Annotated in this window: 99 protein-coding genes, 1 CRISPR repeat array and 1 riboswitch (1 of these 101 running past the window's edge); of the genes, 67 read left to right on the forward strand and 32 right to left on the reverse strand. The window is 42.8% G+C overall.

The window, feature by feature from the left end; all coding sequences use genetic code 11:
* Window positions 1-841 precede the first annotated feature (841 nt).
* The 8 genes from TY87_RS15920 to pseG all read left to right on the forward strand — a co-directional run bounded on the left by TY87_RS15920 (window position 842) and on the right by pseG (window position 8798).
* Window positions 842-1726 carry a flagellin N-terminal helical domain-containing protein gene (locus TY87_RS15920; protein ID WP_100187824.1) on the forward strand — a complete coding sequence of 295 codons (885 nt, stop codon included), beginning with the start codon at window positions 842-844 and terminating at the stop codon, window positions 1724-1726.
* A gap of 64 nt (window positions 1727-1790) precedes the next feature.
* Window positions 1791-2213, forward strand: coding sequence for a flagellar protein FlaG (locus TY87_RS15925; protein ID WP_100187825.1), 423 nt, complete (start codon window positions 1791-1793; stop codon window positions 2211-2213).
* Window positions 2214-2246: 33 nt separating this feature from the next.
* Window positions 2247-3887: a flagellar filament capping protein FliD gene (fliD, locus tag TY87_RS15930; protein ID WP_100187826.1), complete on the forward strand. Its 1641-nt coding sequence runs from the start codon at window positions 2247-2249 to the stop codon at window positions 3885-3887.
* Window positions 3888-3928: 41 nt separating this feature from the next.
* Window positions 3929-4363 carry a flagellar export chaperone FliS gene (gene fliS / locus TY87_RS15935; RefSeq protein ID WP_072841134.1) on the forward strand — a complete coding sequence of 145 codons (435 nt, stop codon included), beginning with the start codon at window positions 3929-3931 and terminating at the stop codon, window positions 4361-4363.
* On the forward strand, window positions 4363-4656 hold the full coding sequence (locus tag TY87_RS15940) for a hypothetical protein (RefSeq protein WP_072841133.1): 294 nt from the start codon (window positions 4363-4365) through the stop codon (window positions 4654-4656). Before fliS ends, TY87_RS15940 begins: the two co-directional genes overlap by 1 nt.
* Entirely contained in the window at window positions 4646-6754 is a 2109-nt protein-coding gene (locus TY87_RS15945) for a motility associated factor glycosyltransferase family protein (protein ID WP_100187827.1), read from the forward strand. Before TY87_RS15940 ends, TY87_RS15945 begins: the two co-directional genes overlap by 11 nt.
* Window positions 6755-6756: 2 nt before the next feature.
* Window positions 6757-7788 (forward strand): pseudaminic acid synthase, encoded by a 1032-nt coding sequence (gene pseI, locus TY87_RS15950; protein WP_100187828.1) that lies wholly within the window; start codon window positions 6757-6759, stop codon window positions 7786-7788.
* Window positions 7785-8798 carry a UDP-2,4-diacetamido-2,4,6-trideoxy-beta-L-altropyranose hydrolase gene (pseG, locus tag TY87_RS15955; protein WP_100187829.1) on the forward strand — a complete coding sequence of 338 codons (1014 nt, stop codon included), beginning with the start codon at window positions 7785-7787 and terminating at the stop codon, window positions 8796-8798. The genes pseI and pseG overlap by 4 nt, the downstream gene beginning before the upstream one ends.
* Here pseG and pseF read toward each other — a convergent pair.
* The 4 genes from pseF to TY87_RS15975 all read right to left on the reverse strand — a co-directional run bounded on the left by pseF (window position 8773) and on the right by TY87_RS15975 (window position 12384).
* Complete coding sequence (pseF, locus tag TY87_RS15960; RefSeq protein WP_072841129.1) at window positions 8773-9504, reverse strand: pseudaminic acid cytidylyltransferase; 732 nt, start codon at window positions 9502-9504, stop codon at window positions 8773-8775. The two genes, pseG and pseF, sit on opposite strands and share 26 nt — an antisense overlap.
* A gap of 3 nt (window positions 9505-9507) precedes the next feature.
* Window positions 9508-10695 carry a UDP-4-amino-4,6-dideoxy-N-acetyl-beta-L-altrosamine transaminase gene (gene pseC / locus TY87_RS15965; protein WP_100187830.1) on the reverse strand — a complete coding sequence of 396 codons (1188 nt, stop codon included), beginning with the start codon at window positions 10693-10695 and terminating at the stop codon, window positions 9508-9510.
* Complete coding sequence (gene pseB / locus TY87_RS15970; RefSeq protein WP_072841148.1) at window positions 10682-11677, reverse strand: UDP-N-acetylglucosamine 4,6-dehydratase (inverting); 996 nt, start codon at window positions 11675-11677, stop codon at window positions 10682-10684. The genes pseC and pseB overlap by 14 nt, the downstream gene beginning before the upstream one ends.
* A 143-nt stretch (window positions 11678-11820) precedes the next feature.
* Entirely contained in the window at window positions 11821-12384 is a 564-nt protein-coding gene (locus tag TY87_RS15975; protein ID WP_100187831.1) for a DNA-3-methyladenine glycosylase I, read from the reverse strand.
* A 126-nt stretch (window positions 12385-12510) separates the two neighbouring features.
* Between TY87_RS15975 and TY87_RS15980 the strand changes: the two genes are divergently transcribed.
* The 6 genes from TY87_RS15980 (at window position 12511) to TY87_RS16005 (ending at window position 17946) form a co-directional block, all read left to right on the forward strand.
* On the forward strand, window positions 12511-13131 hold the full coding sequence (locus TY87_RS15980) for an NUDIX domain-containing protein (RefSeq protein ID WP_100187832.1): 621 nt from the start codon (window positions 12511-12513) through the stop codon (window positions 13129-13131).
* A gap of 4 nt (window positions 13132-13135) precedes the next feature.
* A complete protein-coding gene (locus TY87_RS15985) occupies window positions 13136-14116 on the forward strand; it encodes an acetyltransferase (RefSeq protein ID WP_100187833.1) in 981 nt (326 codons plus the stop codon).
* A gap of 8 nt (window positions 14117-14124) precedes the next feature.
* Entirely contained in the window at window positions 14125-14595 is a 471-nt protein-coding gene (locus TY87_RS15990) for a DUF1249 domain-containing protein (protein ID WP_232617158.1), read from the forward strand.
* Between the two features lie 50 nt (window positions 14596-14645).
* Entirely contained in the window at window positions 14646-15227 is a 582-nt protein-coding gene (locus tag TY87_RS15995) for a YqiA/YcfP family alpha/beta fold hydrolase (protein ID WP_100187834.1), read from the forward strand.
* Window positions 15228-15359: 132 nt separating this feature from the next.
* The gene (parE, locus tag TY87_RS16000) at window positions 15360-17258 is read left to right on the forward strand and encodes a DNA topoisomerase IV subunit B (RefSeq protein WP_072841122.1); all 1899 of its coding nucleotides are present in this window, start codon (window positions 15360-15362) and stop codon (window positions 17256-17258) included.
* Between the two features lie 73 nt (window positions 17259-17331).
* Window positions 17332-17946, forward strand: a complete 615-nt coding sequence (locus tag TY87_RS16005) for a UPF0149 family protein (protein WP_072841121.1) — start codon at window positions 17332-17334, stop codon at window positions 17944-17946.
* A gap of 147 nt (window positions 17947-18093) precedes the next feature.
* Here TY87_RS16005 and TY87_RS16010 read toward each other — a convergent pair whose 3' ends face one another.
* Window positions 18094-19290: an amino acid aminotransferase gene (locus TY87_RS16010; protein WP_100187835.1), complete on the reverse strand. Its 1197-nt coding sequence runs from the start codon at window positions 19288-19290 to the stop codon at window positions 18094-18096.
* Window positions 19291-19469: 179 nt separating this feature from the next.
* Here TY87_RS16010 and TY87_RS16015 point away from each other — a divergent pair, with 179 nt between their 5' ends.
* The 11 genes from TY87_RS16015 (at window position 19470) to TY87_RS16065 (ending at window position 37680) form a co-directional block, all read left to right on the forward strand.
* Window positions 19470-20657, forward strand: coding sequence for a methyltransferase (locus TY87_RS16015; RefSeq protein WP_232617159.1), 1188 nt, complete (start codon window positions 19470-19472; stop codon window positions 20655-20657).
* A 167-nt stretch (window positions 20658-20824) separates the two neighbouring features.
* Complete coding sequence (locus TY87_RS16020; RefSeq protein WP_100187837.1) at window positions 20825-21859, forward strand: virulence RhuM family protein; 1035 nt, start codon at window positions 20825-20827, stop codon at window positions 21857-21859.
* 140 nt (window positions 21860-21999) lie between these two features.
* Window positions 22000-22827: a BrxR family helix-turn-helix transcriptional regulator gene (locus tag TY87_RS16025; RefSeq protein WP_100187838.1), complete on the forward strand. Its 828-nt coding sequence runs from the start codon at window positions 22000-22002 to the stop codon at window positions 22825-22827.
* A 137-nt stretch (window positions 22828-22964) separates the two neighbouring features.
* Window positions 22965-23807 (forward strand): BRO-N domain-containing protein, encoded by an 843-nt coding sequence (locus TY87_RS16030; RefSeq protein ID WP_198432116.1) that lies wholly within the window; start codon window positions 22965-22967, stop codon window positions 23805-23807.
* 220 nt (window positions 23808-24027) lie between these two features.
* A complete protein-coding gene (gene cas1f / locus TY87_RS16035; protein ID WP_100187840.1) occupies window positions 24028-25002 on the forward strand; it encodes a type I-F CRISPR-associated endonuclease Cas1f in 975 nt (324 codons plus the stop codon).
* Entirely contained in the window at window positions 24999-28340 is a 3342-nt protein-coding gene (gene cas3f / locus TY87_RS16040) for a type I-F CRISPR-associated helicase Cas3f (protein ID WP_100187841.1), read from the forward strand. The genes cas1f and cas3f overlap by 4 nt, the downstream gene beginning before the upstream one ends.
* A gap of 15 nt (window positions 28341-28355) precedes the next feature.
* Window positions 28356-29693, forward strand: a complete 1338-nt coding sequence (gene csy1 / locus TY87_RS16045; RefSeq protein ID WP_100187842.1) for a type I-F CRISPR-associated protein Csy1 — start codon at window positions 28356-28358, stop codon at window positions 29691-29693.
* Entirely contained in the window at window positions 29693-30646 is a 954-nt protein-coding gene (csy2, locus tag TY87_RS16050; RefSeq protein ID WP_100187843.1) for a type I-F CRISPR-associated protein Csy2, read from the forward strand. Before csy1 ends, csy2 begins: the two co-directional genes overlap by 1 nt.
* Window position 30647: 1 nt before the next feature.
* On the forward strand, window positions 30648-31652 hold the full coding sequence (gene csy3, locus TY87_RS16055) for a type I-F CRISPR-associated protein Csy3 (RefSeq protein WP_100187844.1): 1005 nt from the start codon (window positions 30648-30650) through the stop codon (window positions 31650-31652).
* Between the two features lie 12 nt (window positions 31653-31664).
* Complete coding sequence (gene cas6f, locus TY87_RS16060) at window positions 31665-32225, forward strand: type I-F CRISPR-associated endoribonuclease Cas6/Csy4 (RefSeq protein ID WP_100187845.1); 561 nt, start codon at window positions 31665-31667, stop codon at window positions 32223-32225.
* A gap of 130 nt (window positions 32226-32355) precedes the next feature.
* Window positions 32356-36526: direct repeats of the CRISPR family, unit length 28 nt; unit sequence CTTCACCGCCGAATAGGCGGCTTAGAAA.
* A 347-nt stretch (window positions 36527-36873) separates the two neighbouring features.
* On the forward strand, window positions 36874-37680 hold the full coding sequence (locus tag TY87_RS16065) for a siderophore-interacting protein (RefSeq protein ID WP_100187846.1): 807 nt from the start codon (window positions 36874-36876) through the stop codon (window positions 37678-37680).
* Window positions 37681-37800: 120 nt separating this feature from the next.
* Here the strand turns inward: TY87_RS16065 and TY87_RS16070 are convergent, their stop codons facing one another.
* Entirely contained in the window at window positions 37801-38499 is a 699-nt protein-coding gene (locus tag TY87_RS16070) for a pirin family protein (RefSeq protein ID WP_100187847.1), read from the reverse strand.
* 133 nt (window positions 38500-38632) lie between these two features.
* On the opposite strand from TY87_RS16070, the gene TY87_RS16075 reads away from it, so the two are divergent.
* The 6 genes from TY87_RS16075 (at window position 38633) to yjfF (ending at window position 45599) form a co-directional block, all read left to right on the forward strand.
* Window positions 38633-39553: a LysR family transcriptional regulator gene (locus TY87_RS16075; protein WP_100187848.1), complete on the forward strand. Its 921-nt coding sequence runs from the start codon at window positions 38633-38635 to the stop codon at window positions 39551-39553.
* A 153-nt stretch (window positions 39554-39706) separates the two neighbouring features.
* Entirely contained in the window at window positions 39707-40654 is a 948-nt protein-coding gene (locus TY87_RS16080) for an AEC family transporter (RefSeq protein WP_100187849.1), read from the forward strand.
* Between the two features lie 215 nt (window positions 40655-40869).
* Entirely contained in the window at window positions 40870-41856 is a 987-nt protein-coding gene (locus TY87_RS16085; protein ID WP_100187850.1) for an ABC transporter substrate-binding protein, read from the forward strand.
* An 84-nt stretch (window positions 41857-41940) separates the two neighbouring features.
* Complete coding sequence (locus tag TY87_RS16090) at window positions 41941-43512, forward strand: sugar ABC transporter ATP-binding protein (RefSeq protein WP_232617160.1); 1572 nt, start codon at window positions 41941-41943, stop codon at window positions 43510-43512.
* 63 nt (window positions 43513-43575) lie between these two features.
* Entirely contained in the window at window positions 43576-44634 is a 1059-nt protein-coding gene (locus tag TY87_RS16095) for an ABC transporter permease (RefSeq protein WP_100187851.1), read from the forward strand.
* On the forward strand, window positions 44631-45599 hold the full coding sequence (yjfF, locus tag TY87_RS16100; protein ID WP_100187852.1) for a galactofuranose ABC transporter, permease protein YjfF: 969 nt from the start codon (window positions 44631-44633) through the stop codon (window positions 45597-45599). The genes TY87_RS16095 and yjfF overlap by 4 nt, the downstream gene beginning before the upstream one ends.
* A gap of 122 nt (window positions 45600-45721) precedes the next feature.
* On the opposite strand, the gene galU is transcribed toward yjfF, so the two are convergent.
* Complete coding sequence (gene galU / locus TY87_RS16105; protein WP_072841113.1) at window positions 45722-46558, reverse strand: UTP--glucose-1-phosphate uridylyltransferase GalU; 837 nt, start codon at window positions 46556-46558, stop codon at window positions 45722-45724.
* Between the two features lie 86 nt (window positions 46559-46644).
* Window positions 46645-47523 (reverse strand): ArgP/LysG family DNA-binding transcriptional regulator, encoded by an 879-nt coding sequence (locus tag TY87_RS16110; RefSeq protein ID WP_100187853.1) that lies wholly within the window; start codon window positions 47521-47523, stop codon window positions 46645-46647.
* Window positions 47524-47666: 143 nt separating this feature from the next.
* Here TY87_RS16110 and TY87_RS16115 point away from each other — a divergent pair, with 143 nt between their 5' ends.
* On the forward strand, window positions 47667-48275 hold the full coding sequence (locus TY87_RS16115) for a LysE/ArgO family amino acid transporter (RefSeq protein ID WP_100187854.1): 609 nt from the start codon (window positions 47667-47669) through the stop codon (window positions 48273-48275).
* A gap of 73 nt (window positions 48276-48348) precedes the next feature.
* Here the strand turns inward: TY87_RS16115 and TY87_RS16120 are convergent, their stop codons facing one another.
* On the reverse strand, window positions 48349-49635 hold the full coding sequence (locus tag TY87_RS16120; protein ID WP_072841111.1) for an MFS transporter: 1287 nt from the start codon (window positions 49633-49635) through the stop codon (window positions 48349-48351).
* A 282-nt stretch (window positions 49636-49917) separates the two neighbouring features.
* On the opposite strand from TY87_RS16120, the gene TY87_RS16125 reads away from it, so the two are divergent.
* Entirely contained in the window at window positions 49918-51405 is a 1488-nt protein-coding gene (locus tag TY87_RS16125) for an aldehyde dehydrogenase (protein WP_100187899.1), read from the forward strand.
* A gap of 45 nt (window positions 51406-51450) precedes the next feature.
* Window positions 51451-52734 carry an NAD(P)/FAD-dependent oxidoreductase gene (locus TY87_RS16130; RefSeq protein ID WP_100187855.1) on the forward strand — a complete coding sequence of 428 codons (1284 nt, stop codon included), beginning with the start codon at window positions 51451-51453 and terminating at the stop codon, window positions 52732-52734.
* Between the two features lie 30 nt (window positions 52735-52764).
* Here the strand turns inward: TY87_RS16130 and TY87_RS16135 are convergent, their stop codons facing one another.
* On the reverse strand, window positions 52765-53589 hold the full coding sequence (locus TY87_RS16135; RefSeq protein WP_100187856.1) for a response regulator transcription factor: 825 nt from the start codon (window positions 53587-53589) through the stop codon (window positions 52765-52767).
* Window positions 53590-53949: 360 nt separating this feature from the next.
* Between TY87_RS16135 and TY87_RS16140 the strand changes: the two genes are divergently transcribed.
* The 6 genes from TY87_RS16140 (at window position 53950) to TY87_RS16165 (ending at window position 60107) form a co-directional block, all read left to right on the forward strand.
* Window positions 53950-55284: a glutamine synthetase family protein gene (locus TY87_RS16140; protein WP_072841108.1), complete on the forward strand. Its 1335-nt coding sequence runs from the start codon at window positions 53950-53952 to the stop codon at window positions 55282-55284.
* Between the two features lie 66 nt (window positions 55285-55350).
* Window positions 55351-56436, forward strand: a complete 1086-nt coding sequence (locus tag TY87_RS16145; RefSeq protein WP_072841107.1) for a polyamine ABC transporter substrate-binding protein — start codon at window positions 55351-55353, stop codon at window positions 56434-56436.
* A 68-nt stretch (window positions 56437-56504) separates the two neighbouring features.
* Window positions 56505-57659 (forward strand): ABC transporter ATP-binding protein, encoded by a 1155-nt coding sequence (locus TY87_RS16150; protein ID WP_072841106.1) that lies wholly within the window; start codon window positions 56505-56507, stop codon window positions 57657-57659.
* Window positions 57656-58546, forward strand: coding sequence for an ABC transporter permease subunit (locus TY87_RS16155; protein WP_012071189.1), 891 nt, complete (start codon window positions 57656-57658; stop codon window positions 58544-58546). The genes TY87_RS16150 and TY87_RS16155 overlap by 4 nt, the downstream gene beginning before the upstream one ends.
* Window positions 58543-59361 (forward strand): ABC transporter permease subunit, encoded by an 819-nt coding sequence (locus tag TY87_RS16160; protein ID WP_100187857.1) that lies wholly within the window; start codon window positions 58543-58545, stop codon window positions 59359-59361. The genes TY87_RS16155 and TY87_RS16160 overlap by 4 nt, the downstream gene beginning before the upstream one ends.
* Window positions 59362-59396: 35 nt before the next feature.
* Complete coding sequence (locus TY87_RS16165; RefSeq protein WP_100187858.1) at window positions 59397-60107, forward strand: glutamine amidotransferase-related protein; 711 nt, start codon at window positions 59397-59399, stop codon at window positions 60105-60107.
* A 38-nt stretch (window positions 60108-60145) separates the two neighbouring features.
* Here TY87_RS16165 and TY87_RS16170 read toward each other — a convergent pair whose 3' ends face one another.
* On the reverse strand, window positions 60146-61423 hold the full coding sequence (locus TY87_RS16170) for an NAD(P)/FAD-dependent oxidoreductase (RefSeq protein ID WP_100187859.1): 1278 nt from the start codon (window positions 61421-61423) through the stop codon (window positions 60146-60148).
* A gap of 229 nt (window positions 61424-61652) precedes the next feature.
* Here TY87_RS16170 and TY87_RS16175 point away from each other — a divergent pair, with 229 nt between their 5' ends.
* The gene (locus tag TY87_RS16175) at window positions 61653-62990 is read left to right on the forward strand and encodes a glutamine synthetase family protein (RefSeq protein WP_072841102.1); all 1338 of its coding nucleotides are present in this window, start codon (window positions 61653-61655) and stop codon (window positions 62988-62990) included.
* Between the two features lie 121 nt (window positions 62991-63111).
* Here TY87_RS16175 and choV read toward each other — a convergent pair whose 3' ends face one another.
* The 4 genes from choV to betI all read right to left on the reverse strand — a co-directional run bounded on the left by choV (window position 63112) and on the right by betI (window position 66904).
* The gene (gene choV / locus TY87_RS16180) at window positions 63112-64302 is read right to left on the reverse strand and encodes a choline ABC transporter ATP-binding protein (RefSeq protein ID WP_100187860.1); all 1191 of its coding nucleotides are present in this window, start codon (window positions 64300-64302) and stop codon (window positions 63112-63114) included.
* A 3-nt stretch (window positions 64303-64305) separates the two neighbouring features.
* Window positions 64306-65151, reverse strand: coding sequence for a choline ABC transporter permease subunit (gene choW, locus TY87_RS16185; RefSeq protein WP_072841099.1), 846 nt, complete (start codon window positions 65149-65151; stop codon window positions 64306-64308).
* Between the two features lie 78 nt (window positions 65152-65229).
* Window positions 65230-66165 (reverse strand): choline ABC transporter substrate-binding protein, encoded by a 936-nt coding sequence (locus TY87_RS16190; RefSeq protein ID WP_100187861.1) that lies wholly within the window; start codon window positions 66163-66165, stop codon window positions 65230-65232.
* A 151-nt stretch (window positions 66166-66316) separates the two neighbouring features.
* Window positions 66317-66904: a transcriptional regulator BetI gene (gene betI, locus TY87_RS16195; RefSeq protein ID WP_072841097.1), complete on the reverse strand. Its 588-nt coding sequence runs from the start codon at window positions 66902-66904 to the stop codon at window positions 66317-66319.
* A gap of 337 nt (window positions 66905-67241) precedes the next feature.
* Here betI and TY87_RS16200 point away from each other — a divergent pair, with 337 nt between their 5' ends.
* The 5 genes from TY87_RS16200 (at window position 67242) to TY87_RS16220 (ending at window position 71709) form a co-directional block, all read left to right on the forward strand.
* On the forward strand, window positions 67242-68396 hold the full coding sequence (locus TY87_RS16200; protein ID WP_100187862.1) for a MalY/PatB family protein: 1155 nt from the start codon (window positions 67242-67244) through the stop codon (window positions 68394-68396).
* Window positions 68397-68468: 72 nt separating this feature from the next.
* The gene (locus tag TY87_RS16205) at window positions 68469-68861 is read left to right on the forward strand and encodes a DUF1801 domain-containing protein (protein WP_100187863.1); all 393 of its coding nucleotides are present in this window, start codon (window positions 68469-68471) and stop codon (window positions 68859-68861) included.
* Window positions 68862-68919: 58 nt separating this feature from the next.
* On the forward strand, window positions 68920-69708 hold the full coding sequence (locus TY87_RS16210) for a sterol desaturase family protein (protein WP_072841094.1): 789 nt from the start codon (window positions 68920-68922) through the stop codon (window positions 69706-69708).
* A gap of 31 nt (window positions 69709-69739) precedes the next feature.
* A complete protein-coding gene (locus TY87_RS16215; protein WP_100187864.1) occupies window positions 69740-70396 on the forward strand; it encodes a YceH family protein in 657 nt (218 codons plus the stop codon).
* Window positions 70397-70644: 248 nt separating this feature from the next.
* Window positions 70645-71709 carry a Gfo/Idh/MocA family protein gene (locus TY87_RS16220; protein WP_100187865.1) on the forward strand — a complete coding sequence of 355 codons (1065 nt, stop codon included), beginning with the start codon at window positions 70645-70647 and terminating at the stop codon, window positions 71707-71709.
* Between the two features lie 90 nt (window positions 71710-71799).
* On the opposite strand, the gene TY87_RS16225 is transcribed toward TY87_RS16220, so the two are convergent.
* A complete protein-coding gene (locus TY87_RS16225; protein ID WP_100187866.1) occupies window positions 71800-72588 on the reverse strand; it encodes an inositol monophosphatase family protein in 789 nt (262 codons plus the stop codon).
* Between the two features lie 301 nt (window positions 72589-72889).
* Between TY87_RS16225 and TY87_RS16230 the strand changes: the two genes are divergently transcribed.
* Window positions 72890-73609, forward strand: coding sequence for an RNA methyltransferase (locus TY87_RS16230; protein ID WP_100187867.1), 720 nt, complete (start codon window positions 72890-72892; stop codon window positions 73607-73609).
* A gap of 125 nt (window positions 73610-73734) precedes the next feature.
* Here the strand turns inward: TY87_RS16230 and gndA are convergent, their stop codons facing one another.
* Window positions 73735-75258, reverse strand: a complete 1524-nt coding sequence (gene gndA / locus TY87_RS16235) for an NADP-dependent phosphogluconate dehydrogenase (protein WP_100187868.1) — start codon at window positions 75256-75258, stop codon at window positions 73735-73737.
* A 506-nt stretch (window positions 75259-75764) separates the two neighbouring features.
* Here gndA and TY87_RS16240 point away from each other — a divergent pair.
* From TY87_RS16240 to TY87_RS16255, 4 genes are all read left to right on the forward strand, one after another.
* Window positions 75765-77321, forward strand: a complete 1557-nt coding sequence (locus TY87_RS16240) for a phosphoenolpyruvate carboxykinase (protein WP_100187869.1) — start codon at window positions 75765-75767, stop codon at window positions 77319-77321.
* A gap of 107 nt (window positions 77322-77428) precedes the next feature.
* Complete coding sequence (locus tag TY87_RS16245) at window positions 77429-78208, forward strand: TatD family hydrolase (protein ID WP_100187870.1); 780 nt, start codon at window positions 77429-77431, stop codon at window positions 78206-78208.
* Entirely contained in the window at window positions 78205-79083 is an 879-nt protein-coding gene (locus TY87_RS16250) for an SDR family oxidoreductase (protein WP_100187871.1), read from the forward strand. Before TY87_RS16245 ends, TY87_RS16250 begins: the two co-directional genes overlap by 4 nt.
* A 45-nt stretch (window positions 79084-79128) precedes the next feature.
* The gene (locus TY87_RS16255; protein ID WP_100187872.1) at window positions 79129-79545 is read left to right on the forward strand and encodes a hypothetical protein; all 417 of its coding nucleotides are present in this window, start codon (window positions 79129-79131) and stop codon (window positions 79543-79545) included.
* Window positions 79546-79554: 9 nt separating this feature from the next.
* On the opposite strand, the gene TY87_RS16260 is transcribed toward TY87_RS16255, so the two are convergent.
* Window positions 79555-80433, reverse strand: a complete 879-nt coding sequence (locus tag TY87_RS16260) for a hypothetical protein (RefSeq protein ID WP_100187873.1) — start codon at window positions 80431-80433, stop codon at window positions 79555-79557.
* A 32-nt stretch (window positions 80434-80465) separates the two neighbouring features.
* The gene (locus TY87_RS16265) at window positions 80466-81005 is read right to left on the reverse strand and encodes a YceI family protein (RefSeq protein ID WP_100187874.1); all 540 of its coding nucleotides are present in this window, start codon (window positions 81003-81005) and stop codon (window positions 80466-80468) included.
* A 138-nt stretch (window positions 81006-81143) separates the two neighbouring features.
* Here TY87_RS16265 and TY87_RS16270 point away from each other — a divergent pair, with 138 nt between their 5' ends.
* A complete protein-coding gene (locus TY87_RS16270; RefSeq protein WP_100187875.1) occupies window positions 81144-82040 on the forward strand; it encodes a LysR family transcriptional regulator in 897 nt (298 codons plus the stop codon).
* A 37-nt stretch (window positions 82041-82077) separates the two neighbouring features.
* Here the strand turns inward: TY87_RS16270 and TY87_RS16275 are convergent, their stop codons facing one another.
* The 3 genes from TY87_RS16275 to TY87_RS16285 all read right to left on the reverse strand — a co-directional run bounded on the left by TY87_RS16275 (window position 82078) and on the right by TY87_RS16285 (window position 86165).
* Entirely contained in the window at window positions 82078-83994 is a 1917-nt protein-coding gene (locus TY87_RS16275; RefSeq protein ID WP_100187876.1) for a beta-ketoacyl synthase, read from the reverse strand.
* 151 nt (window positions 83995-84145) lie between these two features.
* Window positions 84146-85012: a glucosaminidase domain-containing protein gene (locus TY87_RS16280; protein WP_072841080.1), complete on the reverse strand. Its 867-nt coding sequence runs from the start codon at window positions 85010-85012 to the stop codon at window positions 84146-84148.
* Between the two features lie 181 nt (window positions 85013-85193).
* A complete protein-coding gene (locus TY87_RS16285; RefSeq protein WP_100187877.1) occupies window positions 85194-86165 on the reverse strand; it encodes a glutathione S-transferase family protein in 972 nt (323 codons plus the stop codon).
* Window positions 86166-86276: 111 nt separating this feature from the next.
* On the opposite strand from TY87_RS16285, the gene TY87_RS16290 reads away from it, so the two are divergent.
* The 3 genes from TY87_RS16290 (at window position 86277) to TY87_RS16300 (ending at window position 89213) form a co-directional block, all read left to right on the forward strand.
* Window positions 86277-87431 carry a GGDEF domain-containing protein gene (locus TY87_RS16290; protein WP_100187878.1) on the forward strand — a complete coding sequence of 385 codons (1155 nt, stop codon included), beginning with the start codon at window positions 86277-86279 and terminating at the stop codon, window positions 87429-87431.
* Between the two features lie 492 nt (window positions 87432-87923).
* The gene (locus tag TY87_RS16295) at window positions 87924-88568 is read left to right on the forward strand and encodes a TetR/AcrR family transcriptional regulator (RefSeq protein ID WP_232617161.1); all 645 of its coding nucleotides are present in this window, start codon (window positions 87924-87926) and stop codon (window positions 88566-88568) included.
* A gap of 24 nt (window positions 88569-88592) precedes the next feature.
* The gene (locus TY87_RS16300) at window positions 88593-89213 is read left to right on the forward strand and encodes a LysE family translocator (protein WP_072841076.1); all 621 of its coding nucleotides are present in this window, start codon (window positions 88593-88595) and stop codon (window positions 89211-89213) included.
* Between the two features lie 88 nt (window positions 89214-89301).
* Here TY87_RS16300 and upp read toward each other — a convergent pair whose 3' ends face one another.
* Window positions 89302-89958, reverse strand: a complete 657-nt coding sequence (gene upp / locus TY87_RS16305) for a uracil phosphoribosyltransferase (RefSeq protein WP_072841075.1) — start codon at window positions 89956-89958, stop codon at window positions 89302-89304.
* A 292-nt stretch (window positions 89959-90250) separates the two neighbouring features.
* Between upp and lon the strand changes: the two genes are divergently transcribed.
* Together lon and TY87_RS16315 are read left to right on the forward strand one after the other, a co-directional pair.
* The gene (gene lon / locus TY87_RS16310; RefSeq protein ID WP_100187880.1) at window positions 90251-92689 is read left to right on the forward strand and encodes an endopeptidase La; all 2439 of its coding nucleotides are present in this window, start codon (window positions 90251-90253) and stop codon (window positions 92687-92689) included.
* Between the two features lie 156 nt (window positions 92690-92845).
* Window positions 92846-94225: an MATE family efflux transporter gene (locus tag TY87_RS16315; protein WP_100187881.1), complete on the forward strand. Its 1380-nt coding sequence runs from the start codon at window positions 92846-92848 to the stop codon at window positions 94223-94225.
* 28 nt (window positions 94226-94253) lie between these two features.
* Here TY87_RS16315 and TY87_RS16320 read toward each other — a convergent pair whose 3' ends face one another.
* Window positions 94254-95012 (reverse strand): TlyA family RNA methyltransferase, encoded by a 759-nt coding sequence (locus TY87_RS16320; RefSeq protein ID WP_100187882.1) that lies wholly within the window; start codon window positions 95010-95012, stop codon window positions 94254-94256.
* Window positions 95013-95133: 121 nt separating this feature from the next.
* Between TY87_RS16320 and TY87_RS16325 the strand changes: the two genes are divergently transcribed.
* The gene (locus TY87_RS16325) at window positions 95134-95970 is read left to right on the forward strand and encodes a sulfurtransferase (RefSeq protein WP_100187883.1); all 837 of its coding nucleotides are present in this window, start codon (window positions 95134-95136) and stop codon (window positions 95968-95970) included.
* Window positions 95971-96044: 74 nt separating this feature from the next.
* On the opposite strand, the gene TY87_RS16330 is transcribed toward TY87_RS16325, so the two are convergent.
* Window positions 96045-96362 carry a hypothetical protein gene (locus TY87_RS16330; protein WP_072841070.1) on the reverse strand — a complete coding sequence of 106 codons (318 nt, stop codon included), beginning with the start codon at window positions 96360-96362 and terminating at the stop codon, window positions 96045-96047.
* A 167-nt stretch (window positions 96363-96529) separates the two neighbouring features.
* Here TY87_RS16330 and TY87_RS16335 point away from each other — a divergent pair, with 167 nt between their 5' ends.
* Entirely contained in the window at window positions 96530-97699 is a 1170-nt protein-coding gene (locus tag TY87_RS16335) for a nucleotide sugar dehydrogenase (RefSeq protein WP_100187884.1), read from the forward strand.
* A 48-nt stretch (window positions 97700-97747) separates the two neighbouring features.
* Window positions 97748-99577 carry a DUF3413 domain-containing protein gene (locus tag TY87_RS16340; RefSeq protein WP_100187885.1) on the forward strand — a complete coding sequence of 610 codons (1830 nt, stop codon included), beginning with the start codon at window positions 97748-97750 and terminating at the stop codon, window positions 99575-99577.
* A gap of 32 nt (window positions 99578-99609) precedes the next feature.
* Here the strand turns inward: TY87_RS16340 and TY87_RS16345 are convergent, their stop codons facing one another.
* The 6 genes from TY87_RS16345 to TY87_RS16370 form a co-directional block, all read right to left on the reverse strand.
* Window positions 99610-100644, reverse strand: a complete 1035-nt coding sequence (locus TY87_RS16345; RefSeq protein ID WP_100187900.1) for a glycosyltransferase family 4 protein — start codon at window positions 100642-100644, stop codon at window positions 99610-99612.
* Window positions 100645-100671: 27 nt separating this feature from the next.
* Window positions 100672-101457, reverse strand: a complete 786-nt coding sequence (locus TY87_RS16350; protein ID WP_100187886.1) for a glycosyltransferase family 2 protein — start codon at window positions 101455-101457, stop codon at window positions 100672-100674.
* Window positions 101454-102386 (reverse strand): glycosyltransferase family 9 protein, encoded by a 933-nt coding sequence (locus TY87_RS16355; RefSeq protein WP_100187887.1) that lies wholly within the window; start codon window positions 102384-102386, stop codon window positions 101454-101456. The genes TY87_RS16350 and TY87_RS16355 overlap by 4 nt, the downstream gene beginning before the upstream one ends.
* On the reverse strand, window positions 102383-103387 hold the full coding sequence (gene waaF, locus TY87_RS16360; protein WP_100187888.1) for a lipopolysaccharide heptosyltransferase II: 1005 nt from the start codon (window positions 103385-103387) through the stop codon (window positions 102383-102385). The genes TY87_RS16355 and waaF overlap by 4 nt, the downstream gene beginning before the upstream one ends.
* Window positions 103380-104327, reverse strand: coding sequence for an ADP-glyceromanno-heptose 6-epimerase (gene rfaD, locus TY87_RS16365; protein ID WP_072841065.1), 948 nt, complete (start codon window positions 104325-104327; stop codon window positions 103380-103382). The genes waaF and rfaD overlap by 8 nt, the downstream gene beginning before the upstream one ends.
* A gap of 73 nt (window positions 104328-104400) precedes the next feature.
* Window positions 104401-105549 (reverse strand): AGE family epimerase/isomerase, encoded by a 1149-nt coding sequence (locus TY87_RS16370; protein WP_100187889.1) that lies wholly within the window; start codon window positions 105547-105549, stop codon window positions 104401-104403.
* A gap of 96 nt (window positions 105550-105645) precedes the next feature.
* Between TY87_RS16370 and hldE the strand changes: the two genes are divergently transcribed.
* From hldE to TY87_RS16405, 7 genes are all read left to right on the forward strand, one after another.
* On the forward strand, window positions 105646-107073 hold the full coding sequence (gene hldE, locus TY87_RS16375; RefSeq protein ID WP_100187901.1) for a bifunctional D-glycero-beta-D-manno-heptose-7-phosphate kinase/D-glycero-beta-D-manno-heptose 1-phosphate adenylyltransferase HldE: 1428 nt from the start codon (window positions 105646-105648) through the stop codon (window positions 107071-107073).
* Window positions 107074-108864 carry a lipid A export permease/ATP-binding protein MsbA gene (gene msbA, locus TY87_RS16380; protein WP_100187890.1) on the forward strand — a complete coding sequence of 597 codons (1791 nt, stop codon included), beginning with the start codon at window positions 107074-107076 and terminating at the stop codon, window positions 108862-108864.
* 2 nt (window positions 108865-108866) lie between these two features.
* Window positions 108867-110093, forward strand: a complete 1227-nt coding sequence (locus TY87_RS16385) for a 3-deoxy-D-manno-octulosonic acid transferase (protein WP_100187891.1) — start codon at window positions 108867-108869, stop codon at window positions 110091-110093.
* A 22-nt stretch (window positions 110094-110115) separates the two neighbouring features.
* Window positions 110116-110235, forward strand: a riboswitch (TPP riboswitch).
* Between the two features lie 79 nt (window positions 110236-110314).
* Window positions 110315-111328: a thiamine ABC transporter substrate binding subunit gene (gene thiB, locus TY87_RS16390; RefSeq protein WP_100187892.1), complete on the forward strand. Its 1014-nt coding sequence runs from the start codon at window positions 110315-110317 to the stop codon at window positions 111326-111328.
* Window positions 111304-112935, forward strand: coding sequence for a thiamine/thiamine pyrophosphate ABC transporter permease (thiP, locus tag TY87_RS16395; protein WP_232617162.1), 1632 nt, complete (start codon window positions 111304-111306; stop codon window positions 112933-112935). Before thiB ends, thiP begins: the two co-directional genes overlap by 25 nt.
* Window positions 112922-113659, forward strand: a complete 738-nt coding sequence (locus TY87_RS16400) for a thiamine ABC transporter ATP-binding protein (RefSeq protein ID WP_100187903.1) — start codon at window positions 112922-112924, stop codon at window positions 113657-113659. Before thiP ends, TY87_RS16400 begins: the two co-directional genes overlap by 14 nt.
* Before the next feature lie 53 nt (window positions 113660-113712).
* Window positions 113713-114579, forward strand: coding sequence for a DMT family transporter (locus tag TY87_RS16405; RefSeq protein WP_100187893.1), 867 nt, complete (start codon window positions 113713-113715; stop codon window positions 114577-114579).
* On the opposite strand, the gene TY87_RS16410 is transcribed toward TY87_RS16405, so the two are convergent.
* Window positions 114576-115343, reverse strand: the 3' portion of a protein-coding gene (locus tag TY87_RS16410) for a DMT family transporter (RefSeq protein WP_100187894.1). Its footprint extends 126 nt past the window's final position; only the last 768 of its 894 coding nucleotides appear in the window; its start codon lies beyond the right edge, outside the window — the gene reads right to left on this strand; it ends in the stop codon at window positions 114576-114578. The genes TY87_RS16405 and TY87_RS16410 overlap by 4 nt on opposite strands.

Genomic DNA, 115343 nt, shown 5'->3' on the forward strand with positions numbered 1-115343 from the left:
GTTTTCTTTTTTAACCTTCCGAATAGATTGCAGTTGTGAACACGGCGTTGTCATTCGTGGATGAAAAAGTCAGCTTTCTGACCTATTTACATCAGGGGAAGCCTGTGGCTGAAGAGTGGGCAAAATTTCGTTTTTCGATTTTTTGAACGGCACAGCTGCGTCTTTTTTCCGCAGCCTTGATAGTCGGATTAAACGTATTGATTTTGAGGAATTGAGGTTGATGACAGTTTTTTTCTTAACCTTTCGAATAGATTGCGATCGTGAACGCGGCATGGTCATTCGTAGGCACAAAAGTAAGTTTTCTGATCTATTTACATCAGGGAAAGCCTATGGCTGAAAAAGCAGACGGAAAAATTGCCTATGGTTTTTTGAATAGCGCAGTTGCGTCTTTTGTTAGTTTTTAAATGAGCTGCGGGCGTTTTTTGTCTTGAATAGCTGCTGAAAGTAAGTGGCTTTTGGGGTGGCAATTTTTGGGCGCTTTTTAAGTGGAATATCATTTTTATGGCAGGTGGTTGCCGCTTTAGTTGGTGGAGATCGGATACATAGCGAAAGGTTTTCGTCAGCTTGCCCACCTAGAAAAGAATTTTAAAGGTACTTCAGGTGTGTTTTTTTGGATATTTAGGGCAAAAACACATTATTTTAAAAAAAAGTGCAAATAAATTTAATTGTTTTAAATTCATTTCAAAACAATTAGTTAGGCATTAGTTTGCCGCAATATGGGATGTTTTTTTCCGTTAAAGGGAAAAAAAATTCCTAATTTGACTAAAGGTTTTCAGATTCTTGTCGAAAACCTTATACGATCTGCTTTTTTGCAGGATTTAATAAAACCTAGGAGGCTATGATGGCTCTTTATGTAAACACTAATACTTCATCTTTAAGTGCACAGCGCCAGCTAATGGGCTCAGCTAAATCTTTGGATACATCTTTTGAACGTTTGTCTTCTGGTTTACGTATTAACAGTGCTTCTGATGATGCGGCAGGTCTACTTATCTCTAACCGTTTAACCTCTCAGGTAAATGGCTTGAATCAGTCGGTTCGTAACGCCAACGATGGTATTTCTTTGTCTCAAACGGCAGAGGGTGCATTGGATGAAACAACAAACATGTTGCAGCGTATGCGTACGCTGTCTATCCAGGCGTCAAACGGTTCAAACTCAGATAAAGACCGTGCAGCTATTCAACAAGAAGTTAGTCAGTTATCTACTGAAATTAACCGTATCGCTTCTGATACTACCTTCGGTGGTGAGAACTTATTGGATGGTACTTACACTGGTATTTTCCAAGTGGGTGCAGACTCTAACCAAACTATCAGTTTTAACTTAACTGATGGTGGCATTAACAACACAATCGATTACGCTGGTAATGGTGGTTTCACTATGTCTGGTCTATCTAGCAGCTCGAGTACTGCTCAGGTCAGCGTATCAACTGCTTCTGTATCGACTGTAGCTAATGCTCAGAGTATGGTTGATACACTAGATACTATGATTTCAGCAGTTGACTCAAAGCGTGCTGAATTAGGTGCGGTTCAAAACCGTTTTGGTTCTACAATTAGTAACTTGAGTAACATTACCGAAAACGTATCATCTGCTCGTGCTCGTGTACGTGATGCCGATTTTGCGGAAGAAACTGCTAAGCTAACAAGCTCTCAAATTCTTCAGCAAGCAAGTTCATCTATCTTGGCTCAAGCAAATCAGCGTCCACAAACTGCTTTGTCTCTATTGGGTTAAGTATTATTGGTAGCGGAAAGCTGGGACATAGTCCCGGCTTTTGTCTATTTGGGGGAACTCTGATATGTCTATTAATGCCAGTGATTTTTCTAAGCAGGGTCTCAATTACTCTTTGAAGCCAGAACAGCGTGCCGCAGAAGATTTTGCCGCATTACGCCAAGCCAATGCTAAAGTTGTACAAAATACAGCCGACATAAGCAGAGTAGATAAAGATAATCGAAACTCTCAATTTTTAAACTCTTCTGCGAAGGTGGAGCCTCATGATGTTGAGATCATGAATCAAAAAATGTCTCAATTAAATGTGCATTTAACCTTTGAAATGACAGAAGACAGAGCGCAAAATATTGTAAAAGTGTTGGATCAGACAACGGGTGATGTGGTTCGCCAAATCCCCACAGAAGAGTTTCTTAAAATGTCTGATAGAATAGATGCTATTATGAGCCAACTAAGCGATATCAAGGGAACCTTGGTAAACAGCGAGGTATGATAATAGATAATGTAAGTATCAGGAGATAAAGTTATGTCGGTAGGCTCATTAGGTGCAGGGTCTGGTATTGATCTAGAGTCCCTTGTTAAGCAAATGGTGAGTGCTCAAAAAGACGCTAAAGTAAAACTTTATCAAGATAAAATTGATGGTTATGAGGCTGAACTGTCTGCATTAGGCAAAGTTGGCTCTGCTATTGATACTTTTAAATCTTCTGTCAAAGCTCTGAATGATGATGAGCTTTTTACTGGGCGTGATGCAAAAATCGCCCAAACAGAAGGTGAAGAAGTTATTGCTATTACTACAGATAGTACGGCTTCTAATGGTTCTTATGCTATTGATGTGAATCAGCTAGCAAAGGGTAGTCGAGTTATGTCGGCGCCTGGTACTTTTTCCTCCGCGGATGATGTTGTTACTAAACAAGATTCGCGACTTACCTTTAAAGCTGGTAGCAACGAGTTTTCTATTACCGTTGATGCTGGTACTACCTTATCCGAACTTCGTAACCAAATTAATACATCGGAAGATAACTTTGGTGTGTCTGCTAATTTAGTTGACGATGGTAACGGTAATCTATTCTTCACGGCTACATCTTCAATTCAGGGTGCTGCAAATACACTCAAAATTATCAATACTTCAGTTGTGAAAGACGAAGGTGGCAACATTATTGATAATCCTATTGAAGAAAATTCAGGTAACACGGTTGAGGATGCTCCAATTGAGGAACAATCTGAGCCAACTGTTGATGAAAAAGATGAGCTGGATTTAGCGGGTGACGATGTCGATTTTGCCAATGATGGGCCAATTCCTGCAGATGAAGAAAAAGATATAGCAGAATCAGATAGTGATCCTATTAGTGTAGATGCTAAAGGCTCAGACATTGCAGATAAAAAAGGTGCTTCTACACTTGCAGCCAATAATGGTGTTCTTAGTTTAGACAGTGTTTCGACCGAAGGAATATCGGCTGGTTTGTATACACCTTTGGGCGACGAAGCTCGCGATGCGATTATTACTGTAGACGGTATTCAGATTAGAAGCGATAACAATACTTTTGATACAGCTGTTGCTGGTTTGTCTATTGAGGCCTTGGCGCCGACAGATAAAACCACAAAGGTTGACATCAGTTTTGATCAGAAGACAGTACAAGAAACCATAGAAGAGTTTATTGCCTCTTACAATGATGTTATTGGGGTGCTACAAGCTAGCTCAGATAGAGGCGCTGTTTTAAATGGCAATAGCGTGGTCCGGAATTTGCAGTCCTCTTTATCTACTCAATTAATGAGTGGTCATGGTGATTCTGGAGTCTTTACTTCTATTTTCGATCTCGGTGTGAAAATGGATAACAAAGGTAAGCTTAGTTTTGATAATACTAAGTTTGATAATGCTATGAAAAAAGGCTATAGCGATATAGCGCCATTGATTGCTGGTGATAATGGTTTGGCACAGTCGTTAGAAAATCTACTTGATAACTACACTGGATCAAGCGGAATGACAAATTCATTAAAGGATTCGGTTCGTCGGTCGATAGATAGTACAGAAGGAGCATTAGAGTCTTATGAAGACCGCATGGTCAAATATGAAGACTCACTCCGTTCTAAATTTACAAGTTTAGATTCTCGTCTTGCAAATATGAACGCTCAAGGCGGCTATTTGAATTCTGTATTGGCAAAAATGTAAACTGTTTTAAATTGTAATACACGTATTAAATGGGGTTGTCTATGTACAAGAGTAAAGGGATCCAAGCCTACAGAAAGGACTCAATCAAGTCTGATTTAGCGTCGGCTGACCCTCATCGCGTCATTCAGCTCTTAATGCAAGGTGCGCTTGAAAAGCTAGCGTTAGGCAAAGGTTGTATCGAACGTTCAGACTGGGAAGGAAAAGCTGCAGCATTAACTCGCGCTAGTGAAATTATTAATGCGTTGAGAGATGCATTAGACCGTGATGTTAATCCAGAGCTTGTTGATAATCTTGAGTCACTTTACGAATACATGATAGTTCGTATCACTGAAGCAAGCATTGCAAAAGATACTGGAATTCTTGATCAGGTAATGGGCCTTATTTTGCAAATTAAAGGTGCTTGGGATCAAATATCTACAGCTGATAAGCAAGCTGCTTATGAAGGCCAGACCGAAGCCCGAGTTGGAGCGGTTTAATGTTTGATATGTCTCACTTAACTGAGTTGAGTGCCGCATTAGAACAAAGTGTTATTGATAAAGACGTAGAAAAAATACAGCTATTATGTGAAGAAAATGATGGCTTTATTCGCTCCATTAGACCACTTTCTACTCCAAAGGATAATGAGCGGATAAAGCACTTTATATTGATACATCAATCTGCTATTCAGTTTATTCGTGATGTTCATGCGGAAATGCAAAAACAACTTTACCAAACTAATAAAACTCGTAAGAGTGTCAATAAGTACAAAGGCGTGAAAAATGCAGAATGAGGAAAATTTATCCTCTATTGATCAGGCTGAAGCATTTGCTTCGTTGTTTGAAAGAGGTGCATCACGCCTCAAAGAGCATGATCAAGAGTTGACTGAGCGATACATCAGAAACATGAATATGTTTTCTCAGATAATGCCTCACATCTTTGAATCCTTTCAAGATTACCAACCTAAAAAACGTCATATTTACATGGAAGAAAGCGGTGAGCTTAATCTTTACCGTGAAGATGTTGGTGTGCCACTTTTTTCGAAAAATCCAAGAGCTCAGTCTGCCGAAAGAGTAAATAGAGCCTTTATTAAGCCTAATAAAACGGTATTAAATCTAGAGCGCACAGCAAATCACCCAAGCCGCCATGTGTACTACAGTAATAAAATACTAGATCAAGTTGAGCAACAATCCGCAGGACTAGAGCCACAAAGTGGTTGGCCCGAGTTTGTTGGATCTGCAATATTGTTTGGCGTGGAGTTTGGTTATCAGCTTGAAATGATTCTTGCTGAACGCGAGATAAAACACCTTTATCTGTATGAATGTGATTTGGATTTTTTCTATTACTCATTGTTTGCTATTGAGTGGCAGAATATTTTAGAAATCTGTAACCGTGATGGTCGTACCATTCATTTCTTTTTAGGTGTGAGTCCTGAAGAATTTACCGAAAAGTACCTTCGTCAATTAGAAGAGAATGGTTTCTTCATGGCTCCAGAAACTTTTCTTTATGTTGGTTATGGCAGCCCTGAGAATGATCTAGCGATTGAATATTTTAAAAAGCAGTATGCACGTCAGGTCATGGGTTGGGGGTTTTTCGATGATGCTTTAATCGGCATTGCGCAAGGCTTGAAATCCTTACCTAAAACTAAAATTGCTCATTTTCAAGGCCGTGATGTTTTGCCCAAATGGGTGAGTAATATTCCTGTTTTTATTCTAGGTAATGGCCCATCTCTTGATCAAGGGATTGAATTGGTCAAAGAAGTGCGCGATCAAGTTCTGCTGATTTGCTGTGGTTCGACCATCAACACATTAAAAAAATTAGGTGTGACACCTGATATCCATGTAGATATTGAACGCCTTAAGCAAACGGTTGATAAGTTCCAATTTTTAGATCAAGACTATCTCGATAAAATTTGGGGATTGTCGGTAAATGTTATGCACCCCGGCTTGTTTGATTGTTTTAAACGCTCGGGCATGGCGATGAAACCTGGTGAAGCCATAACCTCTTTAATGTTAAATCAAGCACGCTCCCATGGTGATAGCAAAGAGTACGTACAGCTGAATTACTGTAATCCGGTGGTTGCTAACTTGGCATTGTCTTATGTTCATCTCTTTGGTTTTAACAATGTCTATTACCTTGGTGTAGACAATGGTTTCAAAGATAAAGGCAGCCATCACTCAGTTCACAGTGGATATTATAAAGATGGCAAAGAATCTGGCTTCCAAACTTTCCAAGAAGCAAAATTAGTAGAACGCGAAGGAAACTTCGGCGGCACAATTTACGCGACAGGGATTATGGATACTTCACGTGTTCAGTTGGAATCTCTTACGCGACAATTGAATAAGCGCCGTAATTTTGCCAGTTTTAATTTATCCGATGGCGCAAAAATCGAAGGCGTAACTCCCTTACGTTTTGAAGATGTTCTCATCATGGATTCTAAAATCGATCATACTAAAGTTATCGATATTCTAGAAAACGTATTTTTTACCGAACCGCCAGAGTCGTTAGTGGACCAGTCTGCCAATGCGCTTATTTCTGTAGATGACTTCCGTAAGATTAGTCGGGTTCTGCAACAGGGCTGGGATGAATCGATAACAACACGTGAGCAAGTATGTGATTTATTTTGGTCTCATCATCGTCAGATTTATTTCTTGAAAGGAAGTATTCACCGTCATATTTATGATTTGTTAATCGGCTCTTTCACTTACTCCACTTTTTTGATCGTGCAGTTTTTGTTTAAGTATCAGGACGAAGCTGAAACCGTTGCTCGGGCTCGTCATTTATTTACGCCTTGGTGTGAATTCCTTGAAGAAATGCCAAGCATGCTTCAGCAAGCGTCTGAGTATGTAGATCAAGGTAATGATCATCTCATCACTTTTTATAATGGTTAATTATGTTCGAACCTATGTTTGAAAAAATGCCTTTTATTATTGCTGAGTTATCGGGCAATCATGACCAAGATTTTGAACTCGCCAAAGCCATGATTCATGCTGCGGCAGACGCAGGCGTGGATGCTATAAAACTGCAAACCTATACACCAGATACCATGACATTAGACGTGCGTCATGGCGAGTTTATGGTGTCTGAAAGTGATAGCTTGTGGCGTGGCTCCAACTTGTATGATCTATACAAAAAAGCCTCAACGCCTTGGGAGTGGCATAAGCCGTTGTTCGAATTGGCTGAGTCCTTAGGCTTAGTGGCATTTAGTTCGCCTTTCGATTTAAGCGCAGTGGCATTTTTAGAATCCATCGATGTGCCCTTGTATAAAATCGCTTCTTTTGAGATGACCGACATTCCGTTAATTCAAGCGGTAGCGAGAACCGGCAAGCCGATTATCATGTCCACTGGTATGGCAAGTGAAGAAGAAATAGCCGAAGCCGTAGCAACTATTAGAGCCATTGGTGATAATCCGTTAACACTGCTCAAATGCACCAGCACTTACCCTTCCAAAATAGAAGATTCCAACCTAGTCACTATGGCCGATTTAGCAGCAAAAACCGGTTGCCCAGTTGGATTATCTGACCATACCCAAGGCTTGGGGGCGGCTGTAGCTGCAACGGCGCTAGGTGCGACTGTCATCGAAAAGCACTTTGTTTTAGATCGTAGTGCTGGCGGGGTTGATGCTGAATTCTCTATGGAACCCGAAGAGATGAAAGCGCTAGTTGTCGCTTGTCGTGCGGCAAAAGCGGCGCTTGGTACAGTGACTTATGGTGGCTCAGATGCCGAGCAAGCTGCGAAGAAATACCGCCGCTCTATTTATGTGGCAGTAGATTTACCCGCTGGCACCATATTGACCGAAGAGCACCTGAAAATCATTCGTCCATCGTTCGGCCTCGCGCCGAAATATTGGCCAGAAGTGTTAGGTAAAACATTAATGGAAGATGCGCAAAAAGGTCAGCCGCTTGCTTGGGATATGATGGCGTGAAACTCTTGGTGCGAGCTGATGCTTCTGTCGAGATCGGTATGGGGCACAGAGTTCGCTGCCAAGCCTTGATTTATGCTTTTACCCAATTAGGTTGGCAATGTCAGTTTGTTGTGGATCGCCGCTATCAAGCTTTTGCTTCCCCTGAAGATTGTTTTATCGGTGGCCAATCTGAAAAAGAGTGTACTGAAAAAGAATGTAAGACTGAGTTTCTATCTCTAGCAGAACAAGCTGATTTAGTGATCTTGGATCATTATGGCTACAGCTCTGATGATATTACTCAGCTTTATCAACATCAGGCCAACCTTCTGGTATTGGACGATATGAACGACAGAGGTGACTTTCCTGCCAAATGGCTTCTGAATCCTTTGCAGCAAGGTTATTCCAAGCAAATTGAATTCCCATTAACGGGAAGCCGATACGCGTTATTAAGACCAGCTTTCCAAAAGTTCGAATTACATCAAATTTTACCACAGCAATTGCTAATTACACTTGGTGGAACCGATCCGCTTGCTTTAACCTTGCCTATTTTAAATGCCTTGTTGGCTTCGGGTTTTCCTACGAAAGACATTCAGGTTTTATTGGGTGCTAACGCCAAAAATGCCGACCAAGTGATCGGTTTTTGTCGTCACAATAGCATCGCTGTTGAACAAGGTTTAGCGGATGTCACTCCTTTGATGAAGCAAGCCAAGATGGCAATTTCTGCCGCTGGTGGCACCTTGCTTGAGTTGGCTTGCATGGGCGTGCCGACCGTCTTTGCTCAAGTGGCTGACAATCAAACTCGCTCTTTGGAGCAACATGTTCCATTAGATTGGTGTCGTTCTATTCGTTTTGATAATGTGCCGGAAGAAGTGCGGCAGCAACGTATTGAACAGTTGGTTGAAGTGATTAATCGTTGCTGGTTAGATATTGAGTGGCAAGAAAATGCTCGTAAAACGGCTCGTGGTTTAGTCGATGGTGACGGTGCAAACCGCGTAGCAAAAACCATTAACTCATATTTTGCAGCTTCATGATTTGCGTTAAGCGCAACCAATCTTCTTCGGTGTCTAAATCCTGAATTCTATGTCTTGGTAATAATAAAGGCTTAGATTTAGGGCCAAATATTTCTTCATCAAACCAGTCTTGAGTGCTCGCCCAATAAAATTGTCCAGCATCGTGAATCGCTTCGATCAGATCTTGTGAACGCTTGCGAATATGTTCAGGAAACATGGGGGCTAATTCGCCGTTTTCTTTGATGTGAAGTGCTCTTTGGATCGGGAATGCAAAGGTGGTGGCTGAAAAGCAAAATGCTGTGCTTTGGTCTAGTTGTGCCAAACCTTGCTGTAAATCTTCTGGCGTCAGCATTGGGCAAGTCGCATAAATCAAACAAGCTTGGTCTGGTGTTTTGCCTTCATCAATCAAACAGCGCAGCGCATGCTGCATTACCGGGGTTGTACCTGTCATGTGATCAGCCAAATCGGCAGGGCGAAAGAACGGAGTTTCTGCGCCAAATTTGCGTGCGACTTCTGCAATTTCTGCGTCGTCGGTAGAAACAATAACGCGATTGAATAACCCTGAAGCCATCGCTGTTTCGATGGAGTAACCGATCAAGGGCTTACCATCTAACAAGCGAATGTTTTTTCTTGGAATACGCTGTGACCCACCTCGGGCTGGAATCACTGCAACTCGATATGTCTCTTGATCTGCTTTGTTATATTGTGAGAGAGAGTTGTCTTTCATGGTTTAGGCTCTCATCACTCGATTAGCAATTAAAGCGTGTTTTAAAATCAGAGCTACACGCTCTTGTTGAGCATAAGTTAAGTCGGCAAAAAGCGGCAGGCTCAGTGTGCGGTCGTAGTAATCTTCCGCGATAGGGAAGTCGCCTTTTTTAAACCCAAGCTCTTGATAATAAGGTTGGGTGTGCACAGGAATGTAATGCACCTGAGTTCCAATGCCTGCTTGACGTAAAATATCAAACACCCCTTTTCTGGCCGCCTTGTTGTGCTCTGGCAATAAAATCGGATACAAATGCAGTGCCGAGTAATTATCATCTGCTTGATAAGGCAAGGTAACAGGGTAGCTTTTTAACAACGCCTCATAGTAAGAAAATTGCTGATGACGGCGTTCGATAAAGTCATCTAAGCGCGATAATTGTGACAAGCCAAGAGCCGCTTGTAATTCCGTCATGCGGTAATTAAAGCCCAGCGTGTGTTGTTCATAGTACCAATCGCCTGGCATTTGCGTTAATTCATCAGGTGATTTGGTCGTACCTTGCTGAGCATGCGTACGCATGTGCTTAGCAAGCTGTTCGTTGTTGGTGATTGCCATGCCACCTTCAGCAGACGTGATGATCTTCACTGGATGAAAGCTGAAAATACATATATCACTGAATGCCCCATTGCCCACGTAATTGTCTTGGTATTTCGCACCAATCGCATGGGAAGCGTCTTCTATAATTCGAAAACCATATTCTTTTGATAAGGCGTGAATAGCTGCCATATCGCAAGATTGACCTGCGAAATGTACCGGAATCACGACTTTTGGTAATTTGTCTTGTTCTTTTGCTATGGCTAATTTTTCAGCCAATTTATTCGCACACATGTTGTAGGTACGAGGATCAATATCGACAAAATTTACGCTGGCGCCGCAATAACGTGCGCAATTAGCAGAAGCGATAAAGGTATTAGGTGATGTCCAAACCGTGTCGTTTGCTCCAACTCCTAACGCTAAGCAGGCTAGGTGCAAAGCGGATGTAGCGCTGTTTGCTGCCACACCATAACGAGCGCCGACCTTTGTGCAAATGGCTTGTTCAAACTCACTGACGCAAGGGCCTTGAGTCAAAAAGTCAGAACGGAGCGATTTTACGACGGCCGCAATGTCGTCTTCGCTAATGGATTGTCGGCCGTAGGGAATAAAATCAATGTGCGTCATCGAAGGTCAAAATCTCTTCAATACTTAAAAAGTGTGGGTTGCTGCCAGATTGATATTCATATCCTGGTTCAACCAACTCGCCCGTTTCGCCTAAACGGTTGTGAGCAAAATCCATGTCGTCTTGATAAAACTTAATGCTTGGCGAAATGACATAATGATCTTTAAATTCATAAGTATGGAAAGAATCATCCCCAGGGCACATTACTTCATGGAGCTTTTCACCGGGGCGAATACCAACATCTTTAGTTGGAATGTTTGGCGCATAGGCCGCGGCTAGATCTAAGATCCTCACAGAAGGGATTTTAGGAATAAAAATCTCACCACCGTGCATGCGTTGGAAGTTCTTCAATACAAAATCCACACCCATTGGTAGGGTGATCCAAAAGCGTGTCATGTCTGGGTGGGTAATTGGGATGGATTCTGCGCCATCAGCAACCAGCTTTTGGAAAAAAGGCACAACAGAGCCGCGAGATCCAACTACATTGCCGTAACGGACCACAGAGAAACGCGTGCGACCTTGTCCTACCATATTGTTGGCGGCGACAAACAACTTGTCAGAAGCGAGCTTGGTCGCGCCATAAAGGTTGATTGGCGCAGCGGCTTTGTCTGTTGATAAAGCGATGACTTTTTCAACATCATTAGCAATCGCTGCAGCAATTACATTTTCAGCACCATGAATGTTGGTTTTGATACATTCCATCGGGTTGTATTCTGCCGCTGGAACTTGTTTTAGTGCCGCAGCGTGAATGACAAAATCTACATCTCGCATGGCTTGAGTTAAACGATCTTTGTCTCGAACATCACCGATAAAATAGCGCATGCAAGAAGCATCAAAATCTTGCTGCATTTCATACTGCTTCAACTCATCACGAGAATAAATAACCAGTCGTTTAGGTTGGTAGTTGGCCAATAGTGTTTTCACATACTGACGACCGAAAGAGCCGGTGCCGCCAGTAATAAGAATGCTTTTGTTGTTAAACATGTTTTTTACCAAACTAAATAATGGAATTTGAAAGCCCAATGAGCATGGCCATTGTACAAAGAGTCTTTTTACTATATCGACTACTTTAGGCTAAACATTAATGAAATCAAGGAACTGCTATTGATTATAACTGCATAATCAATTTATTTTTTCTTTCGTGATATACAGTCTGCAATATGATCATTAACCATGCCTGTGGCCTGCATAAAAGCATAACAGGTCGTTGCGCCAAGAAATTTAAAGCCTCTTTTCTTTAAGTCTTTGGCAAAATGAGTCGACAATTCTGTCACCGCTGGCGCATCGGTGTGGATGTTTATCTGATTATCAATAATTTTGTTGTCGCTAAATGCCCAGTAATATTGGCTAAATGAGCCAAATTCGTCGACAATTTTTAAAAAAGCTTTGGCATTATTAATGGTTGCTTCAATTTTGGCGCGATGGCGAACGATACGTTCATCCAGTAATAACCGTTCTACGTCAGCTTCGGTCATGTTAGCGACTTTAACTGGGTCAAAACCATGAAAAAGCGCTCGGTAACCTTCTCGTTTGCGTAAAATAGTAATCCAGCTTAGACCTGCTTGAGCGCTTTCTAGTACAATGCACTCAAATAACGCTTGGTCGTCATAAATAGGGATTCCCCATTCATTATCATGATAATGAATGTATTCAGGAGATCCTAAACACCAAGCGCAACGTATATTTTCCATTTACGACACTCCAAATTTGTAATTGCGACTTTTGTCATAGTGGCTTTTGTAACCGTTATTGCCAGAGTTGCGAATTAATCATATCAGACCACACTCAAAATAGTGGCCTGCTTAGGACGAGATAATATGAAGTTTAAACCGACGTACAGCAAAAAAGATGTTGAGGTATTAGCTGACGAATGTCTTTACAAAGGCTTCTTTGAAATGCGCAAATTGACCTTGAAACATAAAAAGTTTAACGGGGAATGGAGTCAGCCCATGACTCGAGAAATGATGGTGCGTAACGATGCTGTGTGCGTATTATTATTCGATCCAGTGGCGGATAAAGTTTTGCTGATTGAGCAATTTCGTCCTACCGTATTGAGAAGCGAATCACCGTGGTTACTGGAATTAGTTGCAGGCATGGTGGAAGAAGGCGAAAGCGATGAAGATGTGGCACGACGTGAATCTTTCGAAGAAGCGGGAGTGACGGTAAAACGCCTTGAATACATGTTCAAGTTTGTGCCGTCGCCGGGTGGGTTGGTGGAGTACTTACGTATGTATGCGGGAGAATTCGATTCGAGTCTTGTTGATACCACGAAAGTTCATGGATTAGACGAAGAAAATGAAGACATCAAATTGCATCTTGTATCTTCTGAAGACGCTATTGCCTTGCTTAAGAATGATGTGGAAAACGCCAGTACTATTATGGGATTGCAGTGGTTTGCGTTAAATAAAAACGATCTGCTAAAACGTTGGTGCGCTTAAGTTGATGAAGTCAGAGGCAGCTGTTTTTATAAATAAGAAGACGCTATTGCAGCCAGTTATTGGCCTTATTTCTTTTGCTTTTATGTGTAGCAATGTATTTTTCTGGGCCTTGTTGGTTCATCTTGTTGCGCCGTTATTATTACTAAAAAATACCCGCTACGAAAACTTTGCTGAGCGCTGTTTTAATTGTTTATATGATGGCTGGGTGGCTTCTTGTGAGTGGTGGTTTCAAAACATCTTAGGAATAAGATGGGAACTTGATGAAACGATGAAAGTAGATTTTGAGCATTGGCATTTGATCATTGCGAATCATCGATCTTGGGTCGATGTGTTCGTAATTTTTGCTCAGCTCAAAGGCCGTCGCCCTTTACCAAGAGTATTTATGAAACAAACTCTGATTTGGTTGCCGTTTGTTGGATCGGCGGCTTACATCATGGGGTTTCCTTTTATGAAGCGCTATACTAAAAAGCAAATTCAAAAGAACCCCAATTTAGCCGGTAAAGATTTAGCGACGACCAAACGGTCTTGTGTACGTCTTTTGAAACGTCCAAACTCTATAATGAGTTTTGTGGAAGGCACACGTTTTACTGAAGCTAAGCACAAACAACAGGCATCGCCTTATCATTGCTTATTAAAACCTAAGGCGGGAGGCGTCAGTTTCATATTGCAAACTATGCCAGAAGCCATAAAAAGCATTACTGATATCAATGTTTTGTATGAACAAAAGACCATAACCGGTTGGGATTTACTGTGTGGGCGAATTGGAAAAGTTAAGGTCATGGTGAGAGAAGTCGCCATACCAAATACGATGTTAACGCCAGAATACCAAGCAGCAAGCAGCGATAGAGAGCACTTTTTTACTTGGTTTAATCTATACTGGCACGATAAAGACACACGCATGAGTCATCAGCTAGACGCCTTAAAACAGGATGCTATGATTGGTTCAGAGCAAGATTTTTCAAAAGGAAATACGTCACAAGAGTGACAGATACTATGAAGACACAGAAAACATCGAAACAATATGTACCAGATTTGGTGAGTTTACAGCTGCTCGGCGAGTTGAATTACCGTCGTTTAGGGAAACTCATGCGCGGTCAAGAAGAGATGGATTCTTGGAACTTTTCTGTTCATAGTGCAGGCGACCAAGAGAGTCGTTTATGTTTGACGCTTGGCAAAGAAAGTCGTTTCACCTCTGAAATTGCATTAGAGTTTGGCCCTGAAATCCCTAAGAAACTACTATTCAAGACAACACTATCTATGACGGTGCGCTTGTATCATGATGTTGGTATTGCTGAGATTACTGATGGTCATAGACAATACAGTGGTACATACCCATATCCAAATGATGCGATGCTGCATCGAGACGAGAAATTTCGTTTAAACCAACAACTGGCTGATTTATTAGAGCTGTGTTTGAAGCATGGTCATAGATTGAATAACACCTTGTCTTTTCAGTTTGCCTGATCCTGACTTTAACCTTCGTAACTTAACCTAAGTAAAAAGACGAGATCCCTTTGACTGCTCTACTGTATATTCATGGTTTTAACAGCTCGGAACGTTCCCATAAGGCTACTGTGTTAGGGGATGCTGCGAAAAAAATGGGCTTGAGAGATGCTGTTATTTCTCCACGTTTGTCTTGGCAACCAGCGCAAGCTATTAAACAGTTGGAAGCGATAATTGAAGCCAATCAGCATCAGGGCATTACGTTAATCGGTAGTTCTCTTGGTGGATTTTATGCCGCGTATCTTGCCGAAAAATATCGTTTGAAGGCTATTTTGGTGAATCCTGCGGTGCAAGCTCCTGTATTGTTGCAAGATTTTCTGGGGCTACAGCTTAACCCTTATACCAATGAAGAATACGAATTAACTCAAGTGCATATGGTAGAGCTTGAGCAATTGGTAGTTACAGAACCGACAGCGGATTTGTATTGGCTGATGATTCAAGAAGGTGATGAAGTGCTGGACTATAAAGAAGCACTTAAAGCCTTTCCCAAAACAGCACGACTTACTCATGAAGAAAAAGGCGACCATAGTTTTACTGAATTTGAACGGTTTTCCGCAGAAATCCTTCGTTTTGCTGAAATATTAACCGAGTAAACTACTGCTTTTGTTGGACTATTTCACACTAAGTAAAACCAGTGATAGACTCTAGCCAATCTAATTTACACTCGTACGCGCTGTAGTATTTTGACGCTATGACGCACGATCAACTTGGAAGTAAAAACACGCATGTCTGCAAAAGAATATAACGCCGGATCGATAGAAGTTCTTAGTGGCTTAGAACCTGTACAAAAACGCCCAGGAATGTATACGGACACCTCACGGCCTAACCATCTAGGACAAGAAGTTATCGATAACTCCGTCGATGAAGCCTTGGCCGGTCATGCAGATCGCATTGAAGTCATCTTATACAAAGACGGTTCATTGAGCGTAGAAGATAACGGTCGAGGCATGCCAGTCGATATTCACCCAGAAGAGGGAATATCGGGTGTTGAGTTGATCCTGACTAAGCTTCACGCTGGTGGTAAATTTTCTGGTGATAATTACCAGTTCTCTGGTGGTTTGCACGGTGTAGGTGTATCGGTTGTTAACGCCTTATCTACTTCCTTAGAAGTCTGGGTAAGACGTAATGGCATCCAGTACCACATTGGTTTTGAAAATGGTTTTAAAACCTCAGAACTAAAAGAAGTCGGCACCGTCGGTAAGAAAAACACCGGTACTAAAGTAAAATTCACTGCCGACACCAAATATTTCGATAGCCCTAAGTTTTCCCTTTCTCGTCTAAAACATTTACTGAAAGCCAAAGCGGTACTTTGTTCAGGTCTTCATGTTGTTTTTATTGATCAAAGTGGCAGCGAAGAAGCTCGTGAAGAATGGTTTTATCAGGATGGCTTAAAAGATTACTTGGCGCAGGCCAATGACGGTTTTGTATTGCTTCCAGATGAGCCTTTCATTGGCGGTTTGACAGAAAAAACGCAAGGGGTAGATTGGGCAGTACAGTGGTTGCCTGAAGGTGGTGAGTTGGTAACAGAAAGTTATGTCAACTTGATCCCAACAGCGCAGGGCGGTACTCACGTTAACGGTTTACGAACTGGTTTGTTAGAAGCCATGCGTGAGTTTTGTGATTTCCATAGCCTGTTACCGCGAGGCATTAAGTTAACTGCGGAAGACGTTTGGGATCGTTGCAGCTACGTATTGTCGGCCAAAATTCAAGAACCACAATTTTCAGGTCAAACCAAAGAGCGCTTATCGTCTCGTCAAATCGTTGCGTTTATTTCCGCGACGGTAAAAGACTCATTTAGCCTTTGGTTGAACTCACATGTTGAAGACGGTAAAAAAATCGCCGACATCGTGATTAATAGCGCGCAAAAACGTCTAAAAGACAGTAAAAAAGTTGTGCGTAAACGAGTTACCCAAGGCCCAGCATTACCCGGTAAATTGGCAGATTGTTCTGGACAAGATTCCTCTCGAAGCGAACTTTTCCTCGTGGAAGGGGATTCTGCGGGTGGTTCTGCTAAACAAGCTCGCGAGAAAGACTTCCAAGCTATTTTGCCACTACGCGGTAAAATCTTAAATACTTGGGAAGTCGATTCTAACCAAGTTCTTGCCTCCCAAGAAATTCATGATATGTCCGTAGCGATTGGTGTCGATCCTGGTGAAGACGATCTAAGTGGTCTACGTTACGGAAAAATCTGTATTCTGGCCGATGCCGACTCGGATGGGTTGCATATCGCAACGCTGATTTGCGCCTTGTTTGTGCGTCACTTTCCGGCCTTGGTCAACGGCGGTCATGTATTTGTTGCTATGCCGCCTTTGTATCGAATCGACATCGGTAAAGAAGTTTACTACGCTCTAGATGACGAAGAAAAAGACATCACCTTGCACAAGATTGCTGCTGAAAACAAACGTGGTACGCCAAACGTACAACGGTTCAAAGGCTTGGGTGAGATGAATCCATCACAACTACGCGAAACCACCATGGCGCCAGACACGCGCCGCTTAATCCAGCTAACCATGGAAGATAAGCCGGATACTGATGAGCTTCTAGACAAACTGTTGTCGAAAAAACGTGCAGGGGATCGTAAAAACTGGCTAGAAACCTACGGTAACTTGGCGATCGTTGATTGATAGAACAACGGCTATCGCTTTTGCCCAAGCAAGCTAAAATATATGCATAGCTCAACTAAATGGAAACGAATGAATGTCTGAAGAAAAAGACGATGATGTCATCAGCGAAGAAGTCCTTTACGAAAAAATAGATCACTATTTATTGACATTCGGGACAGATCGCTCACTGATGTGTGTATCGGAGTTAGATGGCTTTTTAACGGCGTTGGGTTGCTCTGTACAAGAGTTAGAACCAGATGTTTGGCTAAACGCTATTTGGGGCGCGGACGAAGATCAGCCTGTTTGGGAGTCAACCGAACAAGAGGATGAATTTCTGAGCCTTGTGCTTATCATGTATATGGAAACTATGAATAGCTTGTTGTTTGGGGATTTTTATCCAGTGTATCTAGAGCAAGAAGTTGATGGTGAATACACTTTATTAGTTGAAGAATGGTGTGTTGGCTTTATTCGTGGCGCCAAACTGATCGGTTTAGGGATCGGTGGTGATCGAGAGTTTTTCGATGAAGTCCTAGCGCCAGTGCGTTTATTTGGCACTGAAGCGGGTTGGGACAAGCTTGAAACTATGGTGACGGCAGAGGTTACTTTCTGGAGAGAAACCTTAGAGCCTTCGATATTGCGCTTGGTACAGCATTATCACCCTGAAATGCAAACCGGTACAAAAAACAAAGAAACTCGCGTTCTGCATTAAGTTTTTCATCACTTAGGCAAATTGCTTTATTAGGTGCGTTTTATCTAAAAGCAGCAATAAAAAACCGTGATCTGGTTAGATCACGGTTTTTTGTTTTAGAGCTGTGTTTTAAAAGCAATGATGTTTAAAAAGAGATATCTTTTTAAATTAACCAACAACTTTTGCAATGCTTTCGCACAAATAATCTATGTTATTATCACTTACACCGGCAATGCTCATACGGCCAGTGTCGGCAATGTAAATCGCGTATTCGCTGCGTAATGTACGAACTTGCTCTAGCGTTAAACCAGAGTAAGAGAACATGCCGCGCTGATCCTTGATGAAGCTAAAGTCTTTGCTCACGCCAGACGCAGCCAATTTAACTACTAGCTTTTCACGCAAACCGTTAATACGATCTCGCATAGCAGCAACTTCTAAAATCCACTCAGCTTTTAGTTCTGGGTTGCTCATGATGGTATAAACTACTGCCGCACCGTGAGCAGGAGGCATAGAGTAGTTCGCACGAATAGCTTGACCAATAATAGAGAATGCAGCATTGGCTTCATCAGCAGACGCAGCAATAACGCTCAAACCACCACAACGTTCACGGTAAATGCCGAAGTTTTTCGAGAAAGAGTTTGCGATCAGCATATCTTGAACATTGGCAGCCATATAACGCAAGCCAGCTAAATCTTCATCTAAACCGTCGCCAAAACCTTGGTATGCCGCATCGACCAATGGCAACAAACCGCGTTTGTTAACGAAATCGGTTAGGACTTTCCAGTGATCGAATTGCAAGTCGATACCTGTTGGGTTGTGGCAGCAAGCATGAAGCAACAACACATCACCTTCTTTTACTTCGGCTTCTAGCTTCGCCATCATGTCATCAAAACGTAGGCCATTTGTCGCTGGATCGTAATATGGGTAGTCTTTTACTTCTACGCCAGCAGAGTCAAAAATAGACTTGTGGTTACCCCAAGTTGGATCACTTACCCAAAGGCGAGCACCTTTTAAGTTTGCGCTGATAAAATCCGCTGCAACTTTTAATGCGCCTGTACCGCCAGGTGTTTGTGTAGAGCGAATACGACCAGAAGTGATCAGTTCATTGCCTTCGCCTAAAATCAAATCTTTGATAATGGCTTCAAACTCGGTAGCACCGTAAATACCTAGATAGCTTTTAGAGTCTTCTTGTTCAAGCAAAATAGATTCGGCTTTTTTTACCGTATTTAAAATCGGTGTATGGCCATTATCGTCTTTATAAACACCTACACCCAAATCGATTTTTTTCGGATTTGGATCTTGTTTGTGAGCCATAATAAGAGCTAAAAGAGGGTCGCCTGAAACGGCTTTAAGATGCTTGAACATGATAGTTACGGGGTCCTTATTTTATGTCACAGGAAAATCGCTGTGAATATAATCGTTGCGTGAATAGCCTCTTCATTTTGCCGTTTTTATGACAAAATACAATGCAAGCGAGAGGGAAATTTCCTCAATACTGTAAAGAAAAAAAGACACCTAGTTTTTCCTCCCCGACGAGCCAGTTTATGACCTCTTTCCAACAGCGTTTTCAATCACTTGATACTTGGCTAAAAACGCATACTCAACTCTGGCAATTTGATACCTTTGCTCGGCTTGATAACCCTTGGAAAAATACCTATCCAGAGTTATCGGCTCTTTTAGAGCAAGATAGTTTAGAAAAGGAAAACGAGAGTTTCTACGCGGAAGTGTTTCGACTCTGCCCAGACCTACAAGCCGCGCTTAATTTTTCAAAGTCTGATTTACTTGATAAATCACCGCAGCGAACACTTACTAATAATGTGCCAAATTATGTCTCAGCAGGAATAAAGGGCCGTAAATGGTCTCAAATCCAAGCCTTTGTAGCACACACACCAAAAGCCAATAGCTATGTGGAATGGTGCGCGGGAAAAGGCCACTTGGGCAAATTATTAGCCTTTCAAGATAACAAACCAATCCACAGCCTCGAATGGCAAAAGACGTTGTGCGAAGCGGGCGAACAAGAAGCCAAGCGACTAAAACTTCCGCAGACCTTCACTCATGCCGATGTGCTAAAAGGCGAAGGGCGACCCGCGTTAGCAAACGCTCACAGTGCCGTCGCGCTCCATGCCTGTGGAGATTTACATCGTGAACTGATCGAACAGGCTGTTGACGCGAACACTGCAATGCTTTGTATTTCCCCTTGCTGTTATCACCTGACGCAAGCAAGCTACTATCAGCCATTATCACAAACTGCCCAACAATCGGCACTGACTCTGCGCCAAGCCGACCTTAAACTTGCCGTCAAAGAAGTCGCCACCGCTGGTGCACGTGAGCAACGCCTCAAACAACTGGAACTCACTTACCGCCTCGGCTTCGACGCATGGCAACGCCACGCCCGCCAGCAAGACGACTACCTCCCCGTTCCCTCTATTCAAAAAGCCTTACTCAACCAAAGCTTCGATGCCTTTTGCCATTGGGCCGCTGAGCAAAAAGGACTAACGGACTTAACCTCTAAAATCTCTTTTGAAAACTTCGAAAGCGTCGGAGAAGCTCGCTATCAACAAATTCAAAAACTCGAAGCCATCAGCCAACTTTTTCGCCCTGCACTGGAATACTGGCTCGTCCTCGACCGCGCCATGTACCTAGAAGAAAACGGCTATCAAGTCGAGATAGGAAAATTCTGTGAGAAAAGCCTAACCCCAAGGAACTGGATGATTAGGGCAGAGCGAACGTAGAGGCGTGTTTGGGACATTAGCTAATGGTTAGCAGTACAGTGTAAGAGGCTTTTGTACTACTATAGCGGATAGTGTTTAGTGTGGTACTTTCTTTTAGAATTGTGCTGTATGTACCGTCAACTAACATGCATGGATGCAGATAAAATTAACCATTGGGAGAGGGTGTTATGACCAAAAATACGCGACTTAGTTTACAAGATCAAACCTCAGAATTTTTACTTTATACCGCCCCGAATGGAGAGGTAAAAGTAGAAGTATTGCTCAGTGGTGAAACCATTTGGCTTACGCAAAAGCGAATAGCGGAGTTGTTTGGTGTGGGAGTACCTGCGATTTCAAAGCATTTAGATAATATCTACGATTCTGGCGAATTGCAGCGTGACGCAACTCTTTCCTTTTTGGAAACGGTTCAACAAGAAGGTAAAAGAGAGGTTAAGCGCAAGCTTGAATACTACAACTTAGATGCTGTGATTTCGGTCGGCTATCGAGTTAACTCGACGCAAGCAACCCAATTTCGTATCTGGGCGACTCAACTGATTAAAGATTACATCATCAAAGGCTTTGCTATGGATGATGAGCGACTTAAAAATGGTCGCTTCTTTGGCAAAGATTACTTTAACGAGTTGCTAGAGCGTGTTCGCTCTATTCGCGCCAGTGAGCGACGTGTTTATCAGCAAATAACCGATATTTTTGCTGAATGCAGTATTGATTACGACCCTCGTTCAGAAACAACGCACTTGTTCTATGCTCATGTGCAAGACAAGTTTCATTTTGCCATCACAGGACATACAGCAGCAGAAATTATTTCACTAAAAGCCGATGCTAAACAACCTTTAATGGGTATGACAACTTATAAAAACGCCCCTTCAGGTCGCGTGCTAAAATCCGATACAACCATCGCGAAAAATTACCTAAGTGAAGACGAAATCAAAAAATTAGAGCGCACGGTGTCAGCCTTTTTTGACTACATTGAAGGCATCATTGAGCGCCGCAATACATTTACCATGGAAGCCTTTGCGGAAAGCGTTAATAAATTTTTAGCCTTCAATGAATATCAAGTGCTAGAAGGCTACGGCCAAATATCGCGTCAAGCTGCAGAGCAAAAAGCTCATACTGAGTATGAACAATTCAATAAACAGCAAAAAATAGAATCAGACTTTGATCGTGAAGTGAATAAATTACTTCGCAATAAGAAGAGAACGTAGGTAAATCTTCATAGGCAGAGCGCTAATCAATAAACAAACACATTTATTGATCTGACGACAAAAAACGCCACAATTGTGGTTTGGTTATCTCAGAAAACTGCGTTACATTGCTAGGCCACAAAGTGTAAAGGAATGGTCAGATGGAGTTGGTGCAGCGCTATTGGATGTTAGAATTGATCGCCTTTTGGGAAGGGCAAATAAATACAAAACCATTAATGAAAGCTTTGGGCCTCACGCGGCAAAGTGTCAGTCAGCTGCTTAAACAATATCAGACCGATTTCCCAAACTCGTTAGATTATGATGCCAAACGAAAAGCCTACCAAATAACAGACCATTTCAAACCGCACTATATTGACCAAACCGTGGATGAATACTTTGATTGGTTAAACTACGGCAAAATTCCCACCTTTTCCAATGCGGCCAAAGACGCCACCCAACACAGAATACAAGCCCTAGCGCGCTTCGTCTCGCCACAAGTCATGCGGCCGTTATTAAAAGCCGTTAAAGACAAAACCGCCGTAGATTGTGAATATTTATCCGTTTCCAGCAGCGACCCGCAAGGTCGACTGATTTACCCGCATTCCTTTGTGAAAACCGCAGGGCGCTGGCACGTTCGCGCTTACTGCGACATGCGACAACAGTATCTCGATTTTGTCTTGAGTCGCTTTCAGCACGTAGACTACGACGGCAAAACCAGCGAACACCCAGAACAACAAGACGCACTGTGGAACACTCAAGTAACCCTCATTCTAGCCCCCGATTCCCGCCTTACTGAAAAACAAAAACGCGTACTGGAAAACGACTACGGCATGAGCAACGGGCAGCTTCACATCACCACCCGCGCCGCTCTTGTTAAATACACCCTAGACGACTTACAGATCAAAACCAAAATGCTCGAAGCCAATCCGCAAGCTCAGCAACTGGTATGTGTTAACTACGCCGACATAAAACAATGGTTATTTGACTGATAAACACCGTCAAATATGGACACAGGGGCAGACAATGAAACCCTTCTCACCATCTAGTTAAAAAGACCAAAGTATGATTATGTTTAATTTTTATCAGATCAAACTAACATTAAGGAGTGATGTTAATGAAAAATGATATGACCCTATTTGAAGATTATCAAATTCGCCGCGTTTATGATGAAGAGGCCGAAATCTGGTGGTTTTCGGTAATTGATATTATACAAGTGTTGACTCAACAGGCTGATTATCAAACCGCAAGGAAATATTGGAACAAACTAAAACAACGACTTACTAAGGAGGGAAGTCAGTCGGTGACAGATTGTCACCGACTGAAACTTCCTGCAGCGGATGGCAAAAACTACCTGACCGATGTTGCTACCGCTGAAACCTTGTTGCGCCTAGTGCAATCTGTACCCAGTCCCAAGGCTGAGCCTATAAAGCTTTGGTTGGCTAAGGTGGGTTACGAACGCATGCAAGAAATGGCAGACCCTTCCCGCTCGCTTGACCGAGCTCGGGAGACTTGGCAAAAACATGGCCGCAGTGAAAAATGGATCCAGCAGCGTATGACAGGGCAGGAGACCCGCAATAAATTAACCGATTATTGGGCTGATCACGATATCAAACAAGGTGAAGAGTTTGCCATTCTCACCAATATTATTCACCAAGAATGGGCAGATACCAGTATCAAGGCGCATAAAAACCTTAAAGGTCTGAAAAGCCAGAATCTGCGTGATCACATGAGTGAGGCGGAGTTAATTTTTACTGCTCTTGCAGAATTATCCACTCGACAGATTGCCGAAACCGAAGAGGCCACAGGGATGGATGAAAACAAAACTGCAGCCCTAGCGGGTGGCTCTATTGCCAAAAATGCCCGAAAGGATCTGGAAGCTAAAACAGGAAAAAAGGTGATTACCTCCGATAACTACCTGCCACCTTCAAAAAATAAACGCATTAAGAAAGATGACGGTGACACAGAGTAATGACCACTTTTGTCAGTCAACCCTCAAGCCCAGCAACTGGTGTGTGTTAACTATACCGACATAAAACAATGGTTATTTGACTGATAAACATCAATTAACACTGACATAAGGCAAAACCTGTCAAATGACTTTACCTGTGCAAAATGACAGCATTGTGAGACATGAAAAAGCAAGGCACAGTGGATACAAGGCAGGCAACTAGAACGAGAAGGGACAAGCAATGGAACAGTTCTCACCATCGGACATGAAAACCATATTGCACTCCAAACGAGCCAATATGTACTACCTTGAATATTGTCGTATTTTGGTCAAGGATGGCCGAGTAGAATATGTCACCGACGAAGGGAAGCAATCTCTTTATTGGAATATTCCCATTGCTAACACGACTTGTTTGTTGTTGGGAAATGGCACATCTATAACACAGGCAGCCGTTCGAGAATTGGCAAAATCAGGTGTATTGATTGGTTTTTGTGGAGGTGGTGGCGCGCCATTGTTCTCGACTAATGAAGTTGATTTTGATGTGTCATTTTTCAGTCCCCAAAGTGAGTATCGCCCCGTTGAATATCTTCAATCTTGGGTGTCGTTTTGGTTTGATGAAGAGAAGCGCTTAGAAGCCGCTAAGCAAATTCAGGCTCTTCGTATCGAATACACAAGACAGCAGTGGACGAACAATTCTGCTTTGAAAGACGCTGGCATTGTGATCAGTGTGGCCGATTTAAATAAAGCGTTAGACAGTTTTGAGCAAGCTGTTCGCAAAGTGTCTTATACTCAAGAACTTATGCTCGCCGAAGCTAGACTAACCAAAACACTCTACAAAATTATTTGTGCCGTCACTGGATATAATGATTTTAAACGTGTGAAACAGGGGGCGGGGGTTGATCTCGCTAACCGCTTTTTGGATCATGGTAATTATCTCGCTTATGGCTTAGGTGCTACGGCGACTTGGGTATTAGGTTTACCTCATGGATTGTCTGTGTTGCATGGTAAAACTCGTCGTGGTGGATTGGTGTTTGATGCTGCCGATTTAATAAAAGATGGCATCATTCTTCCGCAAGCTTTTATTAGTGCGATGAATGGCGATACTGAGCAAGAATTTCGTCAAGCCTGTATTACCAATATTCGTCGATACGAAGCCCTCGATTATATGATCGATAGCCTCAAGCAAATTAGTGAAACGCTTGGGGAAAAGAAATGAACATCCTTCTAGTCTCCCAATGCTCTAAAAAAGCCTTAAAAGAAACTCGCCGAGTCATCGATCAGTTTGCAGAGCGAACGGGAGATCGAACATGGCAAACCGCCATAACGGAGCAAGGCTTAGCCACGTTACGTAAATTACTCAAAAAGACCGCGCGTAGAAACACTTCCGTGGCATGCCATTGGATTCGGGGTCGTAACCGAACCGAATTGAAATGGTTGGTGGGTAATCCGCGTCGTTTTAACGAATGGGGTAGTGTGCCGACGAACGTAACGGGTCGAGATATCTTGCGCTCAGGCGATGAAAATACGTGGCAAACCGCAGAAGATATTCGCGTGTTGGCTGGGATTGCAGCACTGTTTCATGATTTTGGTAAAGCCAATAAAGCTTTTCAAGACAAGCTAAATCCGAAAAAGAAAACGCAAAGCTACGAACCTTATCGTCATGAATGGGTGTCAGTGCGACTATTTGAAGCCTTCGTGTTGCACGCGATAGAAGGTGTTGATAAGGGGAAGCAAGACGCCGCATGGCTCACATTGTTAAGTGACCTACCAGACAATATTGAAGGTAGCGTTATGGCGCGCCTTACAAAAGATGGGCTAGATATCAAAGTCTCTTCACCATATGTGGCGTTGCCACCTGTTGCGAAAGCCGTTGCTTGGTTAATTCTTTCCCATCATAAATTGCTAGAGCCTTTAGGTGACAATACTGATTATGTGAAGTATCCAGAATTATTGATGGATAGCTATGTAAGGGCGGCATGGAACTCACCTCAATGTGACAATAAAGAGTGGAAGCCTTCAGAGATAGCTGCAGTCTGGAATTTTGAAAAGGGCTCACCATTTTGCAGTAAAGTCTGGCGTGAGCGAATTAGCCGTATTGCATCGCAAGGTGCTAAACGTACACAGCTACTGGCTCAAGACTGGCTCAATCAGCCTTTTTCCTTGCATCTCGCTCGTTTGAGTTTGATGTTAGGTGATCATTATTATTCTTCACAAAAGTCCATCGGCCTTAAAAGTCCGTGGCATGACAGCAAGGGTTATAAAGGCGTTTTCGCCAATACATGGCGAGAGCGGGGTAGCCGAGATAATGGAAAGCATAATCAAACTTTAGACGAGCATTTGATAGGTGTGTACCGTCATAGCCATCAAATAGTACGGTCTTTGTCCTCGTTAAAAGAGTCCTTGCCTGTTATTACTCGGCATCCTGAATTGAAGAAACGCACGCTAGACAGTCGTTTCGCTTGGCAAAATAAAGCCTACGAATTAGCGGTCAGCGTGCGAGATAAAGCAAAACAGCATGGTTTTTTTGGGGTGAATGTCGCTTCCACTGGCAAAGGCAAAACCTTTGCCAACGCGCGTATTATGTATGGCCTTGCCGACGACAGAAAAGGATGCCGATTCAGTGTGGCGCTTGGATTGCGAACGTTAACCTTGCAAACAGGAGATGCTTTTAAAGAATTACTGCGATTGGATGACGAAGACCTAGCGGTTCTTATCGGCTCTAAAGCCGTGAAAGATTTGCATGAACAGGCAAAAACCAAGCAAACTCTAGAAGAGGACAGCCAGCAGGAGACGTTGTTGGGTTCAGAATCCGCCAATGATTTTAGCGACCAAGACAGCTACGTCAGTTACGAAGGAATGCTAGGCGATGGGCCGTTATCGCGTTGGTTAGAGCACTCCCCTAAGAATAATAAATTGGTCAATGCACCTGTGTTGGTCAGCACGATTGATCATTTGATACCATCAACCGAGGGCAGTCGAGGAGGCAAACAAATAGCCCCCATGCTGCGTTTGCTGACCTCTGATCTAGTGCTCGATGAACCTGATGACTTTGGTTTGGAGGATTTACCTGCTCTGTGTCGCTTGGTGAACTGGGCCGGTATGTTAGGGTCGAATGTATTACTTTCATCGGCGACGTTGCCACCCGATTTGATCAATGCTTTGTTTGATGCTTATCTTGCTGGCCGTAAGCAATATGAAGCATCGGTAAAAATAAATCCAAGTCAAACACCCAATGTTGTGTGTGCTTGGTTTGATGAATTTCGCAGTGATTCCATTCAGGCCAGCGAATGCTCTGCGTTTTCTGAGCATCATCAACAACTCATGATAAAACGTGCCGAAAAATTGCTCGAGCAACCTGTCAAGCGTCGTGTCGAGTTGATTGAGTGTAATAGCGAAGCAAATGGGTCTAGTGCTATCTACACCGTCGCTCAGTGTGTTCATCAAAGTATCTTGGCACTCCACAATGTGCATCATCATAGCCATCCGACCTTGCCCCCTAAAGCCAGTTTTGGCCTTGTGCGTATGGCCAATATCATTCCGTTAGTAGCGGTGGCTAAAGCCTTAATGAATACACCAAGCCCTAAAGGTATTCAGATTCATTATTGTGTTTATCACAGTCAGTTTCTTTTACTGCAACGCTCTTCTATTGAGCAAATGCTGGACACAGTATTAAATCGCAAAGACCCGAATGCCATTTGGCATCAGCCAAGTATTCGCGCTGCGTTGCAAGCTCATCCAAATGATCAGCATATTTTTGTGGTACTGGGTAGTCCAGTGACCGAAGTGGGAAGGGATCACTCCTACGATTGGGCCATAGTGGAACCATCGTCGATTCGTTCTTTAATTCAGCTAGCGGGACGAGTGTTGCGCCACTCAAATGCGACGGTGGAAGCGTCGAACATTCATTTGCTGGATCAAAATGTGCGAGCTATGAAAAATGAAAAAGCCGCCTACGCAAAACCAGGCTTTGAAGGCGGTGCGTTTTTGTTAGACAGTCATAAGCTGCAAGACTTATTAGAGACAAATGAATATCAAACGATTAATGCTTTACCGCGAATTCAAAAACGTGATTCGTTAACGCCAACCAAGCGCTTTGTGGATTTAGAGCACGCGGCTCTGCATTCCCAGCTGTGGGGCAAGGGCAAAGAAAACGGTGAAGCCTTTGCCAGCTTATGGTGGAACAAACCCTGTCATTGGACGAACCATTTACAACGCAAGTTGCCATTTCGTCGCCATACACCAGATGAATCCTATTGCTTCTATCTAGAGGAAGAATACGACGAACCCACTATGCATCGCTGGCATGACAATGGTGAATTAAAAGCCGATGACAAACAAAGTTTTCAGCGTAACCAAAAGCATACATTCGCCATTGGCGTTCATAACTGGGTAAAAGACTTTGATTATCAAAGTGCATTAATCGATTTAGCGGAAAAGCTTAATCTAGAGCTTAGTGACGCATCTATACAATTTGGCACGATTAGACTGCGAAAGAGTGGCGAAAATGACGTGTGGCAACAGAGTGCTGTGTTAGGTTTTTATAAAAATATTTAACAAAAGGAAGAGGATATGACGTTGGAAGAAATATCGTTATCCGACAAGATCCGCGATTACATCGACAGTCGCAAGCAGGATCGGCTAGACAAGTTCGATAAAGACACACAAAAAGGCGTGCTAGCGGCATCGGTAGAAAATGTCGCGGCATATGAAATGGAGCGGGCCGCTTTACGAGTCAGTGAAGAAGACCGTTTTAAACCAGCGAACTGGCTGAGTGACGCGGCAAGTCGTGCGAAGCAATTGCAGCTCGTTACACATGCGCTGAAATTCACGCATTCCGACGCCAAAGGGACGAGTCTGTTTGCGAATACAAGCGCACAATCAGAGTCGCCGTTTGTTTCCACGTCTATCTTAGAAAGTCCAAAGATTGATGTGGTTGGCAATGCGGCTGCGTTGGATGTGGGTAAGCTACTTTTGCTTGAACAGGACGATGGCAAATTGCTGGTGAACTTTATTCAGCAAGAGGATATGTCTCCTTTTGAATCGTTCGCAGAATCCAAAGCGCAATTGATTGAGTGGTTGGCAGGGTTTAAGTTAGCAGTGACCGCCAAAGACCCAAGTTCTCATAAATTAGCAAAGCAGCTTTATTGGCCTATTAACGGTGATTACCACCTGCTTTTACCACTTTATGCTACCTCGCTTTCCCAAGAGATCTTTGAACGTTTACAACATGCGCGTTTCTCAGAAGAGCAAAAAGAAGCTCGGGCAGCACGTCGAAGCGAAAAAGAGTCAGAACTTATCACTATTGAATTTCCCGATGTTGCAGTGCAAGCGTTTGGTGGAACAAAACCACAAAATATTAGCCAACTGAACTCTGGTCGCGGAGGGCGCTCTTTCTTACTAAACAGTGCTCCGCCAACATGGCAAAGCCAAGAAAAACCACCGTTAAAAGTGAAGTCCATTTTTCGTGGGCCGTTTTCTCGCAAGGTTTATGGGCATCTTATTGGATTGAAGACGTTCTTAGTCGCCAATTTGAATAAGCGTAGTGTTTGGGAAACGCGGGCGGAAAGAGCACGTCGTATCGATGACATTGTCGATCAGCTGGTGGCTTATGGGGCTAGTGTTCGGTCTTTTCCTGCGGGTTGGTCTTCTCATCCAGATTGTCATTTGCCACTTCATCAAAAGCTTTGGCTAGATCCGAATCGACGAGCCTTCGATAAGGAGTTTGAAGACGAATTTGATAAAAAAGAGTGGCAAGGTTTAGTCGCTGCCGATTTCGCTCGTTTCTTAAATGCAGAGCTAGAGAAAAACTCCGAGATCGCCACAGGCGATGTTGAGTTTGTGCAGTGGAAAGTGCTCACCGCTCAAGAGCTTAGACTGGTGCAAGACGACGTGAAAGGAGCTTTTTGATGGATAAATTACTGGTCATTAGACACCTTAAAGTGGAAGGAGTGAATGCCATCGCAGGTTTAACGTGGGGCTTCCCTTCCATGACGAGCTTTTTAGGGCTGACTCACGCTCTACAAAGAAAGATACAAGCCAAAGTATCGGAAAAGCTGACGCTTAACGGTTGTGCTGTAATTTGTCATGCCAGTCAAGTGCAGTCTCATAGCAACAACATGAGTCGTGAAAACTATTTCGCCTTAACTCGAAACCCATTAACCAAAGACGGCAGTACGGCACCCTTCAATGAAGAAGGCAAAATGCGTGTGGATGTGTCGCTTTTGATCGAATTATCGGGCCCAACACCGCCAGATATAGAAGAGATGCTTGTCGAGTTCACAGAAGATGCTTTATTGACCTCAAGGGTTGCTGGTGGTGCGGTACAAAGTATCGGTGAAATTGAGCTTATTACAGACATTGGAGCCATGAATCGAGAGCGCACTACTCGAAAATCTTTCCTTCGCAAGTTACTTCCAGGATTCGCTTTAGTGAGTCGTGATGATGTTCTGCAAGATCATATTGAGAAAAGTCAAAAATCGCCTTTGGATGCGTTTTTAGATTTTAGTATCCGAAAAATGTCATCTAAACCAAAAGGCGACAAAGCAGAATGGACGACAGATCGCCTTGATTACACCGGATGGCTCAAGCCTATCATGGTGGGTTATCAAGGTATATCCGATGTCTACGAAGCGGGACAAGTCGAGCATGTTCGAGACCGCTCTTGCCCAGTGCAGTTTGTTGAATCGATTTATTCACTGGGTCAATGGATCAGTCCACATCGAATAGACGATTTGAACCACCTTTTTTGGTATCAAGAACACCAAGCAGACAACGCACTTTATCTTTGTAAAAACGACTTTAAACCAGAAACACCTATCTTATTAAACGACGAAACAAACCAAACCATTGAGGAGAAATAGCATGGCAGCAGTAAAAACCGCATCAGTATTGGCATTCGAACGTAAACTGGCAAACTCAGATGGTTTGTTGTTCGCAGGGAATTGGGCTAAACCTGACGGAGAGTGGAAGCCGATAGCGTTACAAGAAAAATCGGTACGAGGCACTATTTCTAACCGACAAAAAAGCGCTGTTTTGAATGATTCAGCAAAGTTAGACCAAGAAGTGAATAAAGCGAACTTACAAACTGTTGATACAGCGGCTTTACCATTTGACTGTGACACTTTGAAAGTGGTGTACAGTTTGCGAGTATTGGGAGACCTTCCAACGCCCTCTGCATGCAATAGCCCTGATTACCAAGAAGTATTGAGCAGTACTATTAAATCTTATATTGAAGAACAATCTTTTGCTGTGTTGGCGCATCGTTATGCATCCAATATCGCGAGTGGTCGTTTTTTATGGCGCAACCGTGTCGGCGCAGAAGACATTTCTATTCGTGTGACGCAAAAGAATAAAGACGGCAACATCACTTGGGCTTTTAATGGGTATGATTTATCACTACGCGATTTTGATTATCAAAGTGATGATTTAACCGCCTTTGCCAATGAAATTCAAAAGGGACTGACTAGCGATACCTTTACCTATTTCCAAATAGAAGCCTTTGTAAAACTGGGAGAAGGGCAAGAAGTCTTTCCGTCTCAAGAATTGGTATTAGATGGCAATTCCCGTAAGAGTAAAGTCTTGTATGACGTAGATGGCACCGCCGCATTACACTCGCAGAAAATCGGTAACGCTATCCGTACTGTGGACACTTGGTATCAAGGCTCGGAAGAGATAGGCCCAATTTCTGCTGAACCATTTGGCTCTGTTACTAGCCGCGGTAAGGCTTATCGTAGCAACAAAGACGATTTTTATACCTTATTTGATAAGTGGATGGAAAAAGGCCAAGCACCAGAGACAGAACAACAGCATTACGTGATGGCAAATTTGATCCGTGGTGGTGTATTTGGCGGAAAATCTGACGCTTAACAAGGAGTGGTTATGGACTATTATTTGGACATTACCCTATTGGAAGACCCAGAATTTACCAAGACTATCTTGATGAATGCCTTGTTTAGCAAGCTTCATCGCGCCTTGGTGGAAGTGTCTCAAAACGATATTGGCGTAAGTTTTCCAAGCGCAACCAAAAAAAGCCTAGGGGACAAACTCCGTCTACATGGTTCACAAGGTCGTTTAGAAGCACTGGAAGCCTTATCTTGGCGACGTGGTTTAGGGGATTTCACTGTGGTAACTAAGGTTACTCAAGTGCCGAGTACGAACGAGTTTTGTCTTGTTAAACGAGTTCATGTAAAAAGCAATGCTGACCGACTACGTCGCCGAGCAATGAAACGTCATGATCTTTCATATGATGAAGCAGTTGAGCGCATCCCTGACGAAGTTGAAAAACAATTGGCATTGCCTTTTGTCAGAATCAAGAGCCGATCAACAGGGGATCAACAGTTTCCCCTGTTTATCAAACAAACCTTGAGTGGCGCTAAAAAAGACGGAGTGAACTTTTCCAAATACGGATTAAGTTCTATCAGCACCTTACCTTGGTTTTGACCCTTTTTTTTAGACCTAATGCCAAGCCCTTATAAATAAGGGCTTGGCATTTCTTGTTTAAAAAAGGGTATTTTTGCTAAAAAGATACAAAGCTCTTTAACAATCAAATACTTAATGCTAATTTTCTCTACTTCACCGCCGAATAGGCGGCTTAGAAAACACGCGAATTCTTCCACAACCTCTGTGCTTGCTTCACCGCCGAATAGGCGGCTTAGAAAAAACAGTCCATACCCCACTACCTAACTTCGATCTTCACCGCCGAATAGGCGGCTTAGAAATGAGAACATGCCTAAGATGACATTTACAATTGCTTCACCGCCGAATAGGCGGCTTAGAAACAAACCGTGGCGGCCATCGGTCGCCTTGGTTTCTTCACCGCCGAATAGGCGGCTTAGAAAACTGAATGGTTCCACGTATGTGGCATGATCAGCTTCACCGCCGAATAGGCGGCTTAGAAAATGACCCATTGGCTCATGATGAATGAAGTACCCTTCACCGCCGAATAGGCGGCTTAGAAAGCCCACGCTTCAACTTGCTCACACTTGAGCAACTTCACCGCCGAATAGGCGGCTTAGAAAATTGGCCCAACAACCCCGCATTTCTGCATGCGACTTCACCGCCGAATAGGCGGCTTAGAAAATTCGCCGAGGGTTTATGATTCGTTATATTCACTTCACCGCCGAATAGGCGGCTTAGAAAACGTATAAGAATGCCCATGCGAGTTATATATTCTTCACCGCCGAATAGGCGGCTTAGAAAGCAAAAGGTGATGCGGAGTTAGCGCGTAATAAACTTCACCGCCGAATAGGCGGCTTAGAAATTGGCTTTGTTGCTGCTGACATAGACGGCGTACTTCACCGCCGAATAGGCGGCTTAGAAACTGTAAAAGGTGAGACTCAAAGGTTTTCTCTTCTTCACCGCCGAATAGGCGGCTTAGAAATTCTCGCCATGCAGATATTGATGAGGGGGATACTTCACCGCCGAATAGGCGGCTTAGAAAATACTGGGAAACAGAAGGGTACGGAGTCCCGTCTTCACCGCCGAATAGGCGGCTTAGAAATGTGTCGCTTCACGCACTTGGACCGCCTTAAACTTCACCGCCGAATAGGCGGCTTAGAAAGTCACCCGCCATGATCAAGCGCCCCATGCCCGCTTCACCGCCGAATAGGCGGCTTAGAAAATCGCCAGTGGTATCACCCGCTGCGCGGCCGTCTTCACCGCCGAATAGGCGGCTTAGAAAAAGGACAGGATAAAGCATTGAAACAGTCGCAACTTCACCGCCGAATAGGCGGCTTAGAAATTTGCCCAACATGCTGACTTCACATCTTCCAACTTCACCGCCGAATAGGCGGCTTAGAAAATTCTTCTGGCAAGTCAAGACGCTGCTCTATTCTTCACCGCCGAATAGGCGGCTTAGAAAAAACGGATCGCCGCCAAAATGTCACGGAACGACTTCACCGCCGAATAGGCGGCTTAGAAAGAGTTAGCTCGGCTGTAAGCTGCAAGATTTGCCTTCACCGCCGAATAGGCGGCTTAGAAAAGCAATAGCCAAGCCATTTAGATCTAAGTCGTCTTCACCGCCGAATAGGCGGCTTAGAAATACAAGCTTCATAGGCGTTGATCTATCATCCGCTTCACCGCCGAATAGGCGGCTTAGAAAAGCAGCAAGGCGGCTATCCGCAAGGCTATGACCTTCACCGCCGAATAGGCGGCTTAGAAAGATAATATCCGTTGGTGTAGTTGTGCCGCGCTCTTCATCGCCGAATAGGCGGCTTAGAAAGTGAACGCTTTGTTACTCGTTGCAATACTGGCCTTCACCGCCGAATAGGCGGCTTAGAAATTTCTGTTTCGTTACCACCTAACACGGTTTACCTTCACCGCCGAATAGGCGGCTTAGAAATCAAGATGGTTACTTCATTTTCAACGCCGTTGCTTCACCGCCGAATAGGCGGCTTAGAAAACAACATTGTTACTAATTTGGAGTGATAACATCTTCACCGCCGAATAGGCGGCTTAGAAAGGATATGCGTATTATCAAGACGATCAGTTCGGCTTCACCGCCGAATAGGCGGCTTAGAAAAATAAGAGGATAAGACCCAAGATCCAAACGCACTTCACCGCCGAATAGGCGGCTTAGAAAACAAGAAACACCAAGCGTTAAGCCAAACGCAGCTTCACCGCCGAATAGGCGGCTTAGAAAACTCTCTCGGCTCATTCCGCTTTTCAAGTTAACTTCACCGCCGAATAGGCGGCTTAGAAAAGCGCTAAAAGCGCTTCTTTCACTAGATTGGCCTTCACCGCCGAATAGGCGGCTTAGAAAGCTTTTTTGATCGTCTTATAGGGCAATAATGACTTCACCGCCGAATAGGCGGCTTAGAAAAAGGATTCCTGATCCGATAGTGCGATATTGAGCTTCACCGCCGAATAGGCTGCTTAGAAAACATCGTAAAACGTCCCGCCAGTACGCAGCTTCTTCACCGCCGAATAGGCGGCTTAGAAACAAGTAATGGCAGGTGAACGAAAGGGCAAGAACTTCACCGCCGAATAGGCGGCTTAGAAATAGTTCCAGTCGTAGCCAAGGCAAAAGCCGCTCTTCACCGCCGAATAGGCGGCTTAGAAAAGATAATCTAGCACCTTTGTTTTAACAGACGACTTCACCGCCGAATAGGCGGCTTAGAAATGAAGAAGATCGCTATAACTTGGCATTGGCTTCTTCACCGCCGAATAGGCGGCTTAGAAACGTAATGATTTCGGGTTGCCGTGGGTTGGTGTCTTCACCGCCGAATAGGCGGCTTAGAAACTCGCGCTCAAGCTCTTGTACGCCGCGAATGACTTCACCGCCGAATAGGCGGCTTAGAAAGAAACCAGAACGCTATAGAGCAAAGACGGCTCCTTCACCGCCGAATAGGCGGCTTAGAAATGATTCGTGCCGATTGAACTAATGTTCAATTCTCTTCACCGCCGAATAGGCGGCTTAGAAAGATAGGCTTATGGCAAATAACACAGCGGTAATCTTCACCGCCGAATAGGCGGCTTAGAAAATCCAAATGGCTAAACTCAGGCGCAATAATGACTTCACCGCCGAATAGGCGGCTTAGAAATACTCAAAACCAAGACGCCACACGCCCAACAACTTCACCGCCGAATAGGCGGCTTAGAAATGTTTGGTGTGACGAAGTGAAAAAATAACATGCTTCACCGCCGAATAGGCGGCTTAGAAACCGTGGCACCTTCTGATACCAAGACGTAATACCTTCACCGCCGAATAGGCGGCTTAGAAATGCTAACCCCAACCCAGTTTCAACACCAAACACTTCACCGCCGAATAGGCGGCTTAGAAAGATGCCAGGAGTGCTCCACTCCGCATTGGCGCCTTCACCGCCGAACAGGCGGCTTAGAAACTTAAAGATTCCATTCCAGACACTTTTTTAGACTTCACCGCCGAACAGGCGGCTTAGAAAAGAACCAGCAAACACGGCGAATTCACCGACCCCTTAACCGCCGAACAGGCGGCTTAGAAAGCCGACACATCCCAACGCTCACCAGCGTCTAACTTCACCGCCGAACAGGCGGCTTAGAAAGCGAATAGGACTATCAAGACCATCCCGATAAACTTCACCGCCGAACAGGCGGCTTAGAAACGTGGGAAGTCGCAAGACAAGGACAAATATTTCTTCACCGCCGAACAGGCGGCTTAGAAAAAAAATAGGAACAGGAACATCAAGAACGCCAGCTTCACCGCCGAACAGGCGGCTTAGAAAAAGCAAGATAATAGTTACAAGCTTGATTTAAGCTTCACCGCCGAACAGGCGGCTTAGAAAAAGCAAGATAATAGTTACAAGCTTGATTTAAGCTTCACCGCCGAACAGGCGGCTTAGAAAGCAGAGGGGCGTTTGACTGATGCGGAATCTGACTTCACCGCCGAACAGGCGGCTTAGAAACTGAGGCGGTCGACAACAGCCATGACATCGTTCTTCACCGCCGAACAGGCGGCTTAGAAAGATTGAGGGCGGGAAAAATCAGCCCAACGGGCCTTCACCGCCGAACAGGCGGCTTAGAAAAGACGGCCAGTCAGGCAAGTCTTTACCCTTGCCTTCACCGCCGAACAGGCGGCTTAGAAAAAGAAAGCCGTTATCGCTGGGACATTATCAGTCTTCACCGCCGAACAGGCTGCTTAGAAATTTGCTTTGCAACTGATTAACGAAGTCTTCTACTTCACCGCCGCAGAGGCGGTTTAGAAAATAAAATACGTCGCATAAAAGCCCTTTTCAGGCTTCACCGCCGAACAGGCGGCTTAGGTTTATGTCATTAGATGGCTGAGGCTGATGCTTTGACGAGCCATGATTGTTTTCTCTTGGTGTAAATTTTCATTAAAAATACACCAAGAGAAGATGTGTTTGAAAAACTGTTTGGTTTTGTTTGGTGCTTCGCTGAAAAGCCTGAAGGCTTCATGGATATAAAAAATTGTGCGACATGAGAACTCTGCGGAACTTAAGCTCTGATTTCCTTTATTTATTGATAAGGGTTATCATTCGTATTTGTTTGGTTTGTACCTTCTGATGCTTTTCTTTTGATTAGCATTTTAGGCATAGGTACTTTTCGTACTTTATAAGCGAGTTTAGTTCCTAGAATAGACAGAGGATGCATAGTGTCAATATTAAAGCATGAGCGTATTCAGGTACCCTTAAAGCAGCGTGTTGCGAGGGTTGTTAAGTTAAAAGACTTGTCATCGACATTACGACGAGTAACTTTGCAAGGAGAGGATTTTCAGGCTTTTGGTTTTCATCCGTTAGCACCAGAAGCCCATGTTAAGCTTTTTTTTCCAAATGCGTCTGATGATGTACTTCGTATGCCGGAAGTATTGGATGATGGAAATGCGGACTGGCAAGGTGCAGCCGAAGGACGCTTTTCAGCATTTCGTGATTATACTATTCGTTCTTTTGATGCAGATTTGCTAACAGTCGATATTGATTTTGTTTTGCATGATGTCGGAGTTGGTGGGCCTTGGGCGAAACAGGCAAAAGTGGGTGATTTGTTGGGGATATTCGGACCAAGGTCTGTTAGGTTGCCGCCTCTTGATGCTTTGAAATATGTGTTTTTTGTTGATGAAACAAGTCTTCCTGCTTTAGCTCGTTGGTTAGAAATTTTGCCAGAGTCTGCCAATATTGATGCTTGGATAGAAGTGCATTCAGTGAGTAGCGAGATTTCTTTACCAGCGCATGTTGGCGCTAACTTACATTGGCTTCACCGCAACAATGAACAAGAAAACCATCCATATGGCCGTTTATTGCTTGATGCTTTAGATAATTTGCCGAGTGGTTGGGCATGTGAAAAAACTTGGGTATGGGCTGCAACGGAAGCGCATGCGATTGTTCAGTTGAGGCGCAAGCTGATGAATATAGATGTCCTTAATAAGGATCATTTGGATTTAGTTGCCTATTGGAAGCAAGTTTAAAAAAAAATCGTGAACCTCGCGACATTAAAAATGCCGCGTGATTCAACTTTTTTATTGAAGTTTAAACCCGTGGAAATATACGGGTTTAAACGTTTATACAATTCAATCACTCAAGTCCAATCAAACCAAGTCAAAAAGTAGTGCTTTAACGCGTTGCTCGCTTAGTCTTTCAAAGTTAATTTCTGACACGTTTTCAATTTTCGCGCCGTCACCAGGTCGCATGGTGATGCCGTCGCCTAGGGACAGTTCGCCTTCGATCAGGTGCACATAGTAGTGGCGATTGCTGTCGGCTTGCCATGTGGCTTTTTGTTGATCTTCAAGGATCAATTGAATCAGTTGCATGTCTTGCTTTACTTGCAAGGTGCCATTCGCGCCGTCCGGTGTGATGACCGTGGTGAAGCCTTGCGCTTGGCTAAACTCTTTTTGTTGGTAACCCGGTTCTCCACCTAGTTTATTTGGTTGAATCCAAATTTGTAGGAATTTCAGCATGTCTGTTTTAGAGGCATTGAATTCACTGTGGTAAATGCCTTTGCCTGCCGACATTAGTTGGTATTCGCCTGCTGGCAATTCTTTTATGTTGCCAGCGCTGTCTTTATGAGCGATTTTACCTTCTAGGACTAGGCTGATAATTTCCATGTCTTTGTGGCCATGAGTTTCAAAACCAGCGCCTGGCGTTACTGTGTCATCATTGATGACTCGAAGGTTTGAAAAGCCCATTTGTTGAGGATCATAGTAGCTGCCAAAAGAAAATGTATGATTGCTGTCTAACCAACCAAAGTTTGCGTGTCCACGGTCTTGTGCGTTGCGAATAGTGATCATGGTATTTCTCCTATTAGTTACCGGAAGACAGAGTGGCTTGCGGTGTATGAAGTGAGTGTAGGCGTTGCTAAAAAGAAAGAAAACCGGAAGGTTTTGAGCTAGTATTTCAAAAAATTTGAATAAAGGTTGAGCTATGGCATACGCGGTCACATTGGAAGCATTACGGGTGTTGGAGGCGATTCATCAGTTGGGTAGTTTTGCGGCCGCGGCGGATGCTTTGTTCAAAGTGCCGTCTGCATTGACCTATACGGTGAAGAAGCTGGAAGATGATTTGGGTGTGGCTTTGTTTGATAGATCACGACAAAAAGCCGTGTTAACACCAGCAGGGCATTTGGTGCTGGAGCAAGGTCGAGCCATTTTAGAAGCCGCGATGCGATTAGAAGATTCGATCAAGCAGTTTGAGTCAGGCTGGGAGCCTAAGCTTCGAATCGCCCGAGATACTGTGCTATTAGAGTCACCTTTGATGTCGGTGGTTGGGGATTTTTTATCGCAGAATCGACCAGTAGAATTGAGTTTGTCTGAAGAAGCTGTCGGCGGAGGTTGGGATGCTCTGCAAGACGATAGGGCGGATTTGGTCATTGGCGCGACGGGTGAGTTGCCTAAGGGTAATGTCCATATCCGAGCCATTGGTGAGATAGAGTTTGTGTTCGCTGCGTCGCCGACGCATCCGTTGGCGTTGACCGATGGGACGATTACCGCCGCGCAATTGCGTCAATATCCTTCTATTGTTGTTGCTGATAGTTCAAAAATTTTGCCAGCCCGCAGCAGTGGGATTTTTGAGAGTCGGCAAGTGCTTAGGGTCGATACCATGCGCAGTAAAATTCAAGCGCAATGTTTGGGTTTAGGCGTGGGGTATTTGCCGAAACATCGCATTGCTGATGAGCTGAGTTCTGGGCGTTTAGTATTGCGTCAGTGTGAGTTGCCAAGGCCGAATCAGATGGCGTACTTGGCATGGCGTAAAGATGATCCGGGCAAAGGTTTGTCGTGGTTTGTAGAGCAATTGGCAATTCAGGATTGGCAGCTTTGTCATTCTCGCGAAGGAGGCTTTCGTTAAACGAATTCCGTCGATCTTGTAGGTCCGTGCTTTAGCGCGTCAAGGTTTTTGGTTTGGTGTTATCGGGCTTTTGACGGCCTAAAGGCCGACCTACAGGTGATTACCTCGTGCTTTCGGGCAGGGGCATTTGGGCTATTTTTTTAAGGGGTAATCGTGTTTTCTCTCTCTCTTTCAGTGTTGCCGGTATTTTTGCTTTTAATGGCTGGCGCTGTTTGTCAGCGTTGGCGTTTTCCGATGGAAGGCTTTTGGTCTGGCGTTGATAAGTTGTCCTATTGGGTGCTGTTTCCTGCTTTGTTGTTTAGCAAAACCTCGCAGATCGATTTCAGCAATCCCATGTTGCCAAAGTATGCCTTTATTTTGTTGTTTGCTTTGTTCGTGACTGCTGTTTTTGTATTTGTCAGTACTTGGCTGATGAAGGTGATTGCGCCGACGGCGTCGTCCATGTTGCAAGCGGGTGTGCGTTTTAACACCTTTGTCATGTTGGCGTTGGCGGGGAGTTTGTATGGTAATGATGGTTTGGTATTGGCGGCGTTGGGCGCATCGGTGTTGATTCCTTCTATTAATGTTTTTTTAGTGATGTCCATGACTTTGATGCATGGGCCGTCTTCGACGGATAGTTCGTCTTCAACATCCTTACCACGTTTGCTAAGTGGGGCTTTGCTTCGCAATCCTTTGATTGTGTCGATCTTGCTTGGCAGCAGTTTGAATTTGCTAGGACTGACGCCGATTATTTTGGTCTCTGATGTGCTGAGTATGTTGTCTCAAGCTGCCTTGCCATTGGTGTTGTTGGCGGTTGGCGCTAGTGTGCGCTTTGAGACGATTCGTTCAGTCGGCATGACCTTTGTTATGTCTTCGCTCGCACGTTTTGTGGTGTTTCCTTTGGTGATTGGCTTAATGTGTTGGTGGCTGGATGTTCGGGGTTTGCCTGCCTTGGTCGCGGTGCTATTTGGCGTGGTACCGACCGCAACATCGGCTTATGCGTTGGCGCGTCAGTTAGGAGGAGATGCGGATAGGATGTCGGCTTATATTACGATGCAGACTTTGTTGTCTGTCGTTACTTTGCCGGTGAGTATTTGGTTGAGCCAGTTGTATTTGATGTAAATGCTATTTTTAATGGCTGAAAGGTGTCACTTTGTGGATAAAAAAGTCATGTTACGGTGTTCTTTCATATCAATATTGATATGAAGTTCGCTGTAACTTGCATTTGAAAGGTAAGTGTTAGGGATATATTGTGAATCTCAGGGTGTTGGCTTGTCTTTAATGACAGGTGTGTGGCGCTCAGAATAGATCACAACAAAAACAAAAAGGAATCTAGTATGCAATCTCTCTCCGTTCGTTCTTCGTTGCCATGGCTGGGTGCATTCAAACGCAAGGCTGTGTTGACAACTTTTTCTGTATTACTTCCTGTGTTGTCTGCTTCGGCTATGGCAGCAGATCTTACGATAGGTTTCTCGCAAATCGGCTCTGAAAGTGGCTGGCGAACGTCGGAAACCGAATCCATTAAAGCTGAGGCCGAACGCCGTGGCTACGATCTAAAATTCTCTGATGCACAACAAAAGCAAGAAAACCAAATCAAAGCCGTGCGTTCATTTATCGCGCAAGGTGTTGACGGTATTTTGCTAGCTCCTGTGGTGGAAACTGGCTGGGATCAAGTATTGAAAGAAGCGCAACGCGCTAAAATCCCTGTTGTGTTGATTGACCGTGGTGTAGCGGCAGATCCAAGTTTGTACTTAACTAAAGTGGCTTCTGACTTTAAAGAAGAAGGTTCATTAGCTGCATCTTGGTTGGCAGCAAAAACCAATGGTCGTTGTAACATTGTTGAGTTGCAAGGTTCAGTTGGTTCATCTGCTGCGATTGATCGTAAGACGGGCTTTGACTCTATCATCAGTAACTTTCCAAATATGACCATTATCCGTTCTCAGTCTGGTTCGTTTACTCGTGCTGGCGGTAAAGAAGTTATGGAAAGTTTCTTGAAGGCGGAAGGTGGTGCGAAGAATATTTGCGCGCTGTTTGCTCACAATGACGACATGGCATTGGGTGCTATTCTGGCAATGAAAGAAGCTGGCGTGAAACCAACCAAAGACATTTTAGTGGTTTCTATCGATGCGGTTCCAGATATCTTTAAAGCTATGGCTGATGGCGAAGCGAACGCGACTATCGAGTTGAATCCTCATCTTGGTGGTCCAGCATTTGATGCGATTTTAGCTTCTCAAAAAGGTGAGAAAGTAGATAAATGGATTAAAGCAAACGGCCCATTGTACCTTCCTGATACAGCGGCTGCGGAATACGCGAAGCGTAAATAATATAGCGACGTACCTAGGCTTATAGATGTCTAGGTACGTTTTGTTTTTGCTTATTTATGTTCGTCAAAATGGAGACTGCAGTTCATGTCGCATTTAGTCAAAGAAAGCGTGCAAGCCAAAGAAACCTTGATAGTCGAAGAAAGGGGCAAAGAAGCGCAAAGCGCTGTTCGTCCTTTATTAGAAATCAAAAATCTCTCTAAATCTTTTACCGGCGTTCAAGCTCTTAATGATGTGTCTTTACAGATTCAACAGGGCGAGATTCGCGCCTTGCTGGGCGAAAATGGTGCTGGTAAATCCACCCTAATTAAAGTACTGACCGGTGTTTATCCGCGAGACGGTGGTGAGATTCTATTAGATGGTAGCTTGATCAATGCGTCAGATAGTGGCCACGCTCAGCGTTTAGGCATCAGTACGGTTTATCAAGAAGTTAACCTTATTCCTACCATGTCCGTCATGGAAAACCTGACATTACAGCATCAAGAAAAAACCTTTGGTCTGATTAGCTGGAAGAAAGCTGAAATCCGCGCCAGAGAGTTACTAGCGCAAGTCGGTTTAGAGATAGATCCATTGCGCCAGTTAGACACTTATTCGATTGCGATTCAGCAATTAGTGGCGATTGCCCGCGCCTTAAGTACGCAAGCCAAAATGCTGATATTAGATGAGCCGACTGCCAGCTTAGACAGTGATGAAATCAAGCAGTTATTCGATTTGATGGAACGTTTGAAATCCGAAGGGTTAGGCATCATCTTTGTAACGCATTTTCTAGATCAGGTTTACAGTATTACCGATAGTATCACTGTGCTACGCAATGGCGAGTGCATTGGTACTTTTAAAACCGCCGAGCTGACGCGTTCCGATTTAGTCAGTCACATGGTGGGTAAATCCTTAGAGGATCTTGCCCCAACCGCTCATGACCATTCCATTAAACGCGAGCGTACTGAGCTTTTGCAGTTAAATAATGTCGGCAAGCAACGCTATCTTCAGCCGTTAAATTTAAGTATCGCAGCAGGGGAAATTGTCGGTGTGGCGGGCTTGTTGGGATCTGGTCGTACTGAGCTTTGTGAGCTGGCTTATGGCTCGGTGAAGCCGGATCAAGGCGATGTCACGCTTGGTAAGCATTCACTGACTAAATCGTCTTTGCGTCGTGCCATCCAAGTTGGCATGGGGTATTGCCCAGAAGACCGTAAACAAGATGGCATCGTGGCGGAATTGAGCGTCAGAGAAAACATGATTCTTGCCCTGCAAGCGAGTAAAGGTTGGTGGTCGCCGATTTCCATGGCAGAGCAGCAAAATCTAGTAGAAGAAATGATTCATCGTTTGGCGATAAAAACGCCTGATATGGACAAACCTATTGGCGAGTTAAGTGGTGGCAATCAGCAAAAAGTGATTCTTGCCCGTTGGTTGATTACGCATCCTGCCTTACTGATATTAGACGAGCCAACACGTGGTATTGATATAGGTGCTCACCATGAAATTATCCAGATCATTAAAGAGCTTTGTGAACAAGGCATGGGTCTATTAGTCGCATCTTCTGAGCTGGAAGAGTTGGTTATGTTTGCTCATCGGGTGGTAGTGATGAAAGACCATCATAAGATATCGGAGCTTCATGGTGATGAGGTTTCAGAGCAAGCGATATTACGCACGATTGCGAGTTAAAGTGCGATAGAAAGTCTCTCGATTAATCTCTTTTATAAGCAAATATTCAAAGTAGCCGTTTCTATGAAAAAGAATAATTTTCTGCATAAACATCAAAAAACACTCGCGCCCTTGTTGTCGCTGGTGCTGATCATTTTGGTCACCGCATCGATAACGCCGGGTTTTCTGAGTATTAAAATCGTAGATGGGCATCTGTTTGGTAGCCTGTTGGATATTCTACATCGCGCCACTCCAACGGCTTTGGTGGCATTGGGCATGGCGGTGGTAATCGGTACTCGTGGTATTGATTTATCGGTAGGCGCGGTGATCGCTATTTCTGGTGCGGTGACGGCCGTATTGACGGTGAATACAGACTTTCCTGTGTGGTTGGTTATTTTATGTGCACTCGGCACTGGCGTAGTCTGTGGCTTGTGGAATGGCATCTTAGTGTCTGTGTTTAACATCCAGCCAATCGTTGCCACGTTAATTTTGATGGTGGCAGGTCGCGGTATCGCACAGATGATTACTGAAGGACAAATCGTCACTTTTCATTCTGATGTTTTGGATGCCATTGGTAATGGCTATTTCTTAGCATTCCCTATTCGTGTATGGATTGCGATAGGTATGATTGTACTGACGGTTCTAGTGATGCGAAAAACCGCGCTTGGTTTGTTTATTGAAGCGGTTGGCGCCAACGTGCGAGCCAGTCGTTTGGTTGGTATTGAGGCGCGCCTGCTGGTGTTGTCGGCCTATGTTTTTTCGGGTTTTTGTGCGGCGATGAGCGGTATTATTCTCGCGGCAGACATTCGTGGCGCGGATGCCAATAACGCCGGATTGTGGTTAGAACTGGATGCTATCTTAGCTGTAGTTTTGGCTGGTGCATCGTTAGCGGGCGGGCGTATTTATTTGTTACTGACGATTGTTGGTGTGCTGATTATTCAAACCTTAACCACGGCGATTCTGACCAGTGGTTTACCTGCCCAATACAATTTGGTTGTGAAAGCAACCATTATTCTTGCGGTATTGTTGATTCAATCGCCTAAAACACGTCAATGGTTGTCAGGCTTCTTCTTGAAGAATAAGAATGCAGGCAAAAGCAGTGCTGGTGAAGCTAGCACTGATAAGAGGAGTGCAAAGCCATGATTAACGAACGTAATTTGCCGATATTGGCAACCTTACTGGTTTTCATCATGCTGTACGGTTTTGGCATGTACCAATACCAAGGCTTTCGTGACACCTTGGTATTTTCAAATTTATTAACTGATAACGCGTTTTTGATCATCACTGCGATTGGTATGACATTTGTAATTTTATCCGGTGGGATCGATTTATCGGTTGGGTCAATGATCGCCTTTATCGGCGTGCTAATGGCGTATCTGATTTCCAATACGGGTATGCATCCTTTGCTTGCTATTGGTATTGCCTTGGTTGTTGGCGTTGCCTTTGGCGCCGCAATGGGAGTAATTATTGCATTTTTCGAGATTCAGGCATTTATCGTTACCTTAGCAGGGATGTTTTTGTTTCGAGGCTTGGCGTATTTAATCAACCTAGACGCGGTACCGATTGATCATCCTTTTATTGCTGGGTTATACGATATTTATGTTCCTCTGCCAGGACGCGGTGGTTTGACCTTTATTGCCATGGCTATGTTGGTATTGCTTGCGTTGGGGATTTTAATAGCCCGCCGAACGCGTTTTGGCATGAGCGTATATGCTTTGGGTGGAGACAGTCATTCTGCCGCTTTGTTGGGTGTGCCAGTAAAAAAGACCATTATTAAAATATATGCGTTGAGCGGCTTTTACAGCGCCATGTCAGGGGTGATCTTTGCGATCTACACAGGTTCTGCGTATCCACTCGCAGCCGTTGGGGTGGAATTAGATGCTATTGCTGCGGTAGTTATCGGCGGGACTTTGTTAACGGGTGGCGTGGGTTATGTGTTTGGTACTTTCTTGGGAGGAATGATCCAAGGCATTATTCAAACTTTAATTACGTTTGATGGCTCGCTAAACAGTTGGTGGACAAAACTCGCGGTTGGCGGTTTGTTACTGTTCTTTATCTTGCTGCAAAAAGGCATTGTGGTGTGGGTGAAAAAACGCTCGGCTAACTAACCACTTTATCTGTATAAAAGTATCAAGTTGCAATCATGCATAAAAAAACCAGTGTCAAATGACACTGGTTTTTTGTTTCTGTATTTGCTTTATTTTGGTGCAATTATTTGCTGTGAGCTAAATTACGCTTCGGTCGCATCTTTATAAATATTCTTGTAGCAGAAGTTGGTTGCTTCAACGAAGCCGTCAACGCTACCACAGTCAAAACGTTTGCCTTTGAATTTATAAGCCAATACACAGCCTTCTTTTGCTTGTTGCAAGATAGCGTCGGTGATTTGAACTTCGCCGTTACGGCCAGCTGGTGTATTGCGGATCTTGTCAAAAATATCGGGTGTTAAAATGTAACGACCGATAATCGCAAGGTTCGATGGCGCTTCTTCTTTAGATGGTTTTTCCACCATGTCGGTAACACGGTACAGGCCTTCCATCATGGATTCACCTTGGATCACACCGTACTTATGTACTTCGTCTTCTGGTACTTCTTCAATAGCAACAATGGTGCAACGGAACTGGTTATACAGTTTAACCATTTGTGCCATTACGCCATCGTCTTCGCCAAAGCAAAGGTCGTCTGCTAGTACCACACCGAAAGCTTCATCGCCAATAAGTGGCTCGCCAGTCAAAATAGCATGACCTAGACCTAACATGTTGTTTTGACGAGTAAAAGAGAAGTTAACGTTGTCGATTAAGTAACGAATCTCATCTAGGTATTTTTCTTTGTTGGTGCCGGCAATTTGATGCTCAAGCTCGTAGCTGATATCGAAATGGTCAGCAATAGCACGTTTACCACGACCCGTTACAAAAGTAACATTGTCCAAACCCGCTTTGACCGCTTCTTCTACGCCATATTGAACCAAAGGCTTGTTTACAATCGGAAGCATTTCTTTTGGCATGGACTTAGTGGCAGGCAAAAAACGTGTGCCATAACCAGCAACAGGGAATAGACATTTGCGAATCATAATTTTTCCTTAAAAATGGCTTTGTGCTTTGTTAAGTGGCTGTCTAAGAAATACGACATAGCCAGCCTGTTTCGGCGACGCACTCATTATAGTGCATCTCGTGTGACACTTTTTATCACCTTAGTTAACCGATCCAGTACAGGTGAATTAAGTTTGTACCAATGCCAATAAAGAGGCAAGGCCAGCCGCTTGTTTGGCAGCAAGGATACCAGTTTCTTGCTTTTTATTTTCTGTTTAATTTGAATACTAGGTACTAAAGCACAGACTGTGCCACCCATTACTAACTCAACAAAGCCATGGGAGGATGGATACCAATGGCTGTGGCTAATATCGGTTTTGACCTCTAAGCATTCATTCTGATAACGCGCCCAGAGTTCATCATGTTCGTCATAAATCAAAGATGGGGATTTTAGAACAGCTTCAGCGCTAAGGTCACCTCTTAAATGCTCTTTAATAAAGCTTGGTGTTGCAACCAGTTCGTAATACATATTGCCAAGAAATATTGAATCCCCACCAGACACTGGCGTACCAATTTGACTAATACAAGCGACCACTTCACCTGTCTGTAATAAGGCGCGAGTTTTAGCTTGGTCGGCGGCTTTAATATGTAGCTTGGTGGAATCTGTTGCAGAAAACTGGCTGACCACCTTGGTAAACCAAGTAGCGAGCGTATCGTTATTCACCGCAATGCTGATTGGTTGAGTCGCCTGATTGCCTTGAATGGTTTCTTGTAAGCCTTCTTCGAGCATGGTGACCTTGTTGAAATGCGCCAGAAGTTGTTCACCAAGCGGTGTAGCAACCACTGGTCTTGCGCGAATAAGCAAAGGGCGACCGCATTCTTGCTCCAAACGTTTGATATTTTGTGACACTGCGGATTGCGTTAGATGCAGATATTCTGCCGCTTTGTCAAAACTTTGGAATTTCAAAACAGCATGGAGAGAGGATAGCGCTTTATAATCCATCATAATTTTATCTAATATAACTTTAGTTTAATTGATTTTAATTTAGTGCCTGCTTTGCGTAAGATCAAGCCACTTTTTAGAAGACACGTTTTAAAAGGTACTTTTTAGACGAAATTTTTTAGGCAATAGATAAATTGGAGAAGATTGTGCTGGCATTTGTGAGTGGAGCGATTACGGGCGGCGGTTTGATTGTCGCGGTTGGTGCACAGAACAGCTTTTTATTAGAGCAAGCCTTGAAGCGACATTATGCGTTTCCGATTGCCTTGTTGTTTATTTTGAGCGATGCCATTTCTATTGCGCTTGGTGCGTTTGGCTTAGGGTTAATCTTGCAAAGTCATGATTGGTTATTATCGGCATCCCGTTGGGCGGGGGTGGCTTTTTTGGTGTGGTTTGCCTTAGGTAAATGGCGAGCGTCTTTCCAAGAAGAGCATTTGATTTTACAGCAATACAGTAAGCGTCTCGCTTTATGGCCACTGGTGATGATGGGGTTTGCGGTGACTTGGCTTAATCCGCATTTCTATTTGGATACCATGATCTTAATGGGCAGCTTGGCAAACCAATGGCAAGGATCAAAATGGGAGTTTGTTTTTGGTGGTGTGTGTGCGTCAGTGCTGTGGTTTTTGTCTTTGGCTTTAGTCGGAAAGCTTTGTGCTAAGTGGTTAGAAAAAGCGTCTTTCTGGCGTTGGTTTAATCGCATTAACGCGATTTTGATTTGGAGTATTGCTCTTAAAATCGCCACACAACCCTTGTCTTAATAGAGCAAGCATTGTGTGGTTGTTTTTGAGTATTAGTTATTTTGAGCGTTAGTTATTTTGAGAGCTTAGCTGGTTAAAGCTTGATTTCCACCTCATGGCTTTTTTCTTCTACTGTTGTGTTAGAAGAGTCAGCCTCGACAAGCATTTCTGCGGTTGCGACAGAAGATACCGTAAGGGCAACAGGGATTTGATCCCCTTGCTCTTCGATGATCATAGCTGGCTTGCGGTTGATACGATACAGTGCAACTAGTGCAACCGTCATATTAAGACTAGCGACAAACCAGAATAAGGCGTTTATTTGCAGCGTATCCATTAATGCCGCAGCTATTAGAGGCCCTAACATACCGCCAATGCCGTTCAGCAATATCATGCCACTACTAGCAGAGAGGATTTGCTCGGGGCGTAATTGGTCATTCATATGAGAAGAGGCAAGTGAATACATAGGGAAGGTAAACGCCCCCACCGCAAACATACCAATCATCATTAGTATTTGGCTATTTATGCCGCCACCTAGCGGTACAATAAAGGCCGCTAATGCGCCGACAACACCGACCCACAGTATGGTTACACGACGGTCTTGGCGATCAGAAAGTTTACCTATTGGCCATTGCAGCAGCATCCCGCCAACATAACTTGCACCGATGAAAATCGAAATTTCAGCAATATTTAATCCGATGGTTTTGGCATAGAGCGCGCCTAGCCCCAATAACGCCCCCGAGGTTGCCCCAGCTATGGTGACACCCGTAACACCAAGAGGTGCGGTTTTAATCAAACCAAGAATGTTGAGTTTTTCTGGTACGTTGATGGTAGGTGATGGTGTACGAACCAACAATAGTGGTACTACGGCTAAGGAAATTAATACCGAAGTTAAGATGAACAAACCATAACCGCTAGGAGATGATAGATTCAATAAGAGCTGACTGATGGTTTGGCTTGCCCAGATTTCGATAATATAAATCGAAAATAAACGGCCGCGAGTTTTGTTGGTCGCGATGTCGTTTAACCAGCTTTCTGTCACAATAAATAGACCTGCGTAACATAAGCCCGTGCCCATCCGCATTAACATCCAGAACCATGGGTTAACCACAACGGATTGCATCAAAATGGTAATAGAAGCCAAAGATGCCACAGCAGCAAAAACTCGAATGTGACCCACGTTTTTGACCCAGTTTGGTACCAAAAGGGAACCAAGAATAAAGCCAAGATAGTAAGCGGACATAATCAAACCTGTCGCCGTTGTATTGAACCCCTCGATAGAGGCTCGAATACCGATCAATGAGCTTTGCAAGGCGCTTGCCATAGTGAGAACGGCAATACCTATGAGCAGACTCCAGATTGGAAACAGGGTTTGCTTTAACATTTAGTGTCCTTTTGGGATTTCTATAGTAAACATAAAATTCATAATGGGTCGGGTTGATCATTATTTCGGCTGACTATACCGAATGAGTCTCTTATTGCAATCATAAGCCCCGTATTCTTAGGCTAAACTTTATCATAGCCCATAAATTGTGACGGTACGGATTGCAACATGGCAATATCTTATGCAAATCACATACCTCCTAAGGGATATGGTGTTTTATTATCCAGCTCAGTTAGTTTAGAAGACAAAGAGAAAAATGAACCATTTAAGAAAGGACATAAAATGAAAACCTATCAAGAATGGCAAGCGTTACGAGCTACCATTAAGCTGCCACATAACGCTTACATCAATGGACAATTTGTCGCTGCGCAAAGCGGCGATACATTCGATTGCATCAATCCAACCGATGAGTCCTTACTTGCCAAGGTCGCTAGCTGCGACAGCGCCGACGTTGATCTGGCTGTGGCTGCAGCAAAACAAACCTTCAAAAGCGGTGTTTGGTCGGAATTAGCGCCAGGTAAGCGCAAGCGTATTTTACAGAAATGGGCAGACTTGTTGGAACAACATCAAGACGAGTTAGCCTTGATTGATACCCTCGACATGGGTAAATCGATTTCCGAGATGGTCGGCATTGATGTGCCAGATTCACTTGATTGCTTGCGCTGGTCGGCAGAATGCATCGATAAGCTGTATGGCGAAATCGCACCAACGAATTCACAGAACCTTGCCTTAATTAGCCGAGAGCCACTCGGCGTGGTTGCCATTATTACACCGTGGAATTACCCGCTGATGATGGTGATGTGGAAAATTGCACCTGCACTTGCCGCAGGTAATAGCGTCATTTTGAAACCTTCTGAAAAATCACCATTAAGTGCGTTACGCATTGCTCAATTAGCGACTGAAGCTGGCATGCCTGATGGTGTGTTTAATGTATTGCCAGGGTTTGGTCATACGGCGGGCAAGGCGCTGGCGTTACATTATGATATTGGTACCTTGGCGTTTACTGGCTCTAGCCGTGTGGCTGGGATGTTGATGCAGTACGCAGGTCAATCCAACATGAAGCGCGTTTGGTTGGAAGCTGGTGGCAAATCGCCTTGTTTAGTGTTTGATGACTGCAAAGACATAAAAGCCGCAGCAAAAGGCGCCGCAACGGCTATTTTCACCAACCAAGGAGAAGTCTGCATTGCTTGCTCACGTTTGTATTTACACAGCAGTATCAAAGAAGAATTTATGGTCGAGCTATTAAAAGCTGCCCGTGAATATGTGCCAGCAGATCCACTTGATCCAGCGACGAAAATGGGGCCAATGGTCGACAAAGCTCAGTTTGATAATGTGTCTGGTTTTATTCAAAGTGCCATCGATGACGGAGCAACGCTAGAGCTTGGCGGTGTGCCTGATTATCAGCAAGGCAAAGGCTTCTTTATGAATCCGACGATTTTCTCTGATGCCGATCACTCGATGCGTTTCGTGCAAGAAGAAATTTTTGGCCCTGTGTTGGCGGTGATGACCTTTGAAACCGAAGAAGAGGCCATTGAGCTTGCCAACGACTCTAAATATGGATTAGGCGCGGCGATTTGGACCAATGATTTGTCTCGCGCGCATCGTGTTAGTCGTAAGCTTGAATCTGGCATGGTGTGGGTAAATACCTGGGGCGATGGCGATACCACGGTACCGTTTGGCGGCGTGAAAGCGTCGGGCAATGGCCGTGATAAATCTTGGCATGCGCTCGAAAAATACACTGAAATCAAAAACACTTGGATACGCCTTTAATCATAATGGTTAAAGATTAATGCTTTCGAAAGGAGTACCTAGTTTATGCCTTCACCAAGTCATGTGAACTCGTATTACGCAGATTCTGCCAACGATAAGGTGTTGCGCCCTAAATTAACGGGTGAGCAACGTTTTGATGTTTGTGTGATTGGCGCCGGATTTACGGGTATTTCGACCGCGTTGAGTTTGGCCGAAAGGGGCCACAAAGTGGTGGTATTAGAAGGTACTCGAATTGGCTTTGGTGCTTCTGGTCGTAATGGTGGTCAGATAGTAAATAGTTTTAATCGCGATATTGACTACATTACCGACCAATACGGTGAGGTTATTGGTGAAAAAATGGCGGCGATGGCGTTTTCGGGTCAAGCTTTGATTCGTCAACGCGTGGCTAAATACAACATAGATTGCGATTTGAAAACGGGTAATATTTTCGCTGCTTGCAACCCTAAACAGTTCGAATTGCTAAAAGCGAAAAAAGCCCTTTGGGAAGCACATGGACACGAAGGTCTGACGCTATTGTCCGCGTCTTCTATTCAAGATCATATTGGCTCCGAACGTTATGCGGGTGGCTTGCTAGATATTCATGGTGGTCATATTCAGCCCTTGAATTTGGTCTTGGGTCAGGCGCGGGCGTTTGAATCTTCAGGTGGCGTGATTTATGAGGATTCAAAAGTCATTCGGATTGAGCAAGGCAAGCCTGCCAAAGTAATCACGGAAAATGGTTCGATTGTCGCGGATACTGTCGTGGTGGCGGGAAATGCCTACGTGTTTGGTTTGATTCCAGAAGTGGAGAAAAAAGCCATGCCTTGTGGCACTCAGGTCATTGCTACTGAACCGCTTTCTGAGGATTTACAAAAGCAGTTATTGCCTACGGATCATTGTGTGGAAGACGGTAATTATTTATTGGATTATTACCGATTATCTGGCGATGGACGTTTGATTTACGGCGGTGGTACTACCTATGGTGCTCGTGAACCGGAAAAAATCGAATCGATTATTGGCCGTAAAATGCTTAAAACTTATCCTATGTTGAAAGACGTTAAGATTGATTTCGCTTGGACGGGAAATTTCTTATTAACCATGATGCGTATGCCGCAAGTAGGTAAAATTGGCGATAACCTGTATTACGCGCAAGGTTATTCGGGGCATGGTGTAACAAACTCTCATTTAATGGGCGAGATTTTGGCAGACGCTATCGAAGGTGATGTTTCGCGCTATGAGGTGTTTGCCAGCATGCCGCAATATCAATTTCCAGGTGGCCGTTTATTGCGTGTGCCTTATACGGCAATGGGCGCAGCGTATTATAGTTTGCGAGATAAGTTAGGTATTTAATCTCTAGCGTTTATCGATCAGCGATCAGCGCTACGAGGCTCGTCTAGTTTCATCATGATGATCTAGATGAGTCAGAAATAACGTGAAAATTTCCGATTGCGTCGAAGTATTGAGTCGGGAGTGGATATTCTTGCGATGGACTTTCACTGTTCCCGTACTTATTTCTAATAGATCTGCAATGGATTTTGACGAATGGCCACGCAACAACAATTCCAGCACTTCCTGCTCTCTATTAGTGAGTACACCACGTGCAAAGGTTTTTAATGCGTAGTTCAGCGGCCCAGAGCTGGTGGTTTTCTCTACATATTCGCTTTCTTGGGATAACCAAAATTGACTAACAAGCGCATCAACCATAGGAAACAGGCTTTTTAGGTGATTCAGTTCGGTGCGGCGGATTGAGCCAATGGCCTTTTTTCTCCCCAATGAAATCGCGCACGTGGTGTCTTTATTCAGCGGAATGATCAGATTGATCTCATCTACCAAGTCGAAATCGCGATAACAAGTTTGGTAGTACTCGGTATCTTCAAAGGAGTCGGGAGACAAATCCACCAGACGATAAATCCCCGGCAAAATTCCTTGCTGAATACCATTAAAAACAGGATCTAAAAGATAGGCTTTACTCAAATAAAAGCGCAGCGCAGCACTTTGTTGTGCTGGGTCTTGTGGGTGAATCAATATGGGTTTGAGGGCTTTTTTGTAAGTGATGATGGTAATGGTGTCGAAATGGCAAAGCTTACTCAAAAAAACATCTAACATGGCTGGGAAACTAGGTACACGAACGTAGTTGGTTAGCGTGGCCAAGTCCCGAATTAGCTCTGAAATGTTTGGATGTTCTAAGGTGATGTTTTTTTGCATACCTGCCTCGATTTATTTTTTTCTTGCTTCAAATTAGGGCGATTTTTTTCCATGTTTATTTTTATCGATCCATCTTGATGCGTTGGCCTATATTCCTGAGAGAGTCTTATTTCAAAAATTGATTTCCATCACATGCTAATGCAGCAGTTGAATAATTACTTAAATTTTATAAAGACTTGCCATCATTTTTGCATATACCCACTTGGGGATAGTTACTCATAACATTTGCTTAGGGTAATGTGAAATTATTGTGATCAGGAGTGAATAAAAACAATCCATTAAATGATCGGTATCGACGCAAAGTTCAGCTTTTATACAGCGACTTTCTAACTGTTGCCCCATTTTAGAAGAGTATTTTATATGTCGGAAATGAACGAAGGGAACACAGAGTTTGATTTATTTATTGCCGATTTGAATGGCAATCTTCGAGGTAAGCGCATCCCTGCGAGTGGTTTAGACACTGTTATGGCCCAAGGCGTTAAATTGCCGCAATCGGTTATTGGCTTTGACAACTGGGGTGATGATGTTCTTACCAATGGTTTGGTTTTTGAAACCGGAGATACCGACGGCGTTTGCATGCCTGTTTATGATGAGCCGACTTCTGTGCCTTGGGCGGAATCGCCCCGAGATCAAGTGTTAGCCATGATGTTTAATATGGATGGCACACCTTTTTATCCAGATCCACGGCAGATTCTTGTGCGTATTGTTGATCGTTATAAAGCATTGGGTCTAACGCCAGTAGTGGCGACTGAGCTGGAGTTTTATTTATTGGATGGTGAATCTGAATTTAAACGTCGTCCAGAAGAGCCAATTATTAACGATGGAAATGGCCGAAGACTGAGCGAAACAGACTGTTATTCGATCGATGAAATGGATGGTTTGGAAGGCTTTTTTACCGAGGTTCGTGAGGCTTGCGAAGCCCAAGGAATCCCAGCTGATACGATAGTGTCAGAATTAGGCCCAGGACAGTTCGAAATTAATATGCAACACACCAATGACGCAGTATTATCCGCCGACCATGCGATCCTCTTTAAACGCTTGGTCAAAGGTGTTGCCCGTCGTCATGACTTGGGTTCCACCTTTATGGCGAAACCTTACGCCAATAAAAGCGGCAGCGGGATGCATGTGCATTTTAGTTTGCTGGATGAAACGGGCAAAAACGTATTTGATAACGGTGATGAAGATGGCTCTTTGCTGCTTCATCAAGCGGTGGCAGGTTTGTTGGATCACATGCCGGAATCTATGCTGGTATTTGCGCCACATATGAACTCTTACCGTCGTTTTCAAAATGGTGCTCATGCGCCAACTTTTGCAAGTTGGGGTTATGAGAACCGCACTGTTGCGGTACGCATACCGGAAAGTGAATGCGAGGCTCGTCGTATAGAGCATCGAGTCGCGGGTGCGGATGCGAACCCTTATCTTGTGTTGGCGGCAATATTGGGCGCGGCATTGCATGGTATAGAAGCCAAAATGTCACCGCCTGAGCCAATTATAGGGGACGCGTACGCCGTTTATGAACGCTATGAAGCCTTGCCAAATCGTTGGGAATTGGCGACGGAAGCGTTTAAAGACAGTGCATTTATGTGTGAATATCTTGGTGACACCTTTGTCCGAGTGTTTAGTGCGGTGAAGGAGCAAGAGCAGGAAAAAATCTATGGGCGTATTTCCGATGTGGAATACGAAGCGTACTTATAAAGTTTAAACGTTGGCTTTGGCCAATGTTATTAGCTTATTTATTAGTAAATAGTGGGAGATCCCTAAATGAAAAACAAAACGCTTGGTTTTATGCTCGCATGTGCGGCTAGCTCTGCAACACTTCACGCACAAGACGTCGTTAATATTTACAACTGGTCTGACTATATGGCACCAGGTACTTTGGAGCAGTTTACCGCTGAAACTGGCATTAAAGTGAACTACGATGTGTACGACAGTAACGAAGCTCTAGAAGCCAAAATGATGGCTGGCGGTTCTGGTTACGATGTTGTTATGCCGTCGAACTCCTTTTTCGAACGCCAAGTAAAAGCGGGTGTTTATCAGACTATCGATAAGAGTAAGTTAAGCAACATTGGTAATTTGGATGGCACCTTACTTAAACAAATCGAAAAACATGATGCGGGCAACCAGCATAATATTCCTTACGCTTGGGGAACAATCGGTATTGGTTACAACACGCAAATGATCGAAGAACGTTTGGGCACCAGTGATATTGATTCATGGGATATTTTATTCAATCCTGAGATCGCAGCTAAATTGAAAGACTGCGGCATTGCAGTATTAGATTCACCAGCCGAAGTGATGTCTATCGCGAATAATTACCGTCAGGTTGATCCAAACACTGAAGATACGAAAGAATTGGAAGCATCGGCAAAATTGATGAGCCAAGCTCGTCCTTTTATTAAATATTTCCATTCTAGTACCTATATTTCTGATCTAGCGAATGGCGAGATTTGTGTTGCTATCGGTTATAACGGCGACATTCTTCAGTCCCAAGGCCGAGCAGAAGAAGCCAATCAAGGTGTTGATATCAATTTCGTGATTCCGAAAGAAGGTACCTTAGTGTGGTTTGATTTGATGGCGATTCCAGCGGATGCACCACATCCAGCGGCGGCATTGGCATTTATTAATTATATCTTGCGCCCAGAAGTGGCTGCGTCGATTTCTAACTATGTGTATTATGCCGTGCCGAATAAAGCTGCTGAGCCATTGTTGGACGATGAAGTTGTTAACAACAAGGGTATTTATCCTACGCAAGCGGTGAAGGATAAGCTTTATGTACAAGTTGCTCATACGGCGCGTTTTGATCGTTCTTTGACTCGTGCATGGACAAATATCAAAACTGGTCGTTAATCGACGTATCGGCGGAGCTTTCTTGCTCCGCCATTTTTTCGCTCAATCATTTGGATAGGTCGTAGGTTATGTCTGCTTTTCCCAATACTTCTACTGTACAGACGCAATCTGTGCCGACATGGCGTCAAAAAGACGCTAAACCATTTGTGCAAATTGAACAAATCACCAAGCAATTTGGCCAGTTTACTGCGGTGAATTCGGTATCGCTTGATATTTATCGCAATGAACTTTTTTGTTTATTGGGTGGTTCAGGTTCAGGGAAAAGTACCTTGTTACGTATGTTGGCAGGATTCGAAGAGCCAACGTCCGGTCGTATTCTCATTGATGGCGTTGATATGACGGGAATTCCACCTTGGGAACGTCCGGTTAATATGATGTTTCAATCTTATGCCTTGTTCCCGCACTTATCGGTCGAAGCCAACGTGGCTTTCGGTTTGAAGCGTGAAGGATTAAAAAGCGCAGAAGTGAATAAGCGCGTTGCTGAAATCTTAGGCATGGTTCAGTTAGGTCATTTAGCGAAACGCAAACCTCACATGTTGTCTGGTGGTCAACGTCAGCGTGTTGCCTTGGCTCGCTCCTTGGTAAAGCGTCCAAAACTCTTGCTGTTAGACGAGCCTTTGGGTGCTTTGGATAAAAAACTGCGTGAAGAAACTCAGTTTGAATTAATGCGCTTGCAGGATGAATTAGGTATTACCTTTATTGTTGTGACTCATGATCAAGAGGAAGCCATGACTTTGGCAACGCGTATTGGTGTGATGAACAATGGCGATATTGTGCAGACGGCAGAACCTCACGAAGTGTATGAGTACCCACAGAATCGATTTGTGGCTGAATTTATCGGTAATGTTAATTTGTTTGATGGCACTGTGATTGATGACGAACGCGATACTACATCGATGCGTAGTGCCGATATCGACGGATTATTGCAAGTTGATCATGGTATTAGCTGTGCGCCGAATCAAGATGTGAGCGTGGCGATTCGTCCTGAAAAAATCCGTATTAGTCGTGAGCCAATCGACTTAGAAGTAAATGCGACAACTGGTGTGATTTCAGATGTGGCCTATATGGGCAGCCAGTCGATATTCAAAGTTCGCCTTAATTCCGGCAAAGAAATTCGTATTACTCAGCCCAATGTGTCTCGCGAAATGGGCAACCGTTTAACATGGGAAGATCGCGTTTTTCTCTCTTGGGACGCGGATAGCTGCGTTGTGTTAGTAGCATGATGTTGAGTAAGCTGCGTTTGGGGCGAACGGCGGTTATTCTGGTGCCAATGTTGTGGTTGGCAGCGTTTTTCTTTATTCCTTTTTTGGTGGTTTTCAAGATATCTCTAGCCGAAGCCATGATTGCGGTGCCGCCGTATTCACCTTTGCTGCAATGGGATTCGAGCAATGCTTATCTCACTTTTAAAGTGACGTTTGGCAACTACCTGTATTTGTTTGAATCACGTTTTTATTTGGATGCGTATTTAAGCTCGTTAAAAATAGCGGCCATATCGACGTTTTTTGCTTTGCTAATTGGTTTTCCGATAGCCTATTTGATTGCTCGTAGTCGTCCCACCATGCGGACGATTTTGCTCGCTTTGGTTATTTTGCCTTTTTGGACGTCTTTTCTATTGCGTGTTTACGCTTGGATGGCGTTGTTGAAAAAGAATGGCTTGGTTAACGATTTCTTATTGGCTACGGGCATTATTGATCAGCCAATACAAATTCTGCAAACCGACTTTGCCGTTTATCTTGGCATTGTTTATACCTATTTGCCGTTTATGATTCTGCCCCTGTACACCACTTTAGAAAAAATGGATTTAAACCTGCTTGATGCTGCGCAAGATTTGGGTGCGAAGCCTTATCAGTCGTTCTTCTTGGTGACCTTGCCATTGGCGAAGCCGGGGATTATTGCTGGCTGTTTGTTAGTGTTTATTCCAGCGGTTGGGGAATATGTGATTCCGGCCTTGTTGGGTGGATCGGATACCTTGATGATTGGCCGTGTGTTGTGGGATGAGTTCTTTTTAAATCGTGATTGGCCTTTGGCATCTGCCGTGGCGGTGGTCATGCTGATTGTTTTGGTTGGGCCAATTATGTTTATGCGAAACAGCAATAAGGAGGCCGAATGAAACAGGGCAGTTCAGTAGCTTTAAAAGTAATGGCTGGTGCGGGCTTTGTGTTTCTGTATGCGCCGATTATTGCCTTGATTGTGTATAGCTTTAATGAATCCAAACTGGTCACAGTGTGGGGCGGTTGGTCGTTAAAATGGTACGTCGAATTGTTCCGTAACGAGCAAATTATGAGTGCGGCTTGGGTAAGTCTGAAAATCGCTTTTATCAGTGCGACCATGGCGTCTATATTGGGCACCTTGGCGGGTTTTGTCCTGAGTCGAATGCGTAAGTTCGCTGGCAAAGCTATGTTAACCGGCTGGGTGACGGCACCTTTGGTAATGCCAGAAGTGATCACCGGCTTGTCTTTGCTGTTGTTGTTTGTGTCTTTGGAAAGCATGTTCGGCTGGCCTGCTGGTCGTGGTGTAACCACCATAGTGATTGCTCATACAACCTTTTGTTTGGCCTATGTCGCTGTAGTAGTGCAATCTCGGCTGGCTTCATTAGATGAGACATTAGAAGAAGCGGCGATGGATTTGGGCGCCAAACCTACATCTTTGTTCTTTTTGATTACTTTGCCTTTGATTGCACCCGCAATTATTTCTGGTTGGTTGTTGTCCTTTACCTTGTCATTGGACGATTTAGTGATCGCTAGTTTTGTTTCTGGCCCGGGTAACAGCACCTTGCCAATGGTGATTTTTTCGAAAGTCCGTTTAGGCGTGACTCCAGAAGTGAATGCTTTGGCAACCTTGATGATAGTGACGGTGTCGATTGCGGTGATCGCGGCGATTGTGATTATGCATAGACAGAATCGCTTTAAAGATGCGAATAAATAGTGCTGCTTATTGAAAAACATTTTAAGGATAAATGAATGAAGATCGGTATTCTTGCTGCAGGTATTACACCTGATTCTTTACTGGGTGAGTTCCCAACCTACGCCAATATGTTTGCCGAACAGCTTGGGAAAATGCAAAAGGATTTTTCCTTTGTCACTTATGACGTGCGTTTGGATGAGTTCCCAAGTCATGCGGAAGAATGTGATGCTTGGTTGATTACCGGATCTAAAGCCGATGCATATTCTGATGAGCCTTGGATTCTGCGTTTGTGCGCTTTGATCAAAGATATCGATCAGTTACAGCGTCCTTTAGTCGGCATATGTTTTGGCCATCAAGTCATTGCTCGTGCATTGGGCGGACGCGTTGAAAAATTCCAAGGTGGCTGGGGCGTAGGCATTCATCAATATGATGTATGTGGGTCTTTGCCAGTGCTTCCAGAGGCTAAAGAGCTTGCCTTGTGTGCCTTCCATCAGGATCAGGTCGTTGAAAAGCCTGCGCGTGCGCGAGTGATTTTACGTTCAGAGTTTTGTGAAAATGCAGGCTTGCTTTATGAAGATCATATTTTGACTTTTCAGGGGCATCCTGAGTTTTCCAAAGTGTATGAAAAAGCCTTGGTCAATTTATACGATGGTAAGCAACTTACCCAAGAACAAGCCAAGACTGCTTTAAGCTCTCTTGAAAGTAGCGACATTCACTCTAATCAAATGATGTCGTGGATTGGTTTGTTTTTAAAGAAAGAGTCTTAAAAAATAAAGACTCTTTGTGAAACGGCCTTTGTATTTTGTTAGGGTAATCGATCCAGCATAGAGTAATACAACATCCCCGCTACTAACCCCGGCCAACGCAGTAATGTGCCGCCGGGGAAGTCTTTTATAGGTAAACGCTCAAAGGCGTCTATGCCTTCTAGAGAACCTTGTACCGCTTTTGCAAAAATAGCGCCTGCGTAAGTTGCCAGCGCCACGCCATGACCAGAATAACCTTGTGCGACAAAGATGTTTTGTTCTTGTCGAGCAATGTGCGGCATGCGATTTAGCGTGATGGCTAAAGTGCCACCCCAAGCGTAATCAATCTTGTGAGAAGCCAGTTCTGGATAAATTTCAATCATGTGCTTTTTCACAAAGCTCGCGATATCTTTGGGGAAATGTTGGCTGTAGTTTTCACCGCCGCCCCAAAGCAAACGTTGGTCAGCAGACAGGCGGAAATAATTCACCACAAATTTGGAATCAGCCACTGCGACACGTTCAGCATTGATGCGATTTGCCTGTTCATCACTCAAGGGGTCCGTGGCAATAATGAAGTTATTAATCGGCATGATTTTTTTCGCCGCTGCGCCATTAAGTTTGCCCAAATAACCATTGCAAGCGAATAGCAGGTAGCGACAACGTATCTTGCCTTTTTCGGTAATAACCTCCGGTTTCTCACCCGTTTTATAAGAGATGACTGTGGCGTTTTCGTAAAGCGTGGCGCCATGAGCAGTTGCCGCTTGCGCCATGCCTAAGACGAAGTTAAGCGGATGAATGTGCGCGCCTTCTCGATAAAACTCGCCACCAAAATAACGATCCGTGCCGAGCTTTTTAGCAACCTCGTCAGCGGTTAGATAGTCGACTGCGCTGTAGCCTAATGTATTGCGTTTGTATTCCACGGATTCTTTAATTTCGTCACCATGACGGCGTTTGCTGGCGACGTGCAAAACGCCTGCAGTCAAGTCGCAATCTATGTTGTAGCGCTTAACAAGTTCTTTCACTAAAGCAACCGAGTCCACCGAGCTTTGCCATAGCAAATCGGCGGTGTCTTTGCCGACTTGCTTTATCATGTCTTCGTGGCCCATGTTATGGCCTTGGCAGATCTGACCACCATTACGACCAGACGCTCCCCAGCCAATTTTATTGGCTTCGACTAAACTTACTTTAAAGCCAGCTTCTGCTAAATGCAGAGCGGCAGAAACGCCAGTAAAACCACCACCAATAATACAAATATCGGTTTCTTGTTCGCCTGTTAGGCTTGGGTAATCTGTCTGTATATTCGCTGTTGCAGCGTAGTAGGATGCTTCGTGAGTATTCACTTGGTGAGTCCTTTGAAAACAGATAGCAACGAAAGGTTGGTATCGAATTAGATGATGGTTTTATTTTGACCCATTCTGGCAAAAGCAGTTGCTTTAGTCGATCAACTAAAATATGTTCAAAGCCAAATTATCAACTAATTTAGTGATCATAGTAAACAAATAGACTGTATCCGCAATAGGCATTTTTTTAGCCGTTTTAATAAAGAAATTCGTTGGCACAAGGTGGGTTATGACAGAGTTTGAAGCTTTTTTGAAAGAACATTCAATAACGGAAGTCGAGTCAACGTTGGCAGACATGACGGGCAACGCTCGGGGTAAATTTTATCCAACGTATAAATTCTTGGCAGAACTATTTGGGCGTATTCCAGAGACTATTCTCGTGCAAAGTGTCACCGGTGATTGGGCTGACAATCACTACGAGCTGGTGGATGCGAGCGACCGAGACATGGAGCTTCACCCTGATCCGAACACCTTCCGATTAGTGCCTTGGGCTGATGAACCGACGGCGCAAATTATCAATGATTGTTACGATAAAAGCGGCCAGCTGCATCCATTATCTAGTCGAACGATTCTACGTAATATTCTTGCTTTGTATGCGAAAGAAGGTATCACGCCAGTGATTGCCCCAGAAGTAGAGTTTTATCTGATTGATCCAAACACCGATCCGGATTATGAGTTAAAACCCGCAGTAGGGCGCTCTGGCAAACGAGAGACTTCACGTCGTTCTTACAGCATTGATGCGGTGAACGAGTTCAACCCAGTGATTGATACGCTTTACAGCTATTGCGAAGCACAAGGTTTGGATGTGGACACCTTGATCCACGAGTCTGGTGCAGCGCAGATGGAAATCAACTTTATTCATGGTGATCCGTTAGACTTGGCCGATCAGGTATTTGTCTTTAAACGTACTTTGCGTGAGGCGGCAATGAAGCATGGCATGTACGCGACGTTTATGGCCAAACCTATGCAACATGAGCCGGGCAGTGCGATGCATATTCACCAGAGTTTGGTAGACAGCAAAACAGGTAAAAACTTGTTTGATGACAACGGCAGCCCAAGTGAACTGTTTTATAACTACTTGGGTGGACTGCAAAAGTACACGCCAAGTGCGATCAGTTTTTTTGCCCCAAACGTCAACTCTTATCGTCGTTTCTCTCCAGATATGGCGGCTCCAATCAATATGCAATGGGGATTTGATAATCGTACTGCAGGACTACGAGTTCCGTTTTCACCACCTGAGGCGACGCGCATTGAAAACCGTTTTCCGGGTGCGGATTGCAACCCTTACTTGGGCATCGCTGCGACATTGGCTTGTGGTTATCTTGGCATTAAAGAGAAATTGCATCCTACCGATCCTGTGGAAGGTAAAAAGCCACCTTCAGAAGAAGTTGAAATCGCTCGTACTCTTGAAGAAGGTTTACGTCTTTTGGAAGAATGCCAACCGCTTTGCGACATCATGGGCGAACACTTCGTCAAAGCCTACATGGGCGTAAAGCGTAGCGAATTTGAAACCTTCAACCGAGTTATCAGCTCGTGGGAGCGAGAACACCTATTGTTAAACGTTTGATGATTTAGGTGTGATAGCAGAATCAAAACTAAAAAGGCCAGACGTTTCCATCTGGCCTTTTTATTTATCCGCATTTCAATTTGGGCTTATCTCTCTATTTTGTCTTATCTAGAGAAAAGCGCTAAGTCGCGGCTTCTTCGCGTCCAAAGTGTTTACCGAGTAGAGCGTGGTAAAAGTTATGGTCGTTGAGGATGCCGACGGATTTACCCGCTTCTTCCAGCACCATGAAGTGGTTGGAATGATAGCGCAGCTCTACCGCATCGCGCATGGCGATGTTGGCAGGCACGATAAAGACAGTGTTATCAGGTACGTTGGCAAAGATGGTTTCTGGTGTCCAGCGAGCCGTTGGAATGTCGCCTCTTGGCCCTTGCACAGAAATCAGTTTGCCGTTTTCAAGTTTCATTCTAATGTCGTCATTGATAACAATATGGTCGTCTTGTACTGCCAATTCAGCCAATGGTGTCATTAGCGAGCTGCCACGTAGTACGTTCAGAGGGTTGGTGTGAGCAACGAACTTCTCTACGTACTCTGTAGCAGGATTTAGCACGATTTGCTCAGGAGCGTCTTCCTGAATGATTCTCGCAGATTCCATGATCGCAATCTTGGTGCCGATTTTCAGTGCTTCATCTAAATCGTGACTAACGAAAATAATGGTTTTATTTAAGCGTTTTTGCAGCTCGATCAGTTCATCCTGAAGTTGTGAACGGATTAATGGATCGAGCGCAGAGAAAGGTTCGTCCATTAGCAAAACGTCTGTGTCCATGGCAAAGGCTCTTGCTAAACCAACACGTTGGCGCATACCACCAGACAGTTCGTCTGGTTTTTTGTCTGCCCATCTGTCTAAGCTGACCATTTTTAGCTGCTCGCGTGCTTTTTTAAGACGCTCGGCTTTTGGCATGCCTTGCATCTCTAAACCAAAGGCGACGTTTTCAAGTACGGTTAACCAAGGCATTAAAGCAAAGCTTTGGAATACCATGGATACGCGACGAGTACGCATGTGACGTAGTGTTGCGTCGTCGCATTTTGCCATATCGACCATCTTATCTCCGTCTCTTACAAGGCAACGGCCACGGGCGATTTTATTTAAACCATTGACGGCGCGCAGCAAGGTAGATTTGCCAGACCCAGACAGTCCCATTAATACGCAGATTTCACCCTCGTTGACTTCAATGTTGGCGTTTTGCACACCCACAATGTCGCCAGTCATACCAAGGATTTGATCACGAGTATGACCTTTGTCCATAAGAGGGAGTGTTTTTGCTTTATTGTCACCGAAGACAATGTCGACGTTTTCAATTGTTACAACAGACATAAATTACCCCGCGTTCTTAGATGATGGCGACTTACAAATACGGTCTAGCATGATGGCTACCAATACAATGGCAACACCCGCTTCAAACCCTTGGGAAATGTTTACCGTGTTCAATGCTCTGATAACCGGCTTCCCTAAGCCATCTGCTCCAACCAAGGCTGCGACAACCACCATGGATAAAGACAACATAATACATTGAGTGACACCAGCCATGATGTTTGGCATAGCAGCTGGCAGTTCAACTTTGTATAGCAATTTTGATTTTGTACAACCGAAGGCTAGGCCTGCTTCGATAAGCTCATTGGGTACTTTACTGACGCCTAAGTAGGTCAAGCGAATTGGTGCGGCAATCGCAAAAATAATGGTCGATATCAAGCCTGGTACGTAACCTAGACCAAATAGAATGAGTGTTGGAATAAGGTACACAAAGGTTGGAATCGTCTGCATCAAATCTAAAATTGGACGCAACATGGTGTATAGCCAAGGCCGATGGGCGGCCGCAATGCCAATAGGAACACCAATTAATACACTTATTGCTGTTGCCGATACGACAAGCACTAGGGTTTGGATAGTTTCCACCCAATAACCCATATTAATAATCAGTAATAGGGACAGGGTTATAAAAATAAGTAAGCCAATGCTGCGATGTAGGAACCAAACACCAACTAAAATAATGGCAATAACAGCGAACGGATGAATGGAATCAATCGCGTCTACCATTGTAACTATCATTGTTTCTAATGTTATAGAGACTAGATCAAAAAAACCGGAAGCTGCAGTAACCAGCCAATCGACAAAGTTTTCCATCCAAGCGCCAAGAGGGATTTTATTATCCGTCAGCCAATTCATATATGTGTTCTCCCGATAGTTCGATGATGCTCCCTCAACGGTGTGTCGTTAAGGGAGCAGTGATGTGCAAATGATGTATTACAGACCTAGGTGTGATTTCACAGCGCTTAGGCCGTTATCACCGGATTTGGTGGTTACACCTTTAAGCCAAGCATCTAGAACTTCAGGGTTCGCTTTTAGCCATTCTTTTGCTGCGATATTTGGTTTTTTGCCTTCATCAAGAATGGCAGCCATGATTTGGTTTTCCATCGGCAAAGAGAATTTTAGGTTTGTGATGAGCTTGCCAACGTTAGGGCATTGTTGGATGTAGCCTTTACGAACGTTGGTGTGAACGTCAGCACCACCGTAGTTAGGGCCGAAATAATCGTCTCCGCCAGAAAGGTATTCCATTTCAAAATTGGCGTTCATTGGATGTGGTGCCCAACCTAGGAAGGCAATCCATTTGTTGCGGCGGGTATTACGGCTAACTTGAGATAACATGCCAGCTTCGCTGGATTCAACTAATTGGAAGTTGCCAAGATCAAAGGCATTTGAATCAATCATGTCTTGGATAATGCGGTTGCCGTCATTGCCAGGCTCGATACCGTAAATGCGACCGGCAAATTCTTTGCGGTGTTTTGCAATGTCTGAAAAGTCTGTGACACCAGCATCAAAGGCGTCTTTACTAACCGCTAGTGTGTATTTTGCACCGACTAGGTTTGCACCAATATCTTCAACAGTGCCTGCTTTTAGGTAAGGATCGATGTCTGCCTGCATGGTCGGCATCCAATTGCCTAGAAAGACATCTATATCGCCATTTGCTAGCGAAGTGTAAGTAACAGGAACAGATAACAATTGTGTTTTGGTTTCGTAGCCTAGACCTTCGACGATTTCGCTGGTGACTGCAGTGGTGGCGGTGATATCCGTCCAGCCTACGTCTGAAAAGCGAACCATTGAACAATCAGCTGCCATGGTTAGTCCCGAAACACTTGCCATACTAACGGCTATTGCGGTCTTCTTTGCCTTATTTAACATACCCTTAACCTCTTTTCTATTGAACTCAAAATCTATGAGCGAATACAGTGCCGAGTGCTGGCACTGAACGTGAACTCCTAAAACATTGGCAGCGTATTTCGTCGGCTACCTAAAAAATAATATATGTTGATAATTCTGTTTCTTGGTGTGTTTAGGTTCGATCCTGAAACACGAGATCCAAGTAATCTTGTATTTGCTGCGCAGACTCTTTTTTGTTGATGCCGCCTGCTAATGATCCGCGTAGCCACATACCATCGATAAGCGCTGCGACGGTAAGCGCGATACTACGGGCTTTTTCAATCTCAAATTCTTCTTTTAGTACACACACTAGCGATGTTTTTAAGCGCTTAGAGTAGACATTTTGCAATCGATACAAAGAGGGCGTATGCATGGCTGATGCCCAAAATCCCATCCAAGCTTTGACGACTTGGGGATGTGTTTGGGATTGGCTAAAACTGGCTTTTACGATGGCCATTACTTTATGTTTAGCTGATTTATTTTTCGTTTTTATGACTTCTTTGGATAAAACTTCAAAAAATTCACGAATCAGGCTTCTCATAGTTGCTTCATATAAGCCATTTTTGCCACCAAAGTAGTGGTTTATGATGGCTGGAGATACGCCAGCTTTTTTACCAATAACACTGACTGTTGCCCCCGCAAAACCGTATTTGTCTATGGCTTTTATTGCGGCCTCGATAAGCTGAGGTTTACGTATTTCAGGCATTCCAACTTTTGGCATTCTGGATCCTTTTTTATTAAACAGCCGTTTAATGAAAACTATACTAGGCTGATTGTGCAATTTAGGTCAACCCTTGACAAATCAAAAACTTAGTTCTCTAAGTAATTTAACTATATGATTTTTAAGGGTTAATTGGCTTTTTAAATTTTTTTTGGTCTTTTTTGAGAACTATTGTGTCGGTTTAAGATAAGAAATGAGGATTTTTTTGCTCATATCTTACTTAAAACGCTATCACAACCTTGCTCTTTTTCATTTTCCTTAGCGACTATTATGGCTGGAGTTTTCGGTCAGAGTTGTGTTAATTATAAAGCTAAATCAAAGATTGGAGTGTTATTTAATGGATGTCTCTTTTTCGGTATTTGATACTCTAATAGACAGATCAAATATGAGCAGCGATAAGTGGTCTAAATACCCTGAAAGTGTTATTCCCATGTGGATAGCAGACATGGATTTTGATTCGCCAGATTGTATTAAAAAATCTTTAAATCAACGAGTTAATGAAGGCGTTTACGGTTATACCCATACGCCAAAAGCCTTAGTTAAAGCGATTAAGTCACACTTGTCTACTCGCTATGATTGGGATGTTTCTGGTGCGCATTTGGTGCATTTACCTGGGCTAGTTTGTGCCTTGCATTTGAGTGTTCATGTCTTCTCAAACGAAGGGGATGGCATCGTAGTTCCTGGTCCGGTCTATTATCATTTGACCAAAGCTCCATTAGCATCAGGACGTGATTTATTAAATGTGGATATTGTCATTCAAAATGGCCGCTGGGTGCCCGATATGACACAATTTGAAGTAGCTTGTGCCAATCCAAAAAGCAAGATGATTCTTCTATGTAACCCTCACAATCCGGGTGGAACTGTCTATACCAAAGAAGAGTTGTTAAGCATTCATGCATTGGCTGAAAAGTATGATCTGGTCGTTGTTAGTGATGAAATTCACTGTGATTTGATTTTAGACGATTTACCTCATGTGCCATTTGCCAGTTTGAATGACGACGCAGCCAATCGAACGATTACCTTAATGGCGCCGAGTAAAACCTTTAACATTGCGGGGCTAGGTTATGCTTTTGCTGTTATTGAAAATGCCAAATTACGTCAAGCATTTAATCAAGAAAGAGCAGGCTTAATACCGTCACCTAATATGTTAAGTTTAGCAGCTACTATTGCAGCTTATGAAGAAGGCCAAGAGTGGCATAAAGAGCTATTAGTGTATTTGAAAAGCAATCGAGATTTATTAGCCAAAAGGATTGCTGCAACACCCCTTAAAATGGTGCATTTAGAGGCGACGTATCTTGCTTGGATCGACGTTTCTGCCTTGTCTCTTGATAATCCGTATCAATTTTTTGTGGATGCAGGCGTTGGTGTTTCTGATGGTAAAGATTTTGGCAATCCTAACTATGTTCGCCTAAACTTTGGTTGTCCCAAATCTATTCTCGACCAAGCGATGACTCGTATTGAAGAGGCGTTGATAAAGCATAAGTTTATGTGATTTTTCGTTTTAATATCTATCAAGTCAGTGAGATCGAGCTCTGTTTACTATGTATCTAAAGGAGCAGTTCTTATGTTGACGTTAGTATCGAATGATTTTGTTAGTCGTTATGTCCAGCAAACGCCACTCGCTATGCGAGAAGATTTGCTGGAAATAATTCAAATGATGGCGTTAATTGCGCCTGAGGCTGAGTTGGTAAGTGACTTGGGTATTCCTTATTTTCAGCAAAATGCCAGCTGGATTTATGGTGTGGCAGCGCGTGAAGATCATTTGTGTGTGTATTTTTCCGATTTGAGTGTGCTGCACTCTTTTGCAAGCCGTTTGCCTCATGCTCAATTTGGTGACGATTGCCTTATTATTCATCGTTTAGATGAGATTAATCTGAATGTTTTTATGGAACTTCTTGGACAAATCAAAGTCCATTTTTTACTGAACCATAGAGAACCACCTGAACTGGTTCAATAACAGAGATATATATTATTATTTGATATATAAGGTTTTTTTAATTTAGGCTGTCTGCTAAATGATAGATTTCACTGTTCGTATAGGTGTTTTTGTTCTGGTCTTTAGCTCGCTGATTTTTTGGCAATGGAATTGGCCCAGAGGGGCGCTGTTGCAGTGGCGGCAACGTTGGCGTCATAACTTTTCTTTGTTAGTCATCGGAGCGATTAGCGTTCGAGTTATTCAGCCGTTATTACTGTCTATCGTCGCAATATTTAGTCAAAATTTTGGTTTGTTCTCGGTCTTGAGTTTGCCTTTCTGGGCGGTTTTTTTGCTGAGTATTTTATTACTAGATTGCCTTATTTATTGGCAACATAGACTATTTCATCGTGTTCCTTTCTTATGGCGTATTCACCAAGTTCACCATTCTGATCCTGAGTTAGATGTGAGTTCTGCGGTACGTTTTCATCCTATCGAAATTATATTGTCTCTTTTTATTAAGGCTTTAGCCGTTTGGTTATTAGGTATTCCTGTGGAGGCTGTGTTGGTGTTTGATATATTATTGAATGCATCTGCTATGTTTAACCACACTAATGCAAGATTGCCTGTTAATATCGAAACATGGGTCAAGAAGCTGGTAGTCACTCCAGATATGCATCGCATACATCATTCAAGGGTAAGTCTGGAAGCGAACAGTAATTACGGTTTTTTCCTGAGTATTTGGGATGCGTTTTTTAAGACTAAAAGAAATGATGCATTAGAGGGAGATGAACATTTAAAAATTGGATTGCCTGGTACGGTGACGTATCAACCAAGATCGTTAAAGGAAGTATTGGTGATGCCTTTTAAGTTATTAAGAAGGCTTCGTTAAAGACGAATTGAAGAAGCAGTTAGGAAAAACTATGAGTTATCACGAAGTAAATTTTATCGAAATGCGTGTTATTGGTTGTCTTATGGAGAAAGAGATTACCACGCCAGATCAATATCCTCTTAGTTTGAATGCCCTCGTTAATGCCTGTAATCAAAAGTCCAATCGTGAGCCTGTGACTCAGTTGTCAGAGCTTGAAGTTCAAGACGCGGTTGATGCTTTGGTTGGGCGTGGCTTGGTGACTGAAATCAATGCATCCCACAGTCGCGTTAGCAAATATCAGCACAGGTTTTGTAATACGGAGTTTTCCGATTTGCAATTGTCGCCAGCGGAAACGGCTATTATCTGCCTGATGTTTGTACGTGGTGCTCAAACGCCAGGAGAGCTTCGCTCACGCAGTGGTCGTCTGCATAGCTTTCAATCACGCGATGAAGTTGAATTGGCTTTGCAGTCGCTACAGACGAAAACTGGCGGCCCTTATGTTTGCCTGTTACCAAGAGAGCCGGGTAAGCGCGAGCAGCGTTACCAAGAGTGTTTCTGTTCCGAATCAGATCGACCCGCGGCCTCTTTTTCTTCTGATACAAGCGGTGAATACACGCAACAACTTGAAGCCAAAGTTAAAGAGCTAGAAGCACAAGTTGAAAAATTAAATGAACGCATTCAAGAACTTGAAAATGCCAGTGGACTATAGTCTTCTTTGACGTCAAACTTAGCGAGATATTTGCACGACTACTGTGCTTGCCAATACTTTGTTAAAAATAGACTCGAAATGCTCATTTATAAATCATAAACTCTGCTTTCTCGTCTCTTTTTGCCTCGTCTTGGTTTCGCTCGTAACGTCGTGCAAAGGTCTCTTACGTGCGTTTTTTAGTGTCGCTATTTTTAACACTAATAAGTTGTTGGCGTTAATGCTTTGATTAAGTCTATGGGGAGAATCCTATGAAGAAGGTACGCTGGGGTATTATTGGTACAGGTCAAATCGCGCATTTATTTGCCAGTGATTTTTGTCATGTCAAAGCGGGCGAACTTCGTGCGGTTGCTTCTCGTGATAAGGCCTCGGCTGATGCATTTGCAGCCGAGTTTGATATTGAATTGGCATTCATTGATTACTTTTCACTGATTAATAGTCATGAAGTAGATGTTATCTACATTGCAACACCTCACGTGTATCACTACGACCTTACTAAAGCCTGTATTTTGGCTGGTAAGGCCGTATTATGTGAAAAACCTTTCACTATCAATCAGTCACAATCTAAGGAGCTTTATGACCTAGCCTTAGAGCATAACGTGTTTGTTATGGAAGCCATGTGGACACGCTTTAATCCAGTTATAGAGCAAGTTGTAGAGTGGGTTGAAGAAGGTGAGATCGGCGATCTAAATAGTATTCAAGCAAGCTTCAATTTTGTCGGGCCTACAGACCCAGATCATCGTTTGATGAATCTTGAGCTTGGTGGTGGCGCTTTATTAGATATTGGTATTTATCCGGTATTCTTAGCGCAGTTGTTTTTCGGTAAACCTGATTTTGTGCAGAACCAAGCAGTAATTGGCGACACAGACGTGGATCTGTTCGAGCAAATTCTATTGGGCTGGGAGAGTGGACAGCTTGCTTCTTTGGATGCGTCTTTGATTTCATGTAACCCGAACCGTGCCATGTTATCTGGTTCTAAGGGCTATATTGAAATCGATTCTGAATGGTTCAAAGCCAAATCTTGCCGTGTTATTAGTGCGGATAATAAAGAGCGTGCTGTGGAGTTTGATTTCCCAGGAAATGGCTATCAGTTTGAAGTGGATGAAGTGAACCGCTGTCTTGAAGAGGGGTTGATTCAAAGTCCTAATCACAGTTGGCAGAACAGTTTGGAATTGATTGCGACGCTAGATGAAATTCGTCAGGATATAGGTTTGTACTATCCAGGCGAAGATGGCTCTAGTGATGGGCACCACCATCACCATGATGAAGAGGATTTACATCACCATCATCATGAACACAGTCATCATAAGCATTAATTATTGAAAGTATGTGATAAATAAAAAAGGCTCTTTTCATCGCTGAAAAGAGCCTTTTTTGTATCTATCTTCTTAAACCAAGTTTAATTCTTAGTTTAGGTGTTTGTTCAGTGTTGGTAACAATACTTTAAACAAACGTGGTGCTGCGCAAAGTACATCGCCTTTTTCTAGACTTGGTGAGCCATCAAAACCAGCGAATAAACAACCAGCTTCTTTCGCAATAAATAGCGGCGCTTGCATTTCCCACTCTTGAAGTTTAATGCCCCAAGCGGCATCCAGACGGCCAGCAGCAACGTTAGCAAGCATCAATGCTGGGCAATCTTGCATAACTGCACGAGCACCTTGCTCTGCAATTTCAGTTAGCACAGCGAATTGACCAGATAGGTAAGGCATAAGACGATCAGTTGCAGGGAATTGTGCTGCTACAGTAACGTTTTCTAATGTACGTGCAGCGCTGCTACGGATTCGAGAGTTGTTCAGGTAAGCACCACGGCCTTTACTAGCGTAAAACTCGTCTTTGGTGTGAGGGTTTAGCACAAGAGCGTGCTCCACTTTACCGGCAACTAGGTAGCTCATCGTAATAACGTTGCCTGTTAGGCCGCGTGAGAATAAGTGCTGTCCTTGGATTGCATCAATGATCCATTCGCCTTCATTACCATTTTGTACTGTGCCTTGAAGGCGAGTTGTAATGGTGTCAGCTGGGTAGGCTTTTTCTAGGTGGTAAACAATGCTGCGTTCTGCGCCAGAGCAAACAGTTTGATAAACCTGTTCAGCGGATTGGCCTTGTTCTTTGTCAAAAAGTAGTTTCTCTTGCGAGTGAACTATATATTCTGCAGCGGCACGAGCTGCTTTAAGTGCGACATTGATTCTAGGTTGCATAATTTACCGTCAATTATTCCGTCATTAAAATGCATATACCGTCTATAAGACGATAAGTTGCCAAATAAAGTGTTAAAGAGCGAGCGGTCTCCGTTTTATCAATTGCCTCACAAAGGTGAGTCTCTTTAAAGTAAGAGCGTAATAAAACCGAGCGCCTATAAATAAGAGCGCGAATTCTAGCGTAACAGCACACTTTTTACTAGTGAAATGTTGGTTAAAAACTGATCTGTTTGCGGCTTTATGATAAATATCTGTTAAGATGCGCGGTATTATCTGACAGCTACTATTGGTACCTCATAAAATGCAAAATAAAGTAAGAATTGTCCTTGTTAATACATCGCACCCTGGCAACATTGGTGGCGCTGCTCGTGCAATGAAAAACATGGGGTTAGCTGATCTATATCTAGTTGCACCTAAGGAATATCCCAGTGATGAAGCGGTAAGTCGTGCCTCTGGCGCGACTGATATTTTAGATAACGCTGTTGTTGTCGATACTTTAGAAGAAGCTTTGGCAGACTGTCAGCTAGTCATCGGTACCAGTGCTCGCGAACGTAATATTCCTTGGCCTTTGGTAGATCCAAGACAAGCGGCAGACTTAGTCTTTGATGAAGGCTTGGTCACTGCGTTTGTGTTTGGTCGAGAAGACCGAGGGCTAACCAACGAAGAGCTACAGCGCTGTAATTACCATGTTCACATTCCTTCTGTTGAGACCTTTAGTTCCTTGAACTTGGGTGCAGCGGTGCAGGTTATAGCGTATGAGCTACGCATGAAGACGTTATTGATGAAAGATGCGCCAGTGGTTGCGAGTAAATGGGATGTGCCAGCAGCAAATGTTGAGCAAATTGATTATTTGCTTGAGCATTTAGAGAAAGTCTTAGTTCAGACAGAGTTTCTTGATCCTGAAATGCCAATGCAAGTGATGACGCGTTTTCGTCGTTTGTTTCAGCGTTCTCGATTGGATCAGCAAGAAGTGGGTATGCTGAGAGGGATGTTGACTTCGATGGAAAAGAAAATGAAGTAATGACTAGTGCTTAATACGTCATTATATAAAGGTAAAGACCTTTAATAAAATTAAGCATCTTAAGTTGAAACAAAAAAACGCTGACTTATTGCTAAGTCAGCGTTTCTTTTAGCTAGAAGTTGGTCTTAAGCTTTACGCTCTGGACGACCTTCTTCTTGCCAGTAAGTATGGAATTTTTGACCTGGCTCTGCGTCTACGCGTTCATACGTGTGAGCACCGAAGTAATCGCGTTGCGCTTGTAGCAAGTTAGCAGGCAAAACTTCAGAGCGATAGCCATCGAAGTAAGCTAACGCAGAGAAGAAAGATGGCGTTGGGATACCTGATTGCGCAGCAAGAACAACGGCTTTACGAAGACCTGTTTGCTTGCTCGCCATGGCGTCAGCGAAATAATCGCTTAGCAATAGGTTTTCAAGTGCTGGGTTTTCGATAAACGCATCGGCGATCTTCTGTAGGAAAGATGCTCGAATGATACAGCCACCGCGCCAGATTTTCGCGATATCACTAAAGTTGAATTTCCAATCGTATTCTTTTTCAGCTGCACGCATTAACTGGAAGCCTTGGGCGTAAGCACAAATTTTTGCACAGTAAAGCGCTTCTTCGATTGCTTTCTCTACTTCTTCGGCTTCAATCTCGCCACTTTCTACATCCGCAACAAGTTTGCTTGCAGCAAGTTCTCGTTCGCCTGTTAGTGTACTTAGTGCACGAGCATAAACGGATTCGCTGATAATGCCCGCTGGAACGCCCATTTGTGTCGCGCTGATAGATGTCCAGCGGCCAGTACCTTTTTGGCCTGCGCTGTCTAGAATCATATCAACTAACGGAGCGCCAGTTTTGTGGTCGTATTGTTGAAGGATGTCTGCAGAGATTTCAACAAGGTAGCTGTTTAAAACGCCCTGATTCCATTTCTCAAACAACTTACCAATTTCTTCAGGTTCGTAACCAAGCAAAGAGCGTAGTAGGTGGTAAGCTTCACAAATAAGCTGCATGTCGGCATATTCAATACCGTTATGAACCATTTTTACGTAATGACCTGCACCATTTGGCCCAAGGTAAGCGGTACAAGGTTCGCCTTCAGTAACAGGTTTGCCAGGTGTATTGCTCTCGATAGGTTTGCCATTCTCGTCTACTTTAGCAGCAACGGCTTCCCACATTGGTTGTAGATATTTCCAAGAGTCTGCGTCGCCACCAGGCATAAGAGATGGACCAAAACGCGCACCCACTTCGCCACCAGATACCGCGGTACCAAAGAATTTGAATTTTTCTTTGTACTCTGCTTCACGGCGAATGGTATCTGTCCACTGACTGTTTCCGCAGTCTACGACGATATCGTCTGCTTCTAGTCCTGCATCAATTAGGCTATTGCATACTGCATCTACAGGGCTTCCTGCAGGAACTAAGACAACGATCACACGAGGTTTTACTAAGTTTGCTAGCATGTCTTCCATGTTGGAGCAGCCAACGATTCGTGCTTCTGCTGATGGATCCGGGCGTTCTGCCTTTTCGGTGTCTAAAACGTCTTGTACTTTATGCGCGTCAAGATCAAAACCTGCAACTCGGTAGCCATGGTCAGCTAAATTTAAGGCCAAGTTTTTACCCATGACACCCAGGCCGACAAATCCAATATTGCAGTTCTGATTCGTTTTTAACATAAATATCGATCAACCTTTTGAACAATTGGGGGAAATTGAAGAAAGAATCTTACCATGAAGCGCTATGATTCAGGACATACTAGAGGTAATAAAAATTCAAATAATTGTGTTTTTTTGATGTTTTTTAGTAGAAACCTTACATTCTTGATGGCTTTTTAGTTGGGAATTGTGGCGAGTTGATAAGTCTTTTTTGTTGTTTTCTTAATTGGTAATAAGTTTTCCATTTGGTAGAAAGCCTACAAAAAAGAAAGAAAACTACAAAAAAAATGGTATTGAGTAGTATAACCTAGTGTTGAAAATGAGTTATTTAAGATTGATTTTTATAAAAATCAATACATATCAATGTCTTATGTAATATTGGAAAGTTTCAAAATGGTAATAAAATAACATATTGTTATAACAATATTTTTTTTTAGATTGTTTTGTTACTATCCTTTTCACAGAAAAAACTTCGCATAATAACAAGAATGACCAGACAATCTTTTTAGTTCAGAGGATTTAGTAACATGAACTCCGCATCAGACGTAACTAACATACATAAAAATTTAACTACGCCGCAGTTGGTTGAAAAAGCTCTGCAAAATGGCGAAGGTGTTCTTGCCGATAACGGTGCGCTTGTTGTTGAAACAGGTGCTCGTACTGGTCGTTCTCCTATGGATCGTTTCATCGTAGAGGAAGCATCCAGCAAAGATAGCATTCACTGGGGCCCTGTTAATCGCCCGTTTTCCGAAGCAAAATTTGCTCCGCTTTGGGAGCGAGTTGCTGCGTATCTTGATGGTCAAGAGTCGTTTGTATCTAACATTCATGTCGGTGCGGGAGATGAGTATTATTTGCCTGTGATTATGCGTACTGAAACCGCTTGGCATCAGTTGTTTGGTCGCAACCTGTTTATTCGTCCTGATGTATATAATCCATCAAGCAAAGGTGAGTGGCAGATTCTTAATGCGCCAAACTTTGTTTGTGAGCCTGAGCGCGATGGCACTAACTCCGATGGTTGCGTGATTCTAAACTTTGCTGAGCGTAAAGTGCTTATAGCTGGTATGCGTTACGCTGGCGAAATGAAAAAAGCGATGTTCTCTGTACAGAACTACTTATTGCCAGCTCATGATGTATTACCAATGCATTGTGCTGCTAACGTCGGTACAGAAGATGATGTGACTTTGTTCTTTGGTTTGTCTGGTACTGGTAAAACAACTTTGTCTGCTGATCCTGAGCGCTTTTTGATTGGTGATGATGAACACGGTTGGGGTAAAGATACTGTTTTCAATATTGAAGGCGGTTGCTACGCAAAAACTATCGATCTTTCTCAAAAGAATGAACCGATCATTTGGGATGCAATCAAATTTGGTACTATTGTTGAAAACGTCGTTTTGGATCCTGAAACACGTATTGCTAATTACGCAGATACGTCTTTGACTCAGAACGGTCGTGCTGGTTACCCTCGTGAGCATATTGAAAAACGTGCTGCGGGTAATCGTGCTGGTGAGCCAAATGCCATTATCTTCTTAACGTGTGATTTAACTGGTGTTCTTCCTCCAGTTTCTATTCTGACGAAAGAAGCTGCGGCATATCACTTTTTGAGTGGTTACACTGCGTTGGTTGGTTCAACGGAAATGGGTGCAGGTACTGGTATTAAATCAACCTTCTCGACTTGTTTCGGTGCACCTTTCTTCCCACGCTCTGCTGACGTGTATGCAGATCTTTTGATCAAGCGTATTGAAGAGTTTGGTAGTAAGGTTTATCTAGTTAACACTGGGTGGACAGGTGGTGCTCATGGTCAAGGCGGTAAACGCTTTAGTATCCCAACGACTCGTGCGGTAATTTCGGCTATTCAATCTGGTGTGTTGGCTGATGTGGAAACCGAGCATTTAGCCGATGTTAACCTAGATGTTCCTACTCAGGTTCCTGGTGTTGATAATGTTTTATTGAACCCTCGTAAAACATGGGCTGATCAGGCTGCTTATGAAGCGCAAGCGAAAAATCTGATCAATCAATTTGTTGAGAACTTTAAGAAATTCGATACTGTATCTGATGCTATTGTTAAGGCTGGTCCATCGCTTTAAGCTGATTTTATAGAACCTCTCAAAAAGCCGTGCATTTTGCACGGCTTTTTTGTTTTTAGTGATTTATGCGCTAACACTTAGTGTCTAAATAATGTAATCTTTTGTGTATGTTTATTGATAGCCATTGTCATTTAGATTTTGATGTGTTCGACGAGCAACGTGATTCGTTAATGCTGTCCTGTTTGGAAAATAAGGTGGCTGGCTTTTTAGTGCCTGCGACTACTTTTGTCAGTTGGCCTAAGTTAGCAACATTAACTAAGCGTTATCCTGAGTGGCGTGCTGCTTATGGCTTACACCCATATTTTTTGGCAGAAGCTTCTTTAGATCAGATCGATTTTCTTGCTGAGCAATGTGATGCACCTCGTGTGGTTGCTGTGGGTGAAATAGGGTTAGATTGTTGGCCAAATGCTGTCGATATGAGGATTCAGTTAGATTTTTTCTCTCGTCAGCTAAAGATTGCTAAATCATTGAAATTGCCTGTTATTTTGCATGCCAGAAAAAGTTATGATTTGGTTTTTAAATGCCTACGGGAAACTGGTTTTAATGACGGTGGTGTTGTTCATGCCTTTAATGGAAGTATTGAGCAAGCCAAACGATTTATAGATTTGGGTTTTGTGTTGGGAATTGGTGGCACGGTAACGTATCCGAGAGCACACAAAGCTCATCGAGTATTGGCATCGCTTAGTGATAAAGCGTTTATTCTTGAAACAGACTCGCCTGATATGCCACTTCATGGTTTTCAAGGTAAAAATAATACCCCACTCTCTATTCCACTTATTGCACAATGTGTTGCGATGATAAGAGAAGAGAGTGAAGAGCATATAGCAGTGCAGACATATGATAATCTACTGAGGGTTTTTCCTAGGTGGAATGAGGACTTGCTTTGAATAATACACAAAATATTAATGCCCCGATTCGTATTCTCCTTTTAGGAAGTGGTACAGAAGTAGGTTCGTCTTTATTGCTTCTCTCTGAAGGAAAAAATGAATTTGAATGGTTGTGTCCAGAAGAGTCGTTATTACTTGATGTTGCAAGAAGAGCTGAATTAGATGCGATGCAGTTTGACGTGATTATTGATGCGTTAAGCTTACGTTATGCACTGCAAAATGATTATGGAAAATTCCAGTCCACTTTGCGGTATTTGAGTGAAAAAGCGAACACGACATTAATCATGATTAGTAGTGCTAGGGTATTTTCTGGCAATAAAGATGTGCCATATGCTGAAACAGAGGTTCCAGATAGTACTGAATCTTATGCAAAGGCTTTGATTGCAGCTGAGTCTATTGTGCTTAGTAATCCCGAAAATATTGTATTGCGAACTGGTTGGTTATTCAGTGGTAAAGGTGATGACTTTGTTTGTAGGACGCTGGGTTTGATTCAAGACGGTGTTAATCTTGCTTATAAAGACGACTTGATTGGTAGCCCAACACCTGTATCAGACTTAGTTCGAGTTATTTTGTCTATTGTGAATCAAGGGCATTACGGAGCTCAAAATAAAGGTGTTTACCATTATTGTTGTGCTGAGGAGATTAGTTGGATTCGTTTAGTTGAGGCTATTTTGGCAACGTCTAGTCAGTTCGACCCGAAGGCGCAAGTAGAAGTTGAGGCTATTGGTGATTCGTTTCCAGAGGTGCAAGAAACCTCAGCTATGCAACGGCAATCATTGTCTTGTCGAAAGATATTTAATCACTTTGGAATAAAGCAGCGTCCGTGGCGATCAAAATTACGAAGTTTAGTTAAAGAGTTATATCAAGCTAGTTAGTAGGCGGTTTTTCGTTGGGCTAAATAGACAAAATAGGGGGGTGATGTGTACAAAATAAATCATAAAGCGGTCGTATTGGTTTTTATCTTTCAAATGGTTGTTGGGGGGATCTGGTATGCTTCTACACCCTTTTCATTTTTAGGGCGCACAGCCTTGGAGGATATGGCTAAACAACCTACCGTTGGAATGGTTTTATTGTTCGCATTTTCTACTTTTGTGTATTTGTATTTTACTGCTTGGCTTTTGGCGAAAGTTAAAGGGTTGTCTGGATTTGGGCGCTTTTTTTTAGTTATGGGGATATGGTTATTTATTGTTGTACCTAATTATATTTTTGTATTTATTAATCTTCATCTTAGTGAATCTGACGTCTTGTATTTGTTGTCATATGGCGCGGTTAGCTGCGCCATAGCGGCGATTATATTACCGTTATGGCGATCTTCTAGATCAATCTTTAAAGATTAAAGTCTTTAATCAATATAAGCTGCTTTCTGGCCAAACCAGCCATAAGCTTAGCCCGCTGATTAGGATGCTGACGATTGTCTGGCCAATAATGATAAAAGTACTTTGTTTATTACTTAATTTGTTTCCTAGTGCAGTAGCTAATGGCGTTACAAAGCAGCTTGCAACAAGCATGAGCATAACGTTTAACGGAATGTCTGCGAGAACGTGGCTTTGTGTAATTAGTCCGCCTAATATTAAGAATGCAGGAATAGCTGAGTGGCTTTTAGTTGCTTTTATAAAGTAACTAACAGCTACATAACCAAATAATGCAGCTCCTAAAGCTCCTAATAACTGTCCTATTAGTAGGCTTCCTCCAATTGATATGACAGGTGCCGCCGTGCCAGCAGTAATCATCAATCCTATTGGTAAAAGCAGTGGGGAGATACTGCGCTCATTGTTTGTTTTAAATTTAACCGTTTCTTGTACTTTCTCTTGGATGAGAAGGTGATATATCAGTGTGACAATTGCGCAACTGACTGCCCAGCTAAGGCTAATAGCAAGCCCTGAGTGCTTTAGTACAGGGTTAAGTAAGAAATAGAATGACAGCCCAAATAGCACAAAGCTAGCACTGAAACGAAGTGTTAGTGATTTAATTAAAGTTAAGCAAAGTACTGATGCTATGCCAATTAACGTAGTTACGCTGTAATAATCTATCGCTTGGTTTGGAGGGAAACTCAAGCCTGAATGTATCAGGCCGAGTCCGACAATAAAACCACCAAGATAACCAAGATAAGACGATGCACGTAACAATTTGCCAGCAACAATGCTGACTATTAGTGCGGCGAGAAAGGGGTAAACTGCCGTATGTAATAGCATTAAAATAGTAGAGTTGCTGGCTTCTTCGTACATGATCGCTTTCCTTGGTGCTTTTTTTAAATTGATTACTGGCGAATGCCTTCTACGTAAACTTCAATTTCAGTTGTATCTGTTACGCCAGGAATAAAGTAAGTCACACCAAAGTCACTGCGTTGAATAACGGTTTTTGCTTCAAAACCTGCGCGGTAGCCGCCCCAAGGATCTTTACTTTCACCGATTTTTTTAACATCAAAGCTAACTGGTTTTGTTACGCCATGTATTGTTAGGTCACCAGTTAAAGTGTCACCTTCAAATTTAGTGCTTTTAAATGTCAATGTTGGAAATTGCTTAACATCTAAAAAATCAGGGCTACGAAGATGTTTGTCACGAGCATCGTGGTTGGTATCGATGCTATCCGCTTTGATAGTTAGGGATGCACTACCTGATTTACCGTCTTCTGCGTATACGAAGCCACCTTCGAATTCATTAAAGCGGCCAACAGTTGTACTAACACCCAAATGTCCGACTTTAAACACTACCCCTGAATGGGCAGGATCAATTTTGTAATCCGCTGCCATTGTTAGGCTTGATGCGAGCATTAATGCACTGATAGTAATTACTTTCATTCTTGTGTTCCTTTATGAGATTCAAAGATGTGAATAGTTTAAATTGTTTTTTTTAATAAATAATCAACCCAAAAAACAATTCAATATTCACTAAAAAGAAATGATAATGGGGGAACTTTTTATTTTTTAGGTAAGTGAATGGATAAGCTGCAAGCAATGAAGGTGTTTTGCCGTGTTTATGAGGCGGAGAGCTTCAAGTTGGCAAGTGATTCTTTGGGAATTTCTCGCCCCATGGTGACACGCTATATAAATTCCATTGAGGAAGAGCTAGGCACTAAGCTGTTACAGCGAAATACTCGTAATATCAGTATTACTCATGCTGGCCGTAAGTACTATCAGCATTGTATTGCAATACTCGACGCGATTGAGGAAGCAGAAAGTGAAATAGGTGAACTGACGCAAAAGCCAAAAGGGCTTTTGAAGATAAGTGTGCCAATGGATTTTGGTTTATCGCATATTGTTCCTTTGTTGGACAGCTTTAGTCGTTTGTATCCTCAAATTGAACTGGATGTTGATTTTAGCGATAAGCGTGTTGATATGACTGAATCTGGCGTGGATATAGCCATTCGGGGTGGTGATTTAGGTGGGGATCAGTTTGTGGCGAGGCCCTTATGTTATTCCAGAGGGTTTGTTTGTGCGTCACCAGATTACATTTTACAGTATGGAGAGCTTGATCATATAGAAGACTTAAAAAATCATTCCTGTCTTTTGTATAGCAATGCACTGGTGCCAAAGCGTTGGTCATTGACGGATGAGAATGGGGTGTCTCAAACGGTCTCTGTTTCTGGTGCCTTTACTGCGAACAATGGTGGGGCTTTAACGCGTTTTGCTTTGGCTGGATTGGGGATAATTTATCAACCTGATTTTTTGATAGCAAAATATATTGAGTCAGGTGAATTAGTTAATTTATTGCCAAACTACAAAGGCTATGAAATCAGTTTTTATGCTATCTATCCACAGCAAAAGCTAATGTCTAGAAAGACTCGATTATTGCTTGATTTTTTACAAGAAGAGCTAGCCAATACAAAATTTTAATAGTGTATTGGCTAGCCTTTTGGGTCTTGATTTTGCGTTATTTTAAATCGCTAAATTCATTTTCTATATTAAGATTTACCGGCATATCATAGCCAGGTAGACGGATTTCTTGGTCCGTGATACTAAGCTCTTCGCCACCCAATACATTAAATCCAAACTTATAGATAGGAAGGGTTTCACCACGAATTGCGGATTGGTTGTATTCTTCCGCCGCTGCTGCAACCTCAATGTTTTTAGCTTGGTAAGCGTTAATTTGCTCAGTACTATAGCGCTTACTTAGCATTTTCATGGTTTGAATCGGAGATAGCAAAACTGCGGTTGCGTTGTTTCCGCCGAAACCTTTTGAGTTTAGCAAAGCGGCATCAAAATAGTCTTTTCCATAGGCTTCGTGTTTTAGCTGGAATTTTAGGCCATCTTGATAAACGTCATCGGCAACAGCGTATGATGTTGTGATACCAGGCAAAATACCATCTTTCCACACACCTAAAGACAAGTGTAACTGATCACCACCTGCAGTACCTTGAGAGTGCCCAAGGAAAGCTTTCATCGCCACAACTGGTATTTCTGTTGCGCCAAAACTTGTGGCTGCTTTGCTTAGTACATGGGACTCAGTGATGCGGTTTTGCGGTGTACTTGTGCCATGCGCTTGGATGAAGGTGCGCTGTGTTAAGCCGTCATTACCTATGATGTTTTGTAGGTAAGCCATAGCTTTGCTCATGGTCAAATAATTACCAATACCTGGCGCTGAAATGGATTTTTTATGCCCATCCGCATGGGAGAATACTGCTGGAATAGAACCAAAAATTTCTGCGCCCAACTCAATAGCAAGTTCATCATCCATTAATAGTGTCCATTGACTAGATTCGCCAATGGTAAAGCCGCAGTTTTGAGCAAATGGTCGACAGCTCCGGGTATGATCTGGTTCTTCTTGATTTGTAATTTCGTCTAGAGCAAGTAAAGCAGTATCTTCTGCTAAGGCTCCCATGGTTCTGAAACCCTCAATAATTTCAGGGGTGATGGGAGCATCACTACCGCCAACCATTGCGACGCGAAATTTTCCAGTTTTGATGCCTTCTATGGCTTTTTCTAAATTAAAAAAGTATGTTGCGCAGGCGCCTATTGCTGTACCTACGTTACCAACACTACCTAGAATATAAGCATTTACAAAGTCTGCTGGCATTTGAGCATAGCCAAGAGGCAAGTGCTTTGATGTTGTGCGTTTACCCATAAGGGCAGATTTCAGCATGCCGCCAAATCCTAAGTCGTCCATTTGACCTATTGAGTTGGCTGCGTAAACTGCCATTTGATCTGGAGCGACTTTACTGCGAATAATTTCCCAATCAATACCACTACTCTTAACTGCATCTGATGCGCCATAGACCGTCATCTGTAAGCCACGAGGATGATTTCGGCTTTGGTATAGCTTAGATGGATCAAAGCCAGTAGGCAGTTGTCCGGCGGCTTTTACAGAAAGAGGTCGCGTGTCTTTTATGAAGGTTTCTAGATTACCATCAACAACAACTTCACTTAGGGTGTCTGAAAGTTCAGTTACTTGCCAGTTTGTAGGGCGATCATTTGGAAGAGAGCGTGTCTTAATAGTAAAGCTGAGTTTTTCTTCGCTTTGGCTCGACTGCAATGTTGTTGATTTGTGTAAAACCACATGGTCAACATCAAATAAACTAGGGTGAATACGACGAATCAAAGTGCGAGCAAGAAGAGATTCCCCGATGCTGTCAACAAGTGCAGCAGCATCTAATGCTTCCCCACCATTTGTATACCAAAGGCCATTTTTATGCTCGGCCATGTTAGTAATAGTGGCAAGATCGAGTAAAACATCCTGCTGGATTGAACTTGGAAGAAGATCAAAGACAATTCGGCGATATGCTTGATGTGAAGAGGTACGACCAGCCGAATTGATTCCGCCAAAGCCAACAATAACAGGTAAACGGGCCAATTGAATTTCCTCGTTTGATGAGTGGGTGAAATATTACGGTATTGTAATGAAGGGGGTAACGCTTAGCCACCCCACATAAAGTAATTTCGTAACAATAAGTTGCATTTTATTACATTTTTTTCTTGTTTGAGCTTTGAATGTTGTTATTGGATTATGGTTGCTCTGGTTTTGGCTGAGAGCGATTAAAGCGCCAAAGTTTGTTGTAGTTAATTAAACCTTCTATTTCTTCTACGTAGGCTTGGCCCCGTTCCGAATAGTGTTCTAAACCATGAACTAGGGCAAGGCCAGTGACAACTTCTTTATCTTGTCTTAACTGTGCACGAGAGGCTCTGAGTTTTTTGTAAGCTGCATTGGTGTTTAAGTTATCTATATAAGCAAAGACTGATTCGCGAGCATCGTTGAACTTTCGTACTTCATGGTCAGCGTCACTGTCTCTCGACTCAGGAACTAGACCACAGCCTTTTCTAAAGCACCATTGGCCAAAGTAGTTGTTACCTTTTGTGGCGAAGCGAGATGTTCCCCACGCAGATTCATTGGCTGCTTGCGCTAAAACCAGTGAGGCAGGAATAATGTCGAGTCTATTAAGTAATGCTTGTATATCGTCTTTTGAATAGTTCTCAAGTTTTTTGAGTTTGTGGTTTTGACGAAGTGTAGAAATCCATTTTTTGTTTTTTGTTGATAACTTTTTATTACTTTTAAGCAGAGCATTTAGACGCTCGCGATCTTTTAAAATAAGACTATTTTTTTCATTTATAAAAGGTGTTAAGTAATCAAAGAAGGCTTTTTTGCGTTCTTTTACATCAGTTATCGCGGCAAAGTCAGGGCTGTTTTTTTGAATAGGATGTGATTTAAAGTAGTTCTTTTCATCAGACGTTGCTTCCCCAGACTCTTCGTATAGAGAGCTTGTTTCAGATGCTCCATCTTGCGTATCGTCCAGGTCATTTTTAAATGGGCCAGCTTTTATCCACAAAATAAATATTAGTGCAAAAGAGATAATCCAGAGTATTTTCTTTTCCATAAATAGCCACAAGTCTCAAATATTTATATTTTTCAGCTGACATTACAAGGCTAGTAATGACTAACTGAAGGGGTGCGCAGATAAAAAAGTGAGTCTATTATCCTTAAAAATAGCTCACTTTAATAGACTTTAACTCAGGCTTCTTGAATTTGCCTTAATTCCTTTTTTTGTGAACTGATGTCTAAGGAAATAATTTAGCGGGTCCTACTGGAACCACTTGAGTTGGGTTGATTGTTTTGTGGCTGTAGTAATAATGTCGTTTGATGTGCTGTAAGTTTACTGTGTTAGCAATATTGGGTACGTCGTAGAGTCGTTTTAAAAAAGAATTAATATTTGGGTAGTCTAAAATGCGTTTTAGGTTGCACTTAAAGTGTCCAAAATAGACAGCATCAAAGCGGATTAGCGTTGTAAAAAGGCGCCAGTCTGCTTCTGTTTGTTCCTCTCCCAATAAATAAGTTCTCGTGGATAGTTTTTCTTCTAAAAAATTCAGAGTATCAAAAAGCGGTTCTAATGCTTCTTCGTAAGCTTCTTGAGTTGTAGCAAAGCCGCATTTGTAGACACCGTTGTTAACCGTGTTATAAATTCGCTCATTTAGCTCGTCAATCTCATTGGCTATGCTACTTGGGTAAAAATCCAAATGATTTCCTGTCATTCCATTAAATGCACGATTAAAAATACGGATAATTTCTGACGATTCGTTGGATACAATGGTTTGGCGTTCTTTGTCCCACAGAATAGGTACAGTGACTCTACCGCTGTAGTCTGGTTTAGCTTTGGTATAAAGCTGATAAGCAAAATCAAAATGGTGTAATGGATCGCCTATGTCAATGTTAGGGTCTTTGAAATTGTCGTCTTGCTTAAATTCCCAACCATTTTCAAGCATGTCTGGATGGACGCAGCTAATGCTAATAATGTCCTCTAGTTGTTTTAATTTAATGAAAATCAAAGTTCGGTGAGCCCAAGGACAGGCAAGCGAAACATACAGGTGATAACGTCCTGCTTGGACGGGAAAATGGTTTGGGTTATTTGATTGGTATTCGCTTTCTGGATAAATCCAGTTTCTGAATGCAGACTCGCTGCGTACGAATTTACCTTGGTTTGCCTTTGTGTCGTACCATTGGTCGACCCATTGACCATCTACAAGTAATCCCATCGTATTTTCCTTCTCGTTTAGAATTCACACTATTATTAATGAAATCGAATCGTTTTCGGGGCAATATATTGGTCGTATTTAATCGAATGATTCGATGGGTTTGATTTTTTTATGTCCGAACGCTTAAGTTCATTGTTAGTTCCGTGCTTCATTTTACTAGTGAGTGTTTATGCTAGTTTGTATGTTGGCCTATTGCCACCTTTGTGGTTTAGTCTGTTGCCTTTACTTCCCCTTATCTTTGCTGGCGTAGCTATTTTACTGGCTTGGCATTTTAATAAAGGCCGAGTGTTTATTCTCGTTTTGCTGTTACTGATTCCGAAGCTCTATGGTGACTCGGATCAGGCTGCATCATTAACTGCATACTTGGTCATTTCTTGTTTCTGTATTGCTTTGTTGGGGTTCGTCCCTGAACGGGGCTTTTTTAATCGATTTGTGGTTAATCGTATATTATTCGTTTTGATGCTTGTGAGCTGGTGTTACGCCATTGAGCGTAATTGGGTGTCTTTTGCTTTTTTGGATCATGCTTTTTTAAGTACTAAAGTAAGTTGGTCTACTGTTTTGTTGTGGTGTGTTCTATTTATAAGTACTTTGGCAATAGGTACGGCTTGGTGGTTAAGTGGTGATACTTTTCGAGCAAGTGGTCTGATTAGTATTGTCAGTTTGTTGATTGTCAGCCATTTTGTTTCTTCGGACATTCAGTTTGATGCTTTGCTATCTGCACAGTTTTTATTGTGGATTTGGTTCTTACTGATGGAAAGTCATCGTATGGCTTATTTGGATGATATGACTAAATTGCCAGGTAGGCGCGCCTTGAATGAGCAACTTGTAGGGCTGTCTAGGCACTATGCTATTGCTATGGTCGATGTGGATCATTTTAAGAAATTTAATGACACTTATGGGCATGATATGGGCGATAAAGTGCTGAAGAGTGTTGCCGCTCAATTGAGGCTATTTTCTAGCCCTGGGAAAGCATTCCGTTTCGGTGGTGAAGAATTTACCATTATTTTTCGAGGCAAGCGCCTTTCTGAGGTTGATGGCATTTTGGAATTGATTCGAGAAAATATCGAAGACGCCATGGTTGAGGTGTTTGATCCCAAGAAAAAACAAGAGATAGAAGTGAAGGTTACTGCCAGTGTCGGTGTGGCTTTTGCTGCTAGTGGTGAATCTCCTGATTCTGTCTTAAAGAGGGCAGATGAAGCCTTATATCAGTCCAAAAAGAAGGGGCGCAACCGAGTTTCTAAATCCCCATCTCCTAAAAATGTCTAAATTATAAAAAAACTGATCGATCGGTCAGTTTTTTAGCTCTCATCTATTGCACTGTAAAATCAGCTGTTTATAATCGTTATATAGATTTTATAAAAGACAGTATTTACTTGTCTGAATCGCCTGATTTAAGTTCTAAAAGTGTTAACTATTAGAAAATGGTAGAGTATTTTTGGTTTACTAGTATCAGTGACCAGCGATGGTAATAACCATCGATCAAGAACATTGAAGTACGCTGAATTTTATTGGTTTTGCGTCTCAATTACAGCGCCAACGTGGTGTAGCAGTTAGCCTAATGACGAATGCCTATAGTCATTAACGTCTCTGCTACGAGGGGAAATGGGGAGCTTCGGCTCCCTTTTTTTATGCAATTTTTTCTTAAGGCTTCGTGCCTATTGTAAAGAATGTTATTCTTCCGATGTATCGCACAGGATGGTAAGTCGATATAAAAAACATTCCCCCTTTAGTGACATGTTGATCAGCGAGGCTTCACCTTTGACCGAAGTAAAACGACCAAAAGATCAGTTGAAAGCGCACATTCGTGCTCAAAATCAAACCCTTATTTTAGAAACATCTGAACGTGTTTTTGCTCGACAAGGTTTAGCGAAAACCACTACTCAGATGATTGCCGATGAAGCTGGGTTACCTAAGGCAAATGTTCATTACTATTATCGCTCTAAAAAAGACCTTCTAGAGGCTGTGTTAGAGCGCATTCTTCGTCTTTGGCTAGATTCCGTCAGCGAATTTAATGTTGAAGAAGGACCTAAGCAAAATCTAACGCGTTATATCAGTGAAAAAATAGATCAATCTCGTACCAATAAAAATGCTTCTAAGATCTTTGCGATGGCATTAATAGGTGAAGAAACCTTTGTTTTAGATTATCTTAGAAATTTGTTTGTTACTGAATTAAGTCGCGAAAAGGTGACAATTCAGGTTTGGGTAGATAAAGGCTTGATGAACCCTGTTTCAACCGAACATCTTTTTATTAGTATTTGGGCGATGACTCAGACTTATGCTGATTTTGATGCACAAGTGAAAATTCTATTGCAGAAAAATGAGTTAGAAAAAAGTGATTATGAAGAAGCTAGGCAATTTATTACTCGCATGGTTTTAGCTGGTTGTGGTGTTGCTGAGCATTAGCCGTAAGTTGGTGGAGGGTTTGATATGACTCTAGAAAGCGGAATTACATTTTTTATCGCTATTTTTATTTTTAGCATTACTCCGGGACCTGGAATTTTTGCTATTTTGGCAAGAAGTATCTCTAGAGGCGCGAGAGCGAGCTTTTCTCTTAGTCTTGGTATGGTAATGAGCGATATCGTCTATTTAGTTATGGCGTGTTACGGCTTGGCAGCCATTGCATCAGCTTGGGAGGAAGTGTTTCTTATCATACGTTATGCTGGTGCTGCTTATCTTATTTATCTGGGTTGGAAAATGTGGATATCGCCAGTTTCTACTGTTTCCTCTGGTGATAATCTGCAAGACGCAAATAACGAGATGGCGAGTTTTATTCAAGGCTTTATGATTTCTGCTTCTAACCCTAAAGTTATACTTTTTTATGTCGCTTTTTTGCCGACATTTATGGATTTAACAGTCTTAAGTGCTTCTGATATTGTGTTGGCGTCGTTTCTTACTTTTGTTGCGCTGTTACTTGGTTTGACAATAATTTCTGTTGGGGCTTCTCAGGCGAGACGTTTTATGAAGTCTGAACGCTCTATGAAAACATTGAATAGGACGGCTGGTGGAATCATGGCAAGTGCCGGAGCTTTCCTGGCTCTTAAGGGCTAGCGTTACAATTAATTTGCTACTTTTGAATGATATAAAAGCCGTCTCTTTATTGAACTAAGAGGCGGCTTTTTATTTGTTTATTCAGTAATTAGCGCGTGCCGTAAATACGATCGCCAGCGTCGCCAACACCTGGGCGAATATAGGCATGCTCATCAAGGCCACGATCGATTGATCCGATATACATGGCAACATCAGGATGCGCTTGTTTAAATGCTTGAATGCCTTCTGGTGCCGCAAATAGGCAGATAAAGCGAATATCTGTTGCGCCCATTTCTTTCATCTTATCGATGGCCATAATGGCAGAGTTACCCGTTGCCAGCATTGGGTCAACCACAATAATGGTACGCTCATTCACTGAGTGTGGCATTTTTAGGTAGTACTCAACAGGCTGCTTTGTCTCAGGATCGCGATATAAGCCAACGTGCCCAACTCGTGCACTAGGAGACAGTTTTAATACTCCTTCAGCAAGTCCATTACCCGCTCTCATTATTGTAACGATACAAAGCTTCTTGCCTTTTAGAACTGGGCACATAGCTTTTTCTAGAGGTGTTTCAATTTCAACATCAGTTGTTTCTAAATCACGTGTTGCTTCGTAGCCAATTAGCGTTCCTAGCTCTTCTACTAACATGCGAAATTCACGTGTGCTGGTGTTTTTATCGCGAAGACTGGTTAATTTGTGTTTAACAAAAGGGTGTTTGATCACAAATATATCGTTGTAAGCCTTAAGGAGTTCATCGCGGGTCATTAGCCTTTCCTTTTTTGTAACTCTGAGTCGAGAGTGTGAAATTGAGCGAGTTCTATCTATAGCATGGCTACTATAATAACACTAAGTCGGAATAGGCCAAATAACTAATCCTGTCCTGAGGGTTAGTTTGTTTCTTGAAGTGAGTAAGTATTTGGGAAAATAGCCTATGGTATTGTTTTCGGCAATATCGTCATTACATAAGATCTATCCATAGCAAAAGCTTATAAAAAATAGCCACAGACATTTCTGGCGTCATTTTTTACAAAAATACAGATTTATTGAGAAGTTTATTATGAGTGATGACGAGCAATACTTAGATGCACAAGAAGGCCAAGTTGAAGTAACAGAAGAGGAAGGCATTGTTATTAGTGATCCTAGAGGTCTTGCCCTTCCAGATGATGTTTTGCCTGAGACATTGTTTATTTTGCCTATTTCAAGCCGCCCATTTTTTCCCGCTCAGGTACAGCCTGTTATGGTGGATGCCGAGCAGTGGGAAGATACTTTAGAGCGAATCGCAGAACATCCTCAAGCGGTCGTAGGTTTGGTTTATGCTGATAAGAAAACGAAAAAAGCGCCTTCAGTAGACGAATTTCGCTCTATTGGTTGTGTTGCAAGAGTACATAAAGCCGAGAAGCAAAATGATAAATTGACCTTTCTAGCTCAAGGTGTAAAACGTTTTGAAGTTATTGAATGGCTAAGTGAAGAAGCGCCTTACCTCGCTCGCGTTCGTTATCTTAATGATGTGAAATCCAATGATGATGAATCGAAAGCTTATTCTATTGCCATTCTGGATGCGATTAAACAGCTGATTCGTTTAAACCCGTTGTTTAGTGAAGATCTAAGGCAGTATCTAGGTCGGTTCTCATTTAATGAATCGGGTTTGTTGGCAGATTTTGCTGCATCTATCACTTCTGCGGATGCGGAAGATTTATATGATGTTTTGGCAACCATTCCAGTAAATGCTCGCATGCATTTGGCTCTTACTTTGCTAAGAAAAGAGCTTGAAATTGCACGCTTGCAGAACGAAATTAGCGCCGAAGTGAATGATAAAATCAGTAAGCATCAGCGAGACTTTTTCCTAAAAGAGCAATTGAAAATCATCCAGAAAGAGCTGGGTATTTCAAAAGACGATCGTACTTCTGATGTAGAAACATTCGAAGCTCGTTTAGAAGGTAAAACTTTACCCAAAGCAGTGAACGATAAAATCCAAGAAGAGTTGCATAAACTGAGCATTCTTGAGACAGGTTCTCCAGAGTATGGTGTGACGCGTAACTATCTGGATTGGGCGACGTCTTTGCCTTGGGGTGTTCACTCGAAAGACAATTTGGATATCAAGCTAGCGCGTGAGGTTCTTGAATCTCATCATGCAGGCCTTGGTGACATAAAAGACCGCATCGTTGAATTCTTAGCTTTGGGCGCACACCGCGGCGAAATGGGCGGTAGCATTCTATTGTTAGTTGGCCCACCAGGTGTTGGTAAAACGTCGATCGGTAAATCGATTGCTGAGTCTTTGAATCGTAAGTTTTATCGCTTTAGTCTTGGTGGTATGCGCGACGAAGCTGAAATTAAAGGTCATCGACGGACTTATGTAGGCGCCTTACCGGGCAAGTTTGTTCAAGCATTGAAAGATGTTGAGGTCGAAAACCCTGTCATCATGTTGGATGAGATTGATAAAATTGGTTCTTCTTTCCAAGGTGATCCAGCGTCTTCTTTATTGGAAGCGCTTGATCCTGAGCAAAATGTTGAGTTTCTTGATCATTATTTAGATATGCGCATCGATTTATCTAAGGCGCTGTTTATTTGTACGGCAAACCAGTTGGATACTATTCCTGCGCCTTTGTTAGATCGGATGGATGTTATTCGATTGTCTGGTTACATCGGTGATGAAAAACTAGCGATTGCTAAGCAGCATTTATGGCCGAAATTACTTAAGAAAAATAAGCTGTTGAAGAAGCAGCTGAATATTACTGATGCTGCACTTCGACATATTATTGAGCATTATGCTCGAGAAGCTGGTGTTCGAGGCTTAGATAAGCTGCTGCAAAAAATCTTGCGCAAGAGTGTCGTTGAGTTAATGACGGGTGAAAAAGAGCATATCAATGTTGGCGTGAAAGACGTTGAGACCTTGTTAGGTATGCCTTATTTCCGACCAGAAAAAACATTACAAGGGGTTGGTGTTGTTACTGGCTTGGCTTGGACTTCTATGGGCGGGGCGACCTTACCGATTGAAGCTAACAAGGTACATGAATTAACGCGAGGCTTAAAACTCACGGGTAAGCTTGGCGATGTAATGAAAGAATCAGCCGAAATTGCGTATTCCTATGTCTTCTCTCATGCAAAAAGCTATCAGAAACACCCAGAATTCTTTGATAAAAGCTTAGTGCATTTGCATGTTCCAGAAGGCGCTACACCGAAAGATGGCCCAAGCGCAGGTATTTCCATGGCTACAGCATTGCTGTCATTGGCTAAAGGTGAACCGGTTCGACGTGGATTAGCAATGACAGGTGAGTTGACGCTTACTGGTCAGGTTTTAGCTGTTGGTGGTATTCGCGAAAAAATCATTGCCGCTAAGCGTAGTAAAATTAGTGAAGTAATTTTGCCTGAGCCAAATCGTCGTGATTTTGAAGAATTGCCTGAATCGGTGAAAGAGGGCATGACTGTACACTTTGCCGAACGCTTTGCAGATGTTGAAAAAATTGTTTTTAATCGATCAAATAACGATCTTCACTAGGTTGTCCACAATGTAAGCATTTTCTCAAATCGTCATACATGAGAAAATACCCGACCGGACAAGTATTTGCTTGTCCGGTTTTTTTATTTATTGGCGAATTTTTTTGTCGCGTTTTTTGCCGCATAGTAGTTAGATGCGTCACTTTAGGGGAAACAAATGCCTGGTCCGGCAAAGCTTACAGAAGGTTCAACCTTTAAACATGTTGTTAGCATGTCTGCCACTGGTGCGTTTGGTTTGATGTGCATGTTTTTGGTTGATCTGGTCGACATGCTTTTCCTTTCTATGTTGGGCGAGAAAGAAGCGGTGGCGGCGGTAGGATTTGCCAGCACCATCATGTTTTTTACCATTTCGTTGAGCATTGCTGTGTCTATTGCGGCGACAGCCTTGGTCTCAAGAGCGGTTGGTGAGGGGCAGATCGAGTTGGCTAAACGTCGTGCAGTCAATGTGCTGGCATTTGGTATTTTCTTTTCGACCGGCGTGGTCTGGCTTATATGGCCTAATATTCCTCATATCCTTTTGTATGTTGGTGCCACAGGGCGAACGCTTGACTTGGCAACAGGGTATTTGCAGATTTTAGTCATAGGCATGCCAGCGGTAATGATAGGCATGATTGGCTCTGGAATTATGCGAGCGTTGGGTGATGCCCGCCGTGCTATGTACGCCACAATGGTTGGTGGATTGGTCAATGCACTATTAGATCCTATCTTTATTTTTGCTTTCGGATTGGGCGTGCAAGGTGCGGCTATTGCTTCTTTGATTGCGCGCTTTTCCATGGTTGCTGTGTCGTATTATGGTGTGGTTCATATCCATAGGATGCTGGGCGAGTTTGATCTAATGGATTTCTTCAAAGATGCTAAATCGATTTCCGTAATTGCCATTCCTGCCATGTTAACTAATATGTCCTCGCCGTTAGCGAATGCCATTGTCATGGAGCATACTTCGTCGTTTGGTGATGATGCAGTTGCTGCTGTGGCGGTTATTGGGCGTATTATTCCTGTGGTGTTTGGCGGGATATTTGCCTTATCTGGTGCCGTTGGGCCTATATTAGGGCAGAACTATGGGGCAGGGCGTTTTGATAGAATGCACAGTGCAATTAGTAGTGCTGTCGTTTATGCTTTCGGATATTGCTTGGTATTGTGTTTTTGTCTTTATCAAATGCAAGATTGGCTTGTATCAGTGTTTCATGCAACACAAAGTAGTGCTGACCTAATTCGATTCTTTGCTACCTTTGTATCTTTTAGCTTTTTCTTCCAGAGTTTGTTGTTTATTGCGATTGCTGTTTTTAACAACCTTGGTAAACCGTTAAATAGTACCTTGCTAAATTTTGGTCGTGCGACGTTAGGTACATGGCCATTAATTACTATCTTCTCTCTCTTTATGGGCGCAGAGGGGGTACTTTTTGGGCAGGCTGTAGGATCCGTTATCTTTGGCTGTTTGGGGTTCTACATGGCAAGAAACTACATTACCGAGCTTGAAGAAAAAGAAGCTCGCCAGGTTTTACCTAATAGTCATCATAGTTATGATGAGGTAATTTAACCACCTTTATAAACCGAGATTTTAAGATCTATGATCTGGTTGCCCAAAGTAAAAATTCTTGATTACCGTCACCGCCTTTTATTGGGCTTTCTATATAGCATTTGACCTCAAAGCCTAGTTCTTTGATGAAGTCTTGCATGTCCTGTTCGAGCTGTTTTACACGCGTTTTGTCTTTTACTATTCCGCCTTTACCTATGAATTCTTTGCCTACTTCAAATTGAGGTTTTACTAATGTAATCAGGTGCCCTGTTTTACTTAGTAAATTTGGTAGCTGAGGCAAAATTTTAGTCTGTGATATAAAAGAAACATCCATGACAATAAGATCAAAGCCGTTTTCTGGGAAGTGTTCACTTAGGTCTTTAATACTCAAGTTTCGAGCATTAATTCCTTCTAGGCAGATAATATTTTGATGATTACGTAGGCGAGGGTCCAGTTGGTCATGTCCGACCTCAACACCAACAACATGTGCTGCACCGTGCTGAATCGCGCAATCACTAAAGCCACCGGTAGATTGGCCGATATCTAATACAAGGAAACCTTCGATATTGAGTTTTGTGTGTAGTAGAGCACCTTCAAGTTTCAAGGCGCCACGGGAAACGTATTTATCGGCCTCGTCTGAGATGACGTTCAGCTCGATATCGGATGGCAATTTCAAGCTAGGTTTGGTGACTTTTATCCACTTCTCGTTTTGCTTGTATGAGATTCGTCCTTCACTGATAAAAGTTTGTGCTTGCGAGCGAGATTTAGCAAGGCCTTGCTCGGTAAGGATTAGGTCGATACGTAACATAGAAAACTCAGTAGTAAGATAATTGCTGCGAATATTAGCAAAAAATGAATAATCAAAGTAGATTTAAAAGAAACAGAAGCGGTCTGTTTTATGACCCCGTATGATTGTCTGAGGAAAGCCTGTGCTATTAAAAACATTAATTAATACAAATGAACTGGCCCTATTACTTGGGCAGCTTAACGTTGTTGTTTTAGACTGTAGATTTTACTTAACGGACCACGCTAAAGGTCTGTCTGAATATAATAAAGGACATATTCCAGGTGCTATTTTTGTGGATGTCCATCATCAATTGGCAGCACCAGAGACAGAATTGACTGGTCGACATCCTTTGCCGGATGAAATTGTCTTTTCCGAGCAATTGCGGGCTTGGGGAGTAGATTCTAGTACTCAAGTTGTCGTGTACGACGATATGGGGGGAGCGATTGCCGCACGAGCTTGGTGGATGCTTAGTCAGCAAAATATTGATGTACGTGTTTTAAATGGTGGTTTTCCTGCATGGCTGAGAGAAGGGAGGGATGTATCACTGGCTCCTGTCAAAGCAAAATCGACATCCAATCAAATTGAGGTTTCTTTTCCTTGGGCGGTCAGTGAGCAAGCGATAGTTGAAAACTTTGAAACGAATCAGTTTCAATTAGTGGATGCTAGAGCATCAGATCGCTTTAATGGCGAGAACGAAACCATTGATGCTGTTGCTGGGCATATTCCAGGTGCTATTAATCGTCCATTTTCAGATAACTTAGATGCAAATGCTTGTTTCAAACCCGCTGAGCAGCTTCATGTGGAATGGCAAGATTGGCTATCTAATAGTAGTGATGCATACGTGTATTATTGTGGTTCTGGTGTAACTGCTTGCCATAATGTCTTGGCTTTAAACTATGCTGGGATAGAGGCAAAGCAAGTCTATGTTGGGTCGTGGAGTCAATGGTCAAAAAGAATGCTGCGAGCTGTTGCTTTGTGATGACATAGACTTTGCATAGTGAATATGACGGAGCTGGGCCTTTTGATCGAGGTAAGCTCCGTCATGAAACCTAGTTATTTTGGTGTTGCTCCTGCCATAAATATTTGCACTTGTTGGTGTGTTTCCCCCCAAATGTGTGATTTAACTGCAAGCAAGAAATGTTCGGCTTCTTTTAATGTTACGATGCCGTCCATTAATTTGATGCCAATTCCTTCTTGAGTAAAGAAAAAGTGCCATGTGTGTTTATCGATAATGGCTTCGCCTTCGCCATTGTTGTAGCTGACTTGTTGGAATGGATAGTCACTGGGAATAAAGCAGGAAAGCTCTTGTCCTGAGGCGCCATAGATAAGATCAGGGATATAGCCTTGACGATCTACCAGTTCAAACTTCATATAGAACTCCTTGTTTTTTATTAAGATTAGCTGTGGTGTTCTCGATTTGCTGCATTTCTTGATGTAAATAATAAAAAAACACGATTTGGCATTTTTAATTATGGTGCAAACTGTAAAATAGCCTCTTTTGAATACAAATTCTATCTTTAAAACAAAAGGTAAACTGAATGAAAATAGCAGTGGCTGGAACTGGGTATGTTGGCATTTCTAATGCTCTGTTATTAGCAAAGTACAATCATGTCGTCGCCTTGGACATTGTTGCCGCTAAGGTAGATATGCTTAATAAAAAACAGTCACCTATCGAAGACCGTGATATAGAGCGTTATTTAGCCGAAGAAAACCTTAATTTTGTTGCAACGCTAAACAAGGAAGAGGCTTATCTTGGTGCAGACTATGTGATCATTGCAACCCCTACCGATTATGATCCAGAAACAAATTATTTTAATACTAGCCATGTTGAGTCCGTAATTCAGGATGTTATGCGTATCAATCCTAATGCGGTCATGGTGGTGAAATCTACTGTCCCGGTAGGCTTTACAAAGTCCGCGAGCGAGCGTTTTTCTACTAATAATCTTTTATTTTCACCTGAGTTTTTGCGTGAAGGCAAGGCGTTATATGACAACTTATATCCTTCGCGGATTGTCGTTGGGGAGGTCTCAGATAGAGCGCAGGTTTTTGCCGATCTGCTTGTTCAGGGCGCGGAAAAAACAGACATAGATGTGCTGCTCACAGGGGCAACTGAAGCTGAGGCCATTAAGCTATTTACTAATACTTATTTAGCCATGCGCGTTGCATTTTTTAATGAGTTAGACAGCTATGCGGAATCTCACCATTTAGATAGTCGTCAAATTATTCAAGGTGTTGGGCTTGATCCGCGTATTGGTAGTCACTATAACAATCCGTCATTTGGTTATGGTGGATACTGCTTACCAAAAGATACCAAACAGCTACTAGCTAATTATGACAAGGTCCCAAACAATTTGGTGCGAGCGATTGTTGACGCAAATGCTACACGTAAAGATTTTGTTGCTGAATCTATCTTGAAAAATAGCCCCAAAGTCGTCGGGATTTATCGTCTCGTGATGAAGGTTGGTTCTGATAATTTCAGAGCGTCTGCTATTCAAGGTGTTATGAAACGTATAAAAGCCAAAGGTGTAGAAGTTGTTGTGTATGAGCCAGCGCTTAATGAAGATAACTTTTTTAACTCGAAAGTAATGAAAAGCTTAGAGGAGTTTAAAGCGATATCCGATGTGATCGTAGCAAACAGAATGACAGATGATATATCTACCGTAAAAAATAAAGTTTATACGCGGGATTTATTTGGTGTTGATTCATGATTTTATTTTCAATTTTTGCTTTTTAAATTAATCTTCTAGGTTTTTATCATGGCTCTTGGTAATAAGCGTTCAGTTTTTGGTTGCTTCCTAATAATAAACATATTTTTTTCTATACTTTTAGCAATAAGGTACTTCTCATTTTTACCTGAATTTCCTACAGATATCTTAGGGTCCTCTTTTATTGTCACGAGTTTAATAGGGCAAATGGCATTATTAGGTGGGATTTTAGGTTTTTTTGCTTTTATATTTATTTTTCTTCCTAGAAAAATATTTTATTTGATTATTAGTTTTTTGGCGTCTGTTTCGCTATTTGTGCAACTGATTGATACCTTTGTTTTTGCCCAGTATCGTTTTCATATCAACGAGGTCGTCCTTAAACTTGTATTGTCCGGTGATGTGGTTGATTTTTCCATCGTTACTTGGCTTGTCGCTGCTTTTAGCTTTCTCGTTATATTTTTAATTGAGTATGCTTTACTGCATTTTTTAAGTGCCTATCCAGAAAGAAAACTTAAAAAAAGGTATTTTGTATGTTTTTTTGTTTTATGTTTTTTTGTTAGTAATTTTATTCACATATGGGCTGCAGCAAACGCATACCAGCCTGTTACTATCAGTAAAAGCTATTTGCCTCTATTTCAACCTGCTACTGCAAATGATTGGATGCGAAAACATGGTTGGATTGATGAGAAGGCATTAGAGCAGCAAAAGAAGCTGTCTTTAAAAGTAAGCAGTAACCTTAACTATCCAATTGGAGAGCTGAATACAGTTACTGTCGATAAGCCTGTGAATATTATGTTTTTGGTAGTGGACTCATGGCGTTTTGATACCTTTAATGCTGATAATTCACCTAACATGTGGGCTTATGCTCAAAACGGCGTTTCTTTCGCTAATCACATATCAACAGGGAATGCGACTCGAACAGGTATATTTGGCCTTTTCTATGGTCTACCTGGGACGTATTGGCAAAGCATGCTATCGAATCAAAGGTCTCCCGTTTTTATGGATCGCCTTCAAGCGTTGGATTATCAGCTAGGTATTTTTACTTCTGCTTCTTTGACAGATCCTGAGTTTAATCAAACTGTTTTCGCCAAAGTGAATGGTTTGCGTCTAAGGTCTGAAGGAAGCTCTCCTGCTGAAAGAGATAAAAATCTGACCGAAGATTGGTTGCGGTGGTATCAACATAGAGATAAGTCTAAACCAACCTTCTCGTTTCTTTTTTACGATGCTCCGCATGGCTACGATTTTCCGAAAGATTACGACAAAAAATATGAACCTATGTTGGCGGATGTAAATTACTTAGCTCTTAATAAAGATTCTGATCCTACACCATTTATGAATCGTTATAAAACGAGTGTCCGCTATGTTGATGATTTGGCTAAACAGGTGCTGGATGAGTTGAAGTTAACTGGTGATGCCGAGAATACCCTTGTTATTATTACGGGTGATCATGCCCAAGAGTTGAATGACAATAAACTCAATTATTGGGGGCATAATAGTAATTTTACGGCAGCACAAACTCATGTACCATTTATTATGGTTGGACCTAATATTGGAGTGAAATTAGAAAAAGAAAAGCTAGATTCTATAACGAGCCATGAAGATGTTGTACCTACATTAATGAAAAATTATCTTGGCGTTACTAGTCCTCTAAATACTTATTCAGAAGGCATTGATCTTTTAGGTAGTAGTGAAAAGCGAGATTGGGTGCTTTCGTCAAGTTATGCTGCTTATGCCTTGATTACTAATGATAGTATTTTGGAAGTGGGTGCTGGTGGTCAATATAAAATCTATGATTTAACAAATAGAGTAAAAAAAGGTGCAGAGCCTAACTATATCTATTTAAAGGATGCACTAGAAAGTGTTAGTCGATTTAGGAAATAGTTAGGCTTTAAATAACGGTCTGTTTTTGTATATCAGGCCGTTATTTTTTCATAGATGGAAAAATATCTTTCAGCCATTTTTTGTGGCGTATAATTTTCAATTTGTTTTTTGGCTCCCTCGACCAATCTCGTTTGAAGTGCCTTATCACTGGAAAGCTTTATTATGGCGTCTTTGAGTGCAGAACTATCGTTTGCTTCGATTAATATTCCAGTCTCGTTATTAATAACAATGTCTGGAATGCCACCAACATTAGAGGCAATGATAGGCACACCTGCATCCATAACGTCTAACAATGTAGACCCTAAACCCTCATTTCTAGAGGGGAAGGCAAAAAGATCGAAGTAAGGTAAATAGTCACCAATCTTTGGTTTGAATCCCATCCATGTAATATTTTTAATGTCTTTGGATAAAGACTCAAGTTCTTCTTTATCTGCACCATCGCCGAAAAAAACAATATGTAAGTCGGGATGGCTTTTTTCTAATAGGCTAGCAGCTTCAATAAGAACTTTTTGTCCCTTATGTTTATCAACTAATGCACCTACATGGCCAATAATTGTCTTTCCAGGAAAAGCATTTCGAAAGGCTTCGCCTTCTTTGTGATCGGTTTCTAAATGGGCTAAGGTACTAGGGATCTGATTGACTTCTCCCCATTTTTTATCACGAATTTGGTTAGCAATAAGTGTGGATATGCCCACTAATGCAGACGCATTACTGTATGTCTTTTTATTTAACCACTTATCTTTTACGACAGTATCGACTCGTCGAGTAAGTATGTAAGGGGTGTTTCTTAATAGCTTGTGAATATAAGCCCAATGGACAGCTTTGGCTTCATGCGCATGAACGATATCAGCATGAGGAGCTGCATAGTGGCCTGATAACTGGTTATTTGCCGTAACAAAAGACAGGTCCTCGACGTCAGCAAGCCTAGTACGAAGCGGGGAATCTTCTCGACAAGCAAGCAATTGCTTTATTTTAAAGTGCTTTGCTAGGGCTCTTATAAGAAGCTCTGTTTGTCTCTCGCCGCCACGGAAGCCTTTAGCGAGATTGACATGAAGTACTGTTAGCATTTTGCTCAAGGTGTATCGCCTGTTTTGTTACCAGATGTTTTTAAAGTCGTCTTGTTTTGTGACGCTAGGATCGCGTTGATATTCAAGCAGTTTAGCGTATTTGAGATAGCTATTGACCGCCGCACTCAATGCTACTGTCATTCCATCTACGCCACCCATGAATCCCCTTTGAAAAATATACTTACGGATAAAAGCATTTAGGCCGTGAGTAAAAGGAGAGAAGCAATTCGCGCGCTTGCCTTTTGCGTACATGATTTTAGCTGCTCTTCCACTGAAATTACGACCAGGCTTGGCAAATAATTCGCCAATATTTTTAAAGGAATAGTGGATGATATCGGCATCGATATTTTTGACGTTTTTAGTTTGCACGCTGGCGTGTTGTTTAACATCGGCAAAGCGAGTTTTGTCTGTATTGTATAATCGAATGCAGCGGTCAGGGTACCAACCGCAATGCTTGATCCAGCGGTTGCCAATCATATTTTGTCTGCGAAATGAGTAGCCTTCAATGCTGGTAGATTCTAGATCTAGCTGCTGAATGGCTAGTGTCATTTCTAGTGTTAAGCGTTCATCAGCATCTAAGCTTAGTACCCAAGTATTTTGAGTGTGGTTTAGTGCGACATTTTTTTGGATGCCGTCACCTAGATAGGGCTGCTTTACTACGGTTGCGCCTAAGCTCTTAGCGATTTCAATCGTATTATCGGTGCTTCCTGAGTCAACTACGATAATTTCATCGCAGACAGTTTGCATAGACTCTATACAAGCGGCGATATTTTTCTCTTCGTTGAGGGTGATGATATTGCCTGAAATTTTCATGCTTGGCTCTTCAATAAATTAACAGCGTATTCGGTGACGCTTTTGGTGGTAATGGTTTTGATGTCATTTCCTTTTTGTGGGAGCACTTTAACCGACTTTGCATGGCTTAGAAACCACTCAGTATTAGGCTCTCTAAATAGACCTATATATGGTTTTTGCATGCATTGCGCTATGTGAGATGGCCCACAGTCATTTGCTATTGTTAAGTCACAGTGATCGACTAGCTTTGCTATGTCGTTAAGAGGGATGTTTACGTGAAGAGATGAGTTTTTGATATTCAGCTCCTGCATGTATTGAATTTCTCTTTTCTCATCTGGCCCTAATAGAATATGGAGATGACAATTTTTTTCTAGTGTATTGGCAATGGATTGTACAGCGCTAATAAAGTTCTCAATTCCCCATTTTTTTCCTTCACCAGCACCGCCACCAGGCATTATAAGTATGTTTAGTTCTGCTCTTTCTAGATTCAAATTGGAGTCTTGTAATAACGCTAAAAAGGGCGCTGCTAGGGCATTCAGTAGGGCGCGCTCATCTCTAATGAAGATTTTTAGATAAGCTAGCGCTCTGTATTCTGTATCATATAAAACGTTATGTTTTTCAGAAGTTAAGTGGATAAGAAAATCATTTTTTACAAAGTCGAAGACTCTCCCACCTTTAATAAATTTATATAAAATGACAGGAAGGCGATTGCTAGGTCTCAAATTAAGCAGGTTGTCACAATGCTTAAGTTTTTTAAGGTCTTCGAGTCTACTTTTTGACTGAATGCATTCTTTTACCCAAGGCAGCTGGTTGTAAATCCATCCGACATTGCTTTTTGATAAAAGAGTCAGGTCTTGATTGCCGTAGTTTTGGAAGAAGAAAAACAGCACCGGAATACTGGTTATTTGAGCTCCAAAATGTGGCCTATTTCTGAGTAATACAAGATTCATTGGGTAATGACTGTCCTTATAATCATGTCAGGAGTCAGTTGATTCTGGCAGTTGGTGTGCTCGAGCGGACAGATTCTTTTAAAGCAAGGAGAGCATTCAAGGTGAAGATTATGAATGGTCTTGTTGCTTGTGAGAGGTGGTGTAAATAATTCGCTTGTAGATCCATAGATTCCATGTACTTCAGTGCCAACGGCAGCTGCAATATGCATTAATCCAGAATCATTACTAACGGCTTTTTCTGCTACCGCCAGTAAATCTATAGCGTCTACCAATTGGGTTTTTCCACAAAGATTTACGGCAAACTCACCTAGGTGGCTAATGATTGCCTCGCCGTCGTTTTGGTCTTTTGGTCCACCTAATACCCAGATTTGATAACCCGCTTCAATGGCGCTTTTGGCTAACTCATGAAAATAAGCGATAGGCCACTGTTTAGAAGGACCAAATTCCGCACCCGCCATAAGAGCGATTGCAGGTCTATTTGATAAGCTGTGTAATTGAAAGAGTTTTTTCTGATTATCTGTGTCAACTCGTAACGCAGGTAACGGGATATCCATAGGTGGATAGGCTAACTCGTTAGGCAATCCTAAAGATGTAAAGCGTTTTACGGTTTGATTTAAAATGCTTTTATCTAGTTTGCGACGCTCATTTAGCAGAATGTAGCGCTGCTCACCAGTAAAGCCGACGCGATGCGTAACCTTAGCAAAAAAGGGTACCAGGGCAGACTTCCATGAACGAGGCATCACGATTGCGTGATCATAGTGTTCTGAACGGAGTGAATGCCCTAGTTTGCGGCGCGTACTGATCCCCCATTCACCATGACCTGTGGGCAAGGTAATTGCGTTACGAACCTCTGGCATTCTAGCCAATATAGGTGATGACCAGTTTGGACCAATGACATCTATGATAGCCTCTTCATCACGCTGTTTTAGCGTAATAAAGAGGCTCTGCGCCATGACCATATCACCAACCCAAGATGGGCCAACAATTAAATATTTAGCCATTCGTATCGAGCCAACCTAAGTAATCTTGAACACCTTGCGCTAGTCCGCGGAAATTTCCTTCATATCCAGCTTTACGAAGCTTGCATATGTCTGCCTCAGTGAAGCTTTGATAAGCCCCTTTTAAGTGTTCAGGGAAGGGAATGTATTCAATTTCGCCTTTTCCATAATGGGCTATAACAGTTTCAGCTATTGTGCGGAAAGGCTCCGCTTTACCTGTACCTAGATTAAAAATACCTGACTTCTCTGGGTTTTCTAGGAACCAAAGTTTGGTATTAACCAAATCTTCAACGTAAATGAAATCACGGCTTTGACCGCCAGCTTCGTAGCCATCGTAAGCGCCAAAAAGCTTTGGATTCTCGCCAGCAAGTACTTGGTTACGAAGGTGGAAAGCCACGCTTGCCATGCTGCCTTTATGTTGCTCACGAGGTCCATACACGTTGAAATAGCGGAAACCAACAATTTGGCTTTTCGCTTTCGGCAAAATAGCGCGAATGTATTGGTCAAATTGGAATTTTGAGTAGGCGTACATGTTAAGTGGCTTTTCGTTTTCACGGGACTCCTGAAAAACGGGGCCAGAACCATAAACAGAAGCTGAAGACGCATAGGAAAATGGTGCATCATGTTTTAAACAAAAATCTAGTACCGCTTTTGAATATTGATAATTCACGTCCATAACATACTTACCGTTCCACTCTGTGGTTGCTGAGCAAGCACCTTCATGGAAAACGGCAATAGGGTTAATGCCTAATGTATCGTTCTTAATAGCATCCAAGAAGTCATACATATCCATGTAATCAGCAATATCAAGATCGGACAGGTTTAGACATTTTTTACCGTCCGTCAAATCATCTACCAAAAGGATATTCTTGATGCCTTTGTTGTTTAAGGCCTTGATGATATTACTGCCAATGAATCCGGCACCACCAGTTACTATATACATAATATATTTGTCCTAATATCTAAGGTTTTGCCTTTGCTAAGTTTACGTATAAGCCTAAGCCAGTAAGCTAAAACTAGAAAGAGCCCAGAAAACCGTTGTTTGCTTTTGCCCATGCTATCACTTCTGTCAGGCCGAGAAAAATATGATAGCTGCTGGTTCCGGGAAGCGGATAGTTTTTTGGTGTGTTGTCTTCGTTAAGGTATTCATTCCAACGGCCGTTTGTTAGAAAATAGTGCTGCTGAGCAAAATTGATGCATTTCTCTAAACGGTCGATTTTCTCTTCTTTGCCAATCGGCATTACTGTGACTGCTTTTAAATATTCGGTAATCGGCCAGATACGTTTTTCTTTATCAAGGGGGTGCTTGGTATCTCCGTCTATTTGATTGTAAATGCCGCCATTGTTGGCTAGTCCATGTCTGGTTGCTGTTAGCCATAGTTGTTGTGCTAAGTCAGTATAGTCGGAGTTAGGGATTATTTTATTTGCTTGGTAAAGCAACCAGACCCATTCGAAGTGATGCCCAGGTTCTACTTGATTGCCTGTTTGAGGGTCAATACTCCAATCAGCACTAAAAAACTCACGTAGTGTCTTCGTTTCTTTGTGATAAAAACGTTCAAGTGCTAATGAAAGTAGAGATTGGATAGCCTCTTTATAATCGTCATCGTTAGTTGTATTAAAAGCAGCAACATAACCTTCTAGTAAGTGCATGTGTGGGTTTTGGCGACGAATTTGGCTTGTATCGACAGGATAGGATTCATAAAAACCACCTGATAGGGCTCGCATATTATCTAATAAAAAGAGATGCGTTTTTTTCATAAAAATAAGAGCGCGATCATCTTTTGTTACTCTGTAATAATGGCTAAAAGACAGTAATACGAAAGCAAGAGCATATGCGTCTGATTGTGTGTCTTTGATTGAAAGATCGTCATGCAACGAAAAAATCCAGCGTTCATCGATAAAATAATGAGAAGTGATGAAGTCGAAAAGCGGGGTTAGCTTCACTTGCCACTCTGGCATGTTTTTGATCTGGCAGGCATGGCTAAAAGTATATAGCTGACGACATTGAGTTAATAAACGAACACGGCCAACACTATTGTTGGTCCAGTCATGGTTCATGCTTTCATAACTATAGCCATTTTCCTTGTTGATACCATAACAAGACCAATTGTTTAAAAGTTCATCAAATAAGAACGATTGGCTAGATAATAGAGCGGAATTCAGCATTGTGTAAAAGCCTTATTTCGTATGTTTTAGGTATGTCCAACTTGGTGTGGGAGTATGATAAGATGAGTGTCTCTAAAAATCGATTATTATGTGCCTATGAACTCTTCGTATTTGAATTTTAAAGATAAACACATTCTCGTTGTTGGGGATGTGATGTTAGATCGCTACTGGCATGGTGGCACCTCGCGTATTTCTCCTGAAGCTCCGGTTCAAGTCGTTAAGGTTTCCAGTATTGAAGATCGCCCCGGTGGTGCCGCAAACGTAGCACTTGGTTTGGCTAAATTAGGTGTATCTGTAACGTTAGTAGGTGTAGTCGGCAACGATGAAAATGCTGATGTTTTGTCTCGTTGCCTAGAAGAAGTAGGGGTGACTTGTCGTTTCGTTCGCTCAGAAACCTTACCAACCATCACTAAATTGCGTGTGATGAGTCGTCATCAACAACTTATTCGTTTGGATTTTGAAGAGCGTGAAGACAGTCTTTCTCAAAATGAAGCATTGGCAAAAGTCGTCGAGGAGTGTTTGCCTGAATCTGATGCTGTCATTTTTTCTGATTATGCAAAAGGCTGCCTTGCTGATGTTCAGTCTTTGATTAAATTATCAAATGCGGCGAAAGTGCCTAGTTTTGTTGACCCTAAAGGTAATGACTTCTCAATCTATCAAGGAGCAACCTTAGTTAAGCCGAACCTTCTTGAGTTCGAAACGATAGTGGGTAAATGCCGCTCAACGAAAGAGTTGGAAGAAAAAGCCAAAGCTCTGCGCGAGCAATTTGGCTGGAAAGCATTATTGGTCACTCGTGGTGAAGACGGTTTGATTTTATTGAGTGATGATAAACCTCCTTTTTCATTGGCGACGGCTGCCAAAGAGGTGTTTGATGTTACGGGCGCTGGCGATACCGTTGTTGCAGTTTTGACTGCGGTTTATGTTACGAGTAAGCGTTTTATTGATGCTGTTGAATACGCTAACCAAGCAGCGGGTTATGTCGTTGGAAAACTGGGTACGGCATCAATCAGTGCTGAGCGACTAGACGCCATCATGTTTCAGCGTTCACATAACACAAACTTTGGCGTGCTTTCTCCAGAAGATCTGCTTGAGCAAATTAAACTGGCGCAGATGAATGGTGAAAAGATTGTTTTTACGAATGGTTGTTTCGATATTCTTCATCCTGGACATATTGCTTACATGAAGCAGGCCAAAGCGCTTGGAGATCGTTTAATTGTTGCCGTCAATACCGATGCATCAGTTAAGCGACTTAAAGGCGAAAAACGTCCAATTAATAACTTAATTCACCGCATGTCTGTGCTTGAAGGCGTGGGCTCTATTGACTGGGTAACTTGGTTCGACGAAGACACACCAAAAGAAATTATTGAATTCTTAACGCCTGATGTTTTGGTTAAAGGTGGGGATTACACCATAGAAACAATTGTTGGTGCTGATCATGTCTTAGCTCATGGAGGGGAAGTGAAAGTTTTGACTTTTGTTGATGGTTACTCAACTACCTCTATCATCGAAAAAGCGAATTTATAAATGCAAGATAAAGAAAATATAGAAATCGAAACTCCGGCTCCAAAAGCTCCTGTTTCTGGTATGCAAAACTATTTTCGCCTTTTGGGTTATGTGCGCTCATCTTGGTTGTATTTGGTTCTTAGTATAATAGGTTATGTCATTTATGCTTCGATGGAGCCAGCTTTAGCTGCTTTACTAAAGCATATTGTAGATATTGTTTCTGTAGGGCAAATATCAGATAGTCGTCTATTAATACCTTTGGCTATTCTGGGGGTTTTTATTGCTCGAGGGATAGGTACTTTCTTGGGTAACTACTTTATGGCGAAAGTTGCCAATAATGTGGTTTTTGATTTACGTACCAGCATGTTTAATAAGCTCGTACTCCTACCTTCTAATTATTATCATTCTATTCCTACTGGACGACTTCTCGCTAAGCTGACATACGATACTGAACAAGTCATTGGCTCTATTACCCAGGCAATACGTGTTCTTTTGCGTGAAGGCCTAACAGTTGTTGGTTTGTTAGGTTATATGATCTATATGAACTGGCGCCTTTCTTTATTGTTTTTATTGGTTGTGCCTTTAATTGGCTTAATTGTTTCTTATGCATCTAAGCGTTTTCGCAAACTGAGTACTCGAATTCAAAATGCGATGGGTGGTGTTACTGATGTGGCATCAGAAGCGATTAAAGGTCATGAAGTGGTTAAAATATTTGGCGGTAGCCAGTATGAAATATCGCGTTTCCATAAGGCTGCGAATGAAAATCGTCGTTCTCAGTTAAAAATGGAAATGACTAAATCTCTTAATATTCCGATTGTGCAGTTCATTCTTGCGCTGATGATGGCGATTTTAATTTGGTTTGCCTTGAGTCCTTCGATCAGTTCTCATATGTCTCCAGGGGATTTTATCGCCTTCCTGACTGCTGCTGGTATGCTAGGTAAGCCTATTCGTCAGCTGACTGATGTAAACAGTATTTTGCAAAAAGGTATTGCTGCTTCTTATAGTATTTTTGATTTCTTGGATTTGCCAGAAGAGGTTGATAAAGGATTAACACCCGCAACCCGATTTAAGGGGGATATTGAGTGGGATAATATGTCCTTTAAATACACTGGTGCTGAGAAACAGACATTAAAAAATATTAGTTTGTCTTTGCCAGCTGGAAAAACTTTGGCGTTAGTAGGGCGTTCAGGTAGTGGTAAATCTACTATAGCGAACTTAATTCCGCGTTTTTATGATATTGATGATGGTTCTTTGAGTATAGATGGTGTTCGTATCAATGATTATAAGTTGACTGAGCTGCGCTCTAATATCGCTTTGGTAAATCAACAAGTTGTACTTTTCAATGGCACGATTCGAGATAATATCGCCTACGGTTATTTGCGTGATACCAGTGTAGAAGATGTCATTGAAGCAGCTAAAGCAGCCAATGCTTGGGACTTTATTCAAGAGCTTGATCATGGTCTAGATACCATGGTTGGCGAGAATGGTGTTCTCTTGTCTGGTGGTCAGCGACAGCGTATTGCGATAGCTAGAGCTATCTTGAAAAATGCGCCTATTTTGATTTTGGATGAAGCGACGTCAGCATTGGATACGGAATCAGAGCGAGCAATTCAGACTGCCCTGGATGGTCTAATGGCGAATCGTACCACTATCGCTATTGCCCATCGATTATCGACCATTGAGAATGCCGATATTATTGCGGTTGTGGATCATGGTGAGATCATTGAACAAGGCTCGCACAGTGAGTTGTTAGCGATGAATGGTGCCTATGCACAGCTTCATAATCAGCAATTCAGCGAGACACCAGCTTAATTATGTGGCTGTACCGTTCTTTACTAGTCTTATTAACGCCGGTTATTTTATCGAAAATACGGCGTTTTAAGAAAACCTATCAGCACTATCGTGCTAAAGAAGCGTTTGGCTTTTGGCCTTCTGTTGAAGCGGATTTATGGATTCATTGTGCGTCTGTGGGCGAAGTGCTTGCTGTACGCCCCTTGGTACTTCAGTGGCGTGAAAAATACCCTACACAGCGATTATTAATTACCACTATGACACCGACGGGGGCAGAGCAAGTAGTAAAAACCTTTCCTTTTGCAGAGCATCGATATTTGCCAATGGACTGGTGCTCAAGTGTTAAAAGGGCACTTAAAAAACTAACCTGTAAGCATTTATTAATTGTAGAAACCGAACTTTGGCCTAACTTGTTACAACTGGCTAAGCAGCGAGGTCTACGTGTTGAGGTAGTGAATGCTCGTTTGAGTGAGCGTTCTTTCCAGCGCTATCAGAAGTTTTCAGCTATCTCGCGCCCCTTATTTGCTTTACCGGATTGTTTTTTGGCGCATGCACAAGCTGATGCAGTGCGCTTTGAAGCGTTGGGAGCAAAAAAAGTATTAGTGACAGGAAGTATTAAATTCGATCTTGCTGTGCCGCCTGAAGTATTTCAAGCTAACTGGCGTCGACAGTTAGGTTCAAGGTTTGTCTGGGTGGGAGGAAGTACTCACCAAGGTGAAGATGAAATGCTATTGCGCGTTCATAAGGCGCTGCTACAAAAATATCCAGATGCGTTATTGGTACTGGTTCCTCGTCATCCTGAACGCTTTGAAGCAGTACAAGCTTTAGCTATGCAGTCTTTTGAGCGAGTCGCTCTTCGTACTCAAACGGCACTCGATCAATGGGCTAATTTTGATGTGGTGATTGGCGACTCCATGGGAGAGTTGATGTATTACTATCAAGCATCTGATATGGCTTTTGTTGGTGGCAGTTTGATTAAACGCGGTGGCCACAATCCGATTGAGCCCGCCTTGCTTGGAAAGGCAATTTTAGTTGGACCCTATACCTTTAATTTTATGGATATTACTGAACAGCTTTTGCAGGTGAATGGCGCTATTCGTTGTCAAGACGAAGCGCAATTGACAAAAGTAGTTGTGGATCTTGCGGGGCAATCGTCTCAGCGTTTCCGTCTCGGTCAAACTGCATTGCGTTTTGCAGAAAAAAATCAAGGTGCAGTCACCAGAGTGCTTGCTGAAATAGACTTCCGTTGATCGACTCTTTACAATAAACGCTCATTATCTCATGGGGTGCTTTAGCATTTAGTAAATGTTAGAGCTGAGAAGCAGATTGTCTGCTAACCCACCGAACCTGATCCAGATCATGCTGGCGTAGGAATCGAGATAGCAAGTTGAACTGCCGACATATATAGTAGCTCAAAAATCATCCTTGCCATTTCCCCTGTACGCCGCTCACTTATTTTAGGAGCGACACTTTGAAACCATTTTTGTTAACCACTCTTTTTTCTGCGGCTGTTGTTAGTCTTGGCGTAGCTTTTTCGCCTGTAACATTAGCCAAAGATACTCTGAATATCTATACCTATGATGCGTTTGCATCCGATTGGGGGCCGGGTCCGAAGATAAAAGCTAATTTCGAAAAAGAATGTGCCTGTGAAGTGAATTTTGTCGCATTGGACTCTTCGGTTGGTATTTTGTCCCGCGCGCAACTAGAAGGGAAGTCGTCACAAGCTGATGTACTTTTGGGGTTAGACCTAAATCTAATGGAAGCCGCAAAACAGACAGGTCTATTGGCGAACCATGCTGTTGATACTTCAGCTATCACTATTGCTGGTGGCTGGTCGGATAAAACCTTCGTGCCATTTGATCAAGGTCACTTTGCTTTTATTTACAATTCTGAAACGCTTAAAAGTCCGCCAACTAGTTTGGAAGAAGTGGTGGATAATCAAAACCTGCGTGTTATTTATCAGGATCCAAGAACGAGCACGCCAGGGCTTGGTCTGTTGTTATGGGTGAAATCTGTTTATGGCGATAATGCTGCTGAAGCATGGGAGCGTTTGGCTTCTCATACCGTGACAGTAACGAAAAGTTGGTCTGACGCCTATGGTTTATTTTTGAAAGGCGAAGCGGATGTTGTGTTGAGTTACACCACATCTCCTGCTTATCACATTGTTGCGGAAGGGGATAATAAGTATATGGCTGCTGCAGCCAGTGAAGGTCTTTATCCACAAATCGAAGTGGCAGCGATGATGAAAGGTGCGCCTCATCCTGCCTTGGCGAAGCAGTTTATGCAGTTTATTTTGCAGTCAGGTTTCCAATCGACAGTTGCAACGGGCAATTGGATGTTACCCGTGGTTAAGCTAGATGAAAAATTACCAGCGGCTTTTGACAGTGCTTTAAAACCGGTAAAGAGTTTGGTTCTGCCGGCAAAAGACGTGGCGCAACATCGTAAAGCTTGGATTGATGAGTGGTTAAATGCCACGACTCGATAATCGACGTTAAGTTGTTTTTCTTTCGAACCGTCAAAGGGTTATTGCCGGCGCTATTTGGTGTTGGTTTTTTCCTGCTAATGGGAGCTGCCAGTTTGGCGGCTCTTTTGCGTTATAGCGAATTACACTCTTGGCTTGGCTATATGCAGCAGCCTTATCTTTGGCGGGTTGTACGTTTTTCCTTATGGCAAGCGCTGCTAAGCAGTAGTATTAGCTTACTTATTGCTATTCCTGTTGCTTCTTGTCTTATTCATCGCCAGTTTTATGGCCGATCTGCTTTACTGCAATTGTTTTCAGTTTCCATGGTGGTGCCAACCATTGTGGCGATTTTAGGCTTGGTGGTTGTCTATGGTCGTACCGGGTGGCTGAATCAGTTGTTTGGGGTGCAAGTTCCCTTGTATGGTTTGGTGGGTATCTTGCTTGCCCATGTATTTTTTAATATGCCGTTGGCCGTACGCCTTTTGTTGCAAGGTTATGACTTAATTCCATCAGGGCAGTGGCGTCAGGCTTCGCAGTTAGGTTTTTCTCGTTGGGCGGCCTTTCGTTGGATTGAATGGCACTACATGAAAAAGGTTCTACCTGGAGCCTTTGTACTAATTTTCATGTTGTGCTTCTCTAGCTTTGCTGTGGTGTTAAGCTTAGGTGGCGGTCCAAAATATAGCACCTTGGAAGTGGCCATTTATCAGGCGCTTAGATTTGATTTTGACCTCAACAAAGCCAGTTTTTTAGCTTTGCTTCAGGTGTCCATATGCACTTTATTTGCGGTTGTTGTTTATCGGATCGCACCGATTAACCGTCAAGATGTGAGTTTATTGGCGGTAAAGAATTATTCACTTAAAGATTCTTTTTGGGCTAAGTCGGCAGATTTTTTGGCCTTACTCTGTGCGTTTGTATTGGTCATTCCACCTTTTTTAGCGATTTTTGATCCGATTATCTCGCCTATTTTTTTGAAGACATTACAGTCTGTTGCTTTGTGGAATGCTGTGCTTGTTTCATTGCAAATTGCTATTCCAGCGGCTCTGGTAAGTTTGCTGCTTGGTGTCTGTTTTGGTGTGCTGGCGCGGTTTTGTATGGCGCGTCAGTATTTTGCTTTTTTTCCGAATAAAATCGAGCATCTAGGGAATATGATTTTAATGGTGCCGGGTTTGGTGATTGCCACTGGCTTGTTTTTGACACTGCGTGATTTTGGCTGGGGGCTGCAATCGAGTTATTGGATTGTGGTATGGGTCAACGCGGTCATGGCGCTGCCTTTCGTGCTGCGAGCTTTGATGCCAGTTATGTATCAACAAGAGCGGCGTTTTCGAAATGTATACTTGAGTTTGGGGATTCGCTCTTGGTCTAGATGGCGTCTGGAATGGCCTTTAATGAGAGCCAGTATCGGGCAAGCATTTGGTTATGCGCTGTTATTGTCTTTGGGTGACATGGGAGTGATTGCGTTATTTGGAAGTCAGAGTTTGGTGTCTCTGCCTTTATATCTGTTTCAATTGATTGGCTCTTATCGGTTGGAAGAGGGGGCTTGTGTTGCTGTGGTATTAATTTCTCTATGCTTGATCTTGTTTTATTGTTCGTCTCGCTTTATTGGTGGAGTAACAGCACGTGTTAAAAATTAACCTTCAATATGATTGGGAGAATTTTCATGCCAATTATTGTGTGGAGATTTCCCCTGGTGTCACCACTTTACTTGGTGGTAGTGGCGAAGGAAAAAGTACGCTATTGCATTTATTGGGTGGCTTTTTAGACGGCCGTGGAGAGCTTTTTTTCAACGAAGAATCACTGCTTTCTTTACCCCCTTACGAAAGGCCAATATCGACCTTATTTCAAAGTGATAATTTATTTCCGCAATTAACCGTCTGGCAAAATGTCGCCATTGGTTTGTCTCCTTCTCTCTCTTTAAGCGGTGAGCAAAAAACAAGAATTCAGTGGGCGCTTGAAAAAACACAGCTTGTTGATAAAAAAGACCGCTATCCACAGGCTTTGTCTGGCGGGCAAGCCCAGAGGGTCGCTATTGCACGGGCATTGGTACGAAAAAAACCTATCCTGTTACTCGATGAACCTTTTAGTGCTTTGGATCCTGCATTACGTGAAGAAATGCTCTACTTGGTCAATGATGTAACGCTAGAATTGGGATTAACCACCTTGTTGGTATCGCATTTGCCGCAAGAAGCGAGTTTGGTCGGCGGACGAGTTATCTTGATTGAGCAAGGTCGTGTTACAGCTTATGAACCCGTATCTGTTTTATCTCAAATCGAGCCTCATCCGCTTTTTTCTCGTTACCTTGGAATGCCTAGTTCTGGATTGCCGAGCGCTGAAGGAGCTAATAGCTCGACAATCTAGCTTGATTGAGTTAAACAGTCTTCCTGTTTCACTTACATAGAAAGAGCGATTTAGTGTTAGATGATAACGAGTTATTAAAGAAAGGCATTGTGATGACAATCGCTTATGCGTTTGTTATGTCGCTTACTGCATTGGCTGCCAAACAGGCTCAAACCATGATCGCGGTATCAACCCTGGTTTTTTGGCAGAGTTTATTTTGTGCCTTAATACTTCTACCCCAAATGCGCGGACGCTGGCAAAAACGATCGCTTTCTGTGTGGAAAATTCACTTTTTGCGCAGTTTTGGTGGCTTCATTGGTTTTCTTTTTTATTATTGGTCGTTGAATCATATTCCTTTGGTGGAAGCTTCTTTACTTCGAACCTGCGCGCCATTGTGTGTTCCTTTTGTGGTGCTAATACTGCATAAAATCAGAATTCCAAAGGCGCGTTGGTTACCGCTTATAATCGGTTTTATTGGTGTGGCATTTGTTATTCAGCCTACGCCGGACCACTTAAATCCTTGGCATATTGTTGGGTTTATTTCCGCGATAGGCTTGGCCTTGTCTATGGTGACGACGCGAATGCTATCCCAGCAAGTATCTGGGCAAGAAACCTTGTTTGTGTATTTTTTCGTGTCGACAATATTGTCTCTACCATTGATGTTAGTGCAGGGTGATTCTTTGGTTTTACCTATTGCTGTATGGCCTCTGGTGGCTGCGGTCACCATCACTTTGTATGTAGGTATGTACCTTTATAATTTGGCTTATACCTATGCGCCAGCAAGTGTTGTTTCTCCCGTTAGTTATGTTGGTGTGGTGTTTAGTGGGTTTTGGGGATGGGTTGTCTGGGGCCATGTCCCTGACATTTACGCCATTCTTGGAATGTTGTTTATTTTTTCAAGCATTTTGATTAGTACCCGAATGGCGCGAAATAGAGGCTAGGCCGTTCGCAGCTTTTTTTTGTTTAGTATTGTCGCCACAAATATTCCTGAAAAAATTAATGTTATACCGACGTAATGGAAACTAAGCAGTTGTTCGCCTAGGAATATCACTGATAAGCCGATACTGAATACTGGGAGGAGGTGGATAAAGTGTCCTGCGGTTGCCGCACCGAGTTTCTGTACGCCAGTGTTCCAGCATAAAAAAGCCCCAATTGAAGCAAATAGCCCCATATAAATGATGGCGCCCCAGTTACTTACTGTGAAGTCAGTTAGTTGACTATGTCCAAATAGGAAGAATAGTGGAGCCTGAAACAAGGTTCCTATAATTGCTGTGCAGGCAAAGAAACCAATCAAAGACATTTCTTTCGGGCGTTTTGCAATGAGTACCGAATAAATAGCCCAGCTAATAGCCGCGGTAATAATCCATAAGTCGCCTTGTGAGAAACTTAAGTGTAAAAAGGTTTCTAAACTGCCGCGGCTAACGATGGTAATTGCACCAAGGGTGGAAATAAGTATGCCAGTATTCTGTAACCAAGATGTTTTATTTCCCAAAAGTAGACGAGCTGTAATTAGTATCATCACCGGCATGATGGAATTGAGTAGTACTGCATTGGTGACTGTTGTGGTACCGAGCCCTATGTAAAGGAAAAGATTGTAATTGCAAATGCCAAGCCAGCCAAAAAGAACAAGCAAAGGCCAGTTTTTTGCGATAATGCTTCGTTCTCGCCAAAGCTTCTTATAAGCAAAAGGCAAAATGATTAGGCA

Source organism: Marinomonas sp. BSi20584 (assembly GCF_002792415.1).
Classification (GTDB): domain Bacteria; phylum Pseudomonadota; class Gammaproteobacteria; order Pseudomonadales; family Marinomonadaceae; genus Marinomonas; species Marinomonas polaris.

Coding starts and splice junctions, on each gene's coding strand:
- TY87_RS15920 (WP_100187824.1), top strand. CDS start 842: ATGGCTCTTTATGTAAACACTAATACTTCATCTTTAAGTGCACAGCGC.
- TY87_RS15925 (WP_100187825.1), top strand. CDS start 1,791: ATGTCTATTAATGCCAGTGATTTTTCTAAGCAGGGTCTCAATTACTCT.
- fliD (WP_100187826.1), top strand. CDS start 2,247: ATGTCGGTAGGCTCATTAGGTGCAGGGTCTGGTATTGATCTAGAGTCC.
- fliS (WP_072841134.1), top strand. CDS start 3,929: ATGTACAAGAGTAAAGGGATCCAAGCCTACAGAAAGGACTCAATCAAG.
- TY87_RS15940 (WP_072841133.1), top strand. CDS start 4,363: ATGTTTGATATGTCTCACTTAACTGAGTTGAGTGCCGCATTAGAACAA.
- TY87_RS15945 (WP_100187827.1), top strand. CDS start 4,646: ATGCAGAATGAGGAAAATTTATCCTCTATTGATCAGGCTGAAGCATTT.
- pseI (WP_100187828.1), top strand. CDS start 6,757: ATGTTCGAACCTATGTTTGAAAAAATGCCTTTTATTATTGCTGAGTTA.
- pseF (WP_072841129.1), bottom strand. CDS start 9,504: ATGAAAGACAACTCTCTCTCACAATATAACAAAGCAGATCAAGAGACA.
- pseC (WP_100187830.1), bottom strand. CDS start 10,695: ATGACGCACATTGATTTTATTCCCTACGGCCGACAATCCATTAGCGAA.
- pseB (WP_072841148.1), bottom strand. CDS start 11,677: ATGTTTAACAACAAAAGCATTCTTATTACTGGCGGCACCGGCTCTTTC.
- TY87_RS15975 (WP_100187831.1), bottom strand. CDS start 12,384: ATGGAAAATATACGTTGCGCTTGGTGTTTAGGATCTCCTGAATACATT.
- TY87_RS15980 (WP_100187832.1), top strand. CDS start 12,511: ATGAAGTTTAAACCGACGTACAGCAAAAAAGATGTTGAGGTATTAGCT.
- TY87_RS15985 (WP_100187833.1), top strand. CDS start 13,136: ATGAAGTCAGAGGCAGCTGTTTTTATAAATAAGAAGACGCTATTGCAG.
- TY87_RS15990 (WP_232617158.1), top strand. CDS start 14,125: ATGAAGACACAGAAAACATCGAAACAATATGTACCAGATTTGGTGAGT.
- parE (WP_072841122.1), top strand. CDS start 15,360: ATGTCTGCAAAAGAATATAACGCCGGATCGATAGAAGTTCTTAGTGGC.
- TY87_RS16005 (WP_072841121.1), top strand. CDS start 17,332: ATGTCTGAAGAAAAAGACGATGATGTCATCAGCGAAGAAGTCCTTTAC.
- TY87_RS16010 (WP_100187835.1), bottom strand. CDS start 19,290: ATGTTCAAGCATCTTAAAGCCGTTTCAGGCGACCCTCTTTTAGCTCTT.
- TY87_RS16015 (WP_232617159.1), top strand. CDS start 19,470: ATGACCTCTTTCCAACAGCGTTTTCAATCACTTGATACTTGGCTAAAA.
- TY87_RS16020 (WP_100187837.1), top strand. CDS start 20,825: ATGACCAAAAATACGCGACTTAGTTTACAAGATCAAACCTCAGAATTT.
- TY87_RS16025 (WP_100187838.1), top strand. CDS start 22,000: ATGGAGTTGGTGCAGCGCTATTGGATGTTAGAATTGATCGCCTTTTGG.
- TY87_RS16030 (WP_198432116.1), top strand. CDS start 22,965: ATGACCCTATTTGAAGATTATCAAATTCGCCGCGTTTATGATGAAGAG.
- cas1f (WP_100187840.1), top strand. CDS start 24,028: ATGGAACAGTTCTCACCATCGGACATGAAAACCATATTGCACTCCAAA.
- cas3f (WP_100187841.1), top strand. CDS start 24,999: ATGAACATCCTTCTAGTCTCCCAATGCTCTAAAAAAGCCTTAAAAGAA.
- csy1 (WP_100187842.1), top strand. CDS start 28,356: ATGACGTTGGAAGAAATATCGTTATCCGACAAGATCCGCGATTACATC.
- csy2 (WP_100187843.1), top strand. CDS start 29,693: ATGGATAAATTACTGGTCATTAGACACCTTAAAGTGGAAGGAGTGAAT.
- csy3 (WP_100187844.1), top strand. CDS start 30,648: ATGGCAGCAGTAAAAACCGCATCAGTATTGGCATTCGAACGTAAACTG.
- cas6f (WP_100187845.1), top strand. CDS start 31,665: ATGGACTATTATTTGGACATTACCCTATTGGAAGACCCAGAATTTACC.
- TY87_RS16070 (WP_100187847.1), bottom strand. CDS start 38,499: ATGATCACTATTCGCAACGCACAAGACCGTGGACACGCAAACTTTGGT.
- TY87_RS16075 (WP_100187848.1), top strand. CDS start 38,633: ATGGCATACGCGGTCACATTGGAAGCATTACGGGTGTTGGAGGCGATT.
- TY87_RS16085 (WP_100187850.1), top strand. CDS start 40,870: ATGCAATCTCTCTCCGTTCGTTCTTCGTTGCCATGGCTGGGTGCATTC.
- TY87_RS16090 (WP_232617160.1), top strand. CDS start 41,941: ATGTCGCATTTAGTCAAAGAAAGCGTGCAAGCCAAAGAAACCTTGATA.
- TY87_RS16095 (WP_100187851.1), top strand. CDS start 43,576: ATGAAAAAGAATAATTTTCTGCATAAACATCAAAAAACACTCGCGCCC.
- yjfF (WP_100187852.1), top strand. CDS start 44,631: ATGATTAACGAACGTAATTTGCCGATATTGGCAACCTTACTGGTTTTC.
- galU (WP_072841113.1), bottom strand. CDS start 46,558: ATGATTCGCAAATGTCTATTCCCTGTTGCTGGTTATGGCACACGTTTT.
- TY87_RS16110 (WP_100187853.1), bottom strand. CDS start 47,523: ATGATGGATTATAAAGCGCTATCCTCTCTCCATGCTGTTTTGAAATTC.
- TY87_RS16120 (WP_072841111.1), bottom strand. CDS start 49,635: ATGTTAAAGCAAACCCTGTTTCCAATCTGGAGTCTGCTCATAGGTATT.
- TY87_RS16125 (WP_100187899.1), top strand. CDS start 49,918: ATGAAAACCTATCAAGAATGGCAAGCGTTACGAGCTACCATTAAGCTG.
- TY87_RS16130 (WP_100187855.1), top strand. CDS start 51,451: ATGCCTTCACCAAGTCATGTGAACTCGTATTACGCAGATTCTGCCAAC.
- TY87_RS16135 (WP_100187856.1), bottom strand. CDS start 53,589: ATGCAAAAAAACATCACCTTAGAACATCCAAACATTTCAGAGCTAATT.
- TY87_RS16140 (WP_072841108.1), top strand. CDS start 53,950: ATGTCGGAAATGAACGAAGGGAACACAGAGTTTGATTTATTTATTGCC.
- TY87_RS16145 (WP_072841107.1), top strand. CDS start 55,351: ATGAAAAACAAAACGCTTGGTTTTATGCTCGCATGTGCGGCTAGCTCT.
- TY87_RS16150 (WP_072841106.1), top strand. CDS start 56,505: ATGTCTGCTTTTCCCAATACTTCTACTGTACAGACGCAATCTGTGCCG.
- TY87_RS16155 (WP_012071189.1), top strand. CDS start 57,656: ATGATGTTGAGTAAGCTGCGTTTGGGGCGAACGGCGGTTATTCTGGTG.
- TY87_RS16160 (WP_100187857.1), top strand. CDS start 58,543: ATGAAACAGGGCAGTTCAGTAGCTTTAAAAGTAATGGCTGGTGCGGGC.
- TY87_RS16165 (WP_100187858.1), top strand. CDS start 59,397: ATGAAGATCGGTATTCTTGCTGCAGGTATTACACCTGATTCTTTACTG.
- TY87_RS16175 (WP_072841102.1), top strand. CDS start 61,653: ATGACAGAGTTTGAAGCTTTTTTGAAAGAACATTCAATAACGGAAGTC.
- choV (WP_100187860.1), bottom strand. CDS start 64,302: ATGTCTGTTGTAACAATTGAAAACGTCGACATTGTCTTCGGTGACAAT.
- choW (WP_072841099.1), bottom strand. CDS start 65,151: ATGAATTGGCTGACGGATAATAAAATCCCTCTTGGCGCTTGGATGGAA.
- TY87_RS16190 (WP_100187861.1), bottom strand. CDS start 66,165: ATGTTAAATAAGGCAAAGAAGACCGCAATAGCCGTTAGTATGGCAAGT.
- betI (WP_072841097.1), bottom strand. CDS start 66,904: ATGCCAAAAGTTGGAATGCCTGAAATACGTAAACCTCAGCTTATCGAG.
- TY87_RS16200 (WP_100187862.1), top strand. CDS start 67,242: ATGGATGTCTCTTTTTCGGTATTTGATACTCTAATAGACAGATCAAAT.
- TY87_RS16205 (WP_100187863.1), top strand. CDS start 68,469: ATGTTGACGTTAGTATCGAATGATTTTGTTAGTCGTTATGTCCAGCAA.
- TY87_RS16210 (WP_072841094.1), top strand. CDS start 68,920: ATGATAGATTTCACTGTTCGTATAGGTGTTTTTGTTCTGGTCTTTAGC.
- TY87_RS16215 (WP_100187864.1), top strand. CDS start 69,740: ATGAGTTATCACGAAGTAAATTTTATCGAAATGCGTGTTATTGGTTGT.
- TY87_RS16220 (WP_100187865.1), top strand. CDS start 70,645: ATGAAGAAGGTACGCTGGGGTATTATTGGTACAGGTCAAATCGCGCAT.
- TY87_RS16225 (WP_100187866.1), bottom strand. CDS start 72,588: ATGCAACCTAGAATCAATGTCGCACTTAAAGCAGCTCGTGCCGCTGCA.
- TY87_RS16230 (WP_100187867.1), top strand. CDS start 72,890: ATGCAAAATAAAGTAAGAATTGTCCTTGTTAATACATCGCACCCTGGC.
- gndA (WP_100187868.1), bottom strand. CDS start 75,258: ATGTTAAAAACGAATCAGAACTGCAATATTGGATTTGTCGGCCTGGGT.
- TY87_RS16240 (WP_100187869.1), top strand. CDS start 75,765: ATGAACTCCGCATCAGACGTAACTAACATACATAAAAATTTAACTACG.
- TY87_RS16245 (WP_100187870.1), top strand. CDS start 77,429: ATGTTTATTGATAGCCATTGTCATTTAGATTTTGATGTGTTCGACGAG.
- TY87_RS16260 (WP_100187873.1), bottom strand. CDS start 80,433: ATGTACGAAGAAGCCAGCAACTCTACTATTTTAATGCTATTACATACG.
- TY87_RS16265 (WP_100187874.1), bottom strand. CDS start 81,005: ATGAAAGTAATTACTATCAGTGCATTAATGCTCGCATCAAGCCTAACA.
- TY87_RS16270 (WP_100187875.1), top strand. CDS start 81,144: ATGGATAAGCTGCAAGCAATGAAGGTGTTTTGCCGTGTTTATGAGGCG.
- TY87_RS16280 (WP_072841080.1), bottom strand. CDS start 85,012: ATGGAAAAGAAAATACTCTGGATTATCTCTTTTGCACTAATATTTATT.
- TY87_RS16285 (WP_100187877.1), bottom strand. CDS start 86,165: ATGGGATTACTTGTAGATGGTCAATGGGTCGACCAATGGTACGACACA.
- TY87_RS16290 (WP_100187878.1), top strand. CDS start 86,277: ATGTCCGAACGCTTAAGTTCATTGTTAGTTCCGTGCTTCATTTTACTA.
- TY87_RS16300 (WP_072841076.1), top strand. CDS start 88,593: ATGACTCTAGAAAGCGGAATTACATTTTTTATCGCTATTTTTATTTTT.
- upp (WP_072841075.1), bottom strand. CDS start 89,958: ATGACCCGCGATGAACTCCTTAAGGCTTACAACGATATATTTGTGATC.
- lon (WP_100187880.1), top strand. CDS start 90,251: ATGAGTGATGACGAGCAATACTTAGATGCACAAGAAGGCCAAGTTGAA.
- TY87_RS16315 (WP_100187881.1), top strand. CDS start 92,846: ATGCCTGGTCCGGCAAAGCTTACAGAAGGTTCAACCTTTAAACATGTT.
- TY87_RS16320 (WP_100187882.1), bottom strand. CDS start 95,012: ATGTTACGTATCGACCTAATCCTTACCGAGCAAGGCCTTGCTAAATCT.
- TY87_RS16330 (WP_072841070.1), bottom strand. CDS start 96,362: ATGAAGTTTGAACTGGTAGATCGTCAAGGCTATATCCCTGATCTTATC.
- TY87_RS16335 (WP_100187884.1), top strand. CDS start 96,530: ATGAAAATAGCAGTGGCTGGAACTGGGTATGTTGGCATTTCTAATGCT.
- TY87_RS16340 (WP_100187885.1), top strand. CDS start 97,748: ATGGCTCTTGGTAATAAGCGTTCAGTTTTTGGTTGCTTCCTAATAATA.
- TY87_RS16345 (WP_100187900.1), bottom strand. CDS start 100,644: ATGCTAACAGTACTTCATGTCAATCTCGCTAAAGGCTTCCGTGGCGGC.
- TY87_RS16350 (WP_100187886.1), bottom strand. CDS start 101,457: ATGAAAATTTCAGGCAATATCATCACCCTCAACGAAGAGAAAAATATC.
- TY87_RS16355 (WP_100187887.1), bottom strand. CDS start 102,386: ATGAATCTTGTATTACTCAGAAATAGGCCACATTTTGGAGCTCAAATA.
- waaF (WP_100187888.1), bottom strand. CDS start 103,387: ATGGCTAAATATTTAATTGTTGGCCCATCTTGGGTTGGTGATATGGTC.
- rfaD (WP_072841065.1), bottom strand. CDS start 104,327: ATGTATATAGTAACTGGTGGTGCCGGATTCATTGGCAGTAATATCATC.
- TY87_RS16370 (WP_100187889.1), bottom strand. CDS start 105,549: ATGCTGAATTCCGCTCTATTATCTAGCCAATCGTTCTTATTTGATGAA.
- hldE (WP_100187901.1), top strand. CDS start 105,646: ATGAACTCTTCGTATTTGAATTTTAAAGATAAACACATTCTCGTTGTT.
- msbA (WP_100187890.1), top strand. CDS start 107,074: ATGCAAGATAAAGAAAATATAGAAATCGAAACTCCGGCTCCAAAAGCT.
- TY87_RS16385 (WP_100187891.1), top strand. CDS start 108,867: ATGTGGCTGTACCGTTCTTTACTAGTCTTATTAACGCCGGTTATTTTA.